This is a genomic window from Roseovarius litorisediminis, from assembly GCF_900172295.1.
Taxonomy (GTDB): Bacteria; Pseudomonadota; Alphaproteobacteria; order Rhodobacterales; family Rhodobacteraceae; genus Roseovarius; species Roseovarius litorisediminis.
Genome location: NZ_FWFL01000001.1, coordinates 399508 through 513315, shown reverse-complemented (window position 1 = coordinate 513315; position 113808 = coordinate 399508). Strand labels below are relative to the sequence as shown.

Here is a 113808-nt window from a genome sequence, read left to right as displayed (position 1 = left end):
CTCTGGATGGTGGTTATCGGAGCAGTGGTTTTCGGCGAGGCGCCGGACGCGTTCGTCTATGTCGGCGCGGGCATTGTCATTCTTGCGGGTGTCTGGCTGATCTATGATCAGGCAAAGCAACAACACGAGCCTGTGCGCTGTGTGCCGGCAAAGGCTGTTCCGGCAGAGTGACTTGAGATATGCGGCGTAGTTCTTTGATTACATAGAGAAAGATGTGCCACACCCGCAAGAGCTGCTGGCGTTCGGGTTGTTGATGACAAAGCGTGCGCCAATCAGTTCCTCGGAGAAATCTATTGTCGCACCTGTCAGAAATGGCAGTGACACGGCATCGACCACTACTTTTTGTCCCTGACCTTCAAGAACCAGATCATCGTCCGCAGGCACGTCAAGCTTTATGTCATACTGAAACCCAGAACAACCGCCACCTTCGACAGCGACTCGCAGGGCGTTGCCCTGATCACCCGCGCCGATTTCAGCAAGTCGGGCAAAGGCACGCTCGGTCACTTTGGGGGGCAGGTTCATGGCTTGCTCCTGATGGTTTCTATTGTCGGTCAGTTGCAATATATGGGCGGCAGGAACAGGCGACAAGGACAGTTGGTATGAATGCGCGCTTTAGCTCGGATCCGGCCCAGGCGCGAGGCCGTCTGGTGGCGGAAGAAGAAAGCGCGTTTCGGTCGTGCTATCAGCGCGACCGTGACCGGATCATTCATTCCAGCGCCTTTCGCCGTCTCAAGCACAAGACGCAGGTTTTTGTCGAACATGAGGGCGATTATTTTCGCACGCGCCTGACCCATTCGATTGAAGTGGCGCAGGTGGCCCGCACAATCGCCGGTGCGTTGGGTCTGAATCAGGAACTGACCGAGGCGGTGGCGCTGGCGCATGATCTGGGCCACACGCCGTTCGGGCATACCGGCGAAGATGCGCTGAATGCTCTGATGGCGCCCTTTGGCGGGTTTGATCACAATGCGCAGGCGGTGCGGATCGTGACAGCGCTGGAGCGTCACTATGCCGAATTTGACGGGCTGAACCTGACATGGGACACCCTGGAGGGTATTGCCAAGCACAATGGGCCGGTTATCGGAGATCTGCCCTATGCCCTGGCCGACTACGACGCGCGCCACGATCTGGAACTGTACACCCATGCCAGCGCCGAGGCGCAGGTGGCGGCGCTGGCCGATGACATAGCGTATAACAATCACGATCTGCATGACGGATTGCGTGCTGGATTGTTCACCGAGGAACATGTGCGTGCCCTGCCAATTGTGGGACCCTGTTACGACGAGGTTGATGCGCGCTATCCTGGTCTGGACGCATACCGGCGGCGGCACGAGGCGCTGAGGCGGGTGTTCGGAGTGATGGTTGAGGATGTGATTGTCACTTCTCGCGGGATTCTGGCGGAAGCGGACCCGCAAAGTGCCCGGGACGTGCGCCATCTGGGGCGCCCGGTGATCCAGTTTTCAGCTGAACTTTGGGAAGAGCTCAAGCAGATTCGCGCGTTCCTGTTTGCGCGGATGTACCGCGCGCCTGCAGTTGTCGAAATGCGGCAACGGGTGACCTGTGTGGTGGAAGAGTTGTTTCCGTTCTACCTGGAAAAACCCGAGTATTTGCCCAAACAATGGCGGCAGGACGTGGCCGAGGCTGCGGATCAGACCGCGCTGGCCCGATTGGTGAGTGACTATATCGCCGGAATGACCGACCGTTTTGCGCTGGAACAACACGCGCGGCTATTGGGCGGGCCCGGCGGTGCGGGTGAGCGGGGAGGGGCCTGACCCATGGCAGTCGACACGGTCGCAGGGGCGATGGCGCCGGTGATGGGATTTGCGCTGGTGGGCGCGTTGGGTGTCGGTGCCCAATGGGTGGCCTGGCGGCTGCGGATGCCGGCGATTGTGTTGATGCTGCTTGCCGGGCTGGTGATCGAGCCGGTGACGGGCGTGTTCAACCCTGAGCGCGATATTGGCCCGCTGATGGGGCCGATGATTTCGATCGCGGTGGCAATTATCCTGTTCGAGGGCGGCCTGACGCTGAACTTCCATTCCCTGCGTGGCGCCGCTGAAGGGGTGAAACGGCTGGTGATTGTCGGCGCGCCGCTTGGCTGGCTGGGCTCGGCTTTGGCGCTGCACTATGTCGCCGGATTGGGCTGGGCGTCGTCCGCGGTATTTGGCGGGATCATGATCGTGACCGGCCCCACGGTTATTGCGCCCTTGTTGCGACAGGCCCGTTTGAAACGCCGTCCGGCGCAATTGCTGCAATGGGAAGCGATCGTTAACGACCCGATCGGCGCGCTTGCCGCCGTGCTGGCATTCGAGCTGATCCTGGTGGTCAACACCCCTGAAATCCTTGGGACGGCGTTCTGGGAGATGGCACGCGGCATTATCGTGGCCGCACTCATGGGTTTGGCTGCCGGCTGGGCCGTTTCCGAGGCATTTCGCCGGGCGCGGGTGCCTGAATTCATGAAGGTTCCGGTCCTGTTTACGGTGCTTCTGGGGGTTTTTGCCCTATCGGATCACCTGCTGCACGAAAGCGGATTGCTGGCCGTGACGGTCATGGGGCTTTATATCGCCAATGCCGATTTGCCCAGCTATGCCGAGCTCCGGCGGTTCAAGGAACATGCCACTATTTTGCTTGTCTCAGGTGTATTTATCCTGCTGGCGGCGTCGATGGATATCGAGGCCCTGTCAATGCTGGGGGGGCGCGCGGCGGTCTTTATTGCGGTGATCATTCTGGTCGTGCGCCCTGTTACGGTGCTTTTGTCGCTGGCCTTTACCAAGCTCGATTGGCCGGAACGGCTGCTGGTTGCGTTTACCGGGCCGCGCGGTGTCGTTCTGGTGGCTGTGGCGGGGCTGTTTTCCGAGCGCCTGGTGCAGTCCGGTATCGAGGATGCCGCACTGCTGACGCCGCTGGCCTTTGCGCTGGTGGCGACCACTGTGGTGTTGCATGGGTTTTCCCTGCGTCCGCTGGGGCGTCTGCTGGGGCTGGCAGGGGAAGGTACGCCGGGGGTAATTTTTGTAGGCGGATCGCAGTTTGCCGCCGCGTTCGCCAGCCAGCTGCGGGAACTGGAGGTGCCGGTACTGGTGGCCGATGCCAACCGCAGCCGGTTGCGCAGCGTGCGGGATACAGGCGTGCCGGTGTTTTTTGGCGATATCCTGTCCGAAGCGGCCGAACATGGGATCGAGATCATGAGCTATGGCAGGGTTATCGCGGTCAGCGACAACGATGCTTATAACACTTTGGTGGCCACCGATCTGGCGCCCGAGTTTGGCAGGGACAATGTTTTTCAGCTAAAACGCGCAAGGCAGCATCAGAGCCGACACGCGTTGCCACCCACCTTGGGCGGGCGCAATATTGCCGGTGGTATGGGGTATTACGAAATCGCCCGAAAGAGTACCGAAGGCTGGAAGGTGCGCAGCACCCGGATGACCGAGGATTTCAGCCTGAAGGACTGGCAGGAACATAACCCTGACGCTGTATTGCTGGCCGAATATTCGGAAAAAGGGACTCTGCGCCTGATCTCTGAAACGTCCGAGCCCAAGGCAGAACCGGGAACGCGGATTTTGTCCTTTGGACCCAAGGTTGCAGATGACCAGGATACCCCTGTAGAAGGCTGATCCTGAGTGTCGGGACCATATTATGCAGGTCGTTTGCGCGTGGCCGTCTGCCCGGTGTGCATACATCGGGTCGGAACGTCTTGGCGCGATACGATTGACGCGCGGGCTGGCAGTGGTAAACCGGCGCGCGACGAACAAGGAATTAAAAGATGAATCTGTTCACCGAGATCCGCAGCCTTGTGGTTGGCGCGCTTGAAACGATGCAGTCCGAGGGGGCTTTGCCCGGCGGGTTGGTGTTTGACAACGTCACGGTCGAGCCACCGCGCGATGTGGCCCATGGCGACATGGCCACCAATGCAGCGATGGTGCTGGCCAAGCCCGCAGGGATGAAACCCCGCGACATTGCCGAAGCTCTGGCTGTTAAGCTGGCAGGTGATGCTCGTATCACCAGTGCAGAGGTTGCCGGACCGGGCTTTCTGAACCTGCGTCTGGCGCCGGGGCTGTGGCAGGCTGTGTTGCGCGCTGCTCTGACCCAAGGAGAGGATTTTGGCCGCTCGGATTTGGGGCGGGGCAAAAAGGTAAATGTTGAATATGTCAGTGCCAACCCCACCGGCCCGCTGCATGTGGGCCATACAAGGGGGGCGGTTTTTGGCGATGCCCTGGCCAGCCTGCTGGATTTCGTGGGCTTTGATGTCACGCGTGAATATTACATCAACGACGGTGGCGCGCAGGTCGATGTTTTGGCGCGTTCGGTCTATCTGCGGTACCTTGAGGCTCATGGGGCCACGGTGGCGTTCGAGGATGGTACATATCCGGGTGACTATCTGATCGCCGTGGGTGAGGCGCTGATGGCCAAAGTAGGTGACGCTTATGTCGATCAGCCCGAAGCAGTCTGGCTGGCCGAGGTGCGTTCCTTTGCCACCGACGCGATGATGGAGCTTATCCGTCAGGATCTGAAATCGCTAGGCGTTGAAATGGACGTGTTCTATTCCGAGAAGTCGCTTTATGGCACTGGCCGGATTGAAGAAGCGCTGAATGCCTTGGATGCCAAGGGCCTGATTTACGAAGGTGTGCTGGAACCGCCCAAGGGCAAAAAGCCCGAGGACTGGGAGCCGCGCGAGCAGACCCTTTTCAAATCTACCGAACATGGTGATGACGTGGATCGTCCGGTTAAGAAATCCGATGGCGGCTGGACCTATTTTGCGCCCGATATTGCCTATCACTATGACAAGATCAGCCGTGGCTTTGACATGCTGATTGATGTCTTTGGTGCTGATCACGGTGGCTATGTCAAACGGATGAAGGCGGCTGTCAGTGCCCTGAGTGATGGCAAGGTCAGCCTGGATATCAAGCTGTGCCAACTGGTGAGGCTGTATAAGAACGGTGAGCCTTTCAAGATGTCCAAACGGGCGGGCACGTTTGTAACCCTGCGCGATGTGGTTGATCTTGTGGGATCGGATGTGACCCGCTTTGTCATGCTGACCCGCAAGAATGACGCGCCGCTGGATTTCGATTTTGATAAGGTGCTTGAGCAATCCAAGGATAACCCGGTGTTCTACGTGCAATATGCCAATGCGCGGGTAAACTCGGTTCTGCGAAAGGCACGCGAGGCAGGTATCGACGTGGAAGATGCCACCTTGGCCGCTGCGGATCTGGCGCAATTGGATCACGAAGCGCAACTGGCGGTCGCGAAAAAGGTTTCGGAATGGCCGCGTCTCGTCGAGATCGCCGGTCGCACAAACGAGCCGCATCGGGTGGCGTTTTACCTTTTTGATCTGGCCAGTGACTTGCACAGCCTTTGGAACCGGGGCAACGATCAGCCCGACTTGCGGTTCCTGCAAGAGGATGACCCGTCTGCAACACAGGCGAAAATCGCGCTTGCGCGGGCGGTAACCGTTGTTATTTCCGCCGGTCTTGGTATTCTTGGCGTAACTCCGGCCGAAGAAATGCGGTAAGCAAAACCGCCTAGCAGCGCCGGGGACACGAGGCAGATCACCAATCCCCGGCAGCTTTGTTTCGCCGGTGAGAAAGAGGCGAGATATGGCGGAAATGCAGGGTATGCAGCAGATGGCTGCACCGGATCGAGCAGACACAATCGGAAAACTGACCAACCTGACGGGGGCTGCGGTATCGCTGGCACTGATCGTTGGCATCGGCGTCTGGAGCTACAAATTGCTGGTCCGGGATGTCAGCGGCATTCCTGTCGTCCGGGCCGCCGAAGGTCCGGTGCGCGTGCAGCCCGAAGACCCGGGTGGCAGTGAGGCACTGCATCAGGGCCTGTCGGTCAACAACATTGCCGCCGAAGGGGCTGCGGCTGATCCAGCGGATCGTCTGGTGCTGGCGCCCGCGCCACTGGAATTGACACTTGAAGACGCGCCACCTGCCAAGCAGCCCGCCGAGACTGCCGTCGCAAGTGAAGTCACGCCCTCTGCAGAAGCGGCAGAGCCAAAGCCCGTGGATGAAGAGGCTGTTCAACTGGCCGCTGTTGAGGCCTTTGCCGAAAAACTGGCGCAAGGCGTTGTACCGCTGGAAGAGATTGAACCAAAAACAGAAACCACACCTGCCGTGGCAATCGAGGCGCCCAGGGTGACCGGCGGTCTGGCGCGGTCTTTACGGCCACGGGTGCGGCCTGCATCGTTGAGCGTGGCCCCGAAGCAAAGTGACGCTGCCGCGGAATCCTCAACTGAAATCGACCCGGCAACGATCCCCGTGGGCACGCGTCTGGCCCAGTTGGGGGCTTACGAATCAGTCGACGTCGCCCGTCAGGAATGGGTGCGCTTGTCAGGTAAATTTAGCGAATACCTGGAAGACAAGGACCGCGTGATCCAAAAGGCCCAGAGCGGTGGGCGGACTTTCTATCGCCTGCGTGCCATGGGTTTTGCAGATATCAATGATGCGCGGCGTTTTTGCTCGGCCCTGGTGGCCGAACGGGCCGAATGCATTCCGGTGGTTGCACGATGACACCAGCGCCTGCTGGCCGGTTGCAATGACCCGTCGTTTTGGAGCCTGCATTCTGGATGCTGAGGGCCTGCGCCTGACAGCGCCGGAAAAGGCGCTTTTCCGCGAATTTGATCCCTTTGGATTTATCCTTTTTGCCCGCAACATTGACAGTGCCGACCAGGTGCGCGCGCTGTGCGGTGACCTGCGCGAAGCCGTCGGGCGCGAGGCCCCCATTACCATCGATCAGGAAGGCGGCCGGGTACAGCGCCTGCGTGGACCCTTGTGGCGAGACTGGCTGCCGCCGCTGGAACAGGTTTCAGGGGCCGGGGAAAATGCCGCCAAGGCGATGTATCTGCGCTATCGGCTGATTGCGCAGGAGCTGTATGATCTGGGGATCGACAGCAATTGTGCCCCGCTGGTTGATGTGGCCGGGCCGGACACTCACCCGTTTCTGAAAAACCGCTGTTACGGGTTTGATCCAGATACGGTGGCGGATATGGGCCGTGCGGTGGCGAATGGTCTTCTGGACGGGGGCGTATTGCCTGTGGTCAAGCATATCCCGGGCCATGGTCGCGCTGTGGTGGACAGCCATCTTGACCTGCCGGTGGTGGGGGTCGCTCATGCTGACCTGTCGGCAACGGATTTCGCCCCGTTCAAGGCGTTGAACGACCTGCCTATGGGGATGACCGCGCATCTGGTTTATTCGTCGATTGACCCGCAGCCGGCGACGACGTCGTCGAGGATGATGCAGGTGATCCGCGACGAGATCGGGTTTGACGGGTTGATCATGACCGATGATGTGTCGATGAAAGCGCTGAAAGGTTCGCTTGGCGATATCTCGCGTGCGGCTTTGGCCGCGGGTTGCGACGTGGTGCTGCATTGCAATGGTACGCTGGCGGAACGCGTTGAGGTGGCCGAAGCTGCCGGGCGAATGACGGAAACCGGTCAGAAACGGGCGGAACGGGCCCTTGCCGCGCGCAAACGCCCGGTTGAGGTTGACATTTCGGCCCTTGAAGCAAAGCTTGACGCGCTGATGAACGGGCGCGGGTAATGACAGACGAAACCTTTGACGAGATGGGACGGGTGGAAAGCGTGGCCAATCGTATGGCTGCGGAATCTCTGATCGTTGACGTCGATGGTTTTGAGGGTCCGCTGGACTTGTTGCTGATGCTCAGCCGCACGCAAAAGGTGGACCTGCGCAAGATTTCCGTGCTGGAGCTGGCGCGCCAATATCTGACCTTTGTCGAAAAAGCCAAGGCGCTGCGGATCGAGCTGGCGGCGGATTATCTGGTAATGGCGGCTTGGCTGGCCTTTCTGAAATCCCGCTTGCTGTTGCCCCCCGATCCCTCCGAGGAAGGCCCTTCGGGCGAGGAACTGGCCGCGCACCTGGCATTTCAGCTGGAACGTTTGCAGGCAATGCGCGAATCTGCGGCGCGTCTGATGGCGCGTGACAGACTGGGGCGTGATTTTTTCGCCCGCGGCATCCCCGAGGACGTCACCCGGGTGAAACGTGTAACCTATACCGCCACGTTGCTGGATCTGATGCAGGGCTATGCCCGCATCCGCACCAAAGATGAATTCCGGCCCTATGTGATGGACCGCGATGCGCTGTTTACACTGGAGCAGGCGTTGGAACGGATGCGCGGGCTGATCGGGTTTGCCGGGACCTGGACCGATATTTCCACCTATCTGCCTGAAGGGTTTACTACCGATCCGGCGCGCCGCCGGTCGGCGACTGCATCAACCTTTGCGGCCTCGCTTGAACTGGTGAAAGAGGGCAAGGCTGAGATCCGGCAATCTGAAGTATTCGCGCCAATCGAATTGCGGCGCAAGGATTAAGAAGATGTCAGAAGATATAGAAAAAAAAGAAAAATCATTATTTGAAGCGCCGCCAATTGCAGAACAGGAGCGCATGATAGAGGCGATCCTGTTTGCCACGGTCGAACCGGTTACCGTTAAGGAGCTGGAAGCACGCATGCCCCATGGCAGCGATCCGGCAGAAGCGCTTGTGCATCTGCGAAAGCGATATGAGGGGCGTGGCGTGCGGGTGGTACGTGTGGGTGATTCATGGGCCATACGCACTGCGCCCGATCTGGGCTTCCTGATGCGCCGGGAAACGGTTGAGACCCGCAAATTGTCGCGGGCAGCCATCGAAACTCTGGCGATCATCGCCTATCATCAGCCGGTAACCCGCGCCGAAATTGAAGAAATACGCGGCGTTTCCGTCAGCCGTGGCACGGTGGATCAATTGCTGGAAATGGAATGGATCCGCTTTGGCCGCCGTAAAATGACACCGGGGCGACCAGTAACGTTTGTCGTAACGCAGGAATTTCTGGACCACTTCGGTCTGGAAAGTGCGCGAGATTTGCCCGGTCTTAAAGAACTGCGCTCGGCCGGTTTGCTGGAAAACCGACCGCCCCCTGGATCGATGCCACAACTGGGTGACGGTGACCACGACGCAGAAGAAGAAACACCCGAAGGTCAAAACGAGCTGTTTGAAGATTAAAGCGTTGCCGCGAAATTTGCACAGTTTCATGTTACGTGGCTGACATGAGGCGGAAACGGAGAGCGAAATGAACGTCAATCAGATAGTCACCATGGTGATCCGGATGGTCATGCGCCGTTTGCTCCGCAAGGGCGTGAATGCGGGGATCGATGCCGTCGGAAACCGGATGAGTCGTGGGAATGCCGCCGAACAACAGGGCCAAAGCCTGAATACCGCCGAAACCACCAAGCGGTCGAAACAGGCGATGAAGATCGCGCGCCGGATGCGTTGAACGTCGGGCATCTGCGCCATACAAAGCTTGATCCAACTACCGCCTGAGCTGTTTTCAATCAGGGTGGCCGATCATAGATGATGCAGGCGTTTTATGGTGTTCTGGAACTACCGGATTTGTCGCCATACCCCGTTGAGGGCTGATGTTGCATTACAGATGTAACTGCAAAAAAAATGGAAAAAGCAGCAAGAATCACAATTGGCCTTGATGGTAAATAACGCCGGATATCCATTGTAAAACCCTTGTATGCAAATGAGAGTAACTCGTCCTATAGGCGACTAATATTTGCTATCAGTTTAACGGTCTATACGTTTGGGTAGTTTTGCGTGAAACAAGCGGTTTTAAGCCGAACTGCAGTTCAGGCTGTCCTGAAATGCTTTGAAAGCTTCAGGCCCTGTCCCTGATAGTTCGATGCAATCCCCGCGCCATAAAGCTGGTCGGGAACCATATCCATTTTTTCATAGACCAGTCGGCCCACGATCTGGCCGTGTTCCAGTACAAAAGGGGCCTCATGGCAGCGCACTTCAAGGACCCCGCGTGAGCCTTTGCCGCCTGCGGCATCGTGGCCAAAGCCGGGATCGAAAAAACCTGCGTAATGCACCCGGAATTCCCCGACCATGGCAAGATAGGGCGCCATTTCAGCAGCATATGCGGGCGGGATATGCACAGCCTCGCGGCTGACAAGGATATAGAACGCGCCCGGATCAAGAATGATATGACCGTTTTCGGCGTGCACCTCTTCCCAGTATTCGGCGGGATTGTAATGTCCGATCCGGTCCAGATCGATCACCCCGGTATGCGGTTTGGCGCGATAGCCCACAAGGGTGGTTTCGGTGGGTTGCAGATCGACGGAAAACCCAAGGCCGTCGTCGATCACTGCGGCACCGTCTACCAGGGGGCTTTCGGCGTGCAGGGCTTGCAGCGCTGTGTCGTCCAACACAGCCTGACCGTCGCGGAACCGAATCTGATTGAGCCGCATACCCGGACGGACGAGAACCGAAAACGACCGCGGGCAAATTTCGGCGTAAAGCGGACCTTTGTAACCTTGAGGAATGCGGTCGAATTCGACACCGCCATCGGTGATTGTGCGGGTCAGCAAATCAAGCCGACCGGTTGAGGATTTGGCATTCGCCACTGCCTGGATGCCTTTGGGAAGGTTCAGCGATTCCATCAGCGGCACAACGTAGACACAGCCTTTTTCAAGCACCGCACCCTGGCTGAGGTCGACCTGATGCATTTCGAATTCTTTCAGCCGACCCGCGACCGTTGCGTTGGCGCCGGTCAGAAAGGACGCGCGCACGCGGTAGGCTACCGCGCCAAGCCGTAAATCAAGGCTGGCGGGTTGGATCTGTTCAGGAATGATCGCCGGTTCAGCCGAAAGCTGTCCCTCGGCAATCATGGTCCTCAGTTGCTGGCTGGAAAGAACGCCTGTCATGTCAGCCCCTTTTGGCTGCCCCGCACCCGTGGCGAGGCCCAAAACCGGGCGATCAAAGGCAGGGTCGTCGGTAAATAATTGGTCGGGCTAGCAGGACTCGAACCTGCGACCTTCCGTCCCCCAGACGGACGCGCTACCAGGCTGCGCCATAGCCCGACGATTGGGGTTACATACTTGTTTTCACCGTAGGGACAAGAGGTATTTCCCAATTTTTCGCCTTAGTCGCCCAGGTGTGTATCTTTGCCGTTGTCTACATCGCGCAAGCGGCCCGCTATTTGACGAAGACGTCTGGCATGGTCTTTGGATATCGGTCGTTTCAAAGCGGCCATGGCCGTTAGAATACCCGCCGGGGCGTCGACCGAATCTGTCGGATCGTCTGGTATATCGATTTGCAGCGGGGCCGGGCGGGGCGGTTCATCTTCCGCAACCGCCGGTTCCAGATCTTGTCCAGCCTGTTCTTCAGCTTCAGGTGTATTGGCAGCCTCGTCAGCTCTGTCGATATCTGCCGGGGTGGCCTGGACTTCTGCGGGCGGTTGCAGTTCGGCATCGACGGCACGCGACTCGTCGGGCGTTTCAGTGGCCTTGGTTTCGGGTTCGTCTTCGGACGTATCTGATGAGGACTTTTCAGGATCGGCCGCGTCTAGCCGGGAAAAGATGTTATCCAGCGTCTCATCCAGCTCGGATGGTTCGGGCTTTGTTGCCTCGTCACGGTCTACATCAAGGTAATTGTCGGTGTCTTCAGTGTCTGAAAGCGCTACGTCCTCTGGCTGAGGCTCGACTTCTGCCGGTGCGTCGCTGGTATCAGCGGAATCAACTGTGGTTTCTTGTTCGTGAGTGTCCCGCTGGAAACTCACCACGGTAGCGGCAGGGGCCGCCTGAAGCGGGACCTCAAGCGCGATGTCGATTGTAGCGCCTTCTGTTTCGCCATCCAGACTTTGAGAAAAGCCCGATACGTATTTGACGCCCTGTTCGCGCAAGATTTTCTGCACGCCTTTGATGGTGACGCCATCATCGTGCAACAGTTTTTTTATGCCACCCAAAAGCAGCATGTCTGCTGGTCTGTAATACCGACGTCCTCCGGCGCGCTTGACCGGTTTGACCTGAGAGAACTTGCTTTCCCAGAACCGCAAAACGTGCGCAGGCGTATCAAGCCAGTCGGCTACTTCGCTGATTGTTCGGAAGGCGTCGGCGGATTTTGCCATGACCGGCGATTTTCCTAGCTTTTATTACCGGCAGCAACCCGATCTTTCATCAGATGCGACGGTCGGAATGTCAAAACCCGGCGGGGGTTGATTGGTACCTCTTCACCGGTTTTCGGGTTGCGACCGACACGGGCCGATTTATCGCGGACAGAAAACGTACCAAAAGACGAAATCTTGACCTGCTCGCCACGCACCAGCGCGTCCGACATGTGTTCCAGAACGCTTTCTACCAGCTGTGCTGAATCGTTTCTTGAAAGGCCAACCTCACGAAACACGGCCTCGCTCAAATCCATTCTTGTTAAAGTTTTGTCGCTCATCACATCCCCTCGCTCTTTTACCAACTTTAGGGTGGAAGGAATTTCCGTGTCAATGTCAACGGCTTGGGCATTGCCGTTAAAGCGCGAGATTCTGCGTATTTCGGCGTTTTTACCAGCGCAGAACGACCGCGCCCCAGGCAAGACCGCCACCGATGGCCTCGGACAGGACAATATCGCCTTGTTTGATCTTGCCCTCTTCAACGCCAACCGACAGCGCCAGAGGGATCGATGCGGCCGAGGTATTGCCATGATCCTGAACTGTGACGATCACATGATCCATGGATATACCCATTTTCTTGGCGGTGCCCTGAATGATCCGGATATTGGCCTGATGCGGTACGATCCAGTCCACGTCGGTCCCTTGCAGATCAATTTTTTCCAGCGCGGATTCGGCGGTGCTGGTCAGTTTTTCAACGGCCTGACGGAACAGGGGATTACCCTGCATGCGCAGTTTTCCCGAGGTTCCGGTGGATGACACGCCGCCGTCGACGTAAAGCATATCGCGATAGCGCCCGTCCGAGTTGATGTCGGCCGACAGGATGCCACGGTCACTGTTGTCGCCGTTGCCATCGTGAGCGGACAGGATCAGTGCGCCAGCACCGTCGCCAAAAAGCACGCAAGTGGAGCGATCGGTCCAGTCCATGATTCGGCTGAAGGTTTCGGCGCCGATGACCAACAGGCGCTTGGCCTGGCCCGCGACGATCAGGGCGTTGGCGTTGGTCAAAGCATAGATGAACCCGGCACAGACAGCCTGCACATCAAAACCAAATCCGCGCGTCATGCCCAGTTTTTGTTGCACCATGGTGGCGACCGAGGGAAACGTCAGGTCGGGCGTGGAGGTGGCAACGATCAGGCCATCAATGTCATCGGCCGTAAGCCCTGCATTCTTCAACGCAGCCTGCGCTGCGCGAACGGCCAGATCCGAGGTTGTCTGTCCTTCGGCGGCGAACCGGCGGCGTTCGATGCCCGAACGGGTGCGGATCCAGTCATCGGACGTATCCAGAGTTTTCTCGAATTCGGAGTTGGGCACAATTCGATCGGGCAGGTAGTGGCCAACGCCCTCGACAACGGCGCGTACAGTCATTCAGATTCACCGTTGGTTAACTCTTCGGAAGTGTCATCTTGGTCATGCAGCGTGGCCGATGCAACCCGCGCTGCCAATTTATCAGAGAAACCTGACTGGGCCAGTTCATAGGCCAGTTTCACAGCAGACGAGACGCCCGTGGCATCGGCGGCACCGTGAGATTTCACAACCGTGCCGTTCAGGCCCAGAAAGACCCCGCCGTTAGCGCGGCGCGGGTCAACCCGTTTCTTCAGACGATTGAGGGAGGTATAGGCCAGTACGGAAGCCAGCTTTGACAAAAGCGAATAGCGGAATGCCTGACGCAGTTCATCCGAGATGAACTTGGCAATGCCTTCCGCAGTCTTGAGGGCGACGTTCCCGGTGAAGCCGTCGGTCACGATGACATCGCATTTTGTACCCGGCAGGTCACGGCCTTCGACGAATCCCACAAATTCAAAATCCCCGCCGCGGGCGTTGGCTGCGATCAGGTCGTGGGCCTCTTTCAATTCAGAGCGGCCTTTGTGTTCTTCAGTGCCTACGTTCAGTAATCCCACACGGGGTCGGGTCAGGCCAAAACCATTACGGGCATAAGACGTTCCCATCAGAGCGTATTGCGCCAGATCCTTGGCGTCTGCGCGGATATCGGCGCCGCCGTCGAGCATGATGTTATACCCCTGCGGATTGGGCGAGGGCCACATAACCGCAATAGCCGGACGGTATACCCCGTTCAGCTTGCGCAGACGAATGATGGACATCAGCATCAACGCGCCGGTGTTGCCGCAAGACACGCAAACGGTAGCCTCACCGTTTCGCACGGATTCCAGAGCAGACCACATCGAGGTGTTGCGACCCTGGCGGACGACCTGACTTGGTTTGTCCTCCATTGAAACGACTTCTGCCGCGTCACGGATTTCGCAACGGCTACCCAGGTTTTTACGCTTTGCAACCAGCTTTTCCAACACGGCCCGGGGGCCGTGCAGGATAAACCCGATGTCCGGATTTATTCTGGCCGAAAGTGAAATACCGGCGACAACTGTCGCCGGTCCCTGATCGCCGCCCATGGCGTCAACCGATATGATGGTGCGCCCAGCACCCGCTTTGGAATTATCCTTCGTAGCGGTCATGCGGACGGTCGCCCTTTATGTGTTTATGCGGCGTCGTCGTCCAGATCGACGTCGTCCACCATGGCCACAACCTCGCGGTCGGCGTAGTGCCCGCAGGCTGCACAAACATGGTGCGGGCGTTTCAGCTCGCCACAGTTGGGGCATTCGTTCGGGTTTGCCGCCGTCAGGGCGTCATGTGCGCGACGATTGTTGCGGCGCGATTTCGATACTTTGTTCTGTTGGACAGCCATGTCGCAACCTCAATTTCCTGTGGGCCAATAGCGGCCCTGTTTCACGAGCGTCTGCGGCTCTTAATCTTTCCAGAGCCGACGGTTCAACCCCAAATTACGGTGAGAGCGAGAAAATACAGTGAATTGCTGCAGTAGCAAGCAGTTTTTTGCGTTCTTCAGTCGCCCTTTTCAAGTTTGTCACGCAAGCCGGCCAGACCTGCAAAAGGCTTGGTTTCCTCGTCGGTCATCGGAGTAACGCCGGGCGCTGAAAATTCAGCATTTTCCAGGCGCGCATCGTCACTTCGGGGGTAATCGGGCAAGGCAAGGGCCAATGCCTCGGTCATCACCAGAATCAGGTCTATCGTATCGCCAAGGGGTTCTGTCGTCTCATCCTCGGGCATCTCTATCTCGTCGATACTGTCGGGTTCGGGCATGTTGGCCAAAAAGTTTCGAGCGACAAATTGATCAATCCGGGTGGTGACCGGCGCCAGTGTGATAACGCAGGGCTGAACCACTGTGGCCCCCAACGTTGCCTCAAGCCGCCAGTCGGATTTGCCATCTGCCATCAACTTTCCGCGGAAATTAAGCTTGCGAAGGGCGGAAAGGCCAAGTTCGTCCGCAATGCGTGCATTTTCTGCAGTGTCGGGGACAATGTTAAAGACAAGTGGTTTGTGCGGCGAAAGCTCGGCTACGCGTAAAATCGTCGGATTTGTTGGTTTGTCGGCCATCACTAAACTTGCTTCCTTTCTTGAACCATTGTGCCACCTTGTTGTAAGCGGGATAAAAGGTCCGTCGGACCAAGATCAAGAGGGCAGACATGTTAGCTATCAGAAACCGGGTGTGTACCGCCATAGCGATGTTCTGTCTTGTTGTGTTGGGGGCCTGTTCGGCCACCTATCAGAATCACGGATACGCGCCGTCGGATGAAGAACTGGCCGAACTGGTGGTTGGGGTTGATACCCGCGCAACGGTGGATGATGTGGTTGGGCCGCCTTCGGCATCGGGTATGCTGAGCGACGGAAATTATTATTACGTCCGCAGTCGTGTACGTCACTTCGGCATGTACCGGCCCCAGGTGGTTGAGCGTCAGGTTCTGGCGATCAGTTTTGACCAGAATGACGCCATCGCAAATATAGAACGGTTTGGTCTTCAGGATGGCAATGTCGTACCCTTGTCGCGGCGGGTGACCGACTCGTCCGTTGTTTCAAATGGGTTCCTGCGGCAACTGTTGGGTAATATCGGCAACCTGGATCCAAGCCAGTTGTTCAACTGATGCCTGGAAAGGGCCGCTGAGGTTTTCGTGAGACGGTTGCCGAACAGGTCGTGTGTGTGAGTGGCCAGGATTGGTGATGCCAAGTTTAAACTTAAGCCGTTACAGTGTGCGTGTGGCCGACACGGCCTTGGCCCTGCGCGCGGCGCAGAGCCTGCGATATATCGCGTTTGCCCGGGGCAATGATCCAGAGGGTTATGATAGCGACCAATTCGATGGAATCTGCAGGCACTACCTTGTGGAAGAAACTGAAACGGGAACGCTGCTTTGTTGTTTTCGGCTACTGCCTCTTAGCAGCGGCGCCGAAATCGCGCGCAGTTATTCGGCCCAGTTTTATGATTTGTCAGCACTGACGGCCTACCCGGGCCCGATGGCTGAGATAGGCCGTTTCTGCATCCGCCCCGGTTTCTGTGATCCCGATATCCTGCGGGTGGCCTGGGCAGTTATGACGCGCTTTGTTGATGAAAATGGCATTGAAATGCTGTTTGGCTGCTCGTCGTTCCCGGGAACCGATGCCACTGCTTATCTTGATGCTTTGGCACTGCTGAAAGAGCGTCACCTTGGCCCGTGCCAATGGCGGCCGAAAATTAAGGCGCAACAGGTCTTTCGTTTTGCACAGGAACCCGGGCAGAGCCCGTGTGATGCGCGGCAGGCGATGCTGCGGATGCCACCGCTGTTACGGACCTATCTGATGATGGGGGGATGGGTCAGCGATCATGCGGTGGTCGACCGGCAGCTGGATACGCTGCATGTCTTTACCGGGGTCGAGATCAATGCGATTCCTCAGGCTCGCAAGCGGCTTTTGCGGGCTGCGGCGCGGTAACGGGCCCACAGTCTGAAATGTCCGGTCGTGCTTGATAATCCTTCCCTTTCGCTTGACGCCCCGAAGGCGCCGGGATAGCCCGCCTCTCATGGCACGTGCACCCTTACTTCAGCTTTCCGACATTTCCCTCACTTTCGGGGGGGAACCGGTTTTTGACGATCTATCGCTTGTGGTTCAACCGGGCGACCGGGTGGCACTGGTCGGGCGTAACGGGTCGGGAAAATCCACCCTGATGAAGGTGATGGCCGGGCTGGTTGAGGCGGACCGTGGCGCGCGCGTCGTCACACCGGGCGTCAGCGTGGGATATATGGAGCAAGACCCTGACATGAAGGGGTTTGCCACGCTTGGTGACTACGCTCTAAGCGGGTTGGACGCAGGTGAAATGTACCGCGTCGAAATGGCCGGTGAGGGATTGAAATTCGATCCCGCCCGACCCGTTGCGACCGCTTCAGGGGGCGAGCGCAGGCGCGCTGCATTGGCAAAGCTGATGGCCGAGGCGCCCGACCTGATGCTGTTGGATGAGCCGACAAACCATCTGGACATAGAAGCTATTGGCTGGCTTGAGAATGAACTGAAGCAGACCCGAAAAGGTTTTGTTCTGATCAGTCACGACCGCGCATTTTTGCGCGAACTTACCCGCTCAACCCTTTGGATCGACAGGGGTAAGGTTCGGCGTCGGGAATCCGGCTTTGAAGGTTTCGAGGCGTGGCGGGATAAGGTTTGGGAAGAAGAAGACCAGCAACGCCACAAACTTAACCGCAAGATCAAGTCCGAGGCACGGTGGGCGGTGGAGGGCATTAGCGCGCGGCGCAAACGCAACCAGGGCCGGGTGCGCGCCTTGCAAGAGTTGCGGGCCGAACGTGCCGGTCAGATCAAGCGCCAGGGCCCGGCGGCGATGGCGCTGGAGGCGGGGCCAAAATCGGGCCGTAAAGTTATAGAAGCACACGATATTTCAAAGGCTTACGGCGATAAAGTTATCGTGCGAAAATTGAGCGTAAAGATTTTACGGGGTGACCGTGTTGCATTTGTCGGGCCGAACGGCGTGGGCAAAACGACGCTGTTGAAACTGCTTTTGGGTGAGATTGCGCCGGACAGCGGAACGGTACAGTTGGGGACCAACCTTATGCCTGCGGTGTTTGATCAGGCACGGGCGCAACTTGACCCGGAAATGACCCTTTGGGAAAGCCTGACGGGCGACCGCGAGATGCGCGTTTCGGGTAACGCCGATCAGGTTCTGGTGCGTGGAGAACCGCGTCATGTGGTGGGGTACCTGAAAGATTTTCTGTTTGACGAACGTCAGGCAAGAGCGCCCGTCAAGTCCTTGTCTGGCGGTGAAAAAGCAAGATTGCTGCTGGCCAAACTCATGGCCAAGGAAAGCAACCTGCTGGTGCTGGACGAGCCAACCAACGATCTGGATATCGAAACGCTGGACCTGTTGCAGGAATTGCTCGACGATTATGACGGAACGGTTCTGCTGGTTAGTCACGACCGGGATTTTCTGGATCGGGTGGCAACCACAACCATTGCAATGGAAGGCGACGGCGAGGCCACGGTGTATGCCGGAGGCTGGTCGGATTACCAGGCGCAACGGGGCAAGTCAAAAGCAACTAATGTCGAAAAAACCGACAATAAAACAGGTGCTTCAAAACCGGAGTTAAAGCAAAAGGCAGCTGTAAAATCGGGGCTGTCCTTTACCGAAAAACATCGGCTTGAAGAGTTGCCGTCGGTATTGAAGCGACTGGAAGCAGAGATTTGTAAACTGGAACAACTGCTTGCCGATCCCGAGCTGTTCAGCCGAGAACCTTTGAAGTTCAAAAAGGCCTCACAGGCGCTGGTTGAACGGCAACAGGCACTGGCTGCCGCCGAGGAAGAATGGCTGATGCTGGAGGAAAAGGCCGAAGCGGCCAACTGAAGGCCGTTATCAGTTCACTGCATCCGCAAAGCTCCGTCCAGACGGATCACTTCGCCATTCAGGTAGTCACATTCGACAATGAAACGTGCCAGTGCCGCGTATTCCGCTGGATCACCAAGGCGTTTGGGAAAGGTGACATCCTGCGCCAGCGCCTCGGTCACCTCGGCCGGCAGGCCCTGCAGCATCGGTGTCAGGAACGTGCCCGGAGCAATCGCCATGACGCGGATGCCTTCACGTGCCAGGTCACGGGCCATGGGCAGGGTCATCCCCACAATCCCGCCTTTTGACGCTGCATAGGCGGTTTGGCCCTTCTGGCCGTCGAACGCGGCGATCGAGGCAGTGTTGACGATAATGCCGCGGGTTCCGTCGGGCAGGGGATCGTTTTGTGCGATTTCGGCCGCAGCCAGACGCGCGACGTTAAAGCTGCCGATCAGGTTGATGTCGATGGTGCGGCGGAAGGATGCCAGATCATGCGGACCGTTTTTGCCCAAAGTCTTTTCACCCGTCGCTATTCCGGCGCAGTTGATGGTGGCTGTGATCCGGCCCATGGCTGTTTTGGCCGCGGCAACGGCATTCTTCACCGAGGTCTCATCCGTGACATCTGTCTCAACAAAAGTGGCGCCGATTTCCTTGGAAACCAGGGGGCCGCGGGTGGTGTCGCGGTCCAGAAGGGTGACCTTCGCCCCCAATTCGCGGAAATGTCGGGCCGTGGCCTCGCCCAGACCCGAGGCGCCCCCGGTGATGATCGCGGCAGTGGATTCGATGCGCATGGGGTGGTCTCCGTTGCTAAATGAACAATTGTTCAAATAAAGCAGAGAGCCCCGCCTGTCAAAGGGTGCGGCGCAGGTGCCGGGCAGACAGCGCAAGACCGATTACAGTAATCAGGATACGGACAATGTGGTGCAGGGTGACAAAAGCCGGGTTGGCATGAAGGCTAAGCGCCACCAGCGCCATTTCGGTAACACCGCCCGGGGCAAAGCTGATCAGCATGACGTCGAAATGTTCACCCGTGACCGGGGCCAGCAGGGCGGCAAAAGCGACCGCGACAATCAGCATACCGCCGACCGAGGCCAGCGACAGGCCTAACCCGCGCAGGATCAGGGCGCGGCTGAGTCCTATGAAGCGCATGCCAAGGGCAGTTCCGACAATAATCTGTGCCACGTTGACCAACCATTGCGGGATGTCGAGCGGCATCAGAGAGGTAAGCGACAGGGCGGCCGCCACGGCCATCGGACCCGTTAGCTGACCGGCGGGCAGGCGCAGCACCTTGCCGGCAACAATGCCGATGGCGCCTGCAACAAGGATAACTGGCAATGCCTCTAATGGCACCGAGGCCCGGGCCAGGGTCATGCCTCCTGCGCTGCCGACCGGAGCACCCAGCCAGAGCGACAGCGCGATGGGCAACACAGTGACCACAACGATGACCCTTAAAAACTGCTGCAGGATCAGGCGTGGCATGTCGGCACCGGCGTCTTCGCCCATGGCGAGGGATTCATAGAGCCCGCCGGGGGTGCTGGAATAAAACGCCGTAGCGCGGTCGTACCCGCCCAGATGGCGGAAGATGACATAGTTCCAGGCCAAGGCAATACCAACAAAGGCGATCAGTGCCAGAAGGCTGGCGACCAGGCGTTCGGCGTTGACAAACAGTTCGGGTGTGACGCGTGCGCCAATCATCAGGCCAATGATTGCGATGAAGATCATCCTCAGCCAGTTGGGAAAGGCATAGCCAGCGGGCAGGGTTGTGGGCAGTCCGGTGGCGATAAGGGCAGTGACGCTGAGCGGCCCCAACAGATAAGGCAGTGGCAGGCCAATCCAATGGGCCGCTATCCCGGCAAGGGCCGCAACGGCGATCAGGATCAAGGTGGTTGCTGCGCGGCTCATGCCCCTTTGAAGCACCGCGCGGTCTGGGCTGCAAGCCCGCTAGCATCGCTCTTGTGTCAGTCGCCCGGGCAGGGTTGGCCTGCGGCGCCCCAGATGCGCATGTCAGTGACGTGTTCGGCCTGGCTGAAGGGGGCTGGCACGCGCGTGCCCCCCGGGGTCCAGCCCCAGGCAACGATTGCGTCTTCGGCTGCATGGTCAACCAGGTCTTCGGCAGTGCGGCCACCGTTGCGTTCGAGATCGCGCAGCTGGGTGCAAATGTCGTTCGAGGATTTACCGAACCATTCCGCCTCGACCGGGGCCAGATGCCAAAGCCCCGCGATGTGGGGGGCGGAATGGGGTGTTAAATTCGGACGATCCGAGCTGACATGGCAGGTACTGCAGGGGATAAATTCGGCGCCGATGCGACTGGGGCCTGCGTCGATATACATGCCGTGCGGGCGTGTGCTGCCATAGCTGGGGCCGGACCACATCGGGATATTGTTATCGCCCACATGACAGTTGGCGCAGCGCGGGCTTGAGGTGACCTGATAGATGCGGTCCCACGCGGCAAGTCCTTCTTCGGCGGTATTGGATTGGGCGGGGGCCATCTGTGGGACAAGCAGGGTGAAGAGGACCAGAACGTGTTTCATGGCGTACCCTTCAAACGAACTTGATGTATTTATTGAACGGCATTTCGCGGATGCGTTGGCCGGTGGCGGCAAAAATCGCATTCGCCAGTGCCGGAGCAGCGGGGGGTACCCCGGGTTCGCCCACGCCGCGAATTGTGCGCCCGTTTTCAAGGCCGCGCACTTTGATTTCAGGGCATTGATACAGGCGCAGGCCTTCGAATTGGTGGTAGTTCGATTGCTGCGCTGCACCGTCCGCATAGGTGATTTCGCAATTCATTGCGTGGCCAAGACCAAAAACAATGCCGCCCGAGACCTGAGCTTCGAAATTCACCGGGTCGATGATGCGGCCCACGTCGGCGACGGCAAAGACCTTGTCAATTCGAACGCCGGCGGGTGTTGCGGTCACCTCGATCACCTCGGCGCAGGGCACGCCGAAGGACAGGCAAAAGGCCACGCCGCGGCCCTGATTTTCATCCAGCTTGCTACCCCAGTTCGACATCTCGCCGACGGTCTCAAGAACCGTGCGCGAGGCGGCGTGGTTGCACAGGCGGATACGCTCGGCCAGCGGGTCGGCCCCGGCCGCGTGGATCAGTTCGTCCAGCGCGCAGTCATGGAAAAACCCGTTGGTAGAGGCCCCGACCGACCGCCAAGAACTGATCGGGGCCAGTTCAGGCGCGCGATAGCCAGTGATGCGGTAGTTGGGGATGGCAAAGGGCTGATCCCATGCACCTGCCACGATCTGGGTGTCGGGCCCGGCGGCGGGAAATCCCTGTCGGCCCATTTGCGAGCCGATGACGGACGGCATGGCAATGCCAAGGTCAAATGTGTCGACCTGACCGTTGCGCAACGTACCCCGCAGCTGCGCCATGGCGATCTGGCGGGTGAAATCCTGGGCGAAATCCTGTTCGCGGCTGTAGGTCAGTTTTACGGGTGTGCCCTTAACTGTCATGGCCAGTTCGGTGGCCTGTCGGACAACCATATCTTCCAGTCGGTGACCAAAGCTGCCGCCCATCATCAGCACATGCACATGGATGTTGTCTGCATCGATACCGGTGATTTTGCTGATATTGGCCTGTATGAAGCGCGGTATCTGGGTACCGGTCCAGATGTCGACGCGGGCGTCAGTCACCAGAACGGTGGCATTGATCGGCTCAAGCGGGGCGTGGGCCAGATAGGGCGCTCGGTATTCGGCGCTGACCGGTTCGGCATTGCCCAGCGCACCTGCAATATCGCCGTCGTTGCGGTATTGGCTGTCGAGTTGATCGTCGGTGAAACTGTCCGTCAGGGACTTCCAGTGGGCGTCCATATCTGCCGGATAGGGGGCGGCCCCCCAGTCGACGGAGATGGCTTTGGCTGCCTGCATGGCGCGCCAGGTGTTGTCGGCAATCACGCCGATACCGCCGGTGACCGGGACAACCTTTCGAACGCCGCGCATGGTTTCGGCCGTTGTCGCATCATAGCTGTTCACCGACCCGCGGCGCGGGTTGAGTGTGACTGCAGCATGCAGCATATCGGGCATTCTGATGTCGATACCGTAGGCCTGTGTGCCCGTGGATTTCGCCGCGATATCAATGCGCTGCATCGGCTTGCCGATCAGACGCCAGTCTTGTGGGTCACGTAGGGTGATATCGGTCACCGGATTGAGCGTTGCCGCCGTGGCGGCCAGTTCGATATATGTCAGCATGCGACCATCGGGCAGGTGAACCGCCCCCCTGGCCGTGGTCAATTGATCAACCGGTTGGTTTGAAACCTTGGCCGCTGCAGCTTTGAGGGTTTCGCGGGCAACGGCCCCTGCCATCCGCAGTTTTTCATAGCTGTCAGGAACAGTGGTTGAACCGCCAGTGATCTGTATGCCCAGAAATTTGACCGGCGCGTCCAGCACGGCGCGGGTGAATTCTGCGATAATGCTGTCGTCGGTGGACCTGAACGGGGCCATGTCATTGGCCAGTGCTGTGTTGTAATAGGCCGGGCTGGGCGTGCCGGGATCGACGGTAATCTGATCCAGTTCAACATCCAGTTCTTCGGCGATCAGGGCGGCCTGCACCGAATAGGCGCCCTGACCCTTGTCGGCACGGGGGGTTATCAGGGTGATGCCTTCCTGGGTGATCAGAACATAAGGCGTGATTGCGGCTGCACCCGGCCCAAGATCCTGCAGCAGCGGATTTTTGGCAGGTCGCTTGTACATGACCGTGCCAAAGGCAACACCGCCTACGATGGCGGCAGACCCGATCAGAAAAGTCCTGCGGGCAATGGTTTTAAGGCGCCCCATACCCTAGGCCCCTTTCAAACTGGCAGCGGCGGTTTTAACCGCAGCGCGGATCCGGGGATAGGTGCCGCAGCGACAAAGGTTGGCCGATAGGGCGCGGTCGATATCCTGATCGGAGGGGTCCGGGTTCAGGTCAAGAAAGGCGGCTGCGGCCATGATCTGACCCGACTGGCAATAGCCACATTGCGCGACCTGATGGTCGATCCAGGCCTGCTGTACTGCATGCAACGCATCGGGCGTTCCCAGTCCTTCGATCGTAGTTACCTCACCTTCCAGATCACCGATGGGCAGTTGACAGGATCGTACGGGCATTCCCTCCACATGCACGGTGCAGGCGCCGCATTGCGCGATGCCGCAACCATATTTGGGGCCGGTTATGCCCAGCTCATCCCGCAGGACCCAAAGAAGCGGCATATCGAGTTCGACATCGACCTGATAGGCTGTGCCGTTAACGGTCAGTTGCATGGAAAGCTCCGGTTCAGTGGTACTTTTGGAATACCTTAAACCCAGGGGTTGTACTGTCCAGACTGACGTGGCGTGCTGCAGGCGTTATTCCGCTGCGCTCTTTGTCACATCTTGCATGGCGGCCAGTTCCCCCAGTGTCACCGGTTTGAGCGGTGGCCGGATGCGGTAATAACCGGTTTCCTCCGGTGAGCGATTGTTGGCTTTGGCCAGCAACGCGGTCACGCTCAGCCCGCAGTATCGGCCCTGACAGGGGCCCATACCTGCGCGGCCAAAGGCCTTTGTCTGGTTGGGACCGAGGCAGCCGATCTTGGCATAGCCACGAATGTCGCCTGCGGTCACTTCTTCGCAACGGCAGATCAGGGTTTTATCAGACGGATCAAGCGCTTGTGCACAGGGCGGATAGGCCGCGTCCAGAAAGGGGCGGGCCGCCAGTTCATGCGAGATGGCGCGGCGCAGCGGGGCGGCTTGCCGGTCACGATCGTCAGCTTTGAGTGCATCAAGGTCCGAGGCGATCTTGAGCGCAGACAGTCGACCGGCCAGTGCGGCCACCTTGGCGCCGCCAATGGCGGCCCCGTCGCCTGCGATGTAAACGGTGTCGACGTTGGTCTGTCCCCAATGATCAATGTCCGGGACAAAGCACTGCTGCTGGTTGTTCCAGTGATGCGCAATGTCGATTGACCGTGCGGCCTGTGTGTTGGGCACGACCCCATGGTGCAGGAAAACAGTGTCACAGTTGATCTGGTGGGACTTGCCACCGCTGGTAAAGCAGATGCCCGTGGCGGCAGTGTCACCCAGGATGGCAATATCCGTGGCGCCGGTGTAGCGCGGGACGCCGGCACGTTTCAGTTCCCCCAACATGCCAAGCCCCTTGAGCAGATAGCGCCAGCCGCGAAGCGCGCCGGCGATATGACGCATGGCGCTGAAGGTATCATGGCGGGTCTGGGTCTCGACCATCGCCAGCGGCGGGGTGCCCGCGCGTACCATCTGGGCAGCGATTAGATAGAGCAGGGGGCCTGAGCCTGCCAGTACAGCGCTGTTGGCAAGAACGCCGGATTGCTTCAGCAAAATCTGTCCGGCGCCTGCGGTCATCACACCCGGCAGGGTCCAGCCGGGCAGGGGCATGGGGCGTTCCAGCGCGCCGGTCGCCAGAAGGATGCGTTTGGCCCCGATCATTGCCGCGCGTCCGTTTGCGGTATAGGCCACCTGGGAGCCTTCTTCGATGGCCCAGACGGTGGCGCCGGGGATACGGGTGATCTGTGGATGCATGAGAGCGGATGTCAGGGACCGGCCTTCGGTATAGTCCTTGCCCAGAATATCGCCGCGCAGGGGTGCAACACGGTCGACATCGCGGTAGATCTGGCCGCCCGGACGGGGTTGTTCATCCAGAAGGCAGACAGAAAGCCCATTGTCTGCAGCGGTTTGTGCTGCGGCCATGCCGGCAGGACCGGCACCGATGATGATCAGGTCAATCTGTTGCATTTGTGACCTCGCGGGGCAGGTGCGCCGGGTGCAGGACAAGCCCGTCGGTGACTTCGAGCATGCAGGCCTGACGTGTGATGCCGTCAATCTCAACCAGACAATCGAAACAGGCCCCCATCATGCAGAATGGCGCGCGCGGGGCGCCCGAGACCGGTGTCTGGCGGAAAGTGGTGATGCCGGCGGCCAGCAGAGCAGCGGCAAGATTGGCACCTTCTGGCAGCTGTAAAACCCGGTCGCCAAAACGGACTGTGGCCAGTGCGGGAGTCTTTTCAAGGGCTTTAAACGGCGAAACGTTGTTCACTGAACACCTCCAGATCCGGCGCCTTCTCAGTGCCTTCCAGCCAGTCTGGCAGGAACCGCGCGTGTGCTGCGGCAAGTGTGATGCCGCTATGACAGGTCACCAGATAAGCCCCTGACATTGTTTTGCTTTCCTGATAGATAGGAAGGCCATCTGGCGACAGAATACGTAGCGCACCCCAGCTGCGCACCAGCTGTGCATGGGCCAGTGCAGGGAACGCGGTAACCGCTTCGGCGGCCAGCCCGCTAAGGCCTTTCTGGGTGACGTGGTCGTCAAGGCCGACCTCTTCGTTTGTGGCGCCGATCTGGATACCGCCTTCGTCAACCTGGCGCGCGATGAGCGAGGGGCGGTTGATCATTTTGGGCAGTTTTTCAGTAACCAGCACTTGCCCGCGTTGGGCGCGGATCGGAGCGATGAAGCCAAGTTTGGGGCCGAGTGTCATTGCACCAAGGCCCGCAGACAGCACGACCCTGGACGCGTTCAAGGTGAAGTTATCGCTGCAAGTTACTGTGAAATCGTTGTTTTTAGAAACATCAATGACAGTTTTCCCGTTCAGAACCTTGCCGCCCAACCGGCGCACGTCTGCAGCCAGCGATTTCAACAGGCGCAACGGGTTGGCGTGGCCGTCCTGATGATGAAGAATTGCACCTACGACCGAGGGGCCGATGGCGGGCTCTTCCTTTTTCAGGGCGTTGTGGCCCAGCACTTCGTAGGGATAGTTGCCCCCCAGCTTGGCCTTCAGCCCTTCGTACTGGGTGACAGTTTCGGCAAGGGATTCTTCTGTAAAATGAAGGTCATAGCCACCGTTTTGTTCCAGCCCGACATCATGCCCGGTGGCATCGCTCAGTTCGTCAGAAAACTCTTTCCAGGCGGCAGCAGAGGTTTGGGACCACTGCGCATAGCGGGGTTGTTTCATGCCTTTTGATTGCACCCAGACAAGCCCGAAATTGCCCCGGCTGGCACGGAACGATCCGTCATCACCATCCAGCACGACAACGCTGCGGCCCTTTTTCAACAGGCCCCAGGCCACGCTCAGGCCGACAACACCGCCACCGATGATTGCATAGTCAGCGTCCACGACTTTATCCTTTGGCACAGGGTTGCAGGAAGGTGCGGAGTGGCGGCGCGCGCCACCCCGGATTTTGTAAGGTCTGTACGGATTTCCTACGAAACCGGACTTATTCGGCGACTTTGTCGAGGATCGCCTGACCCCATTCCACGCCCACGTCTTCCAGAACCTGCGGCCAGACATCGGCGCGGACCTTGGCGGCCATGGCAGACAGTTCGGCATCGCTGAGCTGAACGACATTGGTGCCCAGTTCATCCGCCAGCTTTTGTTCGTTCTTGCCCTGATCCGCCTCGGCGACGGTCCAGCGGGTGGCTTCAAACTCTTCGGCTGCTGCTTTGAGGGCGGCCTGATCGTCGGCGTCCAGCCCTGCCATCGCCTCGTTCGAGATGATCATGTACCAGACCTCGAAATGGGTGTTGGCGGGGATATAGGTTTTGGTCACGTCGCGGAACGAGGCGTAGTAGCCTTCGGCGCCCGAACCGATCACGCCGTCAACCACGCCGGTCTGGATGGCGGTGAATGCTTCAGAGAACGGGATGGGCGAGGGGATGTAACCCAAAGCTTCGCCGGTCAGTTGGAAGGATTTGATGCCGGGTACGCGAACCTTGATGCCGTTGGGCGACGGATCGCCGGGGTGGACCGGATCGGTATTCAGCGAGATGCCCCCGAAATAGACCGGGTAGGCGGCCAGCATGGTGATGTCCTGCTTGGCGTAAAGGCCTGCCATGACCTCGCGTACAACGCCACCGGGGCCATAAATTTTCCGGGCTTCAGCCCAGTTCGATGCAAGGAACGGGAAAGAACTGATCTGCATTTGGCGGTCGGCGCCGGTGGCGGCGGGCTGAGTTGCCATTTCAATGGCGCCAACGCTGATGCGTTCCTGCACCGTGGTGTAATCGCCAAGGGCGGAGGCGGGGAAGATGTTGATATTGACATCACCGCCTGTGGCCTCGGCCACCTTGGCCGAGAAGGCGCGCAGTTCGACGTCGATGGTGGCATCCTGCGGGCGTACGTGGCTCATCTTGAAGTCAGCGGCCGAGGCGATGCTGCCTAGGGCCATCAGGGCGGCGGTGGCGGTGCCGATCAGTAGGTGTTTCATTTGTGGTTCCTCCTAAGGTTGGTTTTCAGTTGTTATCAGTACCCGAACAGGCGCGGCAGATAGAGCGACAGATCGGGCCAGAGAGAGGTCAGAAAGACGACGGGTACATAGCCGGTGATGATCAGGATCATGGCGGGCTTGATAACCTTGGTGACTTTCACGTTGCCGATACGGGCACCCAGATACAGGATCGAGGCATAGGGGGGGGTTACCCCGCCCATCGCGGTGTTGACGCCCATGATGGCCGCAAACTGTACCGGGCTGACACCGATGGCCTGCATCAGCGGCAGCAGCAGCGGGGCAATCAGGATGATGGCGGTCACGTCATTGACGACCATGCCCACCAGAAACAGCAGGATGTTGATAAGGATCAGCAGCAGCACCTTGTTTTCGGTGATGGCAAAGATCGAGCTGACCATTTTCTGCGGGATCGATTCGTACACGAACATCTGGGAAAGGATCATTGAGAAAAGAATCATGAACATGATCGCGCCGACAGCCGTTGCGGCCTCTTTGCCGGCTTCAAGGAAAGTGTCCCATGTCAGGCCGCGGTAGATGAAAAAGCCCACGGGCACCGCGTAGATTACCGAGATCGCCGCCGCCTCTGTCGGGGTCATGATGCCGCCGTAGATGCCGCCAAGGATGATGATGGGCATCAACAGGGCAGGGGTGGCATTGAAACCGCGTTTCGCGATATCCGACGTCAGTTGGCTGAATGACGGTTTGTCATCAAGGATCAGGGGGAACTTGCGGCTCATCCACAGGTTCACCAGCGAGAAATTCACCATGATCAGAAGGCCGGGGCCAAGCGTGGCCAGAAAGCAGGCCAGGATCGAGGTGTCGGTGACCCAGCCGTAGACGATCATCGTGACCGAGGGCGGGATCAGCAGGCCAAGGATGGAAGAGTTGGCAATCAGCGCGGTGGCGTATTCGCGCGGGTAGCCGCGTTTTTCCATTTCCGGGATCAGCAAAGGGCCGATGGCGGCAATACCGGTAAGCCCCGAGCCCGAGATCGCACCGATGACGGCACAGCTGACGGCGGCTACCACGCCAAGGCCGCCACGCACATGGCCGATGAAGGCATTGACGAAATTCAGCAACGAGGCGGCGATGCCGCTGGCCGACATGATGGTGCCTGCCAGCACGAACAGCGGAATGGCCAGCAGAACCGGGTTGCCCAGTTGCTGCACACCCCAGAGCACCATGCCCTTCATGGTGACCTCGCCCAGGAAATACATCACCATCAGCGCTCCGCCAAAACAGTAGGGAAGCGGCACGCCAAGGGTCAGGGTGATGACCAGAACGGCAATGGCCAGAAGCGCGATTTCAATCATTGGGCCGCTCCGTGACGCAGGGTGTTGATGTGGCGCACAAGATGGCCAGCGGTATAAAGCATCATCAGGGCCAGACCGACGACAAGGGCCACGTCAGAATAAAAGGTCGGAATATAAAGCGTCGGGCTTTCTTTCCAGACGCGCCAGGCATAGCGGGTGAAATCCCATGCCCATGTCAGCAGCCACATACCGACGATCAGGCTGATCACCTCGCCCAGGATCGCCAGAATGGTGTGCTGGCGTTCGGTTTTAAGAAAGATTTCCAGAACGTTGGCGCGTATGTGGGTGTTTTCGCGCGAGGCATTGACGGCCCCGAAAATATAAAGCCAGATCGTTGGATAGGCCATCGTTTCCTCAAGCCCCATGACCGGGATCTGAAGAATGTACCGGGTAATGACCTGAACGAACTGGCCAAGGGCCACAACGCAGATCAGTCCGGTCAGCAGGTATTTGGTAAAGTTGTCCATTTATCCCCCGGCGACTCGTTTCGGTCGCGCTGGTTTAGCTTGACGTCTCACCCGGTATAAAATCAAATTGGAAAAATAGTTGATTCCATCAAGTTTCTTTATGGGGTGGTCATGAACCTGTCGTTTCGGCAACTTAATACCTTTCGCGAGGTGATACGCGCGGGGTCAATCAGTCAGGCGGCAAGGGTGCTGGGACGCACGCAACCAGCGGTAAGTTCCATGGTGGCGGGGCTTGAGGCAGAGCTGGGATTTGCATTGTTTCTGCGCGAACATGGCAAGCTGACACCGACCCCCGAAGCGCGGTATTTTCTGGAAGAATGTGAAGATATTCTGGCACGCCTTGAACAGACCAAACGCACGCTGGGGGGGATTGCGCGGCTGGAAAAGGGCAAATTGCGGATTGCCAGCCATCCGGCGGCGTCGGGGTTTTTTACGCCCCGGGTGCTGACGGAGTTTCTGAGGGACAAGCCGGGGGTGGATGCATCGCTGATGATGCGATCATCGGGGGTGATTGAGGATCTGATTGCGTCTCAGCAGTTTGATGTGGGGTTCGCGGAAACGCCAAAGGCGCGGTCCTCCATCGGGCAACAGGACTTTGATCTGGAATGCCTCTGCGCGATGCCGCGGGACGACAAGCTGGCGGACCACGAGCTTATAACCCCCGAGACGTTGCGCGGCGCGGATCTGGCGATGTTGTTCGAGGAGCATCAGACGCATGTGCAAACGCGCGCCGCCTTTGAGGAGATGAACTGTGCCTATCGCTGGCGGTTTGAATTGCAGACCTTCCTGCCTGGGCTGAAACTGGTCGAGGCGGGGCTGTGTTACATGATCTGCGATCTGATCACGGCGCAAAGCAATCTGGACAGAGGCGACACCGGGCTGGTGTTCCGGCGGTTCCGGCCCAGGATTGGCAGTTCGGTGTCGATCCTGACACCCGCACACAGCCCGCAATCGCGTCTGTCGCAGGCATTTTGCAAGCGGCTGGAAGCAGAGATCCGGACAGTGCAGCAAAATGTCGAGGCGTTTGTAAAAACGGCATGACCTTCCGGCCAAATTCGACGGCGCAATGCTGGCGCAACAGTGTTGGCCACTGCCCTGCGAAGGCATCGTCTGGCGCAGGCCCGGTTGACGTCGCGATGGCTGCTTTCCGGGCATAGTTGGTATGCATTTGGATAAGTTTGTTACCTGTTGTTCTTAGGTTGGCAAATAGCATATGGTAGCCTTTACCCCAGCCCAATCCGGGCTGCATTACAGGACGGAGACCTGATCCGATGACGCCATTCGCAATTGCCGGTGTGCAAATGCATGTAACTGCTCTGCACTCGAACGTGGAGAGCATGATCCACAAAATCGATGTTCTGATGGCACGCTTTCCCTGGACGCAAATGGTGCTGTTCAGCGAATTGTCCCCTCATGGCCCGCTAAGCAAATTCGCCCTGCCTCTGTACAACGATGCAATCGAACAATTTCGCGCAGCAGCGGTCAAACACAATATCTGGCTGATTCCGGGGTCAATGTTTGAAAAGACCGAAGCGGGTGAGATTTTCAATACCTCGACGGTGATCAATCCGCAGGGCGAGATCGTGGCGCATTACCGCAAGATGTTTCCGTTCCGCCCGTACGAGGCGGGCATTTCGGCGGGAACCGGGTTTTGCGTCTTTGACGTGCCCGACGTGGGCCGGTTCGGCCTGTCGATCTGTTATGATATCTGGTTCCCCGAAACCACCCGGCAACTGACCAGCCAGGGGGTGGAAGTGTTGTTGCACCCGGTGCTGACCGGCACCACCGACCGCGATGCAGAGCTGGCCATCGCCCGGGCCACGGCGGCGCAATTCCAGTGCTATGTCATAGATGTCAATGGCTTGGGTGCAGGTGGCGTTGGAAAATCCTGCATCATTGATCCGGCGGCGACGGTTTTGCATCAATCTGCTGGACAAGAGGACATGTTCCCTATTGAATTGGATCTGGACACAGTGCGCAGGCAACGAGAAACCGGTATGAAGGGGTTGGGGCAGGTTTTGAAAAGTTTCAGAGACCGCTCGGCAGATTTCTCGGTTTACGACCGCAACAGCGGAACAGATGCGTATCTGCACGGGCTGGGCCCGCTTGAGATTCCCAAACAGGGATCACGCGCGGGATTGTTGATTGACCCCAGCGATGAAGCCCATGTGGCCACAATGTCTGTCGCCACCAATGCAAGCTACTCACCATCCAGTAAGCAACAGGAGATGTACGATCCGATCGATACTTCCAGCGGCTGACCCAGAGGGCTCTGAGCTGCCCAATTCTGCAAGTTGGTCCGTCGCAAACGCAGCGAGGAAAATAACGTGCAGTCTATGAGTGATTACTATTCGGCGATTCAGCTTAGGGCAGATCGGTGGAGCGCCCTACGTGAAACCACAGAAGCGCTTTCGCGAGAGCCCAAGGGCAAGAAAGCGGCGGCGCAGATCGAAAAGATCTCTGGTCTTTTTGAATCGCTCGCCTTGATTGAGGCCTATTGGGCCTTTCCCGGAGTGCAGGCCTTTGAGCAGTTGCGCCGGCAGTTTGAACATAAGAATTTCGCCGACGTGGCCTTTGGCGTGCAACGCGTGACCCGGGCGCTGACCACAGGCGCCTATCGGCGGCGGCATATTCCACTGGATCGAGACAGTGTTGATACCGAAGATCATGACGACGAGGCGATGCAGTCGCTGGAAGCGCGCGCCCTGACCAAGCCGTATTTCGAGGTGATGATCGTTGACAATGTGAACGAGCATCAGGAGCGGTGGCTGAAAAGCAATTTTTCCCGGATGCGGCGACTGGAAGACCCGTTTCACTACGAGGCGGTCGTTGTACCCAGCCTGCAGGATGCGCTGATCGGGATTTTGTTCAATCACAATATTCAGGCCATCGTGGTGCGACCCGGGCTGATCATGGAATCCAAGATCGAACTGCCCATTCTGAAACGCTATCTGAATCGTGCAGGCGGGATCAACAGTATCGAAGCGCTGCAGCCTACAGATTATGGCCCCGAACTGTGTCGCCTGATCGCCAAGGTACGGCCCGAACTGGATGCCTATCTGGTCACCGACCGCTCGGTCGAGGATATTGCCGGGCTTGACCTGGGGATTTGTCGGCGGGTTTTCTACAATCAGGAAGATTTCCTGGAGTTGCATCTGAACATTCTGCGTGGGGTGCAGGCGCGTAACAAGACGCCGTTTTTCACCGCATTGGTCGAATATTCCAAACAGCCGACTGGCGTGTTTCACGCCATGCCGATCAGCCGGGGCAAATCAATTTCGCGCAGTCACTGGATTCAGGATATGGGCGCGTTTTACGGGCCCAATATCTTTCTGGCCGAAACCAGTGCCACCAGCGGTGGGCTGGACAGTCTGCTGGAGCCAACGGGCCCGATCAAGGAAGCGCAGGAACTGGCAAGCCGCGCGTTTGGATCAAAGCAGACCTATTTCGCCACCAACGGCACCTCGACCTGCAACAAGATCGTGGTGCAGGCAGTGGTGCGGCCTGGCGATATTGTGCTGGTCGATCGCGATTGCCACAAGTCGCACCATTACGGCATGGTGCTGGCGGGGGCGCAGGTTGTCTATCTGGATAGCTATCCGCTGAACGAATATTCGATGTATGGCGCGGTGCCGTTGCGAGAGATCAAGCATCAGCTGCTGCAACTGAAGGCGGCAGGCAAGCTGGATCGCGTGCGCATGCTGCTTTTGACCAACTGCACATTCGACGGCATCGTCTATAATGTCGAACGGGTGATGGAGGAGTGTCTGGCGATCAAGCCGGATATAGTGTTCCTCTGGGACGAGGCTTGGTTTGCCTTTGCCCGCTTTGGCCCGACCTATCGGCAACGTACGGCGATGAATGCGGCCAATACCCTTCGGGAGCGTCTGCGCACGGCTGAACATATTGCGGCCTACGAGGCACAACAGGCCGAACTGAAGGACGCCGATGACGAGACCTTGCTGAACACGCGGCTTATTCCGTCGCCGGGGTCTCGGGTGAGGGTTTATGCAACACAATCAACCCATAAGACACTGACATCGCTGCGGCAGGGGTCGATGATCCATGTCAACGATCAGGATTTTAAAGGTGAAGTCGAGGCCAGCTTTCACGAGGCGTACATGACGCATACCTCGACCTCGCCTAATTATCAGATCATCGCGTCGCTTGACGTCGGGCGACGGCAGGTCGAGCTGGAGGGTTTCGAGTTTGTGCAGCGCCAGGTCGAAGCGGCGATGTCGATGCGGCGGGCAATTTCGACACACCCGTTGTTGATGAAGTACTTCAAGGTTCTGACCGCGGGTGACATGATCCCCGAAGAGCACCGTGAAAGTGGCGTTCAAAGCTATTATGATCCGCATCAGGGCTGGACCGATATCTGGGACTGCTGGGAACAGGACGAATTCGTTCTGGATGCCACCCGGGTGACATTGCTGGTCGGGGGCACGGGTTGGGACGGGGATACGTTCAAGACCGATATCCTGATGGATAAGTACGGAATTCAGATCAACAAGACCTCGCGCAATACGGTTCTGTTCATGACCAATATCGGCACAACGCGATCTTCGGTCGCCTATCTGATCGAAGTGCTGGTCGAGATCGCCAAGGAACTGGACGAGTTGCTGGATGATGCCTCTATCATGGAGCGGCGCGGGTTTGAAAAGCGTGTGTCGAACCTGATGCATGATCTGCCGCCCTTGCCGGATTTCAGCCGCTTCCACGATGCATTCCGCACCGATCAGATAACGATCGAAGGCGATATCAGATCAGCCTTTTTCCTGAGTTACGATGAAAAGAATTGTGACTATCTGGAACTCGAGGGATCAATCAATGACGCCATGGATGGCGGGGATGACGTGGTGTCTGCGTCGTTCATTATTCCCTATCCGCCGGGTTTTCCGATCCTGGTGCCCGGGCAGGTGGTCAGCAACGAAATTCTGGCGTTCATGCGGGCGCTGGATGTGAACGAAATTCATGGCTATCGCGCCGATCTGGGGCTGAGGGTTTTCACTCAGGATGCCCTGAAACGGCAGGCCAAAACCAATGCTGCGCGACTGAAGCTGAACGACGCACGCAATAAATAAATCCAAGGGAGGACGACAATGCCTAAGGCAGTTTTGAAGAATATTTCAGAAATCCGCCGTCATTTTCACCGCAATGAGGACCCGATCTATTTTATCTCGGCGACCAATTTCAACCTTTTGGGGCTGGATGAGTGGTGCAAGAATTTCAAGTACATCTGCTATATCGACTGTTACGGCGGCAAACACCCGAATGTATTTTGCCCTTCCGAGCAGCCGCATGCGGAATTCCAGTCGATTGAGGATATCAACAACTACCTGTTGCAGCACAAGGAAGTGATTGATCTGGTCAAGCGCCGCGGCGGCAAGCCGAAATTCGTCTTTCTGATGTTTGATGAAGAAACCGAGCGGCTGTCCAAAGAACTGGGCGCTGATGTGTGGTTTCCCAAGGCGAAGCTGCGCACCAAGATGGACAACAAGATTGAAACGGTGCGTATCGGCAACAAGGCCGGGGTGCCGTCGGTGCCCAACGTTCTGGCCGAGGTGAAATCCTACGAGGATCTGCAAAAGACCTGTGAAAAGGCCGGGATCGGTCATGATCTGGTGCTGCAATCGGCCTTTGGCGATAGCGGCCATACCACGTTCTTTATCAAGTCCGAGGCCGATTTCCGCCGTCATGAACATGAGATCGTAGGCGAGGGCGAGATCAAGATCATGAAGCGAATTGATTGCCGCGGCTCGGCGATCGAGGCTTGTGCGACCAAAGAGGGGACCATCGTTGGCCCGCTGATGACCGAACTGGTGGGGTTCAAGGAACTGACGCCCTATCGGGGCGGCTGGTGCGGCAATGAAATTCTGTCTACCGCCTTTCCACCCAAGGTGCGCCAGAAGGCGCGCGAGCTAACCTTCAAGTTTGGTGAGCAGCTGCGCAAAGAAGGCTATCGCGGCTATTTCGAGCTTGATTTCCTGATCGACAAGAAAACCGGCGATCTGTGGCTGGGTGAGCTGAACCCGCGCATTACCGGGGCTTCGTCGATGACCAACCACGCGGCCTTTGCCCATGCGGATGCGCCATTGTTCCTGTTCCACCTGTTGGAATTCTCGAAAAAGAAATTCAATCTGGATGTGAACGAACTGAACGCCCGGTGGGCCGATCCGTCGATGATCGACAGTTGGTCACAAATGGTGATCAAACATACCGATGATACGGTGGATATTGCTGCTGAAGTCCCCGAAACGGGTATTTACAAGATGCGGGAGGATGGCAGCATTGATTTTGACCGGTTCGACTATCACCGCCGTGCCGTCGAAAGCGAGAACGAGGCGTTTTTCCTGCGCATTCTGCAGCCGGGCGATTATCGCTATGAGGGGGCAGACATCGGGATTCTGGTGACGCGGGGCCGGTCGATGACGCCGGGGTTCAAATTGAACGAACGCGCCAAACGCTGGATTCACGGGATCAAGCAGGGCACGTCGGGCCGACCGCTGCCCACCGCCGAAGCGGGGCCTGCGCTGGCGGACCCGGCGTTCAAGATCATGTAGCGCATGCAACTGAACTGGCGCGCCATATCGGAAGCGGAACCCGGCCCCAGTTGGGCCGGGTTGTTCCGTGAATACTGGCCGGCCTACCATCGCTGGTGGGTGCGCGAAGGGGCCGAGGCGCGTCCGGGGTACCTGGACAGCCGCAAAGCATTGCGGGCGCATATGCCCGAAATGTTGCCGCTGTATGAGCAGCTTTGCGAGTTGGCAGGCGGGTCTGATCATGCCTCGCGGTTTCTGAGTTTTTATTGCCCGCCACCTTATCTGTCAGGGTGCAGTCAAGCGATATGGCCCGGCGAAGAACCTGTTCTGGTGCGCAATTACGATTACAGCGCCAAGGCGTTTGACAGTCTGGTGCTGCGCACCGCCTGGCAGGGACGTGCCGTGATGGGTACCAGCGACGGATTGTGGGGGCTGGTGGACGGCATCAACGATGCTGGTCTGGCGGTGTCGCTGACATTTGGCGGGCGCCGGGTGGTAGGTGACGGGTTTGGTGTGCCACTGGTGCTGCGCTATGTGCTGCAGACCTGTGAAACCGCCAAAGAGGCGGGCGAGGTGCTGAAACGGGTGCCGACGCACATGAGTTACAATGTGACCGTCGTGGATGCGCAGCGCAAGTATCTGACAGCGCTGATGGCACCCGACCGCGCCACGGTAATCACCAATGCCGCTGTGGCGACCAACCATCAGGAGCGTGTGGAATGGGCCAGCCACGCGCGGTTCACCGCCACGGTCGAACGGGAACGGTTTTTATTGCAGCGGCTGACGTTGCATGTCGAGCCTGAAGAAAAGTTCATCGGCGCATTCCTGCGTCCGCCTTTGTATTCGTCTGCGTTTGATCAGGGATTTGGCACGCTTTATACGGCGGTCTACCGGCCGTGGCAGGCGCAGATGGAATTGCGCTGGCCCAAGGCTAAATGGCAGTTGAACCTGAACGAATTCCACGACGATACCCGGGTCATTTTCACGCCGGAAGCAGCACTATGAGGTTGCTCATTTAAGGGTGGGCAGATCCGTCGACACAGACAGGCAGCGGATTGTCGTTCTGTCGCGACACCCGACCGAAATTTGACGCAATGCAGTCGTTCCTTCCGGGCGACAGGTGACGACACGCCTGCCACACAAGTTTTTGCGCCACATCAAGGCCAGCAAAAGGTGCACAACGTATCCTGACCGGCATAGAGAGGGACGTATGCCTGACATCGTATTCAGAACAGAAGGTGTGACAAAGGTTTATGACACAGGCGAGTTGAAGGTGCATGCCCTGGCGGGTGTGGATCTTGAGCTTTTTGCCGGTGAACTGGCTGTGTTGCTGGGACCCTCAGGAAGCGGCAAATCTACCCTGCTGAACATTCTTGGCGGGCTTGATCATGCTACAGACGGGCGGGTGTGGTTTCGGGATCTGGAACTGACAAAGCTGGGGGATCGCGGGCTGACGCAATATCGGCGCGATCACGTCGGGTTTGTCTTTCAGTTCTATAACCTGGTGCCCAGCCTTACGGCACGCGAAAACGTGCAGCTGGTGACTGATGTGGCCGTCAACCCGATGCGCCCCGAAGAGGCCCTGGAACAGGTTGGCCTGACCGCTCGGATGGACCATTTTCCAGCCGAGTTGTCGGGAGGCGAACAACAGCGCGTGGCCATTGCCCGCGCCATCGCCAAGCGACCCGAAGTTTTGCTGTGCGATGAACCCACCGGCGCGCTTGACAGCAAGACCGGGGTTCAGGTGCTGGAGGCGCTGAAAGACATCAACGAACGGCTGGGCACAACGACAGCGGTGATCACACATAATGCCTCGATCCGTAAAATGGCGCATCGGGTGATATATTTTCAGGACGGGCGGATTGCCCGGGTCGATGTGAATGAGCACCAGATTTCACCTTCCGAGATTTCGTGGTGACCTGAGATGCGCGCACTGGACAAAAAGCTGTTGCGCGACTTCAGGCGATTGTGGGCGCAGGCACTGGCCATCGCCCTTGTGCTGGCCTGTGGCGTGGCAATATTGCTGACGACCTATGGCATGTATGGCGCGCTGGAAGATACGCGCACCGCCTACTACGAGCGGAACCGTTTTGCGGATGTGTTTGGTGATGCCAATCGCGTCCCAAGAGGAGTACTGCAGGACATAACTGCCATTGACGGTGTGCGAACGGCCGAGGCGCGTGTCGTCAAACACGTCATACTGGATGTACCGGGCCGCATCGAAACCGTCACCGGGCGCATTCTTTCGTTACCGGAAAATGGCGTGGCGCAGCTGAACCTGCCGTTGATGCGGCAAGGCCGGTTGCCGGATCCGACCCGCGCGGATGAGGTGGTGGTAAATGCGCCGTTTGCCAAGGCCAACAACCTGCAGCCCGGTGATCAGTTCTTTGCCAATCTGAATGGTCAGAAACGCGAACTGACCCTGACCGGTACAGCCTTGTCACCGGAATTCATTTATACCATCGGTCCCGGCGCGCTGTTACCGGACAACAAGACCTTTGGCATACTCTGGATGCCTGAACGGGCGGTTTCGGCTGCGTTTGACATGGAGGGCGCGTTCAACAATGTCACCCTGAAACTGGACCCATCCGCGATTGAGGCCGAGGTGATCGACCGGCTGGACGACCTGCTGGACCCCTATGGCGGTCTTGGGGCCTATGGGCGCGATATACAGGTGTCAAACAGTTTCATCGACGCCGAGATAGCCGAGCAACGTAACGGCAGCATGATTTTACCGCCTATCTTTTACGGTATTTCTGCCTTTCTGGTCAGCATGGTGATCGGCAGGATCATCGCCCTTGAACGAAGTGAGATAGGCCTGTTGAAGGCCGTCGGCTATTCGGATGTTGAAATTTGCATTCACTATCTGATGTTGGCTTGCCTGATTGCCGTTCTTGGTACCTTGCTGGGTTGGGGCGTTGGTACATGGCTGTCGCGGGCAGTGGCACGCATTTATGCACGGTTTTTCGACTTTCCCTATCTGGTTTATCGGGTGTCTTACGATGCCTATGCCATCTCGGGCATTCTGGCGGTGCTGAGCGCGGCATTGGGTGCGGCTAAAAGCGCGCTGAGTGCCGCCCGCATCGCGCCCGCGGTGGCCATGGCCCCACCTGCGCCGCCCCGGTTCAAACGCACCTTGCTGGACAGGGTGATGACCGTGCTGCGCTTGTCACAGCCGGTGATGATGATTTTGCGAAGTATCGTGCGTTGGCCGGTACGCTCGGCGCTGACCACGTTGGGCTTGTCGCTGGCCGCTGCCGTCCTGGTGGCCTCAAGCTTTTTCTCGGATGCGCTGGATGTGTTGATGCAAACCACCTTTGATCAAGCCAACCGTCAGGATGCCACGCTGATGTTTTCCCCCGATGTGCGGGAAACCGCTTTGACGGCGGTTGCCAACCTGCCTGGCGTTCTGAAAGCCGAAGGGCAACAGTTTCATGCTGCCGTGCTGCGTCACGGCCACCTGGAAAAAGACACCCCCATCGAGGCGCGCCGCCCTGGCACTGACCTGTCGCGTATCGTCAATGGCCGGGGCCGGATTGTTGACGCCCCTGCTGACGGTATTCTGCTGTCTGAACGTCTTGCAACCCATCTTGAGGTTCAGCCCGGAGATGTGATCCAGATCGAGTTGAAGGGCGGGCGCAATGAAACCCATGACGTGATCGTTTCGGGGATTGTGACCCAGTATTTTGGCCTGGGTGCCTATATGGATCTTGAAAGCCTGAACCGGCTTTTGCGGCAGGCCCCACAGATCACAACTGCGAATCTGTTGGTGGATACAAATCAGCTGCCAGATCTGCACCGCGTTCTGAAAGATACGCCGGAACTCAGCGGGTTGGTGATGCTGAATGAAATGCGCCGCTCGTTTCAGGATACGATCCGCCAGAACATTACCATTATGACCTCGATCTATGTGGTGATCGCCGTGCTGATCACCTTTGGCGTCGCTTACAACGGGGCCCGTATTCAGTTGTCCGAGCGCGCGCGCGAACTGGCCAGTCTGCGCATTCTGGGCTTCACCCGGGCCGAGGTATCGTTCATCCTGATGGGGGAAACCATGCTGTTGGCGGTGCTGGCGCAACCTTTGGGGTGGCTTCTGGGGGCGGGTATTGCCTCGGCTCTGTCCAAGGGATCGACCAGTGATCTTTACGCTATACCGTTGGTGCTGGAACCATCGGGGTTTGCCCGCGCCAGCCTTATCGTTCTGGGGGCGGCGCTGTTATCATCTTTAATCGTCCGGCGACGACTGGATCGTCTTGATTTAATCCAGGTTATGAAAACACGGGAGTAGGGTAATGGCATTGAAATCCCGAACAGTTTTAATGGGCAGTTTTGGTCTGCTTGTCGCGGGTGCGCTGGCCTTTGTGGCCTTCCGAACCGACCCGGTACCGGTCGACCTGCACAGGGTTGAACGCGGGGCGTTGCAGGTAACGGTCAATGCTGACGGTAAAACGCGTATCCGCGAAGTGTTTGAAGTGGCCGCACCAATCTCGGGCACGGTTCTGCGTTCACCCGTCCGGGTGGGCGACCCGGTTGTTGCCGGTGAAACAATCGTCGCCGTGGTCGAGCCTGCGTCGTCGAACCTGCTGGATGCCCGCACCCGGATTCAGGCAGAAGCTGCCGTGCGCGAGGCCGAGGCCGCGCTGCATCAGGCCCGCAGCCTTATGCGCGAAGCCGGCGAAGACCTGACGCTGGCGGAAAAAGAATACGAGCGTGCAAAGCTTCTGGTCGAGCGTGGCGTGTCGTCAGTTACGCGGCTTGAAAATGCCGAACAGCAGCTTGGGATTAAACGCGCCGCAGAAGCCGCGTCAATTTCCGGGCTGGAGATGGCCAAAGGCGCGCTTGACCGCGCCCGCGCTGCCCTGATCGAGCCGGTGAATTTCCCGGATGGACCTGGCAATACCTGCTGCAAACAGCTTTTCGCACCAGTCACCGGTCAGGTGCTGGAAATCGACATGATCAGTGAGCGCCCCGTTACCGCAGGTACGCGCCTGTTGTCAGTGGGCCAGCCCGACGATCTTGAGATCGTGGCGGATCTTCTGTCGGTCGATGCGGTCCGGCTAGAAACTGGCGACATGGCCATTGTCGAACGCTGGGGCGGGGATACGCCGCTAGAGGCGCGCATTTCAAAGATCGAGCCATCCGCCTATACCAAGGTTTCTGCGCTTGGCATCGAAGAGCAGCGCGTCGACGTGGTGTTTGATCTTGTGACTCCGTCAGAACGGCGCCGGGAACTGGGGGACGGGTTTTCGGTGTTTCTGCGCATCATTGAATGGGAAAACGACGATGTGCTTTTGGTCCCGGTCAGCGCAATCTTCCGAAAGGGCAAAGACTGGGCGGTTTTTGTCAGCGAAAACGGCGTGGCCCAAACGCGCGTGATCAGGATTGGCCAGCGCAACGCGTCCTTCGCTCAGGTGCTGGAGGGGTTGGTTGAGGGTGATCAGGTTTTGACCCACCCGTCGGACGAGATCGACGACGGTGTTGCGATTTCCGAACGGCCTTGACGGTGATTATCTTGCGTCAGACCACCTGATTTTGGTGGGGTCATTCACCATCGCCTTGCGCGCGGTTCCAGGGACAGGAAATCCGGCCAGCCGACAAACCGTTCGATCGCGAACAGCACCAGGCAGAGCCCGACGATTCCAAGAACAAAGATCACGCGTTTTTCACTGGGCGGTTGCCGGGCCCATTTTGCCATCCGAAACAGCCAGCGCGGGTTCATCCGTCCAGGAACCGAACCTTGCCTATAAAGGGCAGGTTGCGGTTGCGTTGGGCATAGTCGATGCCGTAGCCGACGACAAACTCGTCGGGAATGACAAACCCGATCCAGTCGGCCTTGATGTCCGCCTCGCGCCGGGACGGTTTATCCAACAAGGCGATTGTGCGCAGCCGCGCGGGTTTGCGGCTTTCCAGAAGGTGCAGAACATGGGTCAGGGTATGGCCTGTATCAACGATATCTTCCACCACCAGCACATCGCGGCCTTCGATATCACCGCGCAGATCTTTGAGGATACGAACCTCGCGGCTGCTTTGCATGGCATTGCCATACGAGGAGGTTTCGACGAAATCCACTTCGACATTCATATCCAGTTCACGCACCAGATCGGCGATAAACACGAATGAGCCGCGCAAAAGGCCAACGACAATCAGCTTTTCGGTGTTGGAAAACTCTGTTTTGATTTCAACTGCAAGCGCCTCAATTCGCGCAGCAATTTCCTTGGCAGAAATCATCTGATCGATGACATAAGGTTGATCTGGCATCACACCCCCTTGAACTTCCCGGACCAGTCTATGAAAAAGCGCCTCACTGTCACGTGAAAAACAAGGACGTTATGCCAACCCATTCAGAAACCCGTGTTTTACCTCACAGCGCCCAGCAGATGTACGATCTGGTGGCTGATGTGGCAAGTTACCCCAAATTCCTGCCATGGACAGCGGCCGCGCGGGTGCGATCAGTGAAACCTCAGCTCGATGGATCCCAGGTGATGGAGGCCGATCTGGTGATCAGTTTTAAGGTATTCCGCGAACGGTTTGGCAGCAGGGTGGTACTGTGGCCTGACGATCGCAAGATTGATACGGAATATCTGGATGGGCCGTTCAAGTTTCTCAAGTCCAACTGGAAGTTCACCGATAAGCCTGCAGGCTGCGAGGTGTCCTTTTTCGTTGATTTCGAGTTTCGTAATCGTATTTTGCAATCCGCGGCCGAGTTTTTCTTTTACGAAGCCATGAAGCGGATTGTGCGGGCTTTCGAAGAGCGCGCGAATTCATTGTACGGTTGACAGTCGGCGCAGCCCACGATTTGCGGCGTCATGGATGGAAATCCGAGTGGATAAACTGCCTGGTGTTTTATCCCGAAAAACAGCCTGCAGGGTGCTGACCAATCCAAGGCGCTTTCAAACGTCAGGCGCCCCGACGATGTACGCAGGGGCGACTTTTGCAATGTGGCGGCAATCTAAATAGCGCCACAACTGACGTGTCTCAGGCTGCCATTGTAATTGCGTTGCAGGTTTCACGGCGCGAAATGAACACGATCTTATGTTTTTTTGTATGCTGATTCCGCTGGGTCGTGAACGAAACATCACTGTGATCGCTCTGAAGCGCCTTAAGCGCTTTGATACGGTTTTCACGGGCTTTTTCCAGAAGATTGTCAGTCATTTTCTTTGCACCTTTTTTATTTTGTCAGAGGCTTGGGTTACGCAGCAGATCCACAGGGTTGCGGTGTATGAGTGTTTTCCAGCATCAGAGCAGATCAGCGAGTGTTCCGGGTTTGTATAAGTATTTAAGATGCGCCCTAAGATTGTATTTCATAACCTTACTTTTTTGGGGAAATGCGGCAAAATTCTAGAAAAATTATGTCAAATTCGTGGCTAGACACCGTTTCAACGTTATTTTACCATATTTTCTGTCACATAAGCGTGAATAACCGAAATGGTTAAAATACTACCTTAAGCGTATAACGCATTCGTCTTCCAAATCCTTGGGGTTTTGGTTTTCGAAAAGACTCGGAAAAACGGGCCCACGACAGGGGCCCGTTTCAAAGAGTTGCGTTTCGCCCTGATCTAGCTGCTCATATCGTAGGCGCGCTCGCCATGGACGCTGAGGTCAAGCCCGTTGGTTTCGGTTTCCAGATCAACGCGAAGTGCGGTGATGGCGGCCACCAGCTTGACCAGAATGACACTGACCACAACGGTGAAGGCGCCGACAATAGCCAGCGACCCAAGCTGTGCAATCCAACTGCCCGCCCCGAAGGCGGCGATCATGATAGTGCCGAATATTCCGCCCACACCGTGCACTGCAAAGACGTCCAAGGTATCGTCGATGTGAAGCCTGTTCCGTATCAGGTTGACGGCCTCCTGACACAGGACGCCTGCGACTGCCCCGATGACAAGCGCCTCAACCGGGCCGACAAAGCCGCTGGCGGGCGTGATCGAGGCCAGACCGGCAATGGTGCCCGTGACAATACCAACAAGCGAGGCTTTGCCGAATTTGATACGTTCCCAGAGCGCCCAGCTTAACGAGGCAGTGGCGGCCGAAATATGGGTTACGGTCAGGGCCATGGCGGCGCCCCCGTCAGCGGCCAGTTGCGAGCCGCCGTTGAAACCGAACCAGCCAACCCAGAGCATGGCCGCGCCGATCATCACAAATCCGGGGTTGTGCGGCGGCGTAGTGCGGTTCTTTCGGGGGCCCAGAATGCAAGCAATCACAAGGGCCGCCAAACCGGCGGTTTCATGGACAACGATCCCCCCGGCGAAATCCCTGACGCCGGTATCGCCAAAAATTCCCCCGTCCGCCAGAAATCCACCGCCCCAGACCCAATGGGTAACCGGTGCATAGCAAAGAAGCATCCAAAGACCGGAAAACAGCAAGACGAAGCCAAATCCGATACGTTCGACATAGGCGCCGACAATCAATGCAGGTGTGATGATTGCAAAGGTCATCTGAAAGGCAAAGAACAGAACCTCGGGCAATGTGCCTGACAGGGTGTCGGCCGTGATTCCGTTCAGAAACATCTTGCCGAAGCCTCCCCAGACGGCATTACCGTCGCCAAAGGCGATGGAATACCCGAAGGCAAACCACAAAACGCTCATCAAACAGGCAATGGCATAGCATTGCATGAACACACTGAGCACATTGCGGGCGCGCACCAACCCCCCATAAAACAGGGCCAAACCGGGCAATGTCATGAAAAGAACCAAGGCCGTAGCCACGATGATCCAGGCGGTGTCGGCGGCGTTCATTTCTTTTTCCTTTCAGCGTGCTTCAAACCATGCGCGCTGGTTAAGCGGAAGAAAGAACGTGAAAAAAGAGGCAAGTGGGTTTGAACAAGCTTAGAGGACAGGCAATTTGAAAAATGCCTAAAAAATACGCGACCAAACGGGGGGTTGCCCATTTTGACGCCAGATTCAGGTTGCGGCCTGGATCAAAAGGTCCAGAGCATAGGCGGTGCTTGCCTGACGTACGTTTTCACGACCCAAAGCGCCAAATTCAACCGTGTGGGCTTTGGTTTTCGCACCTTTGCGGGCAAGGGCAAAACATACGCGTCCCTCGGGCTTGCTGTCGGATCCGCCGGGGCCGGCGATGCCCGTGACAGACAGGGCGAGGTCAGCGACGGAACGCGCCAATGCGCCGTCAGCCATTTCAATCGCAACCTGTTCAGAGACCGCGCCATAGGCTTTGAGCGACGCGTCTGTAACGCCGAGCATGTCCTGCTTGGCCGCGTTGGAATATGTTACAAAGCCACGGTCAAAAATGTCAGAAGACCCTGCTGCTTTGGTGATTTCAGCCGATAACATGCCGCCTGTGCAGCTTTCTGCCGTCGCAATGCGCAGGCCCTTGTCGCGAGCCCGCATCAATAGCTGCGCACTTGTGGTCATCGCATCAAAACCCCGTGCGAAAGCCAGGCCAGAAATACCACAACCACCGCAGCGAAAAGGCCGGCGATCACATCATCCAGCATTACGCCAAGCGCATCTCCGCGCCGGTCGGCCCAACCAATCGGACCGGGCTTGAGTATATCAAAGAAACGGAAGGCAAGGAATGCGGCAATCCAGCCCGGCCAGAGGGCGGTCAGCGGGGCGGCGGAGTGGGCGGCGCCGATCGAGACGGGCAGAAAGGCAAGCCATTGACCCGCGACTTCATCGATCACAATCTCGGACGGATCGTGATCGGATTTGCCTTTTGTTTCCAATGCTGTGGCCCACCAACCTAAGGCAAAAACGAATGCGGTCGCGACGGCCAGCAAAGGAAAACCGCCCAGAACATGCAGGGCCCAGGCCGCAGGGAGAGCAGCAAGCGAACCCCAGGTTCCGGGTGCGGGGCGCAGGTGCCCGACGCAGAAAAATGTGGCGATCAGATGCGGGATATTCATGTCTTCACCAATGTCACAAGGGCTTGCGCAGCGATGCCTTCCTCGCGGCCGGTGAAGCCCAGCCTTTCCGAGGTTGTGGCCTTGACCGATACCCGTTCGATGTCGACGCCTGTAATGCCGGACAGGGCTTGTCTCATGGCCGGGGCGTGGGGTGTGATCTTTGGGTGCTCGCAGATAAGAGTAACGTCCATATTGTTGATAACGAACCCATTTTCACCGGCCATTTCGACCGCGTGGCGCAGAAATATGTGGCTTTCAGCGCCTTTCCATTGCGGATCTGATGGGGGGAAGTGGCGCCCTATATCGCCCATGGCCAGGCCGCCGTAGATCGCATCGGTCAGAGCGTGCATGCCGACATCGGCATCGGAGTGGCCTTGCAGGCCGCGGCTATGGGGAATGGCGACGCCACACAGCATCACATGATCGCCGGGACCAAAGCGGTGGACGTCAAGGCCCGAACCTACGCGTATATCCATTTGTTCCTTCAGTATTTTCTCTGCCCGGGAAAAATCCGACGGGTGGGTGATTTTCAGGTTGCTTTCGTCGCCGTCAATGATTTTCACATCGATGCCAGCCGCGCGGGCGACTTCGACATCGTCCAGGGCCTCGCCCGAGTGGGCGCGGTGGGCCTGTAATATGGATTGAAAATCAAAAGCCTGAGGCGTTTGTGCCCGATAAAGGCCGCTGCGATCCTGTGTGCCGCTGACATAGCCATCATGACCTTGCCACAAGGCATCTGTGACAGGCAGGGCCGGGGCAACCGCCGGCGCGTTTTGCAATTCGTACAAAACGTACGAAATGTACGCGGATTTCGTACAACATCTGGCCACGTCGTGAATCAGCACATTTGTGACATCGGTTTCTGTCAGCGATTCAAGTCCGTTGCGCACAGATTCCGCCCTCAGAGCGCCTCCGGCGACGGTGGTGATCCGGTCGCGGGGCGGGTAGCGTGCCATGTCATCAGGATGCAGGACAAGAACAATGCGGGCAATGTCGTCCACTGCCTCGAACGCGGCCAGAGTCCAGTCGATAACACGGCGCCCTGCAAGGGGTTGCCACTGTTTTGGCTGATCCCCTCCGGCGCGGGTACCGCGGCCTGCGGCAACGATGATGGCGGCTGTAGTCATACCCCTTGAGTACGCGCGGTCTGCACCAAGCGCAATGCCGGGGCGAAATGCCTAAAAAATAGGCAATCACACTTTGACACCACTCGTTTTGACCCTGATTATATTGTGAATCGCCAAGTCAGCGGGTAGACAGGCGCCAATGCACAAGGATTAGGCATGTGGCGCTGACCTTCACCGATACTCTGTTCTCAACCCCGGTTCTGCTGGCGCCGCTGGCGGGAATCACCGATTTGCCGTTTCGCAATCTTGTGTCGCGTTTCGGCGCCGGCCTGGTGGTCAGCGAGATGGTTGCCAGCCAGGAAATGGTGCAGGCCAAACCGGGAGTGCGAGACCGGGCCGAACTGGGCTTTGGTATTGAAAATACGGCTGTGCAATTGGCCGGGCGCGAGGCGCACTGGATGGCAGAAGCCGCCAGACAGGTTGAGGGCAATGGCGCAAAGATCATCGATATCAATATGGGATGTCCGGCCAAGCGGGTGACCAGCGCAGGCGGTACCGGTGCCTGCGGGTCGGCCTTGCTGAAGGATCTGGACCATGCACTGCGCCTGATCGAGGCTGTGGTCAGCGCCGTAACCATACCTGTAACCCTGAAAACCCGGCTGGGGTGGGACAACACCCTGCTGAACGCGCCCGACCTGGCCAGAAGGGCCGAAGCGGCGGGGGTGAAAATGATCACCATTCACGGTCGAACGCGATGTCAGTTTTATAAGGGACATGCCGACTGGGCGGCGATACGGGCGGTTAAACACGCGGTCAGCATTCCAGTGGTGGCCAATGGGGATATAACCGGTACCGCCAGCGCCCGCACAGCGCTGGACCAGTCCGGCGCAGATGCGGTTATGATCGGGCGCGGTGCGCAGGGACGGCCATGGGGTCTGGCACAGGTTGCCGCCGAGTTGCAGGGTAAGCCCGCCCCGTTGGCGCCAAAAGGTCGGGACCTGAGCGATCTGGTTGCCGGCCACTATGACGCCATGCTGGGCTTTTATGGTCAGGAGCTGGGCAACCGCGTCGCCCGCAAGCATCTGGGCTGGTACCTTGATGGTGCAGGCACCGGGGTTGAGATGCGTAAACGCGTTTTGACCAGCCGCGATCCGGCAGAGGTACTGGCGCTGATCCCTGACGCGCTGGAAGATTGCGAAAGGGCTGCGGCATGACCAGTGATGAGGCGATCTGGACCTCGTTGCCAGTACCGGCGCTGATGCTGGATGCGGATGACCGTATTGTCCGGATCAACCCCGCCGCCGAAGGGTTTCTGATGAGTTCGGCCCGGGCGGTGGTTGGGCAGCCTGTCTGGGACAGGCTGGCGGTGGATGCCCCGCTGGAAGAGGCGTTTGAACGGGCCCGCGCCCATGACACACCGCTGTTTGTCAATGACGTCGACGTCGGAACGGGTGAGCGCGCGCCGCTGCAGTGCAATCTTCAGATCGCCCCGGTGTCGGGTCATCCGGGCCATATGCTGCTGCTGATCTCGCCTCGTGAACTGGCCGGTCGTATGACGCAGAACAGTTCGGTCAAGTCGGCGGCACGGTCGGCCATCGGAATGGCGGAAATGCTGGCCCACGAGATCAAGAATCCGCTGGCGGGTATAACTGGCGCGGCGCAGCTGTTATCGATGAATCTGGCGCAGGACGATCTGGAACTGACTGATCTGATCGTCAGCGAAAGCCGTCGGATTGTGAAGCTGCTGGAGCAGGTCGAGCAGTTTGGCAATATCACCAAGCCGAATTTGCAGGCGGTCAATGTGCATGACGTGCTGGACCGGGCAAGACGTTCGGCGCTTTTGGGATTTGCGGCTGAAATGGCGGTGGTCGAGGATTATGACCCGTCGCTGCCGCACGCGCTTGGGGATCCGGACCAGTTGTTGCAGGTGGTGCTAAACCTGCTGAAAAACGCCGCTGAAGCGGCAGGCGGCAAAGGCGGCACCATTACCCTGCGCAGCTATTACGAACAGTCGCTCAGGGTCCGGCGGGGCGATGGCGAGGGGCGGTCTTTACCCCTGCAGATTGAGGTTATCGATGATGGACCGGGCCTGCCCGACGACATCGCGGGCGAGATATTCGAGCCGTTTGTATCGGGGCGCGACAACGGCACCGGTCTGGGGCTGGCATTGGCGGCCAAGATAATCTCGGACCACGAAGGTTGGATATCAGTAAGTTCGGTTCCGGGGCGGACGGTATTCCGCATCTCATTGCCGCGGGCAATGTTTGAGATCAAGGAGTGACGGCATGGATGGCACGGTACTGGTTGCAGACGACGATCGCACGATCCGCACGGTTCTGACGCAGGCGCTGACACGGTCGGGGTGCAAGGTGCATGCCACGTCAAGCCTGACGACGTTGATGCGATGGATTGCCGAGGGAAAAGGCGATGCGGTGATCACCGACGTGATGATGCCCGATGGCAACGGCCTTGAGATGTTGCCGAAGATCGCCGCAGATCGGCCCGGGCTGCCGGTGATCGTGATTTCGGCACAGAACACCATCATGACGGCAATTCAGGCGGCCGAAGCCGAGGCCTATGATTATCTGCCCAAGCCCTTTGACCTGCCGGATCTGATGAAGCGGACGGCGCGGGCGCTGGATAGCCGGGTACGGGCGCGGGCGGCTCAGTCGGACCTTGATGGCCAGCCCGAAGAATTGCCGCTTGTGGGGCGAACACCCGCGATGCAGGCGCTGTACCGGGTGGTGGCGCGGATCGTCAACACCGACCTGCCGGTCATGATCTGCGGTGAATCCGGCACCGGAAAGTCGTTGATCGCGCGGGTGATACACGATTTTTCAGACCGGCGATCCCTGCCGTTTGTTACCGTCGCGCCCGCCGATCTGGCCGATCTGGAAGGACCTTCAAAGATCATGGCGCGGGCCAGGGGCGGCACTATTGTGCTGGACGAAGTGGGTGATCTGGACAACGAGGCGCAGGCGCGGGTTGTCAGGATGGTGGATGCCCCCGGAGATAACGCGCCGCGGTTCATGGCCACCAGTCAGCAGCGCCTTAATGAAGGGCAGGGATCACCGAAGCTGCGTGAAGATCTGTTCTACCGGCTGAGCGGTGCTTCAATTGACGTGCCCAGCCTGCGCGAGAGGGTGGAGGATATTGAGCTTTTGACCGAGCATTTCCTGGCCCGCTCCGAGCGGGATGGGATGCTGTTGCGGCGGATGTCAAAAGATGCACTGGAACTGATGCGGACCTATAGTTGGCCGGGCAATGTGCGACAGCTGGAAAATGCAGTCAAACGGATCAGCCTCACGGCACAGGCGCAAGAAATAACCAGTGCCGAAGTCAGCGCCGTTCTGGGCAATCAACCCCGGGGAGAGCCGGTTATCGGGCAGGGCGGTGGCGAATCATTATCGACCTCTGTCGCGCGCCATCTGCGCCGGTATTTTGACCTGCATGGCAATATGTTGCCGCCGCCGGGCCTTTATGCCCGTATCCTGCGCGAGGTTGAGCTGCCTCTGATCGAGATTGCCCTGGATGCAAGTGCCGGAAATCAGGCCAAATGTGCCGATTTGCTGGGGATCAACCGCAATACGTTACGTAAGAAAATTACCGAGCTGGATATTCGCGTGACACGCCGCCGCAAGTTGATGTAAAACTGCAACAGAACTGTGGCTATTTTGGACGAGCGGATCGGATAAAGCCATATGTAGCGGTGCGCCCTTTGGGTGCTACTAACCGAAGGGGGACTTGCGTGGCAACAGGGACACGCCGTTTATCCTGGGATGCAATCAGCCGGTTGCGGCGACTGCAGCGCTTTAAAAATGTAGCGACGCTGGGGCTTGTGGTTCTGGGACCTGTTCTGGCGCTTGTGACATTCCTGGTGATGGGGCCTTTGGATAAGGGGGCCTCCTCGAATATCCTGCGCATCGTTCTGCTGTCGGATCTGGTCTATGTGATCATTGTAGCGGCCCTGGTTCTGCAACGGGTCGTCCGGATGGTGTCTGCGCGGCGCAGCCGGTCGGCCGGGTCACGTCTGCACCTGCGGCTGACCGGAGTCTTTGCGATCATGGCGCTGCTGCCAACAGTCACGGTCGCCGTCTTTGCCACACTGTCGGTGAATATGGGGCTGGAGGCCTGGTTTTCCGACCGCGTGGGCCGGGTTGTCAGCAGCAGTGTTTCCGCCGCGCAGGCCTATGAAGAGGAACATCGCCGCGATCTGGTGACGGATGCCCGTGCGTTGGCCTCACTTCTGAATGCCACGAAACGGGCGACGGTGTTTATGGATGATGGCGACATCCGGCAGGTGCTTTCCCGTGGCCAGCGCGAAATCCAGCGCGGCTTGCGCGAAGCCTTTGTGATTGATGGCACCGGCGAACTGCGGGCGCGCGGTGAACGATCTTACCTGTTCGATTACGAGCAGCCCGATCAGGCGCAGATCGACCAGGCCATGGAGGAAGGCGTGGTGGTCATTCAGGACTGGGATAATAATGAGTTTCGCGCACTGATGCCGCTTGAAACCATCCCGGACCGTTTTCTGTATGTCAGCCGGAACGTCGATGGCGAAATTCTGAGCCTGTTGGACGAAACCCAGGAAACGGCGCGCTTTTACCAGCAACGTGAAAGCGAACGGGGCCGGGTTTTATTTGAATTCGGTCTGCTTTATCTGGGCTTTGCAGTAATTCTTATTCTGGCGGCGATCTGGCTGGGGATGTGGTTTGCCGAGCGGCTGTCGCGCCCGGTCGGGCGACTGACCAGTGCCGCGCAGCGCGTTGGCGAAGGCGATCTGGATACCCTGGTGCGCGAAGAGGAAGGCGATGACGAAATCGCCATGCTGAGTACCTATTTTAACCAGATGACCCGGCAACTGAAAGGCCAGCGCGAGAAACTGCTGGCCAATACCAAACAGATCGAGCGGCGGCGTCGGTTGTTTGACTCTGTTCTTGGGTCGGTGTCGTCGGGGGTTGTCGGGCTGGATGCGCAGGGTCGGGTGACCTTTGTGAACCGCGCTGCGGAACGGCTGCTGGATTGGCAGGAAGATCAGCAATCACTGGCACTCAGTGTGGCTGTGCCCGAATTCGGTGCGCTTTTTGAACGCCTCAAGGGCAGTCCCACGGGGTTTGTGCAGGAAGAGATCAAGGTGACGCGGGGCAACCGGCAGGAAAACCTGCTGGTCCGCATGTCAAAACGCACCGGTAAGGACAATAAGCGTGAGGGCTATGTGGTGGCCTTTGATGATGTGACTGATCTGGTGGCGGCCCAGCGGATGGCAGCCTGGGCGGATGTGGCACAACGCATTGCCCATGAAATCAAGAACCCACTGACGCCGATTCAGCTGTCAGCGGAACGGATCAAGCGGAAGTTTTCAAAGCTACTGGATCAGGATAATGCGGAATCGCTGGCGCAATTGACGGATGTCGTGGTGCGCCAGACCAATGACCTGCGCCGGATTGTCGATGAGTTTTCGAAATTTGCCCGGATGCCCGAACCCCAGACCAAACAGGAAGATCTTGGCAAATTGCTGGCAGAAGCCGTGCTGTTACAGGAAAGCGGGCAGCCGGCTGTCAAGTTTGAAACTGCGCTTTGCGACGCTGAGATGTGGGGGGAGATCGATTCAACCATGATCAGTCAGGCGTTGACAAACCTAATGAAAAATGCCGGAGAGGCCATTGAAAGTCTTCAGGAAAAAGTGTGCCCCGCTGACCATGTTCCAACCATTCGGGTCAGCAGCGCGATTGAGGATGGCATGGCCGTCATCAGAATTGCTGATAACGGTATTGGGTTGCCTGAAGACCGGGCCAGATTATTCGAACCCTATGTGACCACGCGTGAAAAAGGTACAGGGCTGGGCCTGCCGATCGTCAAGAAGATCATCGAAGAACATGGCGGCACGCTGGTTCTGGAAGATGCCCCGGTATTCGAAGGCGGTACGCATTCGGGAGCGATGGCAATCATAAGATTGCCGCTGAGTGTTGCGGTAGATGAGACAGAAAAAGCCAGACAGGCAGTGTGAGGATAACATGAGTGATATTCTGATTGTGGATGACGAACGCGATATTCGCGAACTGATTGCAGATATTCTGCAGGACGAGGGATATGGCACGCGGCTGGCGGGTAATTCCGACGATGCGATGGCGGCCATTGCCGATCAGCAGCCTTCGCTGCTGATCCTCGACATCTGGCTGAAGGACAGCCAGATGGACGGAATCGATATTCTAAAAGCAGTGAAACGCGATTACCCCGAAGTACCTGTGGTGATCATCAGTGGCCACGGCAATATCGAAATCGCTGTCGCAGCGATCAAGCAGGGGGCTTATGATTTCATCGAGAAGCCCTTTAACATCGACCAGCTATTGGTAGTGATCCGGCGCGGGATGGAAACCAGCCGTCTGCGGCGCGAAAATCAGGCCTTAAAGCGGCGCGATACGGCCCCCGCCCAGATGCTGGGTGAAAGCCCGTCTTTCCGAACGTTGATCGGGCAGCTGGACAAGGTGACCAAATCGAACGGACGGGTGATGCTGTCGGGGCCCGCGGGATCGGGCAAGGAACTTGCGGCGCGCTATATCCATGCCAATTCAAATCGTGCGGACGGGCCGTTTGTGACGGTGGGATGTGCCACAATCGAATCGGACCGGATGGAAGAGGTTCTGTTCGGCCGCGAAAGCGACGAGCGCGGAATCGAGCCCGGTCTGCTGGAAGAAGCCAACGGTGGCATCATCTATTTTAACGAGGTGGCCGATATGCCGCCCGGCACGCAATCCAAGATTTTGCGCGTGCTGGTGGATCAGACGTTTCTGCGCGTGGGCGGCAACGACAAGGTAGAAGTTGATCTGCGGGTCATCTCTTCGACCAACCGTGACCTTGAAGCTGAAATTGCGGCTGAACGCTTCCGCCGTGAGCTTTTTCACAGGTTGAACGTGGTGCCGATCACTGTGCCCTCATTGGAAGAACGGCGTGAAGACATTCCGGCGCTGGCCAAGCATTTCATTGAAATGTTCAACAAGTCCCAGGGGTTACCCCTGCGCGAGATGAGTGAGGAAGCCAGCACATTGTTGCAGACAATGACGTGGCCCGGGAACGTACGGCAATTGCGCAATGTCATCGAGCGTATCCTGATTTTGGGTGAGAGTAGCGACGCCATTCAGGCCCGCGAAGTCCCCGGAGAAACGGATTCCACGCCGGAAGACGGGCGCGTTGTGTTGTCAGGATCGCTGGCCACGATGCCCCTGCGCGAGGCGCGCGAAGCGTTTGAACGCGAATACCTGCTGACACAGATCAACCGGTTTGGCGGAAATATCAGCCGAACGGCAGAGTTTGTCGGAATGGAACGCAGTGCGCTGCACCGCAAGCTTAAGTCGCTGGGGGTTGTCACCGGATCGAAGGCGGGCGGCAAGGGGGCACAGATCGACGAGGAAGTCGATTAAAGTAGTTCGCCCTGAAACTTAGCAGGGTTAGGATAAACGCTTTCGGTCAGGGCGTGACGATCTGCCAGCGACCGGATTTCAGGCGAATTGCACAGGACTTGGGGCCAAGTCGAGGCAATACCTGTGTGGCATGCACAGGGACGGATTGGGTGACGGCTGAACCGCAGGCCGGTAGCTCGACAAGTTGGTAGCCCTTCTGCGCCATGCATTGCGCGGTAACCTTGTCCCGCAAGGGACCATTGGAATCGTAGCTGACGTGCCGCCCGGGCGAGACAAGGCGTTGGCGCCAATAGCAGCGCCCGTAGCGGTCGCAATACTGATAGGGCGTGTAGGTTGGCGGGATATAGCGGGTCCGGATATCTTTTGGCACTTTTTCCAAAGCCGAGATTTCGCAGTCCGTCTGGTCAGTTTCCATCCGGGCCACCTGTACGCCTTCCTTGTAATAGATCTTGAGCGGTGCGCAGGCCACGATCAGTGCGGTTGTGGCCATCAGCGCCAATCTGCGGGTGAGTCTTATGGGGTACAGCATGTTGAACCTCGTATCGTCACAAGTCAGGGCAGCGGACAAACCAATTGACCAACCAAACCCCTTCTGTCATGCAACACCTTCAGAAAAGATGAGGCAAGAGCCATGAAGGTCATCATCTGCGGTGCTGGTCAGGTTGGCTGGCAGATCGCGCGCCATTTGTCTGGCGAAAAGAACCACGTAACGGTCGTGGACAACAACCCCGACCTTGTACGCCGGGCCACCGAAACCCTTGATGTGCAAGGCATCACCGGATTCGCGTCCTACCCGGATGTTCTGGACCGGGCGGGCGCGCGGGATGCTGACATGATCATCGCCGCAACCTATTCGGACGAGGTCAACATGGTCACCTGTCAGGTGGCTCATTCGGTTTTTGCAATTTCGCGGAAAATCGCCCGTCTGCGCAGCCAGTCCTATCTGGATGCGATCTATTCCGATCTTTACCGCCGCGACCACATGCCGATCGACGTGGTGATCAGCCCCGAGCGTGAAGTGGCCGAGGCGGCCTTGCAGAGGCTGGCATCCCCGGCGGCTTTTGACACCGAAACATTTCTGGACGGCAAGGCGCAGCTGATGGGGCTGCGTCTGGAAGAAGACTGTCCTGTGGTCAACACACCGTTGCGGCAGCTGAGCGATCTGTTCTCAACCCTGCGCGTGGTGGTTCTGGCGGTACGGCGCGAGGGGCGGCTGTTTGCACCCGAGGCCGGGGATCAGCTGTTTGTTGGCGACGAATGTTATGTTTTCGCCCCGCTTGAGGATATTCCACGCACGCTGGAGGTGTTTGGAAAATCCGAAAAGAAACAGGAACGTCTGGTGATTGTTGGCGGCGGCAACATCGGGTTGGCGGTGGCCAAGGCACTTGAAACTCGCGGTGGGCGCATCCGTGCAAAAGTGATTGAAAAAAGCCGCCGTTGTGCCGAATTGGCCGCCGATGCGCTGGAGCGGACCATCGTGCTGAACGGTGACGGTCTGGATTCGGCACTTTTGGCCGAAGCAGGTATTGCGCGGGCGGATGCGGTGCTGGCGGTAACCGATGACGACAAGACGAACATGCTGGCCGCTGTGCGGGCCAAGGCCGAAGGCTGCCCTTTTGCGATTGCGCTGATCAATGATCCCACGCTTTTACCACTGATGGAGCCCCTGGGGATTGATGCCTATATCAATCCGCGCGCCACGACCGTCAGTTCGATCCTGCGGCATATCCGTCATGGTCGTGTGCGCGCGGTCTATTCCATCGGTGATGCCGAGGCCGAGGTGATTGAGGCCGAAGTTCTGTCTACTTCGACCATTGCCGGGTCCGCGATCCGCGATATTGATTTCCCGGAAGGGGTATTGGTGGGCGGTGTCAAGAAAGATGACACGATTCACAAACCCTCTGGTGGTCTGAGAATCGAAGCCGGGGATGTGGTTGTGCTGTTTGCCATGGCGTCTGATGTGGTGCAGGTTGAACAACTGCTTCAGGTCTCGATAGATTTCTTCTGACGTGATGACTGGTCGCCTTCTGACATTTCCGCTGATCCTGATCCTGACCGGGATTTCGGCATTGGTGATGTTCCTGCCGATGATCGATGCGCTATTCCGGTCGGATACCAGCGTGGCGCGTGCTTTTGGCTATTCCGGGTTTCTGGGGCTGGCGTTGGTTCTGGTGGTCGGTCTGGCCATGTCGGGGCGGCCAAGACGAGACGAGAGTGACCTCCAGAACCTGCTTTCGCTTTTTCTGGCTTATCTTTTTCTGCCGGTTTTTCTGGCGTTCCCGCTTTATGAGGGGCTTGAGACCACCAGTTTTCTTAATGCCTATTTCGAAATGTTGTCATGTTTCACCACAACCGGGGCGACGTTGTTTGACAAGCCGGGGCGCCTGATGGACAGCCTGCACCTGTGGCGCGGGCTGGTCGGGTGGTTTGGCGGGCTGCTGATCTGGATTTCCGCCTCGGCGGTTCTGGCGCCGTTGAACCTGGGTGGGTTTGAAGTGACGGCCAGCGCGGAACCGGGGCAGGGGGATACACGACTGGACCGGTTTCAGCGGGCCAGTTCCGGTAAACGCCTGGAGCAGATCACGATGCAACTGGCCCCGATCTATATCGGGCTTACCGGGATACTGTGGATCATGCTGATGATCGGGGGGGACCGTGCACTGGTGGCCCTGATCCATGCCATGTCAACCATGGCGACCAGCGGCATATCCTCGGTTGGCGGGGTGCAGAACGGGGTTTCGGGCGTCGGAGGCGAGGTGGTGATATTCCTTTTCCTGCTGTTTTCGCTGTCGCGGCTTACTTTTTCGTCGGATACGGTCACAACGGCGCGGCCCAGTATTCTGGAAGATCCCGAATTCCGGCTGGGGATGGTATTGGTTCTGGGGGTGCCGTTGCTGCTTTTCCTGCGCCATTGGATTGCCAGTTTTGACGTCGATGAGGTGCAAAATCTCGGGCAAGGTCTGCGGGCGCTATGGGGCAGTCTGTTCACCGTGCTGTCGTTTTTGTCCACAACCGGGTTTCAGAGCGCTGACTGGGTCGCGGCGCAGCAGTGGTCGGGGCTTGGCACGCCGGGCCTTATCCTGATGGGGCTGTCGCTTGTCGGGGGCGGTGTGGCGACCACGGCGGGCGGTGTGAAACTGCTGCGGGTTTTCGCGCTTTATCTGAACGGGCGGCGTGAGATGGAGCGGCTGGTACATCCATCATCTGTCGGCCGTGCCAGTGCAGGCAGTCGGCGCATTCGGCGCAAGGGGGCATTCATCGCCTGGATCTTCTTTATGCTTTTTGCAATTTCGCTGGCCTTGGTGACCGTGGTTCTTTCAGCGTTGGGAGAGGATTTTGAAAGGGCGACGGTTTTGGCAATCTCAGCCCTGTCAACAACCGGCCCATTAACAACGGTTGCTGCAGAAGAGCCAATCCGCCTGCTGGGCATGACAGAAGCCGCCAAACTGGTTTTTTGTGCCGCGATGGTATTGGGACGGCTTGAAACACTTGCAATCATTGCCTTGTTCAATCCCGGACTATGGCGCGACTAAAGCACCACTTGAGCTCTGCCTTGCGCCAAGTTTATTTTTAGGCTGGAAAGTCTCGCCCGTGCGATACATACTCGTGTGACTGAAGAAAAAACTGCGTCGGTCCGCGGCGCTCGCAAGAATAAAGGCTTTGAAATTAAATGGCTTCTGACCGTCAGTCCCTTCAAGACGCATTTCTGAACCAGGTACGAAAGACCAAGATTCCGGTCACAGTGTTCCTGATAAACGGGGTCAAACTACAGGGGGTTATCACCTGGTTTGACAATTTTTGCATCCTGCTGCGCCGGGATGGCCAGTCACAGCTGGTGTACAAGCATGCGGTTTCGACCATAATGCCGTCGCAGCCTGTGAACCTTTATGAAGGTGAAGACAACACTTGATGGATCAAGAACGGGAGGCCACCCGCGCCTGGGTGCTGCATCCTGATATCCAATCATCTAACAGCTCTCGCGATCCCGGTCTTGCACTGGAGGAAGCGGTTTCGCTTGCCCATGCGCTGCCCGATCTGGAGGTCGCAGGTCAGAGCGTGGTGCGCCTGAAAAAACCACATCCCGGCATGCTGTTCGGTAAAGGCAAGCTGGAAGAACTGCGCCTGATGTTCGAAGCAAACGAGGTGGAGCTTGTGCTGGTGGACGGGCCGGTGTCGCCGGTGCAGCAACGTAATCTGGAAAAGGCCTGGGGTGTCAAACTGCTGGACCGGACCGGCCTGATTTTAGAAATTTTCAGTGATCGTGCAGCCACCCGTGAAGGGGTGCTGCAGGTGGAAATGGCGGCCCTGTCTTATCAGCGAACACGATTGGTGCGGGCATGGACACACCTGGAGCGGCAGCGCGGCGGGCTGGGTTTTGTCGGCGGTCCTGGCGAAACACAGATCGAGGCCGACAGGCGGGCGATTGACGAACAGCTGGTTCGTCTGCGCCGACAGCTGGAAAAGGTGGTCAAGACGCGCACCTTGCATCGGGCCAGCCGGGCCAAGGTGCCGTTTCCGATCGTGGCGCTGGTGGGCTATACCAACGCGGGCAAATCAACGCTGTTCAACCGTCTGACCGGCGCAGAGGTGTTGGTCAAGGACATGCTGTTTGCCACGCTTGATCCGACAATGCGACGGGTTGAATTGCCCGACGGACCAGAAGTGATCCTGTCGGATACCGTGGGTTTCATCAGTGATCTTCCCACCGAACTGGTTGCCGCGTTTCGCGCCACACTGGAAGAGGTGCTGGCGGCGGACCTTATCGTGCATGTGCGCGACATTTCGCATTCCGAAAGCGAGTCACAGGCGGCGGATGTAAGGAACATCCTGGAAAGCCTTGGGGTCAAGGATGACACGCCGCTTATCGAGGTCTGGAACAAGATCGACCTGCTGGACGACGATGCACGCAACGCCGCCCTGACCCAGGCGGCGCGACGCGAGGACGTCAAGGCAATCTCCGCCGTTACTGGGCAGGGGATTGACGATTTTATCGGTGCCGTGACAGAGGCTCTGGCAAGCGCCACACACGTCAGCCAGGTACATCTTGACTTTGGTGAGGGCCGCAAACGGGCGTGGCTGTTTGAAAAGGGTGTGGTCGAGAACGAGGTGCAGGGCGAAGGCGGGTTCGACCTGACCGTGCGATGGTCTGCGCGGGAAGAAGCGCAATTCGAAAACCTTTGATGGCGGCAGCCAGGAATCGGCGGGATCACGGTTTCGGGAGGGTGCGTCTGCAGGGTTGACAGATCGGTACGCAACAACCATGTACAGATCAGTTAACCAAGGAGATGCCCATGTCACGTCCACCATTGCCCCCTTTTACCCCCGAGACTGCCGCGCAAAAAGTGCGCGCTGCCGAAGACGGCTGGAACAGCCGCGATCCCGCCAAGGTGGCACTGGCCTATACGGTCGACAGTGAATGGCGCAACCGAGCAGAATTTCCTAAAGGGCGCGCCGAAATTGAAGCGTTTCTGACCCGGAAATGGCAGCGTGAGCACGACTATCGTCTGATCAAGGAACTGTGGGCCACGGCTGGTAACCGAATTGCGGTACGTTTTGCCTATGAATGGCACGATGAAGCAGGTCAGTGGTACCGGTCCTATGGAAACGAGAACTGGGAGTTTGATGCCGACGGCTTGATGGCAAAACGCTATGCCAGCATCAACGATCTGGCCATAGACGCCGCAGACCGCAAGTTTCATTGGCCGCAGGGGCGGCGTCCGGATGATCACCCCGGGCTCAGCGTGCTGGGGTTATAACGATGGCCAAGGCATTTGCAGAACTGGCTTTTACCCCCCGTGTGCGCGCAATTCAGGAAAAACAGGGCTCGGCAAAGGCTTATGAAAAATTCCTGAGTGCGGATTTCGGCCCGGACAACCGGCTTGGCCCGCAGGAGGTTCGGTTCATCGGCCTGCGTGATGGATTTTATCAGGCGACAGTATCCGAGACCGGCTGGCCCTATGTCCAGTTTCGCGGCGGGCCGCGCGGGTTTTTGAAAGTATTGGACGACCAGACGATTGCCTATGCGGATTTCCGTGGCAACCGACAGTATATCAGCGCGGGTAATCTGGACCATGATGACCGGATTGCCATGATCCTTGTGGATTATCCCAACTCGGCGCGTATCAAGATATTGGGCCGGGCCCGTCTGGTGGATATCGCCGATGATCCGGCGCTGATCGAAAGGCTGCATGATGACAGCTATCGCGGCCGACCCGAGCGCGCGGTGGTCATCAGGGTTGAGGGATTTGACTGGAACTGCCCGCAACACCTGCCGGTGCGCCTGACGATGGAAGAACTGCAACCCATACTGGCCCCGCTTCAGCAGCAGTTGGGCCAGTTGCAGGCCGAGTATGCCGCGTTGAAGGCAGAATTGGCTGCGAAGGCCTGAAACCTGCATGCTTCCGGCTGGGATATTGTCACCAAGATGAAACGGGGGCCACTATGGGCCCCCGAATGTTGTTTTAAATCTCCGGGGGCGCAATACCCCTGGTTTTATCCGGCCAGCGCCTTGTTCAGGTTTTCATCAATCTTCTCGAGGAAACCCATCGTTGTCAGCCATCTTTGGTCGGGGCCGACCAGCAGGGCCAGGTCTTTGGTCATAAACCCGGACTCAACCGTATCAACGATGACTTTTTCCAATGTGGTGGCAAAGTTCATCAGCGCGTCGTTGCCATCCAGTTTGGCCCGGTGCTTGAGCCCGCCTGTCCAGGCATAGATCGACGCGATCGAGTTGGTCGAGGTTGCCTCGCCCTTCTGGTGCTGGCGATAGTGGCGGGTGACGGTACCGTGGGCCGCTTCGGCCTCGACGGTTTTGCCATCGGGCGTCATCAGGACAGAAGTCATCAGACCAAGCGAGCCAAAACCCTGCGCCACGGTGTCAGACTGAACGTCGCCATCGTAGTTTTTGCAGGCCCAGACATAGCCACCGTTCCATTTCATCGCACAGGCGACCATATCGTCGATCAGGCGGTGTTCATAGGTGATGCCGGCAGCTTTGAATTTGTCTTCAAATTCTGCCTCATAGATTTCCTGAAACAGCTCAAGGAAACGGCCATCATATTGTTTCAGGATGGTGTTCTTGGTCGACAGATAGACCGGCCACCCCATGTTCAGACCATAGTTCATTGAGGCGCGGGCAAAGTCGATAATCGACTTGTCGAGATTGTACATGGCCATGACGACGCCGCTGTCGGGAGCCTCAAACACTTCGCGCTCGATGACTTCGCCGTCTTCACCGACGAATTTTAGTGTCAGCTTACCGGCGCCGGGGAATTTAAAATCGGTGGCGCGGTACTGATCGCCATATGCGTGGCGCCCGATAACAATAGGTTTGGTCCATCCGGGCACAAGGCGCGGGACGTTCTGGCAGATGATCGGCTGGCGAAAGATCACGCCGCCCAGAATGTTGCGGATGGTGCCGTTGGGGCTGCGCCACATCTGTTTCAGGTTGAATTCTTCGACACGGGCCTCATCCGGGGTGATGGTGGCGCATTTGACGGCAACACCGACTTCTTTGGTTTTTTCGGCTGCGTCGATGGTGATCTGGTCGTTGGTGCGGTCACGTTCCTCAATGCCCAGATCGTAATAGAGCAGGTTAATGTCCAGATAGGGCAGGATCAGTTTTTTCTTGATGAAATCCCAGATGATCCGGGTCATTTCATCGCCGTCCATTTCAACGATTGGGTTGTCTACCTTGATCCTGGTCATTTATCACAGTCTCCTTTGGGCGCCGCCAGCCCGTGCTGATTGCAAAGTGTCAGCCGGCCCATCCCGGTGGTGTAGGGATAGCCGGCTGCGCGGGTTTCATGCGAGTGTTATCCGATGATGTCGTTCAGCGTAGAACTTGGCCGCATGACGGCTGCAAGCTTGGCGGCGTCGGCATTATAGTAGCCACCGGTATCCGCAGGGTGACCCTGTACCGCCGCCAGTTCGCTGGTGATCTTTGCCTCGTTCTCGGCCAGGGCTTTGGCGACGGGTGCAAATTCCTGTGCCAGTCCTGTATCTTCGGTCTGCGTGGCAAGGGCCTCGGCCCAGTAGCGGGCGAACCAATAGTGGCTGTCGCGGTTGTCCGGCTCGCCAACCTTGCGGCTGGGAGAGCGGTTGTTGTCCAGAATGCCTTGGGTTGCGGCTTCGGCTGCCTGTCCCAGAACGCGGGCGCGGGCGTTTTTTCTGGCCTCGGCGAGGAAGTTCAGCGATTCACCCAGTGCGCAGAATTCGCCCATTGAATCCCACCGCAGGTGGTTTTCTTCCATCAACTGCTGCACGTGCTTGGGGGCCGAGCCACCTGCACCTGTCTCGAACAGGCCACCGCCGTTCATCAGCTTGACGATCGAAAGCATTTTCGCCGAGGTGCCCAGTTCAAGGATCGGAAAGAGGTCGGTCAGATAGTCGCGTAGCACGTTGCCCGTGATGGCGATGCTATCCTTGCCTGCGGTGATGGTTTTCAGCGACTGTGCGGTCGCCTCGCGGGGGGCCATGATCTGAAATTTGTCTGCGGCACCAGCCGCTTGCAGCGCGGGCTTGACGTATTTTATCAGCTCGGCGTCGTGGGCGCGGTTGGCATCCAGCCAGAAGATCGATTCGGATCCGGTCAGGCGTTGGCGGTCCAGTGCCAGCTCGATCCAGTTTTCAATCGGGGCTTTCTTGGCGGTGCAGGCGCGCCAGATATCGCCTGCATTTACGTTATGGCTGTGCAATGTTTCGCCATTGGCCAGAACAATACGGATTACGCCATCAGCAGCAGCTTCAAAGGTGGTGGGGTGCGAGCCGTATTCTTCGGCCTTCTGGGCCATCAGGCCCACATTGGCGACCGAGCCCGCGGTCGCCACATCCAGAGCGCCATTAGCTTTGAAGAAATTGATGGCCTCGTCATAGACGGTGGCATAGCAGCGATCGGGGATGACACAGTTGGTGTCGCCCTTTTTGCCTGCCGCATCCCAGCCTTTGCCGCCTGCGCGGATCACGGCAGGCATGGAGGCGTCGATGATCACATCCGAGGGCACGTGCAGGTTGGTTATGCCCTTGTCGCTGTCGACCATGTACATGGCGGGGCGCACGGCGGTCAAAGCGTCGATCTCGGCCATGATTGCGGCGTTGTCCCGGACCCGCTCCAGCAGGTCGCCCATGCCGGAATTAGGGTTCACGCCAGCGGCGTCAAGCTCGGCGCCGAATTTCTCAAACACCGGCGCAAGCCAGGCCTTGACCGCGTGACCAAAGATGATCGGATCCGAGACCTTCATCATCGTGGCCTTCAGGTGCAGCGAAAACATGGTGCCATCAGATTTGGTGTCCTGAATGGCGTCCGACAGGAAGGCGTCCAGCGCCTTGACCGACATAAAGGTTGCATCGGCAATGGTGCCGGGTTCAAGCGCCCAGCCGTCCTTCAGAACGGTGATGGAGCCATCCTTGGCGACAAATTCTATTTTCGCGTTACCCGCCTGGGCGTCGGTGATGGTTGCTGAAACCTCGTTGGCGTAAAAGTCGCCGTCCGACATGGATGAAACCTTGGTCTTGGAGGTTGATTCCCATTTGCCCATCGAATGAGGGTTCTTTTGTGCGTAATTTTTGACCGCCCTGGCAGACCGGCGATCCGAGTTACCTTCGCGCAGAACCGGGTTCACAGCCGAACCCTTGATGGAGTCATAGCGCGCACGGATTGTTTTTTCCGCGTCGGTTGCCGGGTCTTCGGGATAGTCGGGCAGGGCATAGCCCTGAGATTGAAGTTCCTCAATGGCGGCGACAAGCTGGGGGACCGACGCCGAGATATTGGGGAGCTTGATCACGTTTGCACCCGGGGTTTTTACCAGATTACCCAGTTCGGCAAGATCGTCTGAGATACGTTGATCTTCGGTCAGATTTTCGGGGAAGGTTGCAAGAATACGACCTGCCAGAGAAATATCCTTGGTGCCGACCGTAATGTCGGCGGAGGCGGCGAACCGCTGGATGATCGGCAGGAGGGACGCGCTGGCGAGTTCGGGGGCTTCGTCAACTTTTGTGTAGATGATGTCGGGGCTATTGGTATCAACCATCGGTGATCTCTCTCGATTAGGATGAAGTGATGTTGGCGGCGTCATAGACTAAAAACACGCAATAGGAAAGACGGTATGCGACAGTATACATAATTTAATTTAACCTTAAGGCTCGTAACTTTGGCGCCGCGCCAGACCTTTCATCAGACCAAAGCCAGTTGCCACACAAATAAGCACGCCAAGAAATAACGGCATAGGTGTTCCGTCAAAGGCCAGCCCGATGGGAACGGTCAGAATGACCGAGCCGACGGTGGCCAGCGATCCGATCACGCTGGCGGCCATGCCTGCGATATGGCCCAGCGGTTCCATGGCAAGGGCGTTGAGATTTCCAAGGGTCAGGGCGGCCTGAAAAAAGATTGTTGTCTGCCAGGCAATATAGACCTGGAATTGCAGTCCGGACGGAAGGTCTGTCAGGAAAAGTGCAAGCACCAGCGCCGTGATCACGATCTGCGCTGACAAGGCAAAGCTGACCAGACGACGCATGCCAAGGTGAATCACCAGTGAGGCGTTGATGAAGCTGCCACTGCCGGAAATCAGGGCGATCAGTCCGAACCAGAGGGGAAAGGTTTCAGCACGGCCATAGGTGCCGCCGATGATCTGCTGGATCGAGCTGATCGAGGCGAATAACGTGGTCAGGCACAGGGTTTGCACCGCTATCGACAGGCGCACGGTGTGGTGCGACAGGACCTCGCGCAAAGCAATGAAAAGAGCGCTTCGGTTGAAGGGGCGGCGGCGCGTCGGTGGCAGGGGTTCGGTAAGGCGCAGGGCCAGCCAGAGGTTTGTCAGCAACGCGAAGGCCACAAAGGCCGCAAAGATACCGCGCCAGCCGCTGACCGCGATGACCGCGCTGCCTGCCAGGGGCGCAATGGCGGGTACCAGCGTAAAAACCATCATGACAAATGACATAAGCCTGGCCATTTCGCGACCCGCAAAAAGGTCTCGGATGATGGCCAGTGCCACGATCCGGGCCGCAGCCGCACCAAGCCCCTGAAGGATGCGCGCCGCGATGATCAGTTCAAGCGAGGGTGCAGCAAACCCCAGAGCCGCCCCGGCAATATAGACGCAGGCGCCGGTCAGGATGACAGGTTTGCGCCCGAATGTGTCCGACAAAGGGCCGGTAAAGAACGTGCCGATGCCCAGCCCGAGGATGAACGACGTGACAATCAGTTGCGCGTGATTTGGATTTGCAGGTGTCAGCTCGGCGCCGATTTGGGGCAGGGCAGGCAGCATGGCGTCGATGGAAAAGGCCACTGTGGCCACCAGCATGGCCATCAGGGCCACAAACTCGACCCGGCCCATGCCGGGTTGGCCGGTCATTCGGGGGGGCTTTCAGGTTCGTTGGCTGGTTTGGGTTCTTCAGAATCCGGAACATTATGGTGGCCAAGGCGCGCCACCAGCCATTCGGTGTGCTTTTCACGCCGCTTCACAGTGAACGAGCCGAACTGCTGAATGGCAACGGCGAAAACGCCCAGGCCCACGAAGATAAAGATCGTTGTCCCAATCTTGCCCAATGTGGTTGCGGGCACCAGGCTGCCATACCCGACGGTTGACAGGGTCACGACGGTGAAAAAATAGCTGTCGATCCAGTTCCAGCCTTCAACCAGATGGAAAAACACCGTGCCGCCCAGAATGATCAGGGCCAGCGTGGACAAAAGCGCCAATGCTTGCAAACTACGCATGAGGCATCTCCTTTCAGGCCGGTACGCGGAGCCATATCCGCGCGGTTCGAAACCACGTCACCGGGTTTCTGCCTGCGGTTTAATCCTGTTTGGTGATTTCATCTATCACCTTGAGCCAGGTTTCGGCGGGTTGGCATCCGGGAACGGCATGCTTGCCGTCGACGATAAAGGTCGGCACCCCGGTAACACCCATCTGACGGAATTGCGCATCGCGGGTACGGATGTCTTCACGGTCTGCCGTGGTTCCCAACAGTCTCTGGACCATGGCGCCGTCCATGCTCAGGCCATCGGCTATGTCGGCCAGCACTTCATGATCGCCGATATCTCGACCCTCGTCGAAATAAGCGGCGAACAGGGCCATCGCCATGCTATCCTGAAGTTCCTCGATCCCGGCCCAGTGAATCAGGCGGTGGGCATCCAGTGTATTCGGCGTGCGTTTGATGGCGCCAAAGTCGATGTTCAAACCTGCGGCCTCGGCACGTTCCAGAACGGGCGCGTAGGCGGCAACAGCGCCCTCTTTGCCGCCAAATTTGTGTTCCAGATAATCCCGCCGGTCCATGCCTTCGGCGGGCATGTCAGGGTTGAGTTGAAACGGATGCCATTCGATGACAAACGGATGATCCGGGCGCTGCGCCAGAGCCTGATCCAGAAGGGTTTTACCGATATAACACCAGGGACATATCGGATCGGAAATGATGTCAAGCTTGACCATGTAGGGCCTCATAGATCGGCCGCAGCGCGCGGCGCAGGATTTTACCATTGGCGCCTGTGGGCAGGGCCGTGACGTGAAAAAAGCCGCGGGGGCGTTTGTAGGCGGCCAGCCGCGTGGCGGCAAAGCTTTCCAGCTCTCCGGGTGGCAGGGCACTGGGGCCTGTATAGAAGGCCATGATCAGGCGTGCATCCTGTTTCACCTCAATATCTGTTACCGCACATTGCGTGATGCCGGGATGGAGATTGAGGGCGGCTTCGACCTCAAGCGGGGAAACACGGTAGCCGCCAGCGTTCATCATATCATCGGCGCGGCCCAGATATGCGACCTGGAAGTCCGAATCCATCGCACCCTGATCGCCGGTCAGAAACCAGTCGCCCTGCATTTTCCCGGCGGTGGCTTCGGGCGCGTTCAGGTATCCCAGCATCAAACCGGGATCGCTGCGGTGAACGGAAATAGTGCCTTCCTCGCCCAATGGCACGGGGCCGTCGGGCCCAAGAATGGCGACACGGCGGCCCTTTTGCGGGCGCCCCAGTGACGGCGGCGTTGCCGGATGATCGGGACTGCCGGATATGAAGGTCGAGCATTCGGACATGCCATATGCTTCGTAGATGCTGGTGCCGGTGGCGCGTTGCCATTGTTGCCGGATCGTGTCTGATAGTTTTTCACCCGCAGACAATCCATGGCGGAGGTGCGGCAGATCAAGGGGATGTTCAGGCGTTAGGAACTTCCTGTAAACCCCTGGTGCGGCAGCAAAAATTGTTGCTTGATGTTGTTTCAGCAAGATTGGTAGGTATTCCGGTGCGATCCCGGCGCCTGGAATCAGGGCCGTTGCCCCCGCAGTCCAGGGATCCATCAGGCCTGTTCCAAGCGTGTAGGTCCAGTTGAACGCGCCGGCGTGCAACAGACGGTCATCGGGCTGCAGTCCGTACCAGCCGTCAAACATCATCTGCCGTGCCCAGATGGCCCGATGCGCATGAGCCACAGCGCGGGGTTTACCCGAGGTGCCAGAGGTGTAGATGATATAGGCCAGACGGTCAGGATCGCCCATGTCAAACGCCGCCGGTGGCAGGTCGCGCATTGCCTCTAACGTGGGTTGGTCGATGATCGGTAAATCCGTTTCCGGGCAGGCAATGCCGGGGCCTAACAGAATGGCACGGGGATCGGTCATTTTCAGGATGCCTGCGACCTCGGGGCTTGTCAGCTGAGACGAGGTGGGAACAGGCACCAGCCCGACGGCGATAGCGCCGAGATAGGCGATAGGAAATTCAACGGTGTTGCCGAGACGCATAAGAATGCGGTTGCCGGGTTTCAGGCCCGACCGCAAAAGTCCGGTGCCCGTGCCCAGAACCGCAACTCTCAACTGCCCGAAGTTCCATTCCTCGACACCCTCGACGTCCAGAACTGAAAGGGCTACCTTGCCAGGTGTTCCATCGCCCCTGGCCAGCACATGCGCGGCCAGATTGAAGGGGGTGGGGCAAGGGGCCGACGGGCCTTGATCGAATACCGAATTCATCTCTACGGAGTAGGCCGCCATCCACCAAGTTGCAAGTGGACAGGACGCCGATTATAGATCGGATCATGAAGCAGAAAACCCCGGAAAACCTGATCCGCGTTGCCCGGGAAAACGGGCAGACAGCCGAGGCTGAGCCGCTCAATCTGGGCGCGCGGGTGCGTGAGTTGCGCAAATCTCGCAACTGGACGCTGGAACAGGCAGCCGGTCAGGCGGGACTGGCGCGCTCGACCCTGAGCAAGATCGAAAACGGACAGATGTCGCCGACCTATGAAGCGTTGAAAAAACTGGCCGTTGGCCTGGAAATTTCGGTGCCACAGCTTTTCACCGCACCAAAGCGTGACCAGATCAATGGCCGCATGTCGGTGACCAAATCCGGCACGGGAACGCCTCAGGCCACGGTAACCTACGAGCACGAGTTGCTGGGCGAGACGCTGACGAATAAGCAGATGTTGCCCTATCGCGCACGTATCCGGGCACGCTCGGTCGAAGAGTTTGACGGCTGGGTGCGCCATGATGGCGAAGAATTTCTTTATGTGCTGACCGGCGTGGTCAGATTGTACACGGAATTCTACGAGCCGATCGAAATGCGCCGCGGCGACAGTGCGTATTATGATGCCGCGATGGGCCACAACGTGATTTCAGTCAGCGCAGACGACGCCATGATTCTCTGGGTGACGTCTCTGGTCTGAACTGTTTTTTCTTGGTTTAAATACCTTTAGCGCGACTTGCGCCACGGGCGGACAGAGGGCAGGCAGCCCCCTTCTCCAAGACCTCAGCCTGCCACAGAAGCCGCGTAGATGTCGTTGATTGCCGATTCAAGTGCCGCGTCAAACTCTGCATCCGACTGCTGTGCCGACAGGCCCTCGGTCAGGGCGCGCGAGAAACTGGCAATCACACCGGTGTTCTGCGCCAGACGGGCATTGGCCTCGTCGCGCGTATACCCGCCCGATAGCGCCACAACCCGCATGACGTTGGGGTGATTAACCAGGGTTTCATACAGATTGGGTGTCTCGGGCAGAGTGAGTTTCAGCATCACCTCCTGATCCGCGGGCAGTGCGTTCAGTTGTTTGGTCAGCTCGGTCATCAGGATGTTTTCTGCTTCGGCCTTGTCGGCGATGGAAATGGTCACTTCGGGTTCGATGATCGGGATCAGGCCATGGCCCAGGATCTGTTCGCCAATCTCAAACTGCTGGGCGACGTTGGCGGCAATGCCGCTGGTCGAGGCCGCATCGATAACAGAGCGCATCTTTGTGCCAAAGATTCCTGCCGCGCGGGCGCGTTTCAGCAGGGCGTCCAGATCGGGAATCGGTTTCATCAGGCGCACACCGTTGCTTTCATCGGCCAGACCTTTGTCGACCTTCAGAAAGGGGACAACACCGCGCTCTTCCCACAGAAACAATGGCGAGGGCTTGCCACCGATGTCGCGGTCCATTGTCATCTCAAACAGAATGGCACCCAGAACCTGATCACCGGTGAATGCAGGCGATTGCGCGATCCGTGCGCGCATGGCATGGATCAGATCATACATTTCGGCGTCGTTGCTATAGGCGTCCTCGGTGACACCATAAAGGCCCAGGGCCTTGGGGGTTGACCCGCCGGACTGATCCAGAGCCGCAATAAAACCGTTGCCCGAGCGTACCTTGTCTGCCTGACGCGTGTTTGTCATATCTGAATATCCACCGATTACCTGTTGCAAGTTGCTGTGCCGCTTCTATGCGAGGGCGCGCTTGGTTGCAATTATGGTCGCGCTAACAGGCTGCCCGCCTGTTGTTCTACCATTTGGCCATCACCTTGCCTGCGATAAAGCTGACAAGGCGGCGCGGGGCCAGACGCGGGCTAAAGGCGAACAGATTGTTTATCAGACCGGTCACCAGTACCCGGCGCCCCGAAAGGGTGGCGTTCCAGGCCGCTTTGGCAACGGATTGGGCCGAGGCCGGATTTCCGACCTTCAGCAGCCCTATTCCACGCATGTTGGCGGCGTCAAAAAAGGCGGTTTCGGTTGCGCCGGGGCAAATGGCACTAACGGTAACATTTGTGCCGCGCAGTTCTTCTGCCACAGCTTCGGACAGAGACAGTACATAGGCCTTTGAGGCGTGATAGACGGCCATGTTGGGACCGGGCATGAAGCCAGCGGTTGAGGCAAGATTCATGATCCGCCCTCCACCCGCGGCCTGCATGTGTGGAATGGCCTGTTTCATCAGATAGCTGAGGGCGGTGACGTTTACATTAAGTGTGACCAATTCACGTGGCCACGTTTCGGGGTCACTATAGAGGCCGTGCTGGCCAAGCCCCGCGTTATTCACCAGCATATCGACGCAGCGCCCGTTGACCGCCTTTTCCCACAGGGTTTCGACTTGTCTGAGGTCTGAAAGATCAGCGGGAATGACGACGATGTCACCTGCCATCGCGCGCAATTCATCTGCAAGCGCATTCAATTTTTCAATCGAGCGCGCAGTCAGGATCAGATTACGCCCCTCTGCGGCGGCGATGCGGGCAAATTCCGCACCAAGGCCGAGGGAGGCACCGGTAATGAGGGTCCAACGCTGGGAGGGGATCATGAGGTGGCTCCATATGTGACGATTTACGGCAAAGTGTTACGGGAAAAATCCGAGGGTGCAATTGTGTAGGCGCTTGTCGGCAACAGAGCGGCTATGCCGCACGGCATATGTGTCACGAGGGGCGTTGCCCCTAAAATCCTCCGGAAAATCTACCGCAAGAAGAACGGCAGGTATTTCGCCCGTCTCATCCTGCTTTCAGGGCGGCAACGCCGGGCAGATCCTTGCCTTCCATCCATTCCAGAAATGCGCCGCCTGCGGTGGAGATGTAGGTAAAATCGTCGGCGGCACCGGATTTGTTCAGGGCGGCGACCGTATCACCGCCACCGGCCACAGAAGTCAGTTTGCCTTCGCGGCTGAGGGCGGCGGCATGGGCAGCAGCGGCGTTGGTGGCGGCATCGAACGGTTCAATTTCAAATGCGCCGAGGGGGCCGTTCCAGATCAGGGTTCTTGCAGTATCCAAAGCGGCGATGATGCGCGCCACAGATTGTGGGCCGGCATCGAGGATCATCGCATCTGGCGGGCAGGCGTGGGCGCCGACGGTTTCATGCGCAGCCCCGGCGCGGAAATCGCGCGCCACGACAACATCGGCCGGCAGCAGGATTTCGCAGCCTGCAGCGCCGGCCTTGCGCATGATCTCGCGGGCTGTGCCGGCCATGTCATGTTCGCAAAGCGATTTGCCCACATTCAGGCCCATCGCAGCCAGAAACGTGTTGGCCATGCCGCCGCCAATGACCAGAGTATCGACCTTTTCGACCAGATTGCCCAGGAGATCGAGTTTGGTCGAGACCTTGGCCCCGCCGACCACGGCAACAACCGGGCGTTTGGGCTGGCCCAGTGCCGCGTCAAGCGCCTGTAGTTCGGCCTGCATCAGGCGTCCGGCGCAAGAGGGCAGGTGATGCGCCAGTCCTTCGGTTGAGGCATGTGCCCGGTGGGCGGCGGAAAAGGCATCATTGCAGTAGATATCGCCAAGGTTGGCCAGACGTTGGGCAAAGTTCGGATCGTTGGCTTCCTCGCCGGGATGGAAGCGGATATTTTCCAGCAGAAGAACGTCTGACGCCTGCGCCTCTGTTGTCAGGTTCTCGGCGGCATCCAGCGTTTCAAGCAGGCGCACCTTGCGGCCAAGCGCGCGTTCCAGTGCGGGCAGCGTAACCCGCAATGACATGTCCAGTACGACCTTGCCTTTGGGTCGGCCGAAATGCGCGATCAGGATCGGCTTGCCGCCTTTGGCCAGGATGTCGTTGATGGTGGGCACGATACGTTCGATTCGGGTGGCATCGGTTACGATCCCGTCTTTCACCGGCACATTGATATCGACGCGGGTCAGAACACGCTTGTTCATCAGGTCCATGTCATCAAGTGTTTTCCAGCTCATGCCCGGTTTCTCCTTCGTACAGTCCGCGCCTCTCATGGCGCGAAGCCGCTGGGGCGTCAAGCTCTGCGCTTGGCAATTGCTGCGCAAGGCCCTAGGTATCGGTCTGAATAATGAAAACAGGAGGGCCCAATGGCCGAGATCAAAGACCCCGAAAACACCATTCTGATGGAATTGAAAGGTGGCACCGTCACCATCGAGCTGTTGTCCGACGTTGCCCCCGGCCATTGTAACCGGATGAAGGAACTTGCGCGGCGCGGTGACTATGACAATGTGGCTTTTCATCGGGTGATTGACGGGTTCATGGCCCAGACCGGCGATGTGGCCAATGCCAATATGGAAAAAGATTACAACCCGCGCGCAGCCGGCACCGGGGGCAGCGATCTGCCAAACCTGAAGGCGGAATTCAGCAAACTGCCGCATGATCGTGGCACCTTGGGTGCGGCGCGTAGCCAAAGCCCCGACAGCGCCAATAGCCAGTTCTTCATCAATTTCAGCGACAACCATTTCCTGAATGGCCAATACACCGTTTACGGACGGGTGATTTCGGGCATGGAGCATGTCGATGCAATAACCCGCGGCGAGCCGCCTGCGAATCCCGACCGGATGATCAGCGTCAAGGTGGCAGCTGATGCGTAAACTGATCCTCTTGATGAGCCTGCTGGCCAGCCCTGCGCTGGCCACTGGTCTGCAGATCGAAGTAGAGGGCGAAGCCAACGGCACAATCAAAATCGACCTGCTGGAAGACATCGCCCCCAACCATGTGGCGCAGATTGTCGCGCTGGCAGAAGAGGGCGCCTATGACGGTGTTGTCTTTCACCGCGTTATCAATGGTTTCATGGCACAAACCGGTGATGTGCAATATGGCAAGCTTGACGGGCTGAACATGCGCCTTGCTGGCACTGGCGATAGCGACAAGCCCAACATCAAGGCCGAGTTTTCTGACGAAAGGTTTCGCCGGGGGGTCGTTGGAATGGCGCGTACACCGGACCCGGATAGTGCAAACAGCCAGTTTTTCATCATGTTTCAACCCGCCGACCACCTGAATGGTCAATATACGGTTGTTGGACGTGTGACTGAAGGCATGGATGTGGTCGATGCCATCAAACGCGGCGATTCTTATTCGGGTGCAGTAAAGGGAAAACCGGACGTGATGAAAAAGGTCACTGTAACCGAGTGATCAGATCATGACGATCACGGGGTACGAGCCGCTGAACACCCTTAAGCCGGTGGCCAAGGACATCTGGCTTATTGATGGTCCGGCACTGCGTTTTATGGGGCTGCCATTTTCCACCCGTGCCACCGTGGTGCGGTTGGAGAACGGCGATCTGTGGGTACACTCGCCAACAAAACTTACCGATGCGCTTGCAGAAGAGCTGAAGGTGTATGGTCCGGTGCGTCATCTGATAGCGCCAAACTGGATTCACTACGCGCATCTGGGTGACTGGCAGGAAGCTTATCCTGAGGCGGTTGCATGGGTTGCTCCGGGGGTGGTCGAGAGGGCCGCCAAAAAGGGGCTGGAATTTTGCGCTGATCACGATCTGGGGGATGAACCCGAGACCCCCTGGGCAGGCCAGCTTCGGCAGATGATCGTTAAGGGCAGTAAAATCCACCGCGAGGTGGTGTTTTTACATCAGGCAAGCGACACGCTGATCCTGACGGATCTGATCGAAAGCTTTGAAACTGCAAAACTGCCTGTCTGGATGCGACCACTGGTTTGGATTGCCGGGATTGATGACAGTGACGGCAAGATGCCACCCGATATGCGCTGGAGTTTTCGCGATAAAAAGGCGCTGGCAGACTCGGTTGAAGAGATAATCAGCTGGCGACCCAAGCGGATCATTCTGGCCCATGGCCGTTGGTACAAACACAGTGCTGTGGCCGAGCTTGAACGCGCATTTGAAAGGCTTCTGCGAGACCGGAACTGGGAGCGCGCCCTAAAGGCAGTGGACGCCAACAAAAGGTAGACGCACAAGCCCTCACAATCGCGTGCAGGGACTAGCCACCACCGGTCTGGTGCTACATCATTATTTGGTCTGATACAGGGAGCAGACCAATGATCCGCCTGATTTCATTTCTAGTCTCACTGACACTTGTGGCGGGGCTAGCCCATGCCGACCCGAATTTCTGGAAACATGAATGGCCAGACACGAATTTCCGTAAAACCAGCGTGGCGAACTGGAAAGAAATCCTGTCAGGCGGCCCGCCCAAGGATGGGATTCCGGCGCTGAGCAACCCCAAGTTTCTCAGAGCGAAAAGTGAACGGCGCATCAAGGGAAACGAACCGGTAATCACCGTTGAAATGGCCGGGGCCGACCCTCGCGCCTATCCGCTGCGCTATCTGACCTGGCATGAGATAGTGAATGACACTGTGGGCGGCGTGCCGATCGCGGTCACCTATTGCCCGTTGTGCAATTCGGGCATCACGTTTGACCGGCGTACGCGCAAGGGAACGCTGACTTTCGGTGTTACGGGCAAGCTGCGCAATTCCGACATGGTGATGTATGACCATGAAACCCAAAGCTGGTGGCAGCAGGCCATTGGCACGGCAATTGTCGGTGATCTTACCGGAACCAAGCTGAATGCATTGCCAACCTGGATGGAAAGCTGGGATCAGTTCCGAAAGCGCAATCCCGACGGTCTGGTCATGGCACAGCCGGATTTTGGGAGGCGGTACGGCCACAACCCCTATCAGGGCTATGACAGTTCGCATCGGCCGTTCTTGTATAGCGGTGAAAACCCACCCCACGGCATTCCGCCGCTGGCCCGTGTGGTGCGCGTTGGCAACCGGGCGTGGCCCCTGACACGCATCCGCGACGAAGGCGGTATACGCGAGGCCGGTGTGACGCTTAGTTGGGAGGCCGGTCAGGCCTCGGCGCTGGATACGGGCGTGATTGCAAAAGGCCGGGACGTGGGCACGGTGCGCGTGCGCAACGGGCAGGGGCGAGACGTTCCGCATGATGTGTTGTTTGCGTTTGCCTTTCGTGCCTTTTGGCCGAACGGCAAGTGGATGCTAGCGCGCTAGCAGTGGCCTAGCTTTCTGCGTCATTCATCCGGTGGCACAAGACCCAATCCCCTTAGATAGATTCCGATTCCGCTTTCCAGCAGATCCTCGGGTGGAAAGGGCGATTGGGTGCCGGGCGAATTGCGGGCGAACAATTCAACTACACCATGTGACAAGGCCCAGACATGGGCCGAGAACATCGACGGCGGTGGGCGTTTCTCGGGCGGGATATGCTGGCTTAGCTCTTCTGCGGCGCGCTCGAGCACGGCGCGGGCACGCGATGAAATGGCCGCCAGTTCGGGCGTGCGGTTGACCGAAATACCGCTTTCGAACATTGCAATATAGTGGCCAGGGTATTTGCGCGCAAAGGCCAGATAGGCGCGTCCGGTTGCCTCGAACGAGGCCAACGCCGAAGGCTGGCCCTTGTCATAAGCGTATTGCATCACATCTGCGAAAATCTCGTACCCCTGCCGTGCGGACTCGGCGATCAGGTCTTCGCGGCCTGCAAAATGGCGGTAAACCGCAGCGGGTGTGACACCGGCCTGTTTTGCCGCCTCGGACAGGGTAAAGCCCGTCGGGCCCTTGGCCTCGATCAACTGCAATGCGGCCTCAACCAAAGCCTGACGCAGATTGCCATGATGATAGCCGCGCTTACGCATTCCAGATTTCGGGTCCGCCGCAAATCTGCATGTCATGTTCGCCGATCGCCCTGGGATCTTTGCGGGCATAGTCGATGTTGTTCAGCACCGTACGGATGGCTGCCAAACGGGCGCGACGCTTGTCGTCTGATCGGATCACGATCCAGGGGGCCTGTTTGGTATGGCTGCGTGTCAGGGTTTCACCAATGGCGGCGGTGTAGTCATCCCACTTTTTCAGCCCCTCGACATCAATCCAGCTGAGTTTCCACTGCTTCAATGGATCGCTTTCGCGGCCCAGAAAGCGGCGTAGCTGTTCTGCCCGCCCGACATTCAGCCAGAATTTGAAAAGGTAGATGCCTTCTTCGGCGATCATCTTTTCAAAATCGCAAACCTGGTGGAAGAAATGTTCTCGCTGGTCGTCATTGCAAAAGTCAAAAACCTTTTCCACAACACCACGGTTATACCAGCTGCGGTCGAAAAACACGATCTCGCCGCCCGCTGGCAGATGATCGACATAGCGCTGAAAATACCATTGTGTGGCTTCTGTATCCGACGGCTTTGACAGGGCCACAACCCGCGCGCCGCGGGGATTAAGATTTTCCCGGAAACGCTTGATCGTGCCGCCTTTTCCGGCGGCGTCGCGCCCTTCGAACACACAAGCGACACGCGCGCCGCTTTCCTTGGCCCAGGCCTGCAACTTGACCAGTTCAATCTGTAGTTTTCTAAGGTCCCGTTCATAGTGTTTGCGCGGCAGGCGTTCGGAATACGGATAGCTGGCTTCAAGAATATCGCCCTTGTCCGCACGCAAAATTGCATTGTGAATTTCCTTGGGCGCGCCGTTTTCATAAAAAGCACTGATTGCGCCGTCAAAGGGCAATTCCATTCGCCACTCCTCTTTTTTAGGCAGTATGACCCCTCAGGGCCGAGGGTGCAATCCGGCGCGGATGGCCACACGGTGAATGGCGGCGACAACGTCATCCTTTGCAACATGTTGGGGCATATGCCCGATCCCTTCAAGCCGGGTCAGCACCGCATCAGGGATCTGGCGCGCCAGCGGTTCGGCGTGAATTGACAGTCCCACAGTCGTATCTTCGGTTCCGTGTAGAATTTCGGTGGGAACGGCGATCTCACCGTAGCGCATATGAAGCGCTTCGACTTCGGGCAGCAGATTGGCGCGTTGCATCGCATTGGCGCGCAATGAATGCCGACGCAATGTCAGGCCCGGCGCGACATAGGACGTATATCCGTCAGGTGCAGATTGTGGGGCAAAGATACTGGCAATCTGTTTCTCCACCCGTTCATCATGCACAAACGCCGTCAGAAACGGAATGACGAGCGGACCCAACATCGGATGCGAGGTGATTTTGTAAAACCGGGTAAGGCCCGATTTCCATGGCTTGGCTGCCCCCGACAAGACGACAAGTGCCGACAGTTCAGCGGGATTCTCTACGGCCCAGGCCAAAGCAACCGCCCCGCCATAGCTGTGACCCAGAACAATGGGTTTTTCTGCCCCCAGCTGATGTGCGGCACGGGCCAGCAAATCAGCCTGTTGCGAAATACTTGCACCAGAGCGGTTGATCCTTTCAGTATAGCCCAGACCGGGGCGGTCAAACACAATCACGCGAAAGTTTTCTGCCAGACGCGGCGCCAGGGAATGTGTCATGTCGCGCGTATTGCCCGATGATCCGTGGATCAGTACCAGATCCGGGCCAGCCCCCATGACAACCGCGTGTACCCTATGCCCGTCCACAACTGAAATCTGCCCCAGAGGGGGAAATTCGGCTTCGGCTTGGGCCTCGTGCCGGCGCGCACGGTATTGGACATATATCCAGGTGGCCACTATAGAGACGGCCAGCAAGGTTATGATTTCAAACGCCAATGTCATTCATGTCAAAGGGCGTTGACTGATATATTTCATTGATCCAGTTGCCATAAAGCAGATGCGCATGGCTACGCCAGCGATTCTGCGGCGGGTTTGCGGGGTTGTCGTCTGGATAGTAGTTACACGGCACGTTGATCGGCGTGCCATTGGCTATATCGCGATCATATTCCTGTTTGAGTGTGTCGCTGTCATATTCAAAATGGTTAAAGATATAAAGCGCGCGGTGCGCCTTGTCTTCGACCAGACAAGGACCGACCTCGTCGCTGTGCAGCAGGGTCTTGAGCCCGCTTGCGGCCTCAATCTCGGGTTGGCGCATCTCGGTCCAGCGACTGACCGGGATCACGCAATCGTCTGAAAACCCGCGCAGATAGGGTGACGCGGGCGCCATGTTGCGATGTCGGAAACATCCAAACGCCTTGTGGTCCAGCATGTGTTTCTTGACGCCATGGAAGTGGTTGATCATCGCCATCCCGCCCCAGCAGACGCCAAAGGTGGAGTGCACGTTGGTCTGGGTCCAGTCCATGAGTTGAAGCAATTCATCCCAATAGGTAACCGCGTCAAACTCCAGATGTTCAATTGGTGCGCCTGTGATGACCAGACCGTCAAATTTTTCGCCGGTTGCCGCGACCTCATCGAAAGGACGGTAAAAGCTTTCCATATGCTCGGCTGCGGTGTTCTTGGTCTGGTGTTCGCTCATCCGTATCAACGACAAATCAATCTGCAGTGGCGTTGCCCCGATCAGACGGGCAAACTGATTTTCAGTCTGAATTTTCTTGGGCATCAGGTTCAACAGCCCGATGCGCAGCGGGCGGATATCCTGCCGTGCGGCCTGATCCTCATCCATGACCATGACACCCTCGCGCTTGAGCACGTCATAGGCAGGCAAGTCAGAGGGTATCTTGATGGGCATTAAGGCGGGCTTTCAGAATGAGTATAAAAGATAGGGCGTTAGTTGCCCTGCTCAAGTGCCGAAGCAACCAGGGTGATGAAATCATCGGCGGATCTTACGGCAGCGACCTGGCTTGCTGTCACCGTCACCCCCCATTTCGCCATTGCTTCATAGCGGGGCTGCCGATGAGCGAGGGCACTTGCGTAGGTCCACCGGATGAAATCATCAGGGTCAACATCGCCTTCTTTGCAATTGTTTTTCAACAGATATTTTTCCCAGCAAGAATTCAGAAACTCTGGCTGGTAGGCCATTGGCTTGGGCGCACGGTCAAAGCGGCGGATCAGTTCCTGCGTATGCGCGTCCGAGCCCTGAAGATAGATCAGCAGGCAGTGACGTGACAATTCCGTGAGCAACATGTCGTCGGGATCGTTGCCATCCACCCATTCACAGATCGACCCGCCGGTATCACATACGAAATTCGGATAGCCATACAACCGCTCCGACCGATCAATGAAATGCGCGGTGTCGCTCAGCGCGGCAATTTCGGCCTGACGGAACTGTTCCTGACGGTGGCGGTATTCTTCAATCGGCAGCCCCCCTTTGGACGGATCGCCGGGTTTGCCCAAATAGGAGGATACGGGTGCCAGATTGTTGAAGGTGATATTCGATCCAATATAGATCGAATCCGTCAACAGCAGGTCACGCAGAAAGGGCACCTGCATGGCATGTGCCTTGGCATTATCGGCAATCAACTCGCCCATATACCGGGTGCCGATGCGGTAATCGATTGAATAGTGAAACCAGTCACCCTGATCGCGCAGCATATTCGACAGATGGGTTTTGCCGAGGCCTGACATGCCATAAAACAGTACCCGTTTATGCGGCGCTTCACGCCAGTCTTTTGCCGAATTGTAGATCATCGCCTGTCCCCTTTGGGGTGGTGGTACAAACTGGGGCAGGGCGGGTCAAATCCAAAGCCATTTATCCACAAAAAAACCCCGCCTTGTGACAACGCGGGGTTCAGTCTTGTCTTGGTCAGCCCGTCAGAACTTGAAGCCAACCTTTGTACCAAATGCGAACGCGTCGTTGTTGGTAAACGATGTAACCGAGGAATTGGCGTTTCCGATATCGAAATAGCGGATACCAGTGGTGACCTTGATATGCTCGTTCTCATAGGTCGCGGCCAGACCGTAGCTGATATACCCGTCCTTACCCGATAGGTTGCCGACAGGCTGACCTTCGTCCTTTTCGTAGCCCAGGATAAAGGCGCCTGACCAATTTTCAGTGAACCGGCGCCCGATACCCAGCTCGTAGGTCCAGATATCTTCGGGTTCGCTGGCGATGGCTGTATTAACAAAGCCAACCCCGGGAGCCACCGAGGAGAAATCAGCCGGTTGAATTCTGAAATCCGTCCATTCACGCCACTTGACCGACCCGAAGAGCAGTGTATTCGCGGCGATCCCGGTTTGAGCATGGAGGGTAAAGGCTTGGGGGATTTTTACCTCGAAGCCGGCTCCGGTGTTATCATCGAAGTCATGCTCGGTCTTGGATTCATAAGTCAAAGCGACGCGCAGGGCGATATCCGGGATCTCGTAAGCAGCGCCCAAAAGATAGCCGAACTGAAAGTCTTTATCCTCATTCAGGCTATATGGGGCGCCAGGCCCTGTCAAAGTTGGGCCAGTAGCCGGGGAAATCACGAAGACGCTGCCACCAAGCCCAATGTAACGCAAGCCGCCATAAACACTGAAACGTTCGGATGCCTGGTATTTCGCCATCCCGGTGAATGCGATTGTGTTCAACTCAGCGTTCGAGCCGCCGAAAAATGCTCCGCCGCCCGCGACAGTTGGCAGTTGGTAATTCACCGATGCGCCGACGGGTTCGTCGATGACCAGGGCGAGCGCGATTTTGTCATTCAGTTGGTACTTCAACCCGCCAGCAAAAGATTGGTAGCGTTCCTGAATGTCGCCTGTTGGTGCGGTTGGAACTCCTGCCAGCGGTGATCCCGATACCTGGGGATCGATACTGCTTGCGGAAAACTCAAGGTAAACTCGGCTTTTCTCAAACAGTATCATAGATGGGTCGCCGCGGCGTTCGATTCCACCGGCGTTTGCCATTGAGGCAGCGGTGGCGAGCGCCGTGGCTGCCATTGCGTATTTCTTCATTGTCCCTCTCCTCCAGAGTTGTGCGGTCAAACTACTGGGAGTTTCATGCGGGTCAATCTTTGACGCGGCGTCACTAACGTAACGGCAAATCTTGGTGGTTATGAGGACACACTTTTAGCGGGAATAATCGACATTTAGATTTGTTTCCGGGTCTCAGACCATAGGTTTAGATAGTTTGCCCCGAAAATTATGGCGGCGCCCAGAATCACCAAAGCGTCGACTGGCTCGTTGTAAAACATCATGCCAACCACGGCGATCAGCGGCAGGCGTAAAAAATCAACCGGTGCGACCAACGTTGCCGGGGCGATGGACAGGGCGGTTGTCAGACAGAAATGGGCCAACAATCCACAACCCGCGATAACAATCAGCCAGGGCAGTGTCTGCGCCGATGGCAAAGCAATATCGCCGTCGAAACCGGTAAAGATCAGACCAAGAATCGACTGCATCAGCGTCATCCAGAACAGAATGCAGGTCAGCGTTTCTGTACGGGTCAGCCGCTTTGTCACAAGTATGGTGCCAGCAAATCCGATGGCCGCGGTGGCCGCGGCCAGGGTTCCCATATCAAGCGTTTCCGGGCTGGGGCGTGTCACAAGCAGGATCCCGGCGAAACCGACGAAAGCGGCGATAACTCGTATCCGCGTCAGTCGTTCCCCAAGAAAGAGGGGCGACAGAATCACAACCCAAAGTGGTGAGGTGAACTCCAACGCAAACACCTGCGCCAGCGGAATCACCGTGATAGCGTAAAACCACAGGTTTTGACCGGTGAAATGGCAGAGATTGCGCAGCAGATGGGCCCCAAGGCTGCGTCGGGTGATCTGCCGATATGCGCCAGTCAAAAGGGCGACCACAATAACGGCCAATAGTCCGATCAAGCTGCGGTACATCATGATCTCGAACGTATCAAGTTCAAAACTTACCTCGCGTCCCGCAATCGCCATCAACGAAAAGGACGCTACTGCGCCCAGCATCCACAATGCAGCAACCAGAACCTGTGCCGGTTCGGCCTGCAATGAATGAGCTGGTTGTTTTATTCCCATTCAATGGTGCCCGGTGGTTTCGAGGTAATGTCATAGGTGACCCGGTTGATCCCCTTGACCTCGTTAATGATACGTGTGGCGGTCTCGCCCAGAAATTCGTGACTGAAGGGGTAGTAATCCGCCGTCATGCCATCGACGCTTGTCACAGCCCGCAGGGCGCAGGCGAAATCATAGGTGCGACCGTCGCCCATCACGCCCACAGTGCGTACCGGAAGGATCGCCACGAAGGCCTGCCAGATATCATCGTAAAGACCGTGCTTGCGAATCTGGTCGATATAGACAGCGTCGGCCTTGCGCAGGATGTCCAGCTTTTCGCGGGTAATCTCGCCGGGGCAGCGAATCGCCAGGCCGGGGCCGGGGAAGGGGTGGCGCCCGATGAAACTTGCGGGCAGGCCCAGTTCATGACCAAGCGCGCGAACCTCATCCTTGAACAGTTCGCGCAGCGGTTCGACCAGTTTCAGGCCCATCTTTTCGGGCAGACCGCCCACATTGTGATGGCTTTTGATCGTCACCGACGGGCCACCCGAGAAACTGACCGATTCTATCACATCGGGGTAAAGCGTACCCTGTGCCAGAAATTCGGCGCCGTCGATGTTGTTGGCATGTTTCTGAAACACGTCAATAAACAGGCGTCCAATGATTTTTCTTTTTGTTTCAGGGTCGCTTACGCCGTCAAGCTCACCCAAAAATAACTCAGTTTCATCGGCGTGGATCAGGGGGATGTTATAGTGGTCGCGAAACATCCCCACGACCTCATCCACCTCATTCTGGCGCAGCAGGCCGTGATCTACAAAAACGCAGGTCAGTTGATCCCCGATTGCCTCGTGGATCAGCACCGCAGCGACCGAGCTGTCGACCCCGCCGGACAAGCCGCATATTACCTGTTTGTCACCTACCTGCTCGCGGATCTTCCGAATGGCCTCGTCTTTGTACGCAGCCATGGTCCAGTCGCCGGTAAAGCCTGCCAGCCGAACGAAATTTTCGTAAAGCGTTTTGCCGTTTGGCGTGTGGTGCACCTCGGGATGAAACTGCACCGCAAAGAAATTGCGATCCAGGTCTGCCGTGATGGCAAAGGGCGCATTGGGCGAGGTGCCGTATACCGCGAACCCAGGTGCGATGGCACTGACATGGTCGCCATGGCTCATCCAGACCTGTTCACGCTCTTCCAGGAACCAGCCCGTCAGCAGATCAATCCGCTGCTGTGAGGGGGTCACGTAGGCGCGGCCAAACTCGGCGGTGCCATGGCCGCGTTCGACCTTGCCACCCAGCATTTGCATCATCACCTGCTGGCCATAACATATGCCCAGGATCGGAACACCCAGGTCGAAAACGCTTGCAGGCGGGCGCGGCGATCCGTCGTCGATCACGCTGCAGGGGCCACCGGAAAAAATCACGGCCTTGGGGTTAAAATCTTTCAGAAAGGCATCTGTGACCTTCTGATAGGGGTGGATTTCGCAATAGACGTTCAGTTCGCGCAGGCGACGCGCAATCAGCTGCGTCACCTGGCTGCCGAAGTCTATGATAAGAAGGCGGTCATGGGATGTCTGGCTCATGTTTTGCCTGATAGGGCGCTCGCGCCCGCAGCGCAAGAGCGTTGAGCGGACTCGGTCACCACATGCTGTATTACCAGCTGTAATTCATCCCCAGCGTCACCTCGTCCTGCTTCATGCGCAGGCGCACAGGCTGCGCCACGCCGGTCAGGGCAGGGTTGGCGCCTGTAAGGCTTTGGTCAAAGGCATGGGTGTAGGCGCCGGAAAGGCTCCAGCCGTTGCTCAGCTTGTAGGTTGCACCCAGTGACGCGTGCCATTTCGGCGTCGCGGGTGCAAGAATGTTAATAACTGCATTCGGCCCGTCGGAAAAGTCGGTGGCATAACTCAGACCGCCCCGCAAAGTCCATTTTTCGTTCTTGCGAAAGACAGCCCCAAGGCGCCAGATGTTCATGTTTTTCCAACCAAACCCTACACCGTTTGATGCACCCAACGGCCCCGGAGGTGGGGCGCTGGTATTGGCAATCGACGGCACCTTGCCATACCAGATGTGCTCGTATTCGGCGGTCAATGTCCAGCGACGGTCAGTGGGGGGCGTCAACGACAGGCCCAATGTTGCCATGGCCGGGATATCGAAATCGCCGGCATCGGCAAAAAGGCCGGCGTATTCGCGGAAACGCCCCATATCGATTTCTGGGCGATAGGATGCCCCAAAGCGCCAGGTTTCACTGGGTTGATACAATACGCCAAGGTTCACACCCAGACCGGATGACCAGGCGTGCCCGTTATTTGTGACCGAACCGGGTTTGCTGGACAGTCCGCCAAACGCTTCCAGTCCGGTTGCTTTGAAACGTTGCACCGCCAGTATCGGCGCAACGCCAAATGTCAGCGTTTCGCTGGCCTTGTATGCGTAGTTGAAACTTAGAAAGACCTGTTCGAGATTGACGCCCAGTGGATTTGATCCGGCGCCAAGACCTGCAAAGACATTCGTCTGGTATTCGGTATTCATGCCGCCATTTGCGAAGATGTGCGCACCCAGTGCGGCGCGGTCCCCCAACTGCCAGTTCGCACCCCCGCAGGGGATCAGAAACTGGTGGTTCGCGCTGGAAACTTTTCCGACCGTAAGCGGGCCACCCGGGCTGACGTTGACTGAGCGGTCGGGTGAAAAGAAACTGGCGCAAAAACCAACCTTGTTGCCCAGTTCGACCCCCATGGCGGGGTTCTGTGCCAGTGCCATGACATCGTCGGACTGCACAGCGACACCGGCCCCCGACATCCCCTTTGATTCAACGCCGTAGCCATTTGAAAAATAGCCATTTGTGGCCCAGGCCGCGCTGCCGCTGGCAAGCAAAGCCAGCATGGCGCCAAACGCCTGTCTGCGCAGTATAAACGCTGTCATCTCCGGTTCCCTTCTTGTCGTCAACTTGCGGGCAAACCGAAGTGGCCCTGTTCGCTTTGTTTGATAGGGCCTCTTAGCGCCGGGTCAGGAAGCTGTCACGTCCCAACTGTGAACTGGCGGCTTGTTGCGCCATTGCAGCAACTCCAACGATACAGGGCGCCCTGGTACGATGTCGCTTTTCCCCCGCATGCGCCGCAATCTGCGTGTCGCAACAGGCCACCAAAGGCTATCAAATCGAATGACCCTGCGTTCGTGCAGGCTATTTCAGGGCAATTGCAGGTAAAACCATGGCAGAAGCAACTACGCGGAGACGGGGCGGCGGTGGTGCCGCACGCCGAGCTGAACGGACCGCGGTCAGCATAGAAACCGCCAAATTCATCGAGCGCAACATCCCGCTTTACGAAGTTCTGAACGACGAAGCGCTGGAAGTTATTGAAGCCAACGCTGAAACGATCCTCGAAGAGGTCGGCGTGAATTTCGTCGATAACCCTGTGGCGCTGGATCGTTGGCGCGAAGCGGGCGCAGACATCGACGGTGAGCGTGTCCGCATCCCCCGTGGTCTTGCGCGCAAGCTTTGTTCGACTGCGCCGTCACGTTATACGCAACACGCCCGCAACCCCGAACGCAATGTTGAAATCGGTGGCAACACTTTGGTTTTCGCTCCGGTCTATGGTCCGCCCTTCGTGCGTGACATGGAAGGTGGCCGCCGCTACGCCACCATGGACGATTTCAAGAAGTTCGTGAAACTGGGCTATATGTCCAAATGGCTGCATCATTCCGGCGGCACCGTGTGCGAACCTACTGATGTTCCGGTCAACAAACGTCACCTGGATATGCTGCAGGCGCATATGACGCTCAGCGACAAACCCTTTATGGGGTCGGTCACCGAGGCCAGCCGGGCGCAGGACAGTGTTGAGATGTGCGAGATTCTGTTTGGCAAGGATTTTGTGCAGGAAAACACGGTGATGACCTCGCTGATTAACGTGAACTCTCCTATGACATTCGACGATGTCATGATGGGCTCGCTAGAGGTTTATGCAAAAAACAATCAGGCCTGTATCATTTCGCCCTTTATCGTCGGTGGGGCGATGGCACCGGTTTCTGTAGCAGGCACGCTGACACAGGTACTGGCCGAGGTTCTGGCCGGCATAGCCTATAGCCAGCTGATCCGTCCCGGCGCGCCGGTGATCTTTGGCGCCTTCGTGACCTCGATCGACATGAACTCGGGCGCACCCACTTTTGGTACGCCTGAAGCATCCCACATCCTTTATGGTGCCGGTCAGCTTGCCCGCCGCATGGGCCTGCCGTTCCGGTCAGGTGGGGGGCTTTGTGGCTCGAAACTGCCCGATGCTCAGTCGGCTTATGAAACGGCGCACACCCACAATGCAGCCCTGCTTGGGGGTGTGAATTTCATGTTGCATTCCTGTGGTTGGCTGGAAGGCGGGCTTGTGTCGAGCTTTGAAAAATTCGTTCTGGATGCAGACCAACTGGGTGTTCTACACCATATTGCGCGAGGCATTTCGGTTGACGAAAATGCTCAGGCGATGGACGCCATCCGCGAAGTCGGCCCAGGGGGTCACTATCTTGGTTGCGCCCATACGCAGGCGAACTTTAAAAACGCATTCTGGCGGACCAATGTGTTTGATTACAAACCGTTCGAGACGTGGTCAGAAGAAGGTGAACGCGACAGCATGACGCTTGCCAATATCAAGGTCAAAGAAATGCTGGCCAACTACCAGCAACCGGCGCTTGATCCTGCCATTGCGGAAGCATTGGAAAGCTACGTGGCCAACAAAAAGGCCTCAATGCCAGACGCCTTCAGCTAACACCCCATATCTTTTCCGGTATTTGGGAAAGGAAATAAAGCGCCCACGCACACCTGTGTCGTGGGCGTTTTTTTCAACCCAAGGTCAGATTTTTTACCTGTTACGGGTAGTGCGCCATATGAGCCACGCGCAGGATGCGCGCTTCTCCCATCATTGCGATCAGAACATCAACGTGATGCGACACGCTGTAGCTGGCATCGCTTTCGACACGCTGATTGTTCAGTTCTGACTCGATCTCGATCAGACGCAGCAGGGCAGGTCCGCTGCGCGGCAGCCGACCATAGCCCAAATGCCGTCTCAGATGCGAATCCCGCCGGTACTCTGCAGCCCCAAACCGGGCCGCCCGGATCAAAAGCCGCGGGCGGCGGAGCGAATCCAGCATTGTCAGAATGTCGTTCATTTAAAAACCTCCAGTTTGGTCGTTTCTGTGTTTTTGACACAATCAGAGCGGGTGTTGCGCGTGGGGCTGTTTTAGCGTTCGGTGCCCTTCAGGATTGTTCACGAATGGGAAACTAAAGATTGTTCACGTGCAACAATTAACGAACCGGTAATAATTACCCGTCTAGGTTGTGAACGAAAAAATGTGGATAACATTGTGGAAAACGGCGCGGGTTCCCGCGTAGGGCAACAAACGGAGGAGTGGAAATGCAGGAGGGGACTGCTTTCAAACTGTATTTGAGAAACGTACCATCCTGGGTGCCTGAATCTGCCGTGAACTATCTGGCACACACGGAAACGGGTACGTCCATTCGTGCGCTGGCCAGGCAGGCTGGATGCCATGCCTCTACTGTGTTGCGTCAGATCCGCACTTTTGAAACACGCCGTGACGATTTCCTGGTTGATGGCGCCTTGCGCCGCTTAGGTCAACGGGCCGGTTCTCCTTTCAGGGAGAGTTTGAAGATGACCCACAATGTTCAAAAGGACACCGAAAACACGTTAACCGAGGGTCGGTTGAAATCCGAGGCACAACGGGTGTTGCGAAGATTATGCGAACCCGGTGCTGTTCTCGCGGTTGCCGCCGATCTGGATAAGGCGGCGGTCATACGTGAAACTGACAGCGGCACCTCGGCACGTACCGCCGTTGTAGACCGTGAAATCGCCGAGGCGATGGCGTTGCAAGGCTGGATCTTTTGTGATTCACAGGGGCGGATTGCCCGTTATCAGATCACGCCAGGCGGACGTACGGCCCTTAATCTTTTTCTCGCCGAGGCGGAAAATCGTGCCTCCGGCTTTGCCGAGTCACAAACACCCTTTGATACCGATGACCATCCAGGTTTTGAACAAGGGGATGTGAATAACGAGGCCGCGAAAAGGCGGCGGGTACGGTATTCGGGTACCGAAAGCCCGCTTACAGCATTGGCCCGCCGCAAGGATCGCGACGGTCAGCGGTTTTTGTCAGATGACCTTGTTCGTGCGGGGGAACGCCTGAGGGAAGATTTCGAACTGGCACAGATGTTACCGCGTGTGACGCAGAACTGGGACAGGTTCCTGACCTGTGTTGACAGCGGTAATCTGGTTGGGGAACGGGCGGGGGCAGGCGGTGCCGAAGCTGCGCAAGCGCGTTTCATCGGTGCACTGCGCCATCTGGGGCCTGGGTTGGGCGATGTGGTTCTGAGGTGTTGTTGCTACCTTGAAGGGTTGGAGCGTGCGGAAAAGCGTATGGGATGGTCTGCGCGGTCCGGCAAGATCGTTTTGCGGATCGCGTTGCAACGTCTGAAACGCCATTATGAAGAATTGGGGCAGGCAGGGGGCATGATCGGGTAAGGCACCCGTCCGCGACCCTGCGTTGTGCTGCGGTTTCGTTTATCCGCCGACCAGCCAGCCAACCAAAAAGGCAACAACTGCACAAACCGATCCGACCAGCACGGTTTCACCCACCGTGCGTTTCAAGCTCTCTCCCGTTGCGCTCCACCTCAGCAATCCCAGCCCTACCAGTGCGGCCAGGGTTGCCATCACTGACAACACAAAAGCCGTGTCATCCGGAGGCAGCAGAAAATAGGGGACCAGAGGGATAAACCCGAAAGAAACAAAGGACATAAAGGTGAAAAGCCCGTTCAATGCCGGGCTTTCGCTGTCAGGATCTTGCATTCCGAATTCAAAGGTCATCATCAGATCCGCCATCATTTCAGGATGTCTGGACAGGATTGCGGTCGTAGTATCAGCCTCGTTAGGGGTCAGGCCGCGCTCTCGCATAATTTCAAAAAGCTCAAGCCGCTCTTGTTCGGGATTTTGCGCAATTTCGCGCAATTCGCATTCGCGCCGAGCCCGGTACTGATCATGCTGCGAACGCAGTGACAGAAACTCACCCAGGCCCATGCTGACCGCATCGGCAAACAGATTGGCCAAACCAAACACCAGTACAGCCAGTCCGCCAATCTGCGCAACGCCATCGCTTGCAGCCCCGGCGAAGCCCGCAACAATGGCAAAGGTGGTGACAATACCGTCATTACCGCCAAAAATGATCTGTTTAAGGAATTCCTGCGTGCGGTTAAGCGCATGGGCCTTGCGTCGGTGGGCCTGCCAATCCATCTGCTCTCCTTGGCGATGCTGCCGGATTGCTTTGAAAATAGCCACCATACCGGAAGGTGCAACTGCACAACTTGCCCCGCAAACAGCTTCACCTGAGCAAAGGTTAATCTCGACGGAAAAAGACCCGCATCGGGGAGATGCGGGCCTTTATACATGAAGCCACTCGTTAAAACGGTGGAAACTGTGGGATAACCTGCAAAAAACCGCATGGCAGCATTGCGAAACTGGTACTATCCACCACCGTAAACTATAGATAAGAACTGTTACCAAACCATTCGCGGGGAAAAATTCGTGCGTGATCTCAAAATCCCTGAGCAGCGTCATCCGGAAAAAGCACATCGTCCGGACAATGCGCAGCCTAGAAAACCGGACTGGATCAGGGTTAAGGCCCCGACCGGCAAAGGGTACTTCGAGACCCATAAAATCATGCGAGAGCATAAGCTGGTCACCGTCTGCGAAGAGGCCGGATGCCCCAATGCCGGCGAATGCTGGAGCCAGGGCCACGCCACCATGATGATCATGGGCGACGTCTGTACCCGTGCTTGCAGTTTCTGCAATATCGCCACTGGTAAACCGCCGGAAGGTCTGGATGCGTTCGAGCCGGGCCGTGTCGCGGATGCTGTGGCCAAGTTGGGTCTGAATCACGTCGTCGTTACCAGCGTAGACCGCGATGATATAAAAGATGGCGGGGCAGAGCATTTTGCCCAGACCATCCGCGCGATCCGTCACCGCAGCCCGGGCACCACAATTGAAATCCTCACACCGGATTTCCTGCATTGCGATCCTGCTGTTCTTGAGGTTGTGGTCGAGGCAACACCGGACGTGTTCAATCATAACCTTGAAACCGTGCCCGGCCTTTACCCCGAGGTGCGTCCTGGTGCGCGTTATTTCCATTCACTGCGTCTTTTGCAGCGGGTGAAAGAACTGGATCCTACCATGTTCACCAAATCCGGGATTATGCTGGGTCTCGGTGAAGACCGCCAGGCTGTGCATCAGGTGATGGATGACATGCGCGCGGCAGGTGTAGATTTTCTGACAATCGGCCAGTACCTACAACCTACGCCCAAGCATCATGCCGTTGATCGCTTTGTGCATCCTGACGAATTTGCCGCCTATGAAAAGGCCGCCTATGGCAAGGGATTTCTGATGGTGTCGGCGACACCCCTGACACGTTCGTCGTACCACGCAGGAGATGATTTTGCCAAACTTCAGGCTGCGCGCCGGGCGAAATTCGGATAAGTTCCGGAAGAATGACAAAAGAAAACACCGGCTGAAATTTCAGCCGGTGTTTTTCTGTGTTGGACCTTGGCGCGAGGGGCGTTATCTGCCCCAGCTGCGGACAGGGCCACAATCCATGTGTACAAAATTGCTGCCCGAGTATTTGCCAACACCGCCACCGCGACAGGCAACCGCTGCACTATACATTTGATTGACCGACCGGCTGGCCAAGCGTAGGTCAGCTGCTTCACCAATCATGTGGCGTGAATTCTTGGCAACACCGCGTGACCGCCTGCGCAACATCGCGTTGGTTTGGGGGCTGCGATATCCGCTTAGCAACATGTACGGCTCATGTACGTCCAGCAGGTTGTGGCTGGCGGCCATGATATCGATTGTGCGAAGGTCAATATTTTTGACGCCGTTGGTGCGCCAATCCCGCATGAACAGGTTAATCTCTTTCACAGCGTCTTTGATGTAGTTGCCATCAATCCAATAAATCGTATCCAGCTTTTCCCCGGTTCGGGGGGATGTCATGCGAATTCGCCGAATGTCGCCGGCGCCGCGCAGAAACCCTGCTGCTTTACTGTATGTAGGTGTGGCGAGTAGGGCTGTCGATGCGAATGCACCCAAAACCCCACGCCGCGTCATGCTCAACGAGCTGTGGTTTGTCATGTTAGCTAGCGCCTGTCCCGTCGCTTACCTGTTGTCCGCTGTACCGCGGTTCTGCCATCTCATCCCCAGATGTGCCGCTTTTATTACACATTAAGAATCAGCAACCAAGACAGTTTTGTTGAAAATTGCAGGCATCAAGGGTTTTCGGCAAGAATTTGCGCAAATCCCGCTCAATGTGTGGGTTTTGCCTGAAATCCGATGCGTCAGGGCCGCAATCACTAACCGGTTTTGCCAGTTGAACAACATTTGAATGGACATATTTCGTCGAAACACGAGATAGACTGCTAGGAGTTTTTTTACATGTAAAGCGCGAGCAGTTCAGGGGAGTAAGATGATTTTAGCGATGCACGGACGTTTCATGCGCCTTTTAGCGCTGACACTAGTGGTGCTGTTGAGCAACCTATTAATTACAGGCACCGCCGAAGCACAGGTGACGGCCTTTAAACAAGCCGTGGCCGAAGCCGCTGCTAAAGATCGCGACATTGCGGCATTTTACAAAGCAAACAGTTACAATGCTATCTGGACCAGCAATTCGGGGCAGGACCGGCGCCGACGTCAGGCGCTGATGAAGGCGATCGACGAGGCCGACAGTCATGGCCTGCCGGTTGCAAGGTACCGGGCTGATGCCCTGCTGCAGCAATTGCAGGCGGCCAGGTCACCGCGTGAACGGGGTTATGTCGAGGTCGAGATGAGCAGAACATTTCTGTCACTGGCCCGCGACATGCAGACTGGCGCTCTGGTGCCCAGCACGATTGATAGCGGCATCAAGCGACAGGTTCCCTACCGTGATCGTGTCTCGTATCTGACGAATTTCGTTAAAAGCAATCCAAGCGGTTTCTTTCGGGCACTGCCGCCTAAAACCAACGAATACAGCCGCTTGATGAAGGAAAAACTGCGACTGGAACGTCTGCTTGCCAACGGAGGCTGGGGGCAAGACGTGCCGTCAAAAGCCCTGAAACCCGGCCAGTCTGGCGATGCTGTTGTGATCTTGCGGAACCGGCTGATGGCGATGGGCTATCTGAAACGTTCCGCAAACCCTTCCTATGATGAAAAGCTGCAACAAGCAGTACAGCAGTTCCAGCTGGCCCATGGCCTTGCGCCCGATGGCGTGGCCGGGCCCGGCACCATGAGTGAGATCAACAAACCGGTGCAGGCCAGGCTGCAGTCGGTGATCGTGGCGATGGAACGGGAACGCTGGCTGAATCGGGATCGTGGTGATCGGCATATTCTGGTCAACCTGACCGATTTCAGTGCACGCATCATCGACAAGGACCGGGTATCCTTTGAAACCCGCGCTGTTGTTGGCAAAAATGAACATGACCGTCGCAGTCCCGAATTTTCAGACATGATGGAATTCATGGTGATCAACCCGACATGGCATGTACCGCGTTCGATCGCCGTCAAAGAATACCTGCCGATGATGAAACGCAATGCAAACGCGGCCGGACATCTCAAGCTGATCGACAGGCAGGGGCGTGCGGTCAGTCGGGCCTCGATAGATTTTGGCGCTTATACGGAAAAAAACTTTCCTTATGCGATCAAACAGCCTCCCTCGCGGCGCAACGCACTTGGACTCGTCAAGTTCATGTTCCCAAACAAATACAATATCTATCTGCACGATACGCCGGCCAAAAATCTGTTTGCCCGAGATAAACGCGATTTCAGCCATGGCTGTATTCGTCTGCATCAACCCTTCGATTTCGCTTACGAATTGTTGTCCAAACAGGAACGTGACCCCGAGGCGTTCTTCCAGGCAAAACTGGCCACCGGAAGGGAAACTGTGGTGCAACTTGAAAAACCGGTGCCAGTACACATTATCTATCGCACGGCGTTCACCACCCCGAAAGGTCGTACTCAATATCGCGGCGACGTTTATGGTCGGGATGCCAAAATTTGGAACGCACTGTCCAAGGCAGGGGTTTCACTGCGCGCCGTTCGGGGATAAACGACTCCCCAAGACTAGGGGAGTGTGATGGCTTACACGATTGATCAGATTGCGACGGCGTTAGGGGCCATGGCCTTTGGCGCCGTTGATTTGGAAATTGACGGCGTCGCGGAGCCCGTTGATGCCACCGCACGTGACCTGGCTTTGGCGATGAAGCCCGAATATGCCGAAAGCTTGCCGCGCGGCGCGGCCCGTGCCGCCATGGTTTGGGACGGGGCGGACTGGCAGGCGCTTGGGCTGGAGGCCGCAATTGTCGCGCCCCGCCCGCGTTACGTGATGTCAGGGCTTACGGCCATGATGGACACCGGGCAGGGATGGGGCGATGGCGTTCACCCCTCAGCCGTCGTTGACCCCACTGCCGAACTGGGTGCTGGCGTCACTGTCGGGCCCTTGGCCGTTATCTGCGCAGGCGCAAAAATTGGTGCTGGCACAGTAATTGGCCCGCAAAGTTTTGTCGGCACAGACGCGATGGTTGGCACAAAGGGCTTTCTGCGCGAAGGTGTGCGCATCGGTGCCCGAGTTAGGATTGGCGAGCGTTTCATTGCGCAGCCCGGTGCGGTTGTGGGAGGTGACGGTTTTTCTTATGTCACGCCGGAAAAATCTTCAGTCGAACAGGCCCGCCAGACGTTGGGGGATCAGGGCGACACGACTGCACAAAGCTGGACGCGTATCCATAGCCTTGGGGCGGTCAGCATCGGTGACGATGTAGAATTGGGCGCCAACTGCACCATCGACCGCGGCACCATCCGCGACACCCGTATCGGCAACGGCACCAAAATCGACAACCTGGTGATGATTGGCCATAATGTTGAGATCGGCAATGACTGTCTGCTGTGCGGTCATGTCGGCATCGCAGGCTCGACGCGGATCGGCAACAATGTTGTTCTGGCTGGCCAGACCGGTGTCAGCGATAATATTTTCATTGGCGATAACGTGATCACCGGCGGCGGCACCATCGTGCTGTCCAACATTCCCGAGGGTCGCGTCATGCTGGGCTATCCGGCGATGAAGATGGAAACCACAATGGAGGTTTTCAAAGGTGTCCGTCGGCTCAAGCGGTTATTCGATGATGTTGCGCAACTTAAAAAAACAGTTTCTAAACCTACATCGAATGACTAAATCCACCGCGGAACAAGCTGGAAGGTGTCGGGAATGAACATCACGGATCGTGTCATTGCAATCATCGCCGAGCAGGCCGTATTGGAACCCTCGGATGTGACTCTGGACAGCACTTTAAAGGATCTGGGTATCGACAGCCTTGGGCTGGTCGAAAGTATTTTCGCTATCGAGGAAGAATTTGACATCTCGGTTCCGTTCAATGCGAACGAACCACAGGAAGGTGATTTTGACATTTCATCGGTCAGGTCCATCGTCTCGGGTATCGAAAAGCTGGTGAAAGAGCAGTCGTGAAACGCGTTGTCATTACCGGCGCCGGGACGATCAATTCTTTGGGCACGTCGGTGCCTGAAACCCTTGAGGCCATGCGGGAAGGCCGCTGCGGAATCTCTGAGCTTGAATTTCGCGACGTTGAACGTCTGTCGATCCGCATTGGCGGACAGGTCAAGAATTACCAGCCTGAAACCCGCTTCAATCGACAGCAGCTTGCGCTTTATGATCGTTTCACACAATTCACTTTAATCGCCGCCCGCGAGGCAATCGCGCAGGCGGGTCTTGAGTTTTCCGGCGAGTTGGCTGCAAGGGCAGGGGTTGTTCTAGGCAACTCTGGCGGTGGCATGACCACGCTGGATGACAATTATCGTTCGGTTTATGAAGATGGCAAAAACCGGGTTCACCCGTTTGTCGTGCCCAAGCTGATGAACAACGCAGCTGCCAGCCATGTATCTATGGAGTTCAACCTCAAAGGTCCCAGCTTTACTGTTTCGACGGCCTGTGCGTCTTCCAATCATGCGATGGCGCAGGCGTTTCAGATGGTGCATGGCGGCGTAAGTCCGGTGATGGTCACCGGCGGATCGGAATCCATGCTGTGTTTCGGCGGGGTAAAAGCATGGGAAGGGCTGCGCGTAATGTCCAAGGACGCCTGCCGGCCGTTCTCAGCCAACCGAAACGGCATGGTGCAGGGCGAGGGCGCGGGCGTTTTCGTGTTTGAAGAGCTTGAGCATGCCAAAAAACGCGGCGCTGCCATTTTGGCCGAAGTGGCTGGTTTCGCCATGTCGTCCGACGCTGCTGACATCGTGATGCCATCAAAACAGGGGGCTGCCCGCGCGATCAAAGGTGCGCTACAGGATGCGCGCATCGACCTGTCGGAGGTGGGATATATCAACGCCCACGGCACTGGTACGGCCGCCAACGATAAAACCGAATGCGCCGCTGTGGCGGATGTCTTTGGGGCTCATGCCGACAAGCTGTTGATCAGCTCAACCAAATCAATGCATGGTCACCTGATCGGCGGCACCGGTGCGGTTGAATTGCTGGCTTGTATCATGGCCCTGCGCGACGGGGTGATCGCCCCGACGATCGGATATGAAGAGCCAGATCCGGAATGCGCACTGGATGTTGTGCCCAACGAGGCGCGCGAGGCTATAGTTGACGTGGCCCTGTCCAATGCCTTTGCCTTTGGTGGTCTCAACGCAGTGCTCGCGCTACGCCGTTTTACCTGAGCCAGCCTCAGACAAATTTGAAACCGGCATCCCCCTGGCGCTTCAGCGCATTGGCTGTCCAAAGCGCCCCGGCTGCATCTATGGCTAAAATTACAAGATAATTGGCGGCAAGCCCGGCGAAGACCACCCAGATCAGCGTGGCCAGAAAAAGGCCCAGTCGACCAATGACCGTGGCCTGGAAAAAAGCCGTGTTCGTGTCGCGCGCCATACGCCAGTAATAATAGGCCAGCACCAACACCAGGAAGCCAACAAAAAGAATGTTATTGTCGGCAGGCGGTGGAAGTAAAATAAATGCAGCCATAAGGGCAGGTGCAAATACAAGACACGCCCCAAGAACCAAAAGATAATAACTGAAATACTCGATCGTCTTCTGTGCTGTCACGCGTGTTTCCCCCCTGAGAACTTGATAAGCATTCCGCATGTTTTACACGGGTCTTTTGAAACCCGGGCGAAAAAAATCAAAGCAGGGGGCATTCAAGAAAATGGCGCCACCCGGTTGGGCAGCGCCATGAAATTCAACTGTTTGTGCGATTAGCGTCGGATGGTCGAGGCATTCTCGAATGCCGCTGTAAATCCTTTCAACGACGCCTTGATGTTGACAACCTGATCCGGTGCCTGGGCGGGCACGATCTGCAGGTTGGCCTCGACACCACGTTTCAGAGCTTCGATATCGCTGGCGGAAAGACCGAGCCGGGAAAAGCATCCAATCATGGTGCAAAACGAATAGGGATAGGTTTTCGGTTTTCCACCATCGATTGAAAGTTGCATTTCTTTGCTAAGAAGCGTCCCCAGCGGTACGACCAGGGTCGCGCCTGCCACGGCTTGTTGCCCCTCGGGCAACCGATAAATGCTGAACTCTGCAACCGGGTTGCCCGCATCTTCACGCAAAAGCTGGTACATCTGACAAAGATCCTCCTCACCCTCGCTGCGGAAGCATTTAAGATCCCAGTCACCGTAAGTAGCTTTGATATAAGTCGGGTCTTCCTGAACCTCTTTGCCCATGTCCAGCCCGGTATCAGCGGCACTTTCCTCTTCCTGAGGGGCGTTTTCAGAGGCGGCACCGGTAGCTGTGCTACCTTCGGCTTGCGTTTCAGTCTGAGTGGTTGACTCAGTCTCGGTCGTTCCAGTTGTTGTCTCCTGAGCGGAGGCGGCTGTTCCGAGAATAAGAAGGGTGACCAATGGCAGGGTCGAAAGAAATCTGGGCATGTTTTCCCCGTTTGTGACTTTGAAGTTCTGAGCGCGCTCTATCATGGGTCACTGGCAGTGTCAGGATAGAAAACGCATATGAAGATGTTGATCAGGGCGGTTTCCCGCCATTCCATGTCCGGCAATTTAAATCTTTTTCGGGTGAAAACAAGAAAGAGGCCTCTCGGCCTCTTTCTATATTATCTCCCCGTCGGACTGGCCGACTTAGTTATTGGTCGGGACGCTATGACAGTTACCGCTATCCGTCAACAGGCCAAGTACAAAAATTCACGAAAAAAAGACCGCACCGGGGGTGCGGTCAGTCTGACAGGGAGGAAGTCATCCCAAAGCCACGAGGACATGCGGCAAGGGATGCGATTCATACTGACGGGTAAAGTTTAACTTAGTATGTTCAGAACGTGATTTAATTTGGACAGGGGGCGATTGCCTTGGAAAATAAGGTTTTTATCGGTGGTGGTGGCAAGGATTACGGCGTCAAACAAGGCCTGATACATAAATATGCCAACCGGCACGGCCTGATTGCGGGGGCTACCGGGACCGGTAAGACCGTAACCCTGCAAATCCTGGCCGAAGGTTTTTCCGCTGCCGGCGTGCCGGTTTTCCTGTCCGATGTGAAGGGTGATCTTTCGGGTCTGGCAGCCCCGGGCAGCGACACATTCAAGCTGCACGGTGCCTTTACCGAACGCGCGGCAACCATCGGCCTGACAGACTATTGCTATGACAGTTTTCCAGTCACTTTCTGGGACCTGCTGGGCGAACAGGGGCATCCTGTCCGCACCACGCTGGCCGAAATGGGCCCGCTGTTACTGTCGCGTCTGCTAGAACTGACCGATGCACAAGAAGGTGTGATGAACATCGCCTTTCGGGTCGCCGATGAAGAAGGCATGCCGTTGCTTGACCTCAAGGACCTTCAGGCCCTGTTGGTCTGGGTCGGGGAGAATGGCAAAGAGCTATCTTTGCGCTATGGCAATGTTTCCACTCAGTCGGTGGGGGCTATCCAGCGCCAGTTGCTGGTGCTTGAAAATCAGGGTGGCGCCAAACTTTTTGGTGAACCGGCCCTTGATCTGGCTGATCTCATGCAAACCGATGCCGATGGGCGTGGACGAATCAATATCCTGGCCTCGGACAAGTTGATGGGATCACCCCGGCTCTATGCCACTTTCCTGCTGTGGCTTTTAAGCGAACTGTTCGAGGAATTGCCCGAAGTGGGCGATCCAGACAAACCCAAACTTGTCTTCTTCTTCGACGAGGCACATCTGTTGTTTGATGATGCCCCAAAGGCGCTTGTGGACAAGGTCGAGCAGGTCGCCCGTCTTATTCGCTCCAAAGGTGTTGGCATATATTTCATCACCCAGAACCCCGATGATGTGCCCGAGGATATTCTGGGCCAGCTTGGCAACCGGATTCAGCACGCCCTGCGCGCCTTTACAGCCCGCGATCAAAAGGCGCTGACACGCGCTGCCGAGACCTATCGCCCAAATCCGCGCTTTGATACAGTCGATGCGATCCGCGATGTCGGCGTGGGCGAGGCTGTCACCTCGATGCTGGAAAACAAAGGCGTGCCGGGTATCGTCGAACGCACGCTGATCCGTCCACCTTCTTCAAAACTTGGCCCGATTGACGACGCAACCCGCCGGCAGGTCATGGCAGGCTCGCCCGTGGCTGGAAAATACGAGGCCTTGCTGGACCGAAAATCAGCCTACGAGATTCTGGCCGACCGCGCGGCAACTGCTGCCAAAGAAGCCGAAAAAGCCGAAGCAGAGGCCGAAGACCTGTCCCCGGCGATCCGCGAATTCAACGCCGGTCGCCGGTATACTGGCAAAAGCGTGCCCCGCTCCACCTCGAAGGGTCCAAGCCTTGGGGGCAGCATCGGCAAGGCCGTTACCAACATTGTCCTGAAAGAGCTGAAAGGTACCACCGGCCGCCGCATCGTGCGGGGCATTCTGGGCGGGTTTTTCAAAGGGCGCTGAACTGGCCATGCAATGGATCGTCAATCAAATTGAACCCCGGCGCCGCGCCGTCTATGCTGCGCCGGAATGCCGCCAGCCACAGGATAGCAGATATGACCGATACCCCCGTTTCAGAGATGACATTCGAACAGGCTATGGCCGAACTGGAACAGGTCGTGGGCAAACTGGAACGTGGGGATGTGGCGCTGGATGATTCGATCAAGCTTTATGAGCGCGGCGCCGAATTGAAAAAACGCTGCGAGACCAAGCTGAAAGAGGCGGAGGAAAAAGTCGCCGCAATCACGCTGGACGGTGACGGGCAACCCACAGGAACTACCCCGGTCGAAGGTCTTTAAATCCGATGCACGACCGTCTTGCGCAGGGTGCAGCCCGTGTCCAATCCCATTTGGATCAGGTTCTGAGCCCCTTTGGTGACGGCCATGTCGCGCTGGGCATGCGCTATGCGACCCGGGGTGGCAAACGCATCCGTGCCTTTCTGGTGCTGGAAAGCGCGCGCTTGCACGGGGTATCTGAATCCTCGGCCCTCTGGCCTGCCTGTGCCATCGAGGCGCTGCACGCCTATAGCCTGGTGCACGATGACCTGCCCGCAATGGACAATGATGACATGCGCCGGGGCCAGCCGACCGTGCATGTAAAATGGGACGAAGCAACCGCGATCTTGGTCGGTGACGCCCTGCAATCTCTGGCCTTCGAACTGGTCAGCCACCCAGAGGGCGCTGCCTCTGGCGAAACGCGCGCCAATCTTGCCCTGACCCTGGCGCGCGCCGCTGGCGGGCAGGGGATGGTGCTGGGGCAGGCGCTGGATATTGCTGCGGAAACCGCTCCAACCCCGCTCACACTTGAGGCTATTACCGATCTGCAGGCTGGCAAAACCGGCGCACTGATCGAGTGGTCCGCCACCAGTGGCGCAGTGATGGCCGGGGCTGATCCCACCCCGCTGCAGACTTATGCCAAAGCCCTGGGGCTGGCCTTTCAGATTCAGGATGATGTGATTGATGTCACCGGCGATGCCACTGCCGCAGGTAAGGCCGTTGGCAAGGACGCTGCCGCAGGTAAAGCGACATTCGTTTCTCTGTTGGGGCTGGTTGAGGCGAAACGCCGCGCCGAAATCCTTGTCGAGCAGGCCTGCGAGGCCATATCTTGTTATGGTGGGGACGCGGATACCTTGCAGCAGGTCGCACGCTTCGTTATCTCGCGTCAGACCTGAGTATCACCCCGAGGAGGGGCCAAATGTCAAACCGTCCGGAAACACCGCTGTTGGATCAGGTTGCAAACCCCGCAGACCTGAAACGGTTTTCGGACGTGCAACTGACACAATTGGCCCACGAACTGAGGGCCGAAACCCTTTCAGCAGTGTCGGAAACCGGCGGCCATCTGGGCGCAGGCCTTGGCGTGGTCGAACTTACCGTGGCCTTGCATGCGGTTTTTGATGCACCCCGCGACAAGATTATCTGGGATGTCAGCCACCAGTGTTATCCCCATAAAATTCTGACCGGCAGACGTGACCGCATCCGTACCCTTCGGCAAAAGGATGGCCTGAGTGGGTTCACCAAACGCTCTGAATCGCCCTACGATCCTTTTGGGGCCGCCCATAGTTCCACCTCGATCAGTGCCGCTCTTGGCTTTGCCGTCGCCCGCGATCTGGGCGGCATCTGTGACACCGGCCACGGCGATGCAATTGCCGTGATTGGGGATGGCGCCATGAGTGCCGGCATGGCGTTTGAGGCGATGAACAACGCAGGCCATCTCAAAAAACGACTGATTGTCATTCTGAATGACAACGAAATGTCTATCGCCCCGCCTGTGGGCGCTTTATCATCTTATCTTTCGCGGCTTTACGCCGGTGAGCCGTTTCAGGAATTCAAGGCCGCAGCCAAGGGTGCCGTATCCCTGCTGCCTGAACCCTTTCAGGAAGGCGCCCGACGGGCCAAGGAAATGCTCAAGGGCCTGGCCGTTGGGGGTACGCTTTTTGAAGAACTTGGTTTCAGCTATGTCGGCCCCATCGACGGCCATGATATGTCCCAGTTGCTGCCGGTCCTGCGTACCGTGCGCCAGCGCGCGACCGGTCCGATCCTGATTCACGTGATTACCAAAAAGGGCAAGGGCTATGCCCCTGCCGAGGCCGCGCGAGACGGTGGCCACGCAACCGCGAAATTCGACATGGTCACGGGCAAACAGGTCAAGGCACCCTCGAATGCGCCCAGCTATACAAAAGTGTTTGCCGAGGTGCTGCTGACCCACGCTGCAAAGGACGACAAGATCTGCGCCATTACCGCGGCCATGCCTGATGGCACCGGGCTTGATCTTTTTGCCACCCGCTATCCGTCGCGCTGCTTCGATGTGGGCATCGCCGAACAACATGCTGTGACTTTTTCGGCCGGGCTTGCGGCAGGTGGAATGAAGCCCTTCTGCGCGCTTTATTCAACCTTCCTGCAACGTGGTTACGATCAGGTGGTTCATGACGTGGCCATACAACGTTTGCCGGTGCGCTTTGCCATTGATCGCGCTGGACTGGTCGGCGCTGACGGTGCGACCCATGCGGGCAGTTTTGACATCGCATTTCTTGCCAACTTGCCCGGCTTTGTGGTCATGGCTGCAGCGGACGAGGCCGAACTTATGCATATGGTCGCGACCGCCGTCGCCCATGACACCGGCCCCATCGCCTTTCGCTATCCCCGCGGCGAGGGGCAGGGGGTTGAGATGCCCGAAAAGGGCGAGGTTCTTGAAATCGGTAAAGGCCGGATGATTCAAAACGGATCCCGTGTTGCCATCCTGTCCTTCGGGACCCGTCTGGGTGAAGTTCTCAAGGCGTCCGAAGCTCTGATTGCGCGGGGCATCACACCCACGATTGCCGACGCCCGCTTTGCCAAACCTCTGGACGAAGATCTGATCCTTGATCTTGCTGCCGGTCACGAGGCGCTTATTACCATTGAAGAAGGCGCGGTTGGCGGCTTTGGCAGTCATGTCGCCCAGCTTCTGGCTGAAAACGCAGTTTTCGACGCCGGCCTTAAATTCCGTTCGATGGTATTGCCCGATATCTTCATTGATCAGGCCAGTGCCGAAGATATGTACCGGGTCGCGGGTCTGGGCGCCGCACAGATAGAAGCCAAGGTGCTTGATGTGCTCAACATTGCTCAGATCACAGGAAAACGCGCCTGAGCGCGATAAGTGCGGCTAAATCGTTTTGAAAAATCGAAAAAAAGTTTTACAAAACGTACGTAAAAACAACGGGATACCAGCGTTTCGCGACAAGCCCTGACTCAGGTATGTCTTTAAACGCTTTTGGTGAACGGTTTGCCGGATATGATCACGGCAGGTGAATTGGCTGTTTGTGTTTTCGCAGAACGTTCATACCCGTGGAATCGCGTATTCAGACAGCGACCTTCAGCTAATAGGCAGACAACGATCATTCTGCCAAGTTACCGGTTAATTTCAAAGGGAGGTAGTGAAATGCTGGATACAACAACGGACGATCAGGTTACCGGATTTCTGGACAGGTTTGGCGCGGCGCTTGAAAGTGGAGATACCGAAGCGGCAACCAAGATGTTTCAGGACGATTGTTACTGGCGAGATCTGGTCAGTTTTACTTGGAATATCAAAACTCTAGAGGGGCAAAAGCAGATTCGCGACATGCTGTCGGAACAGCTGGGTAAGATCAAGCCTTGCAACTGGAAAATTGCAGAAGGCGAGGTCGCAACCGAGGACGGCGGGATCATCACGGCATGGATCACCTTCGAAACCGGGGTGGCACGGGGATATGGCCTGATCCGGCTTAAGGATGGCAAAATCTGGACCTTGCTTACAACCATGAGCGAACTGAAGGGGCATGAGGAACCATTGGGTTACGAACGACCGCTTGGTGCAAAACATGGGGCAGGCAAAGGCCGGTTGACCTGGGCAGAAGAGATTGAAAAAGAACGCGCTGAAATGGGTTATAAAACCCAGCCCTATACCGTCATCATCGGTGGCGGTCAGGGCGGAATTGCCTTGGGAGCGCGGCTGCGGCAACTGGGTGTACCCACCATCATTGTAGAAAAGAACGAGCGCCCCGGCGACAGCTGGCGCAAGCGTTACAAGTCGCTCTGTCTGCATGATCCGGTCTGGTATGACCATCTGCCCTATCTGCCGTTCCCGCCCAACTGGCCGGTTTTTGCGCCGAAGGACAAGATCGGTGACTGGTTGGAAATGTACACAAAGATCATGGAGCTGAATTACTGGACCCGCTCCACCGTTGAACATGCCGAGTATGACGAAAAATCCAAGGAATGGGTCATCACCGTGGACCGCGACGGCGAAAAGGTCACGCTGAAGCCCAAACAACTGGTTTTTGCCACCGGCATGTCCGGCAAGGCGAATATGCCAAAGCTACCTGGCATGGAAAAATTCAAGGGCGACCAGCATCATTCCAGCCAGCACCCCGGCCCCGATGCCTATAAGGGGAAAAAGGCCGTTGTGGTGGGATCCAACAATTCTTCGCATGATATCTGTGCGGCCCTGTGGGAGGCCGGCGTGGATGTGACGATGGTTCAGCGGTCCACTACTCATATTGTACGTTCGGAACCTTTGATGGAAATCGGGCTGGGCGACCTTTATTCCGAACGCGCGGTTGAGGCCGGTATGACCACGCAAAAGGCCGATCTGATCTTTGCGTCTTTGCCCTACAAGATTCTACATGAGTTTCAGATCCCGGTTTACGATAAAATCAAAGAGGTCGATGCTGATTTCTATGCCGGGCTGGAAAAGGCCGGCTTCCAGCTGGACTGGGGCGCTGATGGCTCGGGCCTGTTCATGAAATACCTGCGCCGCGGGTCGGGCTATTACATTGATGTGGGCGCCAGCCAGTTGATCATCGACGGCAAGATCAAGCTGGCCCACGGTCAGGTGACCGAAATTGTCGAAGACGGGTTAATACTGGACGACGGCACCAAGTTGCAGGCCGATCTGATTGTATATGCCACCGGCTATGGCTCGATGAATGGCTGGGTTGCTGACCTGATAGATCAGGAAACTGCCGACAAGGTGGGAAAGGTTTGGGGGCTGGGGTCGGACACGCCCAAGGATCCGGGCCCCTGGGAGGGCGAGCAGCGCAACATGTGGAAACCCACACAGGTCGAGGCACTGTGGATGCATGGTGGCAACCTGCACCAGTCGCGGCATTATTCTCAGTTCCTGTCGCTGCAACTAAAGGCGCGGATGGAAGGGATCGACACGCCGGTCTACGGATTGCAGGAATCCCATCACTTGGGGCGCTGAAAAGACCGGTCTACATTCAAAGCGTCCCGCCAGAGCCTTGAGACACCGCTTTTGGCGTGGCGCTTTTGAAGGGAGCTTTGGCCTTTTCGGATAAGTCTGCAGACCTTTAAACCCGGAACTGCGATTGGCAGGCGTCGGAGGCGTCACCGCTATCAGCGGTTCGCGCCCGGTACCCACAATACATCGTCTTTACCGCCGTCATTGGCCATGCGAGCGCCAACAAAGAACCAGTCGGACAGACGGTTGAGGTATTTCACAGCTGCCGGGTTAATGTCTTCCTCGCCGGCAAGTTCCACCGTCAGTCGCTCGGCCCGGCGTGAAACGGTGCGGCAAAGGTGCAGATAGGCGGCCAGTGCCGTGCCGCCAGGCAGAATGAAACTGCGCAGGGGCTCCAGCACCTTGTTCATCTCGTCGATCTCGGCCTCAAGCCTTGTGACCTGATTGTCGGTGACGCGCAGAGGCGTGTATTCGGCCTGCGTGTCCTTTTCCATGTCGGGGCGGCAAAGATCAGCGCCAAGATCGAAAAGGTCATTCTGGATGCGTTCCAGCGCCAGATCCACATCGCCAGTGGCCTGCAGGCGGGCCAGACCGACAGTCGAATTCACCTCGTCCACTGTGCCATAGGCATTGACCCGGGCCGAGTGTTTGGCGACGCGTGCGCCGTTGCCCAGGGCGGTTTCACCGGCATCGCCGGTCCGGGTGTAAATTTTGTTCAGGACAACCATGGTCTTATTTATCCCCCCTGTCTGCGAACGTATACGAATAGAAGAATGACCAGCACGGCAATGAACTGAGCAATCAGCCGCCAGCGCATGAATTTGTTCGATCGTTTGGCGTTTTCCACGCCCTCCTTGCCAAATGAGCTGATCCCCATGATCAGGATCACGGCGACGGTGATACAGGCCAGCGCCACGAGGATAAAAAGCGGGTCTTGCAGCATCGGAAGTCCTTGGGTTGATGGGTCTGGATGACATGTAGGAGGCTACGGCGGAAAAGCGAACGGGTGTTTTGGTCGCGGGCAACTTATCTGCACGGAAAAGCGGTGAAGCGCGACGGGCCTATCCTTTCGACAGCACCCAATCCAGTGCGCGGGTGGGCAGGACCCGCCGCAGCGCCCCCATGAAATAGGTTGGCGTCGTCACATAGTACCGCGGGCGCGGGCGGTTCGATTCCAGCGCGTGCACAAGTTTCCGAGTCACCGCAGAGGGTGGCAGTTCAAACGTGTCCTTGCCGGTTTTCTCGTAGAGACGCTTGCGCAGCTGCGCCCGATAGTCCTCTACACGTGGTGAATTTTCCCAGTCGATCCAACGTTCGAAATGCGGAATGGCATTGACGCGGATTTTTGAGGTGACCGGGCCGGGCTCGATCAGGACAACCTCGATCCCGGTGCCGCGCATTTCAACACGCAAGGTGTCTGTCAGCCCCTCGATTGCATATTTGGTGCTGGAATAGGCGGCGCGCCAAGGCGCAATCACCAGCCCCAGCACCGACGAGTTTTGCACGATGCGCCCGTGTCCCTGCGCCCGCATCACCGGGATCAATTGGCGGGTCAGTTCGTGCCAGCCAAAGACGTTGGCCTCAAAAATCTCGCGCAGGGCGCCGGTGGGCAGGTCTTCGACCGCGCCGGGGCAGGCATAGGCGCCGTTGTTGAACAGCGCGTCCAGTGTGCCTCCGGTCATCTCAAGCACTTCGGTCAGGCCCGAGGTGATGGTTGCTTCATCCTGATAGTCAATCAGTGGGCTTTCAAAGCCTTCGGCGCGCAGACGATCGCAATCTTCAGCCTTGCGGCACGAGGCAAAGACACGCCAGCCGCGTGCTCGCATACCATGGGCGGCGTCATAGCCGATGCCGGATGAGCATCCGGTGATAAGGAGGGTTTTCTGTGTCATAAAGCTGCTATGGCGCGAGGTGCGCGCAGATGCAACTTAGTTTGTAGCTGTAACCAGCCAATCGGCCATCCAGCCGATACGGCCGGTTTCCACCACCCGCAGCTCGATCCAGCCATTTCCGGGGCTTTGCAGAATGGAAACTTCGGTACCTTTGGTCAGTTTGCCAACCCGATCATACTGCGTGCCCGGACCGTCGCGCAAATTGACCAGATCTCCGGTTACAAGGCGGATGTCCTCGATTGCTGCGGCGGGGTTTTCTGCCGTGACCGGCGTTTGCCGAGCGGCAGCATCTGCGGCTGCAGTGGCTGTTTCAATCGCTGTCGTCGTATTGGGCAGGGTGATCGACGCAGGTTTTACCGGGTCGGCTGATACAGTGGGTTTGGCGATATCCTCGGCTGTTACAGTGGCGAGCGTGATCTGGAAGCGGTTGCCGGCTGATAGATCAAGTTGATCCAGCGAGGTGATAGCCTGCGACGTAGCACCCGCTTTGGGCAGTCCGCTTTCGGCCAGTTGGATCACATTCATGCGCACGGGACGGGGCACCGGACGTACATGTTCAATCTTGGCGCGGGCCTGAATGGACTGGGCGCGCGGGGCATAATCTGCGCCACCGCTAAGGATATAAAAAGAATAGGCAAGAAAGGTGAAAGTTACCAAAATAAAGCGCCACATTGCGCATCCCCTGTTTACCGTACTGTCGTGCATTGGCAGCAAATACAACCTACACGATTCGAAGCCCCCAATCATGGGAAAATCAAAAAACTTTCCCACCTATCCGCTTTACGGGGAAATTCCATACGGGTATCACATCATCTATGACTGATTTGCTTGACGACCCCAATATCGGCCCCGGGACTGTGGCAGAACCGCTACGCCGCGCCATCGGCGAGCGCTACCTGACCTATGCGCTGAGCACGATTATGCACCGCGCGCTGCCGGATGCGCGCGACGGCTTGAAGCCGGTTCACCGGCGGATCCTCTATGCGATGCGCGAATTGCGGCTGAGTTCAACCGGTGGCTTCCGTAAATCGGCCAAAATCAGCGGCGACGTGATGGGTAATTACCACCCGCATGGCGACGCGGCGATCTATGATGCGATGGCGCGTCTGGCGCAGGATTTTGCTGTGCGCTATCCGCTGGTCGACGGGCAGGGGAATTTCGGCAATATCGACGGCGATAACCCGGCCGCCAGCCGGTACACCGAGGCGCGGATGACAGCTGTCGCCGAGGCGCTGCTGGATGGGCTGACCGAAAACGCTGTTGATTTTCGCGACAATTACGACGGCACACTGACCGAGCCGGTTGTCCTTCCAGCGTCGTTTCCAAACCTCCTGGCGAACGGTTCCAGCGGGATTGCGGTGGGTATGGCCACCAATATTCCGCCGCATAACATTGCTGAACTGGTTGATGCCTGCATCCATCTGATCGGAACGCCCGATTGTCGGGACGATACCCTGCTGAATTATGTCAAAGGACCCGATTTTCCCACCGGCGGCGTGATTGTCGAACCCCCCGAGAATATCGCGCAGGCCTATCGCACCGGGCGCGGATCGTTCCGGCTGCGCTGTAAATACGAAGTCGAGGATATGGGCCGGGGGCAGTGGCAGATTGTTGTCACCGAGATTCCCTATCAGGTGCAGAAATCCAAGCTGATCGAAAAGATCGCCGAGGTGATTCAGACCAAGAAAATCCCCATTCTGGCCGATGTGCGGGATGAGAGCGCCGAGGATATCCGCCTGATCCTTGAACCGCGCTCCAAGAATGTGGACCCCGAGGTGCTGATGGGGATGCTGTATCGCAACAGCGATCTTGAGGTGCGGTTCAGCCTGAACATGAATGTTCTGATCGACGGGGTGACACCCAAGGTCTGCAGCCTCAAGGAAGTGCTGCGCGCCTTCCTGGATTTCCGGCAAGAGGTACTGATCCGCCGCTCGCGTCACCGGGTGGCCAGGATCGACCACCGGCTTGAGGTATTGCAGGGGCTGATCACTGCCTTTGTGAATCTGGATCGAGTGATCGAGATTATCCGTTATGACGACGACCCCAAGGCGGCGCTGATGTTTGAGGATTGGAGCAATCTGCATCAATCCACGCTGGCCCGCGCATTGAACGAGGGTGACTACAGATCCCCGCTTGCTGGCGTGGATGTCTCCACGTTGCGGCTTGTGGTCGACATGGACGCCGGGGCGACAGGGGTACTCTCTGAAAGCGCCCCTGAGCGCGCCGTGCCGCAAAGTTATGAGGGCCGTGAAAATGGCCTGTCGGATGTACAGGCCGAAGCGATCCTGAACATCCGCCTGCGCAGTCTGCGCCGGCTGGAAGAAGAGGCGCTGGTGAAAGAGCGCGACGCACTGATGGAAGAGCGCGCCGGGCTTGAGGATCTGCTGGAAGATCCAGGCCTGCAATGGAATGCTATCACCGACCAGTTGCGCGAGGTCAAAAAGACCTTCGGCAAGGATTATGTGCACGGCGCCCGCCGCACCCAGTTTGCCGTGGCAGGCGAGGTGGAAGAGGTGCCGCTGGAGGCAATGATCGACCGTGAACCGATAACGGTGGTCTGCAGTCAGATGGGATGGATCCGGGCAATGACCGGCCATATCGACCTGACCCGCGAGTTGAAATTCAAGGACGGAGACGGGCCGCGTTTTCTGTTTCACGCCGAGACCACCGACCGACTGCTGGCCTTTGCCAGTAACGGGCGGTTCTACACGGTTTCCGCCGCCAATTTACCTGGCGGACGCGGCATGGGAGAACCACTGCGCCTGATGGTCGATCTGCCCAACGAATGCGAGATCATCGATCTGTTTATCCACAAGCCTGGTCGCAAGCTGTTGCTGGCCTCAAGTGCGGGCGATGGCTTTGTCGTGCCCGAGGATGACGTGGTGGCCCAGACCCGCAGCGGCAAACAGGTGCTGAACGTACGCGGCGACGTGCGGGCACAGGTATGCCGCCCGGTGGCGGGCGATCACGTGGCCTGCGTGGGCGAAAACCGCAAGGTGCTGGTGTTTTCACTTGATGAACTGCCTGAAATGGGACGGGGTAAAGGCGTGCGTTTGCAGAAATACAAGGATGGGGGCCTGTCAGATGCCACCACGTTTGTATTGGCCGAGGGCCTTAGCTGGCTGGACCCGGCAGGCCGCACCCGCACCGAAACCGAACTGGCAGAATGGCGCGGCAAACGCGCCAGTTCCGGCCGCATGGCGCCGCGCGGCTTTCCACGCGACAACAAATTTACCTGATCCTCTCATTCCTGCCCAGATCGTGCCAAAAAACACCCGCAAAACGCGAGTAGGCATCCGCAATGGCCGACAGATGCGGCAGCAGGTTTTCTCGCGGAGGAGGTTTCATGACCATGGGATCAGGACAGATCAGCGGGCAATATGTGGGCAAACGCGGCCCGCTATTCGGTCTGGCCTTTACCACGGCGTTGCTGACGGCGCTGACGGTGGGGATTTACCGGTTTTGGGGAAAGACCCGCATCCGGCGCTATATCTGGTCGTCGGTCAGCGGCGATGGCGACGCGTTTGAATATACTGGCACTGGCGTCGAGAAGTTTCTGGGGTTTCTGGTGGCCATGGTCGTTCTGGCAATCTATCTGGGGATCATACAGACAATCCTGTTCTTCTTTGGTCTGACCTTGTTCACCGAAGCCGAAACAATGGCGCAGCAGGCGGCACAGGTTCTTGCCCTGAACATTACCTTTCTGGCGGTAGTGCCGCTGATTTTCTTCGCCCAATACCGCGCGCGCCGCTACAAACTGGCCCGGACCCGCTGGCGCGGCGTGCGGTTTGGCGCGGAAAAAGCGGCCTGGGGCTATTCCTGGCGGGCGATGCTGCACGGGCTGGTGACCCTTATGAGCCTTGGTTTTCTGTTGCCGCGTCAGACATTCTGTCTGGCAAAATACAAAGCGGACCGGACATGGTTCGGTGATGCAAAGTTTGAACAGCGCGGCAAATGGACCGGACTTTATCCCGCAATGAAGCAGTTGTTTTTCGCCGGGATCATTCTTGTGTTGGGCGCTATTGTTCTGGCAATTTCAGGTCAGGGCGCCGTCGGACAGCTGGTTGCCGGTTTTTTCCTGCTGATCATTGGCTTTATCTGGTTCATGATTGGCCTGGTGTCTTACCGGGTACGGTCGCTGGATTATCTGGCCAATCATCTGGTGCTTGAGGGGCAGCACGGGCAGGTGCGCTTTGCCGCCAGCCCGATGACAGGCACTGTCATCACCACGATGATCGCGGGCGGACTGGCCGCCAGCGTGCTGTCGGGAATAGCACTGTCGCTTGTTGCCCTTGTGACCGGTGCGATCTGGGCTGTGACTGGTGCCATCATCGGTGAGTCGGCCTTTCAACCGGGCGTGACCGAATTGGTTGGCCTGACCGCTTTTGCAGGGTTGTACATAGGTGCGCTGGCACTGTCTGGTGGGCTGATCCTGGTTCTTGTGACGCAGCCGATCATTGCGCATATCGTAAAGACAATCACGGTGCGCAACACCGGGGCGCTGGCGGCAATTAGGCAACGCGCGTCCGATCGGGGCGCTGATGCCGAAGGGTTTGCCGATGCGTTGGATGTTGGCGGGGCGTTCTGATGTCTTGGGTTTCGGGTTTCTTCTATGATGGCGAAACCGCAGGGCGGCATTCTGTTACTGTCGAAATGGAAGAGGGCGCAGGCGCTCTTCTGCTAACAGGCCCGACGTTGGATGACGTGCAGCGCTGGCCGCTACATCGGCTGCGTGCGCTATCGGATCACGCCCGCGAAACCAGCCTGACGCTTACATTACATGCCAGAACCAAAGATGAATCCCTGCGCGTCGCGGCCCGCCTGATTATCACAGACAAGGATTTGATCGCCCGTCTGAAAAAATTGTGCCCCGATCTTTCGCGTCAGGACATGCAAGTTGGCAGCTGGCAAAAGATCGTCAAGTGCAGCGCGCTGGCCGCCGGCGCGCTGGCGCTTATGGTTCTTGTGATCCTTCCGCGTATGGCCAATACCCTTGCCGAACTTATCCCGGTGGACCGCGAGATTGCCTTCGGAAAATCGGTCACGGCGCAGATGGAAACGGCTTTGGGGGCTTCCAAACTGGGGGATCTGCACTGTTCGAACGCCGAAGGTAACGCCGCGCTCGAGCGGCTGGTCGCCCGCCTGACCAAAGGGCAGGCCCTGCAGTACAGACCGGAGGTTCAGGTGTTAAACCACAAGATGGTCAATGCCTTCGCCGCGCCTGGCGGACAGATTGTGATGATGCGCGGGCTGATTGATAATGCCACCGGTCCCGAGGCCGTGGCCGCCGTTCTGGCCCATGAAATCGGCCATGTGGAACGCCGCGATGCAACCCGCCATGCCTTGCGCGCAGCCGGTTCGGCAGGTCTTCTGTCGATGGCGATGGGCGATTTCACCGGTGGCGCAATTGCCGTGTTTCTGGGCGAGCGGCTGTTGCAGGCCAGCTATACCCGCGAGGCGGAAACAGAGGCAGATGCGTTTGCGCTGGAAATGCTGAATGCATCCGGGGTGGACAGCACCGGTATGGCAGATTTCTTTAATCAGATGCAAAAGCTTGAGGGGCAGGGCCCCGAAGTGCTGAACTATTTTTCAACCCATCCGGCCAGCGCCAGCCGTGCCGCACAAGCCCGGGGAAACGCGGCAACACAGGTAGAAACTACACCAGCACTGAACAAAAAGGACTGGGCTGCATTAAAAGCGATATGCGGTTAGGATTTCTGCGGCCAGACGTCTGGATGGTACATATCCAATGTCTTGCTCTCCAGCCCGTTTGAACCAAATGCGCAGCGAGTACTGCAATAGCCGTCACAATATCTGTAGCTGGTGGATAGGATATACATTAAGCGCATAATCAGTATTATGTTAATAATTATGTACAGGTTGAGTTGCGGGCAATAGTGGATTGAATTACACACACAAAATCGAAATAAAAACTTTGTGACCTAAATCTCGACACCTTGGTCAACTAGGTTCTAAACGTGAAAGGCCCAAAGGGAAAACTTCTCATGACTTCGATACTGATCCTGAATGGACCGAATTTGAATCTACTTGGCACACGTCAGCCAGAAATTTACGGTCGCACTACTCTTTTAGATATTGAAAAAATATGCCGGGACAAAGCAGCGGACTTGTCCATCGATCTGGAATTTTTTCAAAGTAACCACGAAGGTGAACTTGTAGATATTATTCACAGCGCACGTGGAAAGCACCACGGGATTATTCTGAACGCTGGCGCATACACTCACACTTCGGTCGCGCTGATGGATGCTATTTCTTCGGTCGGGTTACCTGCTGTTGAACTGCATCTTTCAAATATTCATGCCCGCGAGGAATTTCGCCATCATTCCTATATCGCTAAGGTCGCACTAGGTGTTATCTGTGGTTTTGGCGCAAATGGTTATATACTGGCTCTCGATGCCATGGCGACCCATCTGGAGACTGCAAAGTGATAACCACCGAGCGTCTGAATGCGCTTCTTAGTGCCCCCAGTATCGAAGAACTGTGGGATTTGCACACGCGCCAGATGTCGGAATTCGGTTTTGACAGGTTGATGTATGGCTACACCCGGTATCGTACGGCAACGTCACTGGGAGATCCCGATGATTTTGTCCTGCTGACCAATCACAGCAGCGACTATACGGACGAGTTTATTGGTGAAGGTCTCTATTTTCATGCACCAATGGTGCGTTGGGCGCTGGAACATGATGGGGCGTGCTCCTGGTCGGTACTGGGTAAAATGATCCTTTCTGGCACGCTTACTTCGCAAGAACAGAAAGTTTTTGAGTTCAACCAATCCCATGATGTCGTCGCCGGCTACTCGATCAGTTTTCAATCTGTCTCGCCCAGAACCAAGGGGGCAATTGCGTTAACCGCACGAAAAGGTCTTAGCCAGAACGACGTTGACGCAATCTGGTCGAAACATGGTGAGGATATTCTCGCGCTGAACAACATAACCCACCTGCGAATTTTGTCCCTGCCCTACACGGCCCCCGGTCGTTCTTTGACAAAACGGCAACGAGAGGTTCTGGAATGGGTCGGTGACGGCAAGACTATTCAGGATATCGCCTTGTTGCTTGGGCTTACACCTGCCACGGTAGAGAAACATTTGCGACTCGCCCGTGAGGCCCTTAGTGTCGAAACAACGGCTCAAGCGGTTTTAAAAGCCGCTTTTCAGAACCAAATGTTCATCATTGAAAAATAAAGTATATATTTATATCAATACTTTAGTAGATGGTATGGAATCCCATACTTTCTTGACGTAACGTAAAATTGCATTCTGGTGATGTTCCGTGAGTGGTGGCTTTACAGCCCGGGAACATCAGGTCTGTACCCTCTGTGATTACAGGGCTCTCGGATCTGCCGGTCCTACCGGATGTCGGCCGCTGGATTCTATTTTTCGGGTTCAGCGGTCGGCGCTTCCTGATCGCCGTTTCATCCCCAATTTGACGGGCGATTAAAAAAGAACGGTGTCGTCTTAAACAGACAGCACCGTTCGATTCTACACGCGTTCCCTTAAATTTTTATGAGCCGCTTACATTTTCGGAAAGTAATCCTCGCAGTTACCTTCACGGAAAACATCCGCCGTGCAGCAGTGCAGTCCACCCCCAAAGGCATAAGCATCGCGCAGTTCGACGGGAACAACTTCCATACCCAGTTTGTCCATCTGTTCCATCTGGTAAACTTCTGAGGCTTCGACGCAGACAGTTTTGGGGTCCAGTACCAATACGTTCATCGAAAGCCAGGTCGACGAATAACACAGCGGTGGCGGCGCGTTATGCGCGGGCTGCGCAGCATCCACGATCTCCCAGCCGTTGTCGTTGAACATCCTGCGCTGGTCATCGGGCAGACGG

109 protein-coding genes and 1 tRNA gene (2 of these 110 cut by a window edge) are annotated in these 113808 nt (G+C 57.4%); 54 read left to right on the top strand and 56 right to left on the bottom strand.

Features of this window, described 5'->3' with window-relative positions:
• On the top strand, window positions 1–171 hold the final stretch of the coding sequence (locus PEL8287_RS02440; protein ID WP_085890750.1) for a DMT family transporter. 744 nt of this gene lie to the left of the window's left edge; only the last 171 of its 915 coding nucleotides appear in the window; its start codon lies beyond the left edge, outside the window; the stop codon is at window positions 169–171.
• 27 nt (window positions 172–198) lie between these two features.
• On the opposite strand, the gene PEL8287_RS02435 is transcribed toward PEL8287_RS02440, so the two are convergent.
• Window positions 199–522, bottom strand: coding sequence for a HesB/IscA family protein (locus PEL8287_RS02435; protein WP_085890749.1), 324 nt, complete (start codon window positions 520–522; stop codon window positions 199–201).
• 77 nt (window positions 523–599) lie between these two features.
• On the opposite strand from PEL8287_RS02435, the gene PEL8287_RS02430 reads away from it, so the two are divergent.
• From PEL8287_RS02430 to PEL8287_RS02395, 8 genes are all read left to right on the top strand, one after another.
• A complete protein-coding gene (locus PEL8287_RS02430) occupies window positions 600–1769 on the top strand; it encodes a deoxyguanosinetriphosphate triphosphohydrolase (RefSeq protein WP_085890748.1) in 1170 nt (389 codons plus the stop codon).
• Window positions 1770–1772: 3 nt separating this feature from the next.
• A complete protein-coding gene (locus tag PEL8287_RS02425) occupies window positions 1773–3605 on the top strand; it encodes a cation:proton antiporter (protein ID WP_085890747.1) in 1833 nt (610 codons plus the stop codon).
• Window positions 3606–3754: 149 nt separating this feature from the next.
• Entirely contained in the window at window positions 3755–5500 is a 1746-nt protein-coding gene (gene argS, locus PEL8287_RS02420) for an arginine--tRNA ligase (protein WP_085890746.1), read from the top strand.
• 85 nt (window positions 5501–5585) lie between these two features.
• Entirely contained in the window at window positions 5586–6506 is a 921-nt protein-coding gene (locus tag PEL8287_RS02415) for an SPOR domain-containing protein (protein WP_085890745.1), read from the top strand.
• 25 nt (window positions 6507–6531) lie between these two features.
• Window positions 6532–7536 (top strand): beta-N-acetylhexosaminidase, encoded by a 1005-nt coding sequence (gene nagZ / locus PEL8287_RS02410; protein WP_085890971.1) that lies wholly within the window; start codon window positions 6532–6534, stop codon window positions 7534–7536.
• The gene (locus tag PEL8287_RS02405; RefSeq protein WP_085890744.1) at window positions 7536–8324 is read left to right on the top strand and encodes a segregation and condensation protein A; all 789 of its coding nucleotides are present in this window, start codon (window positions 7536–7538) and stop codon (window positions 8322–8324) included. The genes nagZ and PEL8287_RS02405 overlap by 1 nt, the downstream gene beginning before the upstream one ends.
• Window positions 8325–8328: 4 nt before the next feature.
• Entirely contained in the window at window positions 8329–8991 is a 663-nt protein-coding gene (scpB, locus tag PEL8287_RS02400; protein WP_085890743.1) for an SMC-Scp complex subunit ScpB, read from the top strand.
• A 67-nt stretch (window positions 8992–9058) separates the two neighbouring features.
• Window positions 9059–9262 carry a hypothetical protein gene (locus tag PEL8287_RS02395; protein ID WP_085890742.1) on the top strand — a complete coding sequence of 68 codons (204 nt, stop codon included), beginning with the start codon at window positions 9059–9061 and terminating at the stop codon, window positions 9260–9262.
• 358 nt (window positions 9263–9620) lie between these two features.
• Here the strand turns inward: PEL8287_RS02395 and PEL8287_RS02390 are convergent, their stop codons facing one another.
• The 8 genes from PEL8287_RS02390 to PEL8287_RS02355 form a co-directional block, all read right to left on the bottom strand.
• Window positions 9621–10697, bottom strand: coding sequence for a 2'-deoxycytidine 5'-triphosphate deaminase (locus PEL8287_RS02390; RefSeq protein ID WP_085890741.1), 1077 nt, complete (start codon window positions 10695–10697; stop codon window positions 9621–9623).
• Between the two features lie 79 nt (window positions 10698–10776).
• Window positions 10777–10853, bottom strand: a tRNA-Pro gene (locus tag PEL8287_RS02385).
• A gap of 62 nt (window positions 10854–10915) precedes the next feature.
• On the bottom strand, window positions 10916–11899 hold the full coding sequence (locus PEL8287_RS20225) for a MerR family transcriptional regulator (RefSeq protein ID WP_085890740.1): 984 nt from the start codon (window positions 11897–11899) through the stop codon (window positions 10916–10918).
• Between the two features lie 14 nt (window positions 11900–11913).
• Window positions 11914–12216, bottom strand: a complete 303-nt coding sequence (gene ihfA / locus PEL8287_RS02375; RefSeq protein WP_085890970.1) for an integration host factor subunit alpha — start codon at window positions 12214–12216, stop codon at window positions 11914–11916.
• A gap of 109 nt (window positions 12217–12325) precedes the next feature.
• Window positions 12326–13300: a beta-ketoacyl-ACP synthase III gene (locus PEL8287_RS02370; RefSeq protein WP_085890739.1), complete on the bottom strand. Its 975-nt coding sequence runs from the start codon at window positions 13298–13300 to the stop codon at window positions 12326–12328.
• Window positions 13297–14403: a phosphate acyltransferase PlsX gene (plsX, locus tag PEL8287_RS02365; protein ID WP_085890738.1), complete on the bottom strand. Its 1107-nt coding sequence runs from the start codon at window positions 14401–14403 to the stop codon at window positions 13297–13299. The genes PEL8287_RS02370 and plsX overlap by 4 nt, the downstream gene beginning before the upstream one ends.
• Before the next feature lie 23 nt (window positions 14404–14426).
• On the bottom strand, window positions 14427–14633 hold the full coding sequence (gene rpmF / locus PEL8287_RS02360; protein WP_085890737.1) for a 50S ribosomal protein L32: 207 nt from the start codon (window positions 14631–14633) through the stop codon (window positions 14427–14429).
• 155 nt (window positions 14634–14788) lie between these two features.
• Complete coding sequence (locus PEL8287_RS02355; RefSeq protein WP_085890736.1) at window positions 14789–15340, bottom strand: YceD family protein; 552 nt, start codon at window positions 15338–15340, stop codon at window positions 14789–14791.
• An 89-nt stretch (window positions 15341–15429) separates the two neighbouring features.
• On the opposite strand from PEL8287_RS02355, the gene PEL8287_RS02350 reads away from it, so the two are divergent.
• The 3 genes from PEL8287_RS02350 (at window position 15430) to PEL8287_RS02340 (ending at window position 18617) form a co-directional block, all read left to right on the top strand.
• On the top strand, window positions 15430–15885 hold the full coding sequence (locus PEL8287_RS02350) for an outer membrane protein assembly factor BamE (RefSeq protein WP_085890735.1): 456 nt from the start codon (window positions 15430–15432) through the stop codon (window positions 15883–15885).
• 76 nt (window positions 15886–15961) lie between these two features.
• Window positions 15962–16705 carry a GNAT family N-acetyltransferase gene (locus PEL8287_RS02345; RefSeq protein WP_085890734.1) on the top strand — a complete coding sequence of 248 codons (744 nt, stop codon included), beginning with the start codon at window positions 15962–15964 and terminating at the stop codon, window positions 16703–16705.
• Between the two features lie 88 nt (window positions 16706–16793).
• Window positions 16794–18617: an ABC-F family ATP-binding cassette domain-containing protein gene (locus PEL8287_RS02340; RefSeq protein ID WP_085890733.1), complete on the top strand. Its 1824-nt coding sequence runs from the start codon at window positions 16794–16796 to the stop codon at window positions 18615–18617.
• Between the two features lie 14 nt (window positions 18618–18631).
• Here PEL8287_RS02340 and PEL8287_RS02335 read toward each other — a convergent pair whose 3' ends face one another.
• The 11 genes from PEL8287_RS02335 to PEL8287_RS02285 all read right to left on the bottom strand — a co-directional run bounded on the left by PEL8287_RS02335 (window position 18632) and on the right by PEL8287_RS02285 (window position 29583).
• Complete coding sequence (locus PEL8287_RS02335; protein WP_085890732.1) at window positions 18632–19387, bottom strand: SDR family NAD(P)-dependent oxidoreductase; 756 nt, start codon at window positions 19385–19387, stop codon at window positions 18632–18634.
• A gap of 58 nt (window positions 19388–19445) precedes the next feature.
• Entirely contained in the window at window positions 19446–20498 is a 1053-nt protein-coding gene (locus tag PEL8287_RS02330; RefSeq protein ID WP_085890731.1) for an AbrB family transcriptional regulator, read from the bottom strand.
• Between the two features lie 56 nt (window positions 20499–20554).
• Window positions 20555–21127, bottom strand: a complete 573-nt coding sequence (locus PEL8287_RS02325) for a hypothetical protein (RefSeq protein WP_085890730.1) — start codon at window positions 21125–21127, stop codon at window positions 20555–20557.
• A gap of 10 nt (window positions 21128–21137) precedes the next feature.
• A complete protein-coding gene (locus PEL8287_RS02320; RefSeq protein ID WP_085890729.1) occupies window positions 21138–23375 on the bottom strand; it encodes a xanthine dehydrogenase family protein molybdopterin-binding subunit in 2238 nt (745 codons plus the stop codon).
• Window positions 23376–23378: 3 nt separating this feature from the next.
• Window positions 23379–23837, bottom strand: coding sequence for a (2Fe-2S)-binding protein (locus PEL8287_RS02315; protein WP_085890728.1), 459 nt, complete (start codon window positions 23835–23837; stop codon window positions 23379–23381).
• 84 nt (window positions 23838–23921) lie between these two features.
• On the bottom strand, window positions 23922–25316 hold the full coding sequence (locus tag PEL8287_RS02310; protein ID WP_085890727.1) for an FAD/NAD(P)-dependent oxidoreductase: 1395 nt from the start codon (window positions 25314–25316) through the stop codon (window positions 23922–23924).
• Window positions 25303–25617 (bottom strand): (2Fe-2S)-binding protein, encoded by a 315-nt coding sequence (locus PEL8287_RS02305; protein WP_085890726.1) that lies wholly within the window; start codon window positions 25615–25617, stop codon window positions 25303–25305. The genes PEL8287_RS02310 and PEL8287_RS02305 overlap by 14 nt, the downstream gene beginning before the upstream one ends.
• On the bottom strand, window positions 25595–26692 hold the full coding sequence (locus PEL8287_RS02300) for an NAD(P)/FAD-dependent oxidoreductase (protein WP_085890725.1): 1098 nt from the start codon (window positions 26690–26692) through the stop codon (window positions 25595–25597). Before PEL8287_RS02300 ends, PEL8287_RS02305 begins: the two co-directional genes overlap by 23 nt.
• Window positions 26693–26792: 100 nt before the next feature.
• Entirely contained in the window at window positions 26793–27782 is a 990-nt protein-coding gene (gene dctP / locus PEL8287_RS02295) for a TRAP transporter substrate-binding protein DctP (RefSeq protein ID WP_085890724.1), read from the bottom strand.
• Between the two features lie 35 nt (window positions 27783–27817).
• Window positions 27818–29116 (bottom strand): TRAP transporter large permease, encoded by a 1299-nt coding sequence (locus PEL8287_RS02290; protein ID WP_085890723.1) that lies wholly within the window; start codon window positions 29114–29116, stop codon window positions 27818–27820.
• Window positions 29113–29583, bottom strand: coding sequence for a TRAP transporter small permease (locus PEL8287_RS02285; protein WP_085890722.1), 471 nt, complete (start codon window positions 29581–29583; stop codon window positions 29113–29115). The genes PEL8287_RS02290 and PEL8287_RS02285 overlap by 4 nt, the downstream gene beginning before the upstream one ends.
• 111 nt (window positions 29584–29694) lie before the next feature.
• On the opposite strand from PEL8287_RS02285, the gene PEL8287_RS02280 reads away from it, so the two are divergent.
• The 8 genes from PEL8287_RS02280 to PEL8287_RS02245 all read left to right on the top strand — a co-directional run bounded on the left by PEL8287_RS02280 (window position 29695) and on the right by PEL8287_RS02245 (window position 41626).
• Window positions 29695–30624: a LysR family transcriptional regulator gene (locus PEL8287_RS02280; RefSeq protein ID WP_085890969.1), complete on the top strand. Its 930-nt coding sequence runs from the start codon at window positions 29695–29697 to the stop codon at window positions 30622–30624.
• Between the two features lie 230 nt (window positions 30625–30854).
• Window positions 30855–31844, top strand: coding sequence for a carbon-nitrogen hydrolase family protein (locus tag PEL8287_RS02275; RefSeq protein WP_085890721.1), 990 nt, complete (start codon window positions 30855–30857; stop codon window positions 31842–31844).
• A 75-nt stretch (window positions 31845–31919) separates the two neighbouring features.
• Complete coding sequence (locus PEL8287_RS02270; protein ID WP_085890720.1) at window positions 31920–34667, top strand: aminotransferase class I/II-fold pyridoxal phosphate-dependent enzyme; 2748 nt, start codon at window positions 31920–31922, stop codon at window positions 34665–34667.
• 18 nt (window positions 34668–34685) lie between these two features.
• Entirely contained in the window at window positions 34686–36146 is a 1461-nt protein-coding gene (locus PEL8287_RS02265; protein ID WP_085890719.1) for a biotin carboxylase, read from the top strand.
• A 3-nt stretch (window positions 36147–36149) separates the two neighbouring features.
• A complete protein-coding gene (locus PEL8287_RS02260) occupies window positions 36150–37130 on the top strand; it encodes a C45 family autoproteolytic acyltransferase/hydrolase (RefSeq protein ID WP_176228531.1) in 981 nt (326 codons plus the stop codon).
• 205 nt (window positions 37131–37335) lie between these two features.
• Entirely contained in the window at window positions 37336–38043 is a 708-nt protein-coding gene (locus PEL8287_RS02255; RefSeq protein ID WP_085890718.1) for an ABC transporter ATP-binding protein, read from the top strand.
• 6 nt (window positions 38044–38049) lie between these two features.
• Entirely contained in the window at window positions 38050–40413 is a 2364-nt protein-coding gene (locus PEL8287_RS02250) for an ABC transporter permease (RefSeq protein WP_085890717.1), read from the top strand.
• A 4-nt stretch (window positions 40414–40417) separates the two neighbouring features.
• A complete protein-coding gene (locus PEL8287_RS02245; RefSeq protein ID WP_085890716.1) occupies window positions 40418–41626 on the top strand; it encodes an efflux RND transporter periplasmic adaptor subunit in 1209 nt (402 codons plus the stop codon).
• Window positions 41627–41670: 44 nt separating this feature from the next.
• Here the strand turns inward: PEL8287_RS02245 and PEL8287_RS19915 are convergent, their stop codons facing one another.
• Together PEL8287_RS19915 and hpt are read right to left on the bottom strand one after the other, a co-directional pair.
• On the bottom strand, window positions 41671–41820 hold the full coding sequence (locus PEL8287_RS19915; protein WP_176228517.1) for a hypothetical protein: 150 nt from the start codon (window positions 41818–41820) through the stop codon (window positions 41671–41673).
• A 20-nt stretch (window positions 41821–41840) separates the two neighbouring features.
• The gene (gene hpt / locus PEL8287_RS02240; protein WP_085890715.1) at window positions 41841–42383 is read right to left on the bottom strand and encodes a hypoxanthine phosphoribosyltransferase; all 543 of its coding nucleotides are present in this window, start codon (window positions 42381–42383) and stop codon (window positions 41841–41843) included.
• A gap of 71 nt (window positions 42384–42454) precedes the next feature.
• On the opposite strand from hpt, the gene PEL8287_RS02235 reads away from it, so the two are divergent.
• On the top strand, window positions 42455–42901 hold the full coding sequence (locus PEL8287_RS02235) for a type II toxin-antitoxin system RatA family toxin (RefSeq protein WP_085890714.1): 447 nt from the start codon (window positions 42455–42457) through the stop codon (window positions 42899–42901).
• 199 nt (window positions 42902–43100) lie between these two features.
• Here PEL8287_RS02235 and PEL8287_RS19910 read toward each other — a convergent pair whose 3' ends face one another.
• From PEL8287_RS19910 to PEL8287_RS02215, 5 genes are all read right to left on the bottom strand, one after another.
• Window positions 43101–43277, bottom strand: a complete 177-nt coding sequence (locus PEL8287_RS19910; protein ID WP_176228530.1) for a hypothetical protein — start codon at window positions 43275–43277, stop codon at window positions 43101–43103.
• 404 nt (window positions 43278–43681) lie between these two features.
• Window positions 43682–44860, bottom strand: coding sequence for an ammonium transporter (locus PEL8287_RS02230; protein ID WP_085890713.1), 1179 nt, complete (start codon window positions 44858–44860; stop codon window positions 43682–43684).
• A gap of 165 nt (window positions 44861–45025) precedes the next feature.
• The gene (locus PEL8287_RS02225) at window positions 45026–45496 is read right to left on the bottom strand and encodes a CinA family protein (protein ID WP_085890712.1); all 471 of its coding nucleotides are present in this window, start codon (window positions 45494–45496) and stop codon (window positions 45026–45028) included.
• Window positions 45493–45990 carry a phosphatidylglycerophosphatase A family protein gene (locus PEL8287_RS02220; protein ID WP_085890711.1) on the bottom strand — a complete coding sequence of 166 codons (498 nt, stop codon included), beginning with the start codon at window positions 45988–45990 and terminating at the stop codon, window positions 45493–45495. Before PEL8287_RS02220 ends, PEL8287_RS02225 begins: the two co-directional genes overlap by 4 nt.
• Window positions 45987–47117, bottom strand: a complete 1131-nt coding sequence (locus tag PEL8287_RS02215; RefSeq protein WP_085890710.1) for a bifunctional 2-C-methyl-D-erythritol 4-phosphate cytidylyltransferase/2-C-methyl-D-erythritol 2,4-cyclodiphosphate synthase — start codon at window positions 47115–47117, stop codon at window positions 45987–45989. Before PEL8287_RS02215 ends, PEL8287_RS02220 begins: the two co-directional genes overlap by 4 nt.
• A gap of 158 nt (window positions 47118–47275) precedes the next feature.
• Here PEL8287_RS02215 and dusB point away from each other — a divergent pair, with 158 nt between their 5' ends.
• The 5 genes from dusB to ntrX all read left to right on the top strand — a co-directional run bounded on the left by dusB (window position 47276) and on the right by ntrX (window position 54475).
• Window positions 47276–48271, top strand: coding sequence for a tRNA dihydrouridine synthase DusB (dusB, locus tag PEL8287_RS02210; protein WP_235862117.1), 996 nt, complete (start codon window positions 47276–47278; stop codon window positions 48269–48271).
• Entirely contained in the window at window positions 48268–49338 is a 1071-nt protein-coding gene (locus PEL8287_RS02205) for a two-component system sensor histidine kinase NtrB (RefSeq protein WP_085890709.1), read from the top strand. The genes dusB and PEL8287_RS02205 overlap by 4 nt, the downstream gene beginning before the upstream one ends.
• Before the next feature lie 4 nt (window positions 49339–49342).
• Complete coding sequence (locus tag PEL8287_RS02200; RefSeq protein WP_085890708.1) at window positions 49343–50707, top strand: response regulator; 1365 nt, start codon at window positions 49343–49345, stop codon at window positions 50705–50707.
• Between the two features lie 98 nt (window positions 50708–50805).
• On the top strand, window positions 50806–53064 hold the full coding sequence (locus tag PEL8287_RS02195; protein ID WP_176228529.1) for a sensor histidine kinase NtrY-like: 2259 nt from the start codon (window positions 50806–50808) through the stop codon (window positions 53062–53064).
• 7 nt (window positions 53065–53071) lie between these two features.
• Window positions 53072–54475 (top strand): nitrogen assimilation response regulator NtrX, encoded by a 1404-nt coding sequence (ntrX, locus tag PEL8287_RS02190; protein WP_085890707.1) that lies wholly within the window; start codon window positions 53072–53074, stop codon window positions 54473–54475.
• Between the two features lie 46 nt (window positions 54476–54521).
• Here ntrX and PEL8287_RS02185 read toward each other — a convergent pair whose 3' ends face one another.
• Window positions 54522–55004: a hypothetical protein gene (locus PEL8287_RS02185; protein WP_139837667.1), complete on the bottom strand. Its 483-nt coding sequence runs from the start codon at window positions 55002–55004 to the stop codon at window positions 54522–54524.
• 102 nt (window positions 55005–55106) lie between these two features.
• Here PEL8287_RS02185 and trkA point away from each other — a divergent pair, with 102 nt between their 5' ends.
• The 6 genes from trkA (at window position 55107) to PEL8287_RS02155 (ending at window position 60863) form a co-directional block, all read left to right on the top strand.
• Complete coding sequence (trkA, locus tag PEL8287_RS02180) at window positions 55107–56483, top strand: Trk system potassium transporter TrkA (RefSeq protein ID WP_085890705.1); 1377 nt, start codon at window positions 55107–55109, stop codon at window positions 56481–56483.
• A gap of 4 nt (window positions 56484–56487) precedes the next feature.
• Window positions 56488–58008 (top strand): TrkH family potassium uptake protein, encoded by a 1521-nt coding sequence (locus tag PEL8287_RS02175; protein WP_085890965.1) that lies wholly within the window; start codon window positions 56488–56490, stop codon window positions 58006–58008.
• Between the two features lie 137 nt (window positions 58009–58145).
• Window positions 58146–58385, top strand: coding sequence for an RNA chaperone Hfq (gene hfq, locus PEL8287_RS02170; protein WP_085890704.1), 240 nt, complete (start codon window positions 58146–58148; stop codon window positions 58383–58385).
• The gene (hflX, locus tag PEL8287_RS02165) at window positions 58385–59656 is read left to right on the top strand and encodes a GTPase HflX (RefSeq protein ID WP_085890703.1); all 1272 of its coding nucleotides are present in this window, start codon (window positions 58385–58387) and stop codon (window positions 59654–59656) included. Before hfq ends, hflX begins: the two co-directional genes overlap by 1 nt.
• Before the next feature lie 110 nt (window positions 59657–59766).
• Window positions 59767–60231 carry a nuclear transport factor 2 family protein gene (locus PEL8287_RS02160; RefSeq protein WP_217807656.1) on the top strand — a complete coding sequence of 155 codons (465 nt, stop codon included), beginning with the start codon at window positions 59767–59769 and terminating at the stop codon, window positions 60229–60231.
• Window positions 60232–60233: 2 nt separating this feature from the next.
• Complete coding sequence (locus PEL8287_RS02155) at window positions 60234–60863, top strand: pyridoxamine 5'-phosphate oxidase family protein (protein ID WP_085890701.1); 630 nt, start codon at window positions 60234–60236, stop codon at window positions 60861–60863.
• 104 nt (window positions 60864–60967) lie between these two features.
• Here PEL8287_RS02155 and PEL8287_RS02150 read toward each other — a convergent pair whose 3' ends face one another.
• From PEL8287_RS02150 to PEL8287_RS02125, 6 genes are all read right to left on the bottom strand, one after another.
• Complete coding sequence (locus PEL8287_RS02150; protein ID WP_085890700.1) at window positions 60968–62182, bottom strand: NADP-dependent isocitrate dehydrogenase; 1215 nt, start codon at window positions 62180–62182, stop codon at window positions 60968–60970.
• A 107-nt stretch (window positions 62183–62289) separates the two neighbouring features.
• On the bottom strand, window positions 62290–64503 hold the full coding sequence (locus PEL8287_RS02145; protein ID WP_085890699.1) for an NADP-dependent isocitrate dehydrogenase: 2214 nt from the start codon (window positions 64501–64503) through the stop codon (window positions 62290–62292).
• A 105-nt stretch (window positions 64504–64608) separates the two neighbouring features.
• Window positions 64609–65820 carry a multidrug effflux MFS transporter gene (locus PEL8287_RS02140; protein WP_085890698.1) on the bottom strand — a complete coding sequence of 404 codons (1212 nt, stop codon included), beginning with the start codon at window positions 65818–65820 and terminating at the stop codon, window positions 64609–64611.
• Window positions 65817–66182, bottom strand: a complete 366-nt coding sequence (locus tag PEL8287_RS02135; RefSeq protein ID WP_085890697.1) for a potassium channel family protein — start codon at window positions 66180–66182, stop codon at window positions 65817–65819. Before PEL8287_RS02135 ends, PEL8287_RS02140 begins: the two co-directional genes overlap by 4 nt.
• A gap of 79 nt (window positions 66183–66261) precedes the next feature.
• Window positions 66262–66894, bottom strand: a complete 633-nt coding sequence (locus tag PEL8287_RS02130; protein ID WP_085890696.1) for a DsbA family oxidoreductase — start codon at window positions 66892–66894, stop codon at window positions 66262–66264.
• Window positions 66881–68407 (bottom strand): class I adenylate-forming enzyme family protein, encoded by a 1527-nt coding sequence (locus PEL8287_RS02125; protein WP_085890964.1) that lies wholly within the window; start codon window positions 68405–68407, stop codon window positions 66881–66883. The genes PEL8287_RS02130 and PEL8287_RS02125 overlap by 14 nt, the downstream gene beginning before the upstream one ends.
• Before the next feature lie 65 nt (window positions 68408–68472).
• On the opposite strand from PEL8287_RS02125, the gene PEL8287_RS02120 reads away from it, so the two are divergent.
• Window positions 68473–69096 (top strand): helix-turn-helix domain-containing protein, encoded by a 624-nt coding sequence (locus tag PEL8287_RS02120; RefSeq protein WP_085890695.1) that lies wholly within the window; start codon window positions 68473–68475, stop codon window positions 69094–69096.
• An 83-nt stretch (window positions 69097–69179) separates the two neighbouring features.
• On the opposite strand, the gene PEL8287_RS02115 is transcribed toward PEL8287_RS02120, so the two are convergent.
• The 3 genes from PEL8287_RS02115 to PEL8287_RS02105 all read right to left on the bottom strand — a co-directional run bounded on the left by PEL8287_RS02115 (window position 69180) and on the right by PEL8287_RS02105 (window position 72337).
• Window positions 69180–70073: a fructose bisphosphate aldolase gene (locus PEL8287_RS02115; RefSeq protein ID WP_085890694.1), complete on the bottom strand. Its 894-nt coding sequence runs from the start codon at window positions 70071–70073 to the stop codon at window positions 69180–69182.
• 106 nt (window positions 70074–70179) lie between these two features.
• Entirely contained in the window at window positions 70180–70965 is a 786-nt protein-coding gene (locus tag PEL8287_RS02110; RefSeq protein WP_085890693.1) for an SDR family NAD(P)-dependent oxidoreductase, read from the bottom strand.
• 184 nt (window positions 70966–71149) lie between these two features.
• Window positions 71150–72337 (bottom strand): phosphoglycerate kinase, encoded by a 1188-nt coding sequence (locus PEL8287_RS02105; RefSeq protein WP_085890692.1) that lies wholly within the window; start codon window positions 72335–72337, stop codon window positions 71150–71152.
• Window positions 72338–72466: 129 nt separating this feature from the next.
• Here PEL8287_RS02105 and PEL8287_RS02100 point away from each other — a divergent pair, with 129 nt between their 5' ends.
• The 4 genes from PEL8287_RS02100 (at window position 72467) to PEL8287_RS02085 (ending at window position 75359) form a co-directional block, all read left to right on the top strand.
• Window positions 72467–72973 carry a peptidylprolyl isomerase gene (locus tag PEL8287_RS02100; RefSeq protein ID WP_085890691.1) on the top strand — a complete coding sequence of 169 codons (507 nt, stop codon included), beginning with the start codon at window positions 72467–72469 and terminating at the stop codon, window positions 72971–72973.
• Complete coding sequence (locus PEL8287_RS02095; protein WP_085890690.1) at window positions 72966–73514, top strand: peptidylprolyl isomerase; 549 nt, start codon at window positions 72966–72968, stop codon at window positions 73512–73514. The genes PEL8287_RS02100 and PEL8287_RS02095 overlap by 8 nt, the downstream gene beginning before the upstream one ends.
• 7 nt (window positions 73515–73521) lie before the next feature.
• Window positions 73522–74301 carry a DUF4336 domain-containing protein gene (locus PEL8287_RS02090; protein WP_085890689.1) on the top strand — a complete coding sequence of 260 codons (780 nt, stop codon included), beginning with the start codon at window positions 73522–73524 and terminating at the stop codon, window positions 74299–74301.
• Between the two features lie 89 nt (window positions 74302–74390).
• Window positions 74391–75359 (top strand): DUF3179 domain-containing protein, encoded by a 969-nt coding sequence (locus PEL8287_RS02085; RefSeq protein ID WP_085890688.1) that lies wholly within the window; start codon window positions 74391–74393, stop codon window positions 75357–75359.
• Between the two features lie 20 nt (window positions 75360–75379).
• Here the strand turns inward: PEL8287_RS02085 and PEL8287_RS02080 are convergent, their stop codons facing one another.
• From PEL8287_RS02080 to PEL8287_RS02040, 9 genes are all read right to left on the bottom strand, one after another.
• Window positions 75380–75997 (bottom strand): TetR/AcrR family transcriptional regulator, encoded by a 618-nt coding sequence (locus PEL8287_RS02080; protein ID WP_085890687.1) that lies wholly within the window; start codon window positions 75995–75997, stop codon window positions 75380–75382.
• Window positions 75990–76859 carry a polyphosphate kinase 2 gene (gene ppk2 / locus PEL8287_RS02075; RefSeq protein ID WP_085890686.1) on the bottom strand — a complete coding sequence of 290 codons (870 nt, stop codon included), beginning with the start codon at window positions 76857–76859 and terminating at the stop codon, window positions 75990–75992. The genes PEL8287_RS02080 and ppk2 overlap by 8 nt, the downstream gene beginning before the upstream one ends.
• A gap of 33 nt (window positions 76860–76892) precedes the next feature.
• Window positions 76893–77861 (bottom strand): alpha/beta fold hydrolase, encoded by a 969-nt coding sequence (locus PEL8287_RS02070; protein ID WP_085890685.1) that lies wholly within the window; start codon window positions 77859–77861, stop codon window positions 76893–76895.
• A complete protein-coding gene (metA, locus tag PEL8287_RS02065; protein ID WP_085890684.1) occupies window positions 77845–78768 on the bottom strand; it encodes a homoserine O-acetyltransferase MetA in 924 nt (307 codons plus the stop codon). Before metA ends, PEL8287_RS02070 begins: the two co-directional genes overlap by 17 nt.
• Window positions 78769–78806: 38 nt before the next feature.
• Window positions 78807–79667, bottom strand: a complete 861-nt coding sequence (locus PEL8287_RS02060; protein ID WP_085890683.1) for a P-loop NTPase family protein — start codon at window positions 79665–79667, stop codon at window positions 78807–78809.
• Window positions 79668–79790: 123 nt separating this feature from the next.
• Entirely contained in the window at window positions 79791–80909 is a 1119-nt protein-coding gene (locus PEL8287_RS02055) for an OmpP1/FadL family transporter (protein WP_085890682.1), read from the bottom strand.
• Between the two features lie 134 nt (window positions 80910–81043).
• The gene (locus PEL8287_RS02050) at window positions 81044–81946 is read right to left on the bottom strand and encodes a DMT family transporter (RefSeq protein ID WP_085890681.1); all 903 of its coding nucleotides are present in this window, start codon (window positions 81944–81946) and stop codon (window positions 81044–81046) included.
• On the bottom strand, window positions 81937–83499 hold the full coding sequence (gene guaA, locus PEL8287_RS02045) for a glutamine-hydrolyzing GMP synthase (protein WP_085890680.1): 1563 nt from the start codon (window positions 83497–83499) through the stop codon (window positions 81937–81939). Before guaA ends, PEL8287_RS02050 begins: the two co-directional genes overlap by 10 nt.
• Window positions 83500–83569: 70 nt before the next feature.
• Complete coding sequence (locus PEL8287_RS02040) at window positions 83570–84832, bottom strand: OmpP1/FadL family transporter (RefSeq protein WP_085890679.1); 1263 nt, start codon at window positions 84830–84832, stop codon at window positions 83570–83572.
• A 287-nt stretch (window positions 84833–85119) separates the two neighbouring features.
• On the opposite strand from PEL8287_RS02040, the gene PEL8287_RS02035 reads away from it, so the two are divergent.
• A complete protein-coding gene (locus PEL8287_RS02035) occupies window positions 85120–86658 on the top strand; it encodes a trimethylamine methyltransferase family protein (RefSeq protein WP_085890678.1) in 1539 nt (512 codons plus the stop codon).
• Window positions 86659–86758: 100 nt separating this feature from the next.
• On the opposite strand, the gene PEL8287_RS02030 is transcribed toward PEL8287_RS02035, so the two are convergent.
• A complete protein-coding gene (locus tag PEL8287_RS02030; RefSeq protein WP_085890677.1) occupies window positions 86759–87058 on the bottom strand; it encodes a DUF6477 family protein in 300 nt (99 codons plus the stop codon).
• A 245-nt stretch (window positions 87059–87303) separates the two neighbouring features.
• On the opposite strand from PEL8287_RS02030, the gene PEL8287_RS02025 reads away from it, so the two are divergent.
• On the top strand, window positions 87304–88422 hold the full coding sequence (locus PEL8287_RS02025) for a DUF6456 domain-containing protein (protein WP_085890676.1): 1119 nt from the start codon (window positions 87304–87306) through the stop codon (window positions 88420–88422).
• Between the two features lie 39 nt (window positions 88423–88461).
• Here PEL8287_RS02025 and PEL8287_RS02020 read toward each other — a convergent pair whose 3' ends face one another.
• The gene (locus tag PEL8287_RS02020; RefSeq protein WP_139837666.1) at window positions 88462–89187 is read right to left on the bottom strand and encodes a VIT1/CCC1 transporter family protein; all 726 of its coding nucleotides are present in this window, start codon (window positions 89185–89187) and stop codon (window positions 88462–88464) included.
• A 291-nt stretch (window positions 89188–89478) separates the two neighbouring features.
• Between PEL8287_RS02020 and lipA the strand changes: the two genes are divergently transcribed.
• Window positions 89479–90426: a lipoyl synthase gene (gene lipA, locus PEL8287_RS02015; protein ID WP_085890674.1), complete on the top strand. Its 948-nt coding sequence runs from the start codon at window positions 89479–89481 to the stop codon at window positions 90424–90426.
• Between the two features lie 81 nt (window positions 90427–90507).
• Here lipA and mepK read toward each other — a convergent pair whose 3' ends face one another.
• Window positions 90508–91077 (bottom strand): peptidoglycan L,D-endopeptidase MepK, encoded by a 570-nt coding sequence (mepK, locus tag PEL8287_RS02010; protein WP_085890673.1) that lies wholly within the window; start codon window positions 91075–91077, stop codon window positions 90508–90510.
• A gap of 331 nt (window positions 91078–91408) precedes the next feature.
• On the opposite strand from mepK, the gene PEL8287_RS02005 reads away from it, so the two are divergent.
• Genes PEL8287_RS02005 through PEL8287_RS01990 form a run of 4 tightly spaced genes read left to right on the top strand, consistent with a single transcriptional unit; the run spans window position 91409 to window position 95640 of the window.
• Window positions 91409–93022: a L,D-transpeptidase family protein gene (locus PEL8287_RS02005; RefSeq protein ID WP_085890672.1), complete on the top strand. Its 1614-nt coding sequence runs from the start codon at window positions 91409–91411 to the stop codon at window positions 93020–93022.
• Between the two features lie 27 nt (window positions 93023–93049).
• A complete protein-coding gene (gene lpxD, locus PEL8287_RS02000; RefSeq protein ID WP_085890671.1) occupies window positions 93050–94141 on the top strand; it encodes a UDP-3-O-(3-hydroxymyristoyl)glucosamine N-acyltransferase in 1092 nt (363 codons plus the stop codon).
• A 33-nt stretch (window positions 94142–94174) separates the two neighbouring features.
• The gene (locus PEL8287_RS01995; RefSeq protein ID WP_085890670.1) at window positions 94175–94432 is read left to right on the top strand and encodes an acyl carrier protein; all 258 of its coding nucleotides are present in this window, start codon (window positions 94175–94177) and stop codon (window positions 94430–94432) included.
• Complete coding sequence (locus PEL8287_RS01990) at window positions 94429–95640, top strand: beta-ketoacyl-[acyl-carrier-protein] synthase family protein (RefSeq protein WP_085890669.1); 1212 nt, start codon at window positions 94429–94431, stop codon at window positions 95638–95640. The genes PEL8287_RS01995 and PEL8287_RS01990 overlap by 4 nt, the downstream gene beginning before the upstream one ends.
• A gap of 7 nt (window positions 95641–95647) precedes the next feature.
• Here PEL8287_RS01990 and PEL8287_RS01985 read toward each other — a convergent pair whose 3' ends face one another.
• Window positions 95648–96022, bottom strand: a complete 375-nt coding sequence (locus PEL8287_RS01985) for a hypothetical protein (RefSeq protein ID WP_085890668.1) — start codon at window positions 96020–96022, stop codon at window positions 95648–95650.
• 149 nt (window positions 96023–96171) lie between these two features.
• On the bottom strand, window positions 96172–96846 hold the full coding sequence (locus PEL8287_RS01980; protein ID WP_235862115.1) for an invasion associated locus B family protein: 675 nt from the start codon (window positions 96844–96846) through the stop codon (window positions 96172–96174).
• A gap of 428 nt (window positions 96847–97274) precedes the next feature.
• Here PEL8287_RS01980 and PEL8287_RS01970 point away from each other — a divergent pair, with 428 nt between their 5' ends.
• The 5 genes from PEL8287_RS01970 (at window position 97275) to PEL8287_RS01950 (ending at window position 104069) form a co-directional block, all read left to right on the top strand.
• Window positions 97275–98816 carry a helicase HerA-like domain-containing protein gene (locus tag PEL8287_RS01970; RefSeq protein ID WP_085890665.1) on the top strand — a complete coding sequence of 514 codons (1542 nt, stop codon included), beginning with the start codon at window positions 97275–97277 and terminating at the stop codon, window positions 98814–98816.
• A 92-nt stretch (window positions 98817–98908) separates the two neighbouring features.
• Window positions 98909–99151: an exodeoxyribonuclease VII small subunit gene (locus PEL8287_RS01965; RefSeq protein WP_085890963.1), complete on the top strand. Its 243-nt coding sequence runs from the start codon at window positions 98909–98911 to the stop codon at window positions 99149–99151.
• Window positions 99152–99156: 5 nt separating this feature from the next.
• Window positions 99157–100023: a polyprenyl synthetase family protein gene (locus PEL8287_RS01960; protein ID WP_085890664.1), complete on the top strand. Its 867-nt coding sequence runs from the start codon at window positions 99157–99159 to the stop codon at window positions 100021–100023.
• Between the two features lie 23 nt (window positions 100024–100046).
• Complete coding sequence (gene dxs / locus PEL8287_RS01955) at window positions 100047–101975, top strand: 1-deoxy-D-xylulose-5-phosphate synthase (protein WP_085890663.1); 1929 nt, start codon at window positions 100047–100049, stop codon at window positions 101973–101975.
• A gap of 291 nt (window positions 101976–102266) precedes the next feature.
• The gene (locus PEL8287_RS01950; RefSeq protein WP_085890662.1) at window positions 102267–104069 is read left to right on the top strand and encodes an NAD(P)/FAD-dependent oxidoreductase; all 1803 of its coding nucleotides are present in this window, start codon (window positions 102267–102269) and stop codon (window positions 104067–104069) included.
• Between the two features lie 152 nt (window positions 104070–104221).
• On the opposite strand, the gene PEL8287_RS01945 is transcribed toward PEL8287_RS01950, so the two are convergent.
• From PEL8287_RS01945 to PEL8287_RS01930, 4 genes are all read right to left on the bottom strand, one after another.
• Complete coding sequence (locus PEL8287_RS01945; protein ID WP_085890661.1) at window positions 104222–104794, bottom strand: cob(I)yrinic acid a,c-diamide adenosyltransferase; 573 nt, start codon at window positions 104792–104794, stop codon at window positions 104222–104224.
• An 8-nt stretch (window positions 104795–104802) separates the two neighbouring features.
• Complete coding sequence (locus PEL8287_RS01940) at window positions 104803–105009, bottom strand: twin transmembrane helix small protein (RefSeq protein WP_085890660.1); 207 nt, start codon at window positions 105007–105009, stop codon at window positions 104803–104805.
• A 118-nt stretch (window positions 105010–105127) separates the two neighbouring features.
• Window positions 105128–105958, bottom strand: a complete 831-nt coding sequence (locus PEL8287_RS01935) for an SDR family NAD(P)-dependent oxidoreductase (RefSeq protein ID WP_085890659.1) — start codon at window positions 105956–105958, stop codon at window positions 105128–105130.
• A 36-nt stretch (window positions 105959–105994) separates the two neighbouring features.
• Entirely contained in the window at window positions 105995–106630 is a 636-nt protein-coding gene (locus tag PEL8287_RS01930) for an SH3 domain-containing protein (protein WP_085890658.1), read from the bottom strand.
• A 143-nt stretch (window positions 106631–106773) separates the two neighbouring features.
• Here PEL8287_RS01930 and PEL8287_RS01925 point away from each other — a divergent pair, with 143 nt between their 5' ends.
• From PEL8287_RS01925 to PEL8287_RS01905, 5 genes are all read left to right on the top strand, one after another.
• Window positions 106774–109197, top strand: coding sequence for a DNA topoisomerase IV subunit A (locus PEL8287_RS01925; RefSeq protein ID WP_085890657.1), 2424 nt, complete (start codon window positions 106774–106776; stop codon window positions 109195–109197).
• Between the two features lie 107 nt (window positions 109198–109304).
• Complete coding sequence (locus PEL8287_RS01920; RefSeq protein ID WP_235862113.1) at window positions 109305–110546, top strand: DUF898 family protein; 1242 nt, start codon at window positions 109305–109307, stop codon at window positions 110544–110546.
• Window positions 110546–111670, top strand: a complete 1125-nt coding sequence (locus PEL8287_RS01915; RefSeq protein WP_085890656.1) for a M48 family metallopeptidase — start codon at window positions 110546–110548, stop codon at window positions 111668–111670. Before PEL8287_RS01920 ends, PEL8287_RS01915 begins: the two co-directional genes overlap by 1 nt.
• A gap of 293 nt (window positions 111671–111963) precedes the next feature.
• A complete protein-coding gene (aroQ, locus tag PEL8287_RS01910) occupies window positions 111964–112407 on the top strand; it encodes a type II 3-dehydroquinate dehydratase (RefSeq protein ID WP_085890655.1) in 444 nt (147 codons plus the stop codon).
• Between the two features lie 74 nt (window positions 112408–112481).
• Window positions 112482–113159: a helix-turn-helix transcriptional regulator gene (locus tag PEL8287_RS01905; protein ID WP_370737910.1), complete on the top strand. Its 678-nt coding sequence runs from the start codon at window positions 112482–112484 to the stop codon at window positions 113157–113159.
• A 330-nt stretch (window positions 113160–113489) separates the two neighbouring features.
• On the opposite strand, the gene PEL8287_RS01900 is transcribed toward PEL8287_RS01905, so the two are convergent.
• Window positions 113490–113808, bottom strand: the final stretch of a protein-coding gene (locus PEL8287_RS01900; protein ID WP_085890653.1) for a serine/threonine protein kinase. The gene runs 803 nt beyond the window's last position; 319 of the gene's 1122 nt are visible here — the last part of the coding sequence; the start codon falls outside the window, past its right edge; the stop codon is at window positions 113490–113492.

Excerpts from the sequence above, each read along its gene's own strand:
- PEL8287_RS02435 (WP_085890749.1), bottom strand. The coding sequence starts at position 522 with ATGAACCTGCCCCCCAAAGTGACCGAGCGTGCCTTTGCCCGACTTGCT.
- PEL8287_RS02430 (WP_085890748.1), top strand. The coding sequence starts at position 600 with ATGAATGCGCGCTTTAGCTCGGATCCGGCCCAGGCGCGAGGCCGTCTG.
- PEL8287_RS02425 (WP_085890747.1), top strand. The coding sequence starts at position 1,773 with ATGGCAGTCGACACGGTCGCAGGGGCGATGGCGCCGGTGATGGGATTT.
- argS (WP_085890746.1), top strand. The coding sequence starts at position 3,755 with ATGAATCTGTTCACCGAGATCCGCAGCCTTGTGGTTGGCGCGCTTGAA.
- PEL8287_RS02415 (WP_085890745.1), top strand. The coding sequence starts at position 5,586 with ATGGCGGAAATGCAGGGTATGCAGCAGATGGCTGCACCGGATCGAGCA.
- nagZ (WP_085890971.1), top strand. The coding sequence starts at position 6,532 with ATGACCCGTCGTTTTGGAGCCTGCATTCTGGATGCTGAGGGCCTGCGC.
- PEL8287_RS02405 (WP_085890744.1), top strand. The coding sequence starts at position 7,536 with ATGACAGACGAAACCTTTGACGAGATGGGACGGGTGGAAAGCGTGGCC.
- scpB (WP_085890743.1), top strand. The coding sequence starts at position 8,329 with ATGTCAGAAGATATAGAAAAAAAAGAAAAATCATTATTTGAAGCGCCG.
- PEL8287_RS02395 (WP_085890742.1), top strand. The coding sequence starts at position 9,059 with ATGAACGTCAATCAGATAGTCACCATGGTGATCCGGATGGTCATGCGC.
- PEL8287_RS02390 (WP_085890741.1), bottom strand. The coding sequence starts at position 10,697 with ATGACAGGCGTTCTTTCCAGCCAGCAACTGAGGACCATGATTGCCGAG.
- PEL8287_RS20225 (WP_085890740.1), bottom strand. The coding sequence starts at position 11,899 with ATGGCAAAATCCGCCGACGCCTTCCGAACAATCAGCGAAGTAGCCGAC.
- ihfA (WP_085890970.1), bottom strand. The coding sequence starts at position 12,216 with ATGAGCGACAAAACTTTAACAAGAATGGATTTGAGCGAGGCCGTGTTT.
- PEL8287_RS02370 (WP_085890739.1), bottom strand. The coding sequence starts at position 13,300 with ATGACTGTACGCGCCGTTGTCGAGGGCGTTGGCCACTACCTGCCCGAT.
- plsX (WP_085890738.1), bottom strand. The coding sequence starts at position 14,403 with ATGACCGCTACGAAGGATAATTCCAAAGCGGGTGCTGGGCGCACCATC.
- rpmF (WP_085890737.1), bottom strand. The coding sequence starts at position 14,633 with ATGGCTGTCCAACAGAACAAAGTATCGAAATCGCGCCGCAACAATCGT.
- PEL8287_RS02355 (WP_085890736.1), bottom strand. The coding sequence starts at position 15,340 with ATGGCCGACAAACCAACAAATCCGACGATTTTACGCGTAGCCGAGCTT.
- PEL8287_RS02350 (WP_085890735.1), top strand. The coding sequence starts at position 15,430 with ATGTTAGCTATCAGAAACCGGGTGTGTACCGCCATAGCGATGTTCTGT.
- PEL8287_RS02345 (WP_085890734.1), top strand. The coding sequence starts at position 15,962 with ATGCCAAGTTTAAACTTAAGCCGTTACAGTGTGCGTGTGGCCGACACG.
- PEL8287_RS02340 (WP_085890733.1), top strand. The coding sequence starts at position 16,794 with ATGGCACGTGCACCCTTACTTCAGCTTTCCGACATTTCCCTCACTTTC.
- PEL8287_RS02335 (WP_085890732.1), bottom strand. The coding sequence starts at position 19,387 with ATGCGCATCGAATCCACTGCCGCGATCATCACCGGGGGCGCCTCGGGT.
- PEL8287_RS02330 (WP_085890731.1), bottom strand. The coding sequence starts at position 20,498 with ATGAGCCGCGCAGCAACCACCTTGATCCTGATCGCCGTTGCGGCCCTT.
- PEL8287_RS02325 (WP_085890730.1), bottom strand. The coding sequence starts at position 21,127 with ATGAAACACGTTCTGGTCCTCTTCACCCTGCTTGTCCCACAGATGGCC.
- PEL8287_RS02320 (WP_085890729.1), bottom strand. The coding sequence starts at position 23,375 with ATGGGGCGCCTTAAAACCATTGCCCGCAGGACTTTTCTGATCGGGTCT.
- PEL8287_RS02315 (WP_085890728.1), bottom strand. The coding sequence starts at position 23,837 with ATGCAACTGACCGTTAACGGCACAGCCTATCAGGTCGATGTCGAACTC.
- PEL8287_RS02310 (WP_085890727.1), bottom strand. The coding sequence starts at position 25,316 with ATGCAACAGATTGACCTGATCATCATCGGTGCCGGTCCTGCCGGCATG.
- dctP (WP_085890724.1), bottom strand. The coding sequence starts at position 27,782 with ATGAAACACCTACTGATCGGCACCGCCACCGCCGCCCTGATGGCCCTA.
- PEL8287_RS02290 (WP_085890723.1), bottom strand. The coding sequence starts at position 29,116 with ATGATTGAAATCGCGCTTCTGGCCATTGCCGTTCTGGTCATCACCCTG.
- PEL8287_RS02285 (WP_085890722.1), bottom strand. The coding sequence starts at position 29,583 with ATGGACAACTTTACCAAATACCTGCTGACCGGACTGATCTGCGTTGTG.
- PEL8287_RS02280 (WP_085890969.1), top strand. The coding sequence starts at position 29,695 with ATGAACCTGTCGTTTCGGCAACTTAATACCTTTCGCGAGGTGATACGC.
- PEL8287_RS02275 (WP_085890721.1), top strand. The coding sequence starts at position 30,855 with ATGACGCCATTCGCAATTGCCGGTGTGCAAATGCATGTAACTGCTCTG.
- PEL8287_RS02270 (WP_085890720.1), top strand. The coding sequence starts at position 31,920 with ATGAGTGATTACTATTCGGCGATTCAGCTTAGGGCAGATCGGTGGAGC.
- PEL8287_RS02265 (WP_085890719.1), top strand. The coding sequence starts at position 34,686 with ATGCCTAAGGCAGTTTTGAAGAATATTTCAGAAATCCGCCGTCATTTT.
- PEL8287_RS02260 (WP_176228531.1), top strand. The coding sequence starts at position 36,150 with ATGCAACTGAACTGGCGCGCCATATCGGAAGCGGAACCCGGCCCCAGT.
- PEL8287_RS02255 (WP_085890718.1), top strand. The coding sequence starts at position 37,336 with ATGCCTGACATCGTATTCAGAACAGAAGGTGTGACAAAGGTTTATGAC.
- PEL8287_RS02250 (WP_085890717.1), top strand. The coding sequence starts at position 38,050 with ATGCGCGCACTGGACAAAAAGCTGTTGCGCGACTTCAGGCGATTGTGG.
- PEL8287_RS02245 (WP_085890716.1), top strand. The coding sequence starts at position 40,418 with ATGGCATTGAAATCCCGAACAGTTTTAATGGGCAGTTTTGGTCTGCTT.
- PEL8287_RS19915 (WP_176228517.1), bottom strand. The coding sequence starts at position 41,820 with ATGGCAAAATGGGCCCGGCAACCGCCCAGTGAAAAACGCGTGATCTTT.
- hpt (WP_085890715.1), bottom strand. The coding sequence starts at position 42,383 with ATGCCAGATCAACCTTATGTCATCGATCAGATGATTTCTGCCAAGGAA.
- PEL8287_RS02235 (WP_085890714.1), top strand. The coding sequence starts at position 42,455 with ATGCCAACCCATTCAGAAACCCGTGTTTTACCTCACAGCGCCCAGCAG.
- PEL8287_RS19910 (WP_176228530.1), bottom strand. The coding sequence starts at position 43,277 with ATGACTGACAATCTTCTGGAAAAAGCCCGTGAAAACCGTATCAAAGCG.
- PEL8287_RS02230 (WP_085890713.1), bottom strand. The coding sequence starts at position 44,860 with ATGAACGCCGCCGACACCGCCTGGATCATCGTGGCTACGGCCTTGGTT.
- PEL8287_RS02225 (WP_085890712.1), bottom strand. The coding sequence starts at position 45,496 with ATGACCACAAGTGCGCAGCTATTGATGCGGGCTCGCGACAAGGGCCTG.
- PEL8287_RS02220 (WP_085890711.1), bottom strand. The coding sequence starts at position 45,990 with ATGAATATCCCGCATCTGATCGCCACATTTTTCTGCGTCGGGCACCTG.
- PEL8287_RS02215 (WP_085890710.1), bottom strand. The coding sequence starts at position 47,117 with ATGACTACAGCCGCCATCATCGTTGCCGCAGGCCGCGGTACCCGCGCC.
- PEL8287_RS02205 (WP_085890709.1), top strand. The coding sequence starts at position 48,268 with ATGACCAGTGATGAGGCGATCTGGACCTCGTTGCCAGTACCGGCGCTG.
- PEL8287_RS02200 (WP_085890708.1), top strand. The coding sequence starts at position 49,343 with ATGGATGGCACGGTACTGGTTGCAGACGACGATCGCACGATCCGCACG.
- ntrX (WP_085890707.1), top strand. The coding sequence starts at position 53,072 with ATGAGTGATATTCTGATTGTGGATGACGAACGCGATATTCGCGAACTG.
- PEL8287_RS02185 (WP_139837667.1), bottom strand. The coding sequence starts at position 55,004 with ATGCTGTACCCCATAAGACTCACCCGCAGATTGGCGCTGATGGCCACA.
- trkA (WP_085890705.1), top strand. The coding sequence starts at position 55,107 with ATGAAGGTCATCATCTGCGGTGCTGGTCAGGTTGGCTGGCAGATCGCG.
- PEL8287_RS02175 (WP_085890965.1), top strand. The coding sequence starts at position 56,488 with ATGACTGGTCGCCTTCTGACATTTCCGCTGATCCTGATCCTGACCGGG.
- hfq (WP_085890704.1), top strand. The coding sequence starts at position 58,146 with ATGGCTTCTGACCGTCAGTCCCTTCAAGACGCATTTCTGAACCAGGTA.
- hflX (WP_085890703.1), top strand. The coding sequence starts at position 58,385 with ATGGATCAAGAACGGGAGGCCACCCGCGCCTGGGTGCTGCATCCTGAT.
- PEL8287_RS02160 (WP_217807656.1), top strand. The coding sequence starts at position 59,767 with ATGTCACGTCCACCATTGCCCCCTTTTACCCCCGAGACTGCCGCGCAA.
- PEL8287_RS02155 (WP_085890701.1), top strand. The coding sequence starts at position 60,234 with ATGGCCAAGGCATTTGCAGAACTGGCTTTTACCCCCCGTGTGCGCGCA.
- PEL8287_RS02150 (WP_085890700.1), bottom strand. The coding sequence starts at position 62,182 with ATGACCAGGATCAAGGTAGACAACCCAATCGTTGAAATGGACGGCGAT.
- PEL8287_RS02145 (WP_085890699.1), bottom strand. The coding sequence starts at position 64,503 with ATGGTTGATACCAATAGCCCCGACATCATCTACACAAAAGTTGACGAA.
- PEL8287_RS02140 (WP_085890698.1), bottom strand. The coding sequence starts at position 65,820 with ATGACCGGCCAACCCGGCATGGGCCGGGTCGAGTTTGTGGCCCTGATG.
- PEL8287_RS02135 (WP_085890697.1), bottom strand. The coding sequence starts at position 66,182 with ATGCGTAGTTTGCAAGCATTGGCGCTTTTGTCCACGCTGGCCCTGATC.
- PEL8287_RS02130 (WP_085890696.1), bottom strand. The coding sequence starts at position 66,894 with ATGGTCAAGCTTGACATCATTTCCGATCCGATATGTCCCTGGTGTTAT.
- PEL8287_RS02125 (WP_085890964.1), bottom strand. The coding sequence starts at position 68,407 with ATGAATTCGGTATTCGATCAAGGCCCGTCGGCCCCTTGCCCCACCCCC.
- PEL8287_RS02120 (WP_085890695.1), top strand. The coding sequence starts at position 68,473 with ATGAAGCAGAAAACCCCGGAAAACCTGATCCGCGTTGCCCGGGAAAAC.
- PEL8287_RS02115 (WP_085890694.1), bottom strand. The coding sequence starts at position 70,073 with ATGACAAACACGCGTCAGGCAGACAAGGTACGCTCGGGCAACGGTTTT.
- PEL8287_RS02110 (WP_085890693.1), bottom strand. The coding sequence starts at position 70,965 with ATGATCCCCTCCCAGCGTTGGACCCTCATTACCGGTGCCTCCCTCGGC.
- PEL8287_RS02105 (WP_085890692.1), bottom strand. The coding sequence starts at position 72,337 with ATGAGCTGGAAAACACTTGATGACATGGACCTGATGAACAAGCGTGTT.
- PEL8287_RS02100 (WP_085890691.1), top strand. The coding sequence starts at position 72,467 with ATGGCCGAGATCAAAGACCCCGAAAACACCATTCTGATGGAATTGAAA.
- PEL8287_RS02095 (WP_085890690.1), top strand. The coding sequence starts at position 72,966 with ATGCGTAAACTGATCCTCTTGATGAGCCTGCTGGCCAGCCCTGCGCTG.
- PEL8287_RS02090 (WP_085890689.1), top strand. The coding sequence starts at position 73,522 with ATGACGATCACGGGGTACGAGCCGCTGAACACCCTTAAGCCGGTGGCC.
- PEL8287_RS02085 (WP_085890688.1), top strand. The coding sequence starts at position 74,391 with ATGATCCGCCTGATTTCATTTCTAGTCTCACTGACACTTGTGGCGGGG.
- PEL8287_RS02080 (WP_085890687.1), bottom strand. The coding sequence starts at position 75,997 with ATGCGTAAGCGCGGCTATCATCATGGCAATCTGCGTCAGGCTTTGGTT.
- ppk2 (WP_085890686.1), bottom strand. The coding sequence starts at position 76,859 with ATGGAATTGCCCTTTGACGGCGCAATCAGTGCTTTTTATGAAAACGGC.
- PEL8287_RS02070 (WP_085890685.1), bottom strand. The coding sequence starts at position 77,861 with ATGACATTGGCGTTTGAAATCATAACCTTGCTGGCCGTCTCTATAGTG.
- metA (WP_085890684.1), bottom strand. The coding sequence starts at position 78,768 with ATGCCCATCAAGATACCCTCTGACTTGCCTGCCTATGACGTGCTCAAG.
- PEL8287_RS02060 (WP_085890683.1), bottom strand. The coding sequence starts at position 79,667 with ATGATCTACAATTCGGCAAAAGACTGGCGTGAAGCGCCGCATAAACGG.
- PEL8287_RS02055 (WP_085890682.1), bottom strand. The coding sequence starts at position 80,909 with ATGAAGAAATACGCAATGGCAGCCACGGCGCTCGCCACCGCTGCCTCA.
- PEL8287_RS02050 (WP_085890681.1), bottom strand. The coding sequence starts at position 81,946 with ATGGGAATAAAACAACCAGCTCATTCATTGCAGGCCGAACCGGCACAG.
- guaA (WP_085890680.1), bottom strand. The coding sequence starts at position 83,499 with ATGAGCCAGACATCCCATGACCGCCTTCTTATCATAGACTTCGGCAGC.
- PEL8287_RS02040 (WP_085890679.1), bottom strand. The coding sequence starts at position 84,832 with ATGACAGCGTTTATACTGCGCAGACAGGCGTTTGGCGCCATGCTGGCT.
- PEL8287_RS02035 (WP_085890678.1), top strand. The coding sequence starts at position 85,120 with ATGGCAGAAGCAACTACGCGGAGACGGGGCGGCGGTGGTGCCGCACGC.
- PEL8287_RS02030 (WP_085890677.1), bottom strand. The coding sequence starts at position 87,058 with ATGAACGACATTCTGACAATGCTGGATTCGCTCCGCCGCCCGCGGCTT.
- PEL8287_RS02025 (WP_085890676.1), top strand. The coding sequence starts at position 87,304 with ATGCAGGAGGGGACTGCTTTCAAACTGTATTTGAGAAACGTACCATCC.
- PEL8287_RS02020 (WP_139837666.1), bottom strand. The coding sequence starts at position 89,187 with ATGGATTGGCAGGCCCACCGACGCAAGGCCCATGCGCTTAACCGCACG.
- mepK (WP_085890673.1), bottom strand. The coding sequence starts at position 91,077 with ATGACAAACCACAGCTCGTTGAGCATGACGCGGCGTGGGGTTTTGGGT.
- PEL8287_RS02005 (WP_085890672.1), top strand. The coding sequence starts at position 91,409 with ATGATTTTAGCGATGCACGGACGTTTCATGCGCCTTTTAGCGCTGACA.
- lpxD (WP_085890671.1), top strand. The coding sequence starts at position 93,050 with ATGGCTTACACGATTGATCAGATTGCGACGGCGTTAGGGGCCATGGCC.
- PEL8287_RS01995 (WP_085890670.1), top strand. The coding sequence starts at position 94,175 with ATGAACATCACGGATCGTGTCATTGCAATCATCGCCGAGCAGGCCGTA.
- PEL8287_RS01980 (WP_235862115.1), bottom strand. The coding sequence starts at position 96,846 with ATGCCCAGATTTCTTTCGACCCTGCCATTGGTCACCCTTCTTATTCTC.
- PEL8287_RS01965 (WP_085890963.1), top strand. The coding sequence starts at position 98,909 with ATGACCGATACCCCCGTTTCAGAGATGACATTCGAACAGGCTATGGCC.
- PEL8287_RS01960 (WP_085890664.1), top strand. The coding sequence starts at position 99,157 with ATGCACGACCGTCTTGCGCAGGGTGCAGCCCGTGTCCAATCCCATTTG.
- dxs (WP_085890663.1), top strand. The coding sequence starts at position 100,047 with ATGTCAAACCGTCCGGAAACACCGCTGTTGGATCAGGTTGCAAACCCC.
- PEL8287_RS01950 (WP_085890662.1), top strand. The coding sequence starts at position 102,267 with ATGCTGGATACAACAACGGACGATCAGGTTACCGGATTTCTGGACAGG.
- PEL8287_RS01945 (WP_085890661.1), bottom strand. The coding sequence starts at position 104,794 with ATGGTTGTCCTGAACAAAATTTACACCCGGACCGGCGATGCCGGTGAA.
- PEL8287_RS01940 (WP_085890660.1), bottom strand. The coding sequence starts at position 105,009 with ATGCTGCAAGACCCGCTTTTTATCCTCGTGGCGCTGGCCTGTATCACC.
- PEL8287_RS01935 (WP_085890659.1), bottom strand. The coding sequence starts at position 105,958 with ATGACACAGAAAACCCTCCTTATCACCGGATGCTCATCCGGCATCGGC.
- PEL8287_RS01930 (WP_085890658.1), bottom strand. The coding sequence starts at position 106,630 with ATGTGGCGCTTTATTTTGGTAACTTTCACCTTTCTTGCCTATTCTTTT.
- PEL8287_RS01925 (WP_085890657.1), top strand. The coding sequence starts at position 106,774 with ATGACTGATTTGCTTGACGACCCCAATATCGGCCCCGGGACTGTGGCA.
- PEL8287_RS01920 (WP_235862113.1), top strand. The coding sequence starts at position 109,305 with ATGACCATGGGATCAGGACAGATCAGCGGGCAATATGTGGGCAAACGC.
- PEL8287_RS01915 (WP_085890656.1), top strand. The coding sequence starts at position 110,546 with ATGTCTTGGGTTTCGGGTTTCTTCTATGATGGCGAAACCGCAGGGCGG.
- aroQ (WP_085890655.1), top strand. The coding sequence starts at position 111,964 with ATGACTTCGATACTGATCCTGAATGGACCGAATTTGAATCTACTTGGC.
- PEL8287_RS01905 (WP_370737910.1), top strand. The coding sequence starts at position 112,482 with ATGTCGGAATTCGGTTTTGACAGGTTGATGTATGGCTACACCCGGTAT.